A 115,343-nucleotide genomic window follows, 5' to 3' on the forward strand; every position below is an offset into this window, starting at 1 on the left:
GCGCGCCGTGTCCTCCGGACACATGACGCGCCGTCACTACCGTGACGGAATGATGTAACGCCACTCCGTGGCTCTTGGCTGGCTAGGAGGAGGGGGCCGGTACAACTCTCGCCCATCGGTGGGGCGGTTCTTCGGGGCCGGCCCTGGTGTCGATCCGAGTCCCTGGGTGGCCGCTACCCTCGTGGAACTCGGTTCTCTAGTGCTTTGACCTGGGTTTTTCTTCCGTGGTCTCGGGCTCTGTCTGCTCCGGCCGGGCTCGCCCCGGGGTTCGACCGGCTCCTTCGGTGGACGCCCTCCGGGCGCCTGCCCTGTTGTGTACCGGGCTCCAGTATGTCACGGTCCCCGCCCCGTTACAAGTTGCTGGCCAGGGAATCTGTGACTCTAAGTCAGCTACGGCTCTCGCCAACTGGTCTGAACCACTCAGGCAATTCTAGCGATCAAATCGGGGCTTGTACAGGCAGCGGCGGCATTTTCTGTAACGCGCCTGATTGGCGGTCAACCGCATCGGGCTGATTGCCCCTCATATCCTACGGGACTTCTCGCTGCGAACGGGGAAGTTGTACCGGACTCTATCAGCCTGAGCCTGTATCAGAATTGCACGGTCAGGGAATCCCGTCTGATGCCCCGTCTCCCCTCCGAGTTGTACCGGGGATTCATGCTGCGCCGCTTCGAGAATTGAACCGGGAATTCCTCCCGGAGACCGGTCATCCGAAGGTGTGGCCGCGGTGCCGCCGACGGGCGACTCGGCCGGCCCGCTCGGCCAGGTGGTGGAGCTCCGGCCGGGACCGGCGCGCAGCGGGGCGGGGCTGGCCGCTGGCGGGGTTACCTCCGGGGGTCCGGCTCGTTGGCCTGGTGTGAGCGACGAGGCGGTCCCGGTGGACGGCGGCACGATGTACGCCGTCGACGTCGGCCGCGAGCCGTTGCGGCCGCTGGGCATGCAAGCGTGGGCCGTCGAGGCGCAGCGGGCGCAGGTGGTCTTCGCGGCCTCGCACCGGATCGAGACGTTCGCGTCGGCCGGCGGCCGCGGGCCGGATCCGCACCTGGCCGGGCTGGCGTCCGGTGGGTGGGCGCGGTTCGACGACTTCGAGGGTTGGGCGGAGCCGGCGGCCGGCTGGTCGGCCGTCCTGGAGGTGGCCGGCGATGTCCTGACGGTGACCGGCCGGGCCGGGGTCTGCTTCTACGAGGGCGGCCTGAACAGCTCGCGATCCTGGCGCCGCACCGCGCGTCGGCACGGTGTCTTCGTCGCCCTGGCCGGCGGCATCAGCGGCCCGTGGGACGTCGCGAAGGCGCAGCTGCGGGGGGAGATGTACGCGTTGCTGTGCCCGGTGGTGCTGGTCTGAGCTGGGGTGGGGCGCAGTTGCGGCCCGGTGGGGCGGGCGCGCGGCTGGTGGGGGTGGTCAGGCGCCGAGGCCGATGTGGCGGACGTAGGTGTAGGCGCCGTAGTCGGAGTCGAGGTCGGCGATGATGTCGTCCCAGATCTCGTCGAGCTTGCCGATGTCGCCGGCGGCCATGGCGTCGACGGCGTCGTCCCAGACGTAGTGGACCTGCAGGGTGCGGATGCGCAGGTTGTCGCGGCGGCGGGGTTCGTCGACGACGTCCTGGTTGATGGGGTGGATCTCGACCCGGGTGCCCTTGCCGTTGTTGTTGAGGTGCTGCTTGAAGGCGCCGGGGTTGTTGAGGATGTTGGCCGCGCGGAGGTTCCAGTAGGCGGTGTCGATGGCCTCCAGGTTGGCGGGGAGAGGGTTCTGGGTGCCCTTGGTCCAGGCGCTGATGGTCTTGGGGACTGCGGTGATGCCGGCGTCGGCCATGGCTTGGGCGCCGCCTTGGGTGTTGGTGAGGTACTTCATGCGGGCGGTGAGGCCGCGGCGGGTGGTGACGGGGGACTTGATGCCGCCGTCGATGATCATCCGTTCCAGGGCGTCTTCGAGGGCGCGGCCGAGGACGATTTTCCCGTGGCGGTTTTCGGGGTCGAGGTTGGCGCCGTATTTGCCGAAGTTCTTCCATCCGTCGGTCGACATTAGGCGGCCTTCGCGTAAAGGGTGTACTGGGACTTGAGCTTCAGCTGAGTGGTGAGGCGGCCTTCTTCGAATACCGTGCGCCACGCGGTGTCGCCGGTGATGTGGAGTTCGTCGGTGCCGCGGAGTCGGACGATGGTGAGGCCGTGCTCGTGGGCGCGGAGTGCCTTGTACCAGAGGTTGGCGAATGCCTGGCTGCGGATGATGTGCATCCAGTCGGGTCGGCGGAGGTCGCGGTTGAATGATGATTCGCCGATGGTGGAGACGAACTTGGAGTAGATGGCCTTGACGTATTTCTCGGTGGCGTCGTCGCCTTCGAGGATGGCCTTTTCGCGGGCGATGGTGAGGACGCGGCGGAACTTCTCCGCGATGTTTTCGGAGGCGCCGGAGGTCCACGCCTGGGTGATGTACGGGGCCTCGCAGAGGTCGAGCTTGTGGCAGCGGATCAGGAGGCGGATCGTGGCGTCGTCCAGGAGGACCGGGCCGGGCTCGCGGCGGTTGCCGATCGGGTCGGGCAGGTGCGGGTGTTCCCAGGTGGGGCGCTTGGGCAGGAGGTAGATGCCTGAGCGCTTGGGGTTGAAGCCGCCGTTGGGATCGTGCTGCAGGGCGCCGATGGGCAGCCAGACTTTCAGGGCGCTGCAGTAGGCGGCGTTGGTGTCCAGGACGTCGACGTCGACGTCGGGGTGGGTGCCGGCCTTGAGCTGTTCCAGGAGTGGGCCGTTCTCCCACTTGTGGCGGCCCTCCCAGATGTCGTCGGCTCCGTCACGGGATTTCTTGCTGAGGAATTCGAGGCGCTCCGGGTAGACGGTGTGCTCGTAATTTCCGCCGACCCGGGTTGCCTCGAAGAGGGCCATCCCGTTTGGAATTGCTTTCAGCTCCAGCGCGGTGATCGCGGCTTTGATGTCGCCGCCGTGCTCCTGGAGGGTCTGGTCGACGACGGAGCTGATCATGTTGAGGAAGTGGCCGTAGTCCCGGCCCGCGTAGTCCCCGCCGCTGGTGCGCGCGGGCCTAGGGCCGGCCGTACGCGGCGCGGAGCCCCGGGTCGGGCGCAGCGGGCGGGCGGGGGGCTGGTCGGGCGTCAGGTTGGCCAGGGTGTCCAGGGCGGCCGCGGTGGCCGGGGTGACCTCGGGGTCGGGGTCGGGTTGGGGCGCAGCGGCGGCGTTCTGGGTGGGGTGGCCGGGGGTCGCGACGGTGGGCCAGGCGGAAGCCTGGGTGGGCGCCTCCGGCGCTGCGGTGGTGGGTTGGGTGGGCGCCTCCGGCGCTGGGGCGGGAGCGGGGGGCGCCTCCGGCGCCGGGGTGGGGGTGGTGGCGTAGGGGTTGAAGGGGGTGGGGTCGGTGAGGCGGGCGTGGGTGCGGTCGGCGGTGAGGGTGAGGGTGGCCTGGGTGCCGAGGTCGCGTTCGGCGATGGTGGCGAGGAGTTGGGTGGTGGGGGCGTCGGGGTGGGGGTGGAGGGTGAGGGTGGTGTCGAGGCCGAGGGTGGTGATCAGGTCGGGGTGGTCGGTGTCGAGGATGGCCAGGACCGGGACGTGGTGGGTGCGGGCGAGGTGGGCCAGGGCTTGGGCGGCGTCGGTGAGGCGGGGGCCGGAGAGCGGGAGGCGGGGGTCGTCGAGGGCTTGGAGGCGGTCGACGACGACCAGGGCCAGGCCGGGCTGTCCGTCGGTGGGGTGGGCGAGGTCGGCGGCGGTCTCGGCGATGGCTTCGGGGGTGAGGTCGGTGCCGTCGTCGATGTAGAGGCGGGCGGCGGCGAGCTCGGCGTGGAGGGTGGTGGCGTCGGCCTGTTCGGTGGGGGTGAGGCGGCCGGTGCGCAGGCGGCGGTAGTCGACGGGCAGGTGGGCGGCGACGATCCGGGCGGCGACGTCGGCGCGGGTGAGGCCGGAGGCGGCGTAGAGGACGGGGAGGTGGTGGTCGAGGGCGGTGGTGCGGGCGGCGGCGATGGCGAGGAGGCTGCCGCCAGCGCCGGGCGGGGCGGCGACGAGGTAGAAGCGGCCGGGCTGGAGACCGCCGAGGGCGTCGTCGAGGGTGCGGATGCCGGTGGACAGGGCGCGCGGACCGGCCGGGGTGTCGGTGTCCGGGGCCTGGGCTTGGGGGGTGAGGACGGTGGTGAGGGCGTCGGCGAGGGGGGCGAGGCGGCGCGGCGGCCGCGGGGCGGCGGGTACCACGGTGGCCGGCTGGCCGGCTGGCGGGGCGGTGGCCGGCGCGGGGTTCTGCAGGGCGGGCTCGCCGGCGGCCGGCGCGGGCGGGCTCGAGGTGGCCGTACCGGCGTCGACGTCCTGGCCGGGCGCAGCTGCGGCGGGGGTGTCGGTCGCGGCAAACTCGGCCGGCCCGGGGGTCGGCTGGCCGGCGGCCAGCGGCAGCAGGGCGTCCGGGTCGGCCAAGGGCAGGACGTCGGCGGGATCGACCAGCGGCAGCAGCGCGGCCGGGCCGGCGGTGGCGGTGTCGGCCGGGGTGGGGAACAAGGTGTCGCCCGGTGCATCAACTCTGCTGCTGGGCTGGGTTGTTGATGCCCGGCGGGTGGTGTTGGCCGGGGTGTGCGGGTTGTCCGGGGGCGGAGTGGTCGACGACGCGGGGGCGGTCGGGGCGAGGGGCGCGGCTGCGGCGGGGAGGGTGCCGGTGCCGGGCTCGACCGCTGCGGGCGCCGGGGCGGGGGCCGGCTGGTCGCCGGGAGCGCCCAGGGCGGCGTCCGGGGTGGGCGTTACAACTGCGGTGCTGTGTGCGGTCGTTGCTGCCGTGTCGGGTGTACCGGGGGTGGGGTGGTCGGGGTGGGTGGCGGGCGGGAGCGGGGTGCCGTCGGGGGTGGCGGGGAGCAGCACGGCGAGGGGGGTGACGTGGCGGCGCAGGACCTGGGGGTGGCCGGTGGCGGCGGCCTGGATGAGGTCGCCGAGCTTCTTGCGGGCGTCGGCGGTGCCGTGGGCGGTGGCGGTGGTCAGGTCCCAGCCCAGGGCGGTGGCGGTGGTGGGGGCGGTGAGCAGGGCGTGGTGGGTGCCGCGGGTCAGGGGGGTGGAGGTGCCCTGGCCGGCGGCGCGGATCAGCTGGGGGAGGGTGCTGCGGGCGTGGTGCAGCGTGGTCGGGCTCGGGGCCAGGACCAGGGCGACGGCCGGGGTGGGTGCGGCAGGGGCTTCACCGGCCGGGGCGGGGCGCAGCGGGGCGGTCTCCGGCACGGTGGCGGTGCCGGCCGCCGGAGCGGGCGCCGAGCCGGTGGTGGCGGTGCCGGCCGCGGTAGGTGGGGCTGGCGCGGCGGCCGCCTGCGGGGCCGGGGTCGGGGTCGGCATGGTGGTGGGTTTCCTGAAGGGGTCGGCGGCGGGGGCCGGCTCGGCCGTGGCCCGGCCGGCTGCTGGGGCCGGGCGGGGAGCAGCACGGTCGTCGTCGGGCGCGGCGGCCGGAGCGGTGGGGGTGGGGGTCTCGCGCGTCTCCGGCGCGAGGTTGGCGGCGGGCGCGGCGGCCGGGAGCGGGTCCGGGGCGGGGGCGCTCTCGCGCGCCTCCGGCGCGGGGGCCTCGGTGGGGGGCAGGCGGTGGTGGTTGGCCGCGGACTTCAGGCTCGCCAGCTTGGGGCGGTTCAGGACGGTGTGGAGGTGGTCGTCGCCCGCCAGGACCAGGGGGAAGCGCTCCGTGCCTCCCCGCGCCCACAGGCCGTAGAGCGTCTGCAGCGCGGCGGTGGCCAGCTGGTGGGCGTCGGGCACGACCACCAGGCGGGCGGCGCGGTCGAGCGCGGCGGCGAGGAGCTTGAGCGCGGCGGAGTGCTCGCGGGGCTGCGGCTGGCGGTGGTCCAGGCCGAGAGCGGTGTACAGGGCGTGGATCAGGGCGGCTTCGTCGGTGCCGCGGGGGTGGATCCGGACGGCGGGCAGCGGCAGGTGCCGGGTGGCGGCGGTGATGGCCGTGGTCGCGGTGTCGGCGGGGCCGGTGATGCACAGCAGGGTGCGGTGCTCGACGGTGGAGCGCAGGTCGTGGAGGAGGCTGGCGGTGTCCGGGCCGGCGGCCGCGGGCTCGGGCTCGGCGGCCTCGGCGGTGTCGCCGCCCGGGGCCGGGGCGGGTCGCAGCGGGGCGGCGGGGACGGTGGCGGTGGCGGTGGCGGTGGCGGTGGCGGACGGCGTAGCGGCCGGCTCCGGGCCCGGGCCGGCGGCCGCCCTGGCGGCCGGGCTGGTGTCGCCGTCCGGGGCCGGGGCGGGGCCCGGCGGGGCGGCGGTCAGGCGGCGGGTCGCACTGGCGTAGAGGCCGGTGAGTTCGGGCCGGCCGAGGACGTCGTCGAGGCGGAGGTCGCCGCCCAGGACAAGGGGGAAGGCCGAGCTGGCCCACAGCAGGCCGAGCCAGCGCAGAGCGTCCTCGGGCAGCTCGTGAGCGGCGGGCACGACGACCGGGCGGGGTGAGCGGCGCAGCTCGGCGGTGATCTTGACGACGGCGGTTTCCAGGGTGCGGGGGCGGCGCCGGCCGAGGCCGAGCTGCTGGAACAGCTCGGGGACCACCTGGTCCAGGGCGGTGCCGTGGACGTAGAGGGGCTGGAGGGCGCCGGTGTCGAGGGCGTCCGCGAGGGCTGTGCCGGTGGCGGCCGGGTCCGGGCTGGTGACGACCAGCACCGAGCGGTGTTCGGCGGCCTCGCGCAGGTCCGCGATCAGGTCGCCGTCGGGCGCCGCGGTGCCGGAGGCCGGCGCGGCCGGGCCGGCGGCGGGCGCGGGGGCCGAGGCGGCGGCGGGCGCGGGCTGCTGGACGCGGTGGACGATGACGTGGGGGTGCAGATCCGCCAGGTCGTGGCGCTTGAGGAGACCGTCGAGGGTGGTGTCGCCGACCAGCACCAGCGCGAACGGCTTCGGCGACCACAGGCGGTGCAGCAGCAGGAGCGCGGAGGGGCGCAGCCCCAGGGTGGTGGTGACGACGACCAGACGGGGGACGCGCATCAGCTCGGCGGCGATCAGGGCTTCGGCTTCGTCGAGCCCGGGAAGCCGGCGGCGCTGGCCCAGGCCGAGCCGCGCGTACAGGGCGTGGATCAGGGACGCGCGGTCGTGGCCGTGGACCTGCACGGTCGGCAGGTCCGAGGGCTCGAGGTCCTGGACCTGGGCGAGAGCGGTCTGCGCGGTGGCCGTGTGCGTGCTGGTGACCGCCAGGATCGTCCCGGGGTGGACGGCGGCCTGGTGCAGGAGCTCGGCCAGGTCGCCGACCGGCGCGGGTGCCGGTGTTCCGGCCGCCGGGCCGGACCGGACCGGGGTGGTGTCCGGCTCCACCGCGGCGGCGGCCGGGCCGACGCCGGGGGCGGGCACGGGCGCGGCGTCGGTCTCCGAATCCGATCCGGGCCCGGCGGCCCCCGAACCGGCCGAGGTGGCGTCAACAAGGCTGGATGGGAAGGGAGTTGCTGCGGCCGGGGCGGCCCGGTGGGAGGCGTCGACGTCCGAGGCCGGAACGGGGCGCAGCGGAGCGGCGGCGAAAGGGGCGGTGTCGACGCCCGGGGCGGCGGGCGCGGTCCCCATAGCGCCGGAGGGGGCGTCCGGCTCCACCGCCGTGGCAGCAGCGGCCGGGGCGGGGGTCGGGTCGGTGGCGGTCGCCGGGGCCGTGCCGGTCTCCGGCACGGCGGCCGCGTCGGCGGGGGCGGACTGGGCCAGTTCCACCCCGGCGGCGAACTCGGCCGCGGCGACCGCGCCCAGCGCGGGCCGCAGGAAGTCGGCCACCATCTGCTCCAGTGCCTTGTACGCCTGCTCGGCGCGGGCGCTGACCGGACCACCGAACGCGGCACGGGGAGCGGTGAGCAGTTCGAGCCAGTGCGCGCCGGTGATCTTGCCCCGGGCGGCGGCACCGAGCGCGGACTTCAGCTTGCGGCCCGCCGGGGTGGCCAGGTGCCCGCGAGCCGGGTTCACCAGCTGGTACGCGGGCATGGCCAGGTTCTGACGCAGCCCCAGCGGGACCGACGCCCACAGCGGGTCTGTCGGGCCGGGAAGGTTCAGGTACCCGGCCGCACCCGGCCCCGGCTCCGGGGCGGAAGCGGCGGCGGGCCGGACGGGGCGCCGCGAGGAACCGGTACCGCGCGCCGCGCGCGGGGAGGTGCCCGAGCGAGCCGGACCGGGCGCAGCACCGGCCGTCGTCCCGGCGGCGTCGGCGTTCCGGCCCGCCCCGGCGTCGGCTCCCCCTGCGGGCGCCGGCCGGGCGTCACCCGCCGGGACCGGACCAGCAACCAGAACCGAGGCCAGAGCCGAGGCCGGGGCCCGGCCGGGGGCCGGGGCAGCGTCCGGGGCGCCCCCGGCAGCGGACGCACGCCCGGGCCCGGGCGCGGCCGGACCGCCCGGAACAGGGTCCGGAGCAGCCCCGGGCGGGGGCATACCGGCCCCGGGCGCGGACGCGGTCTCGGCTCCGGACGCCCGGGCGGGCACCGTGGCCGGGGCGGGGGCGGTGTCCGGCCCGGCCGGGCCCGCGACCGGCGGGACCTGGTCCGTGCCGTGCCCCGCGACAGCATCACCGCGACGGCCACCGGCAGCACCGGTAGCGGCGCGGGAGGAACGAGAAGAGGACACCACGACTCCAGACACAGAAGGGCACACGAGGAGACAACGACGCGCAGGCAGCCCAAGGACACCAGGAGACGCCCACAGACGCCCGAGGACAGCCGAGGACGGCCCGGCACCGGCACCGGGGGCCGAAGGCACACCGGCCCGGAACAAGCCCGGGAACCACAGCAGGCAGGCCCGGCACGGCGCAGCGGCGGCCGGACCGGTGGCGCCGGACGGCCGGACGACCACGGCGGACCAGACAGCCCGGACGGCCCGCGCCGGGCCGTGCCGGTGACCACCAGCACCACCGGGAGCAGCACAGCACCACCGGCACCACCCAAGGGCGCGGCACGGCCCGCGACAACAAGCCGCCCCACACCCACAGAAGGTGTAACGCTGGGCGTCAGTCTAGCCACACCGGTACACACCCCGGGCGGAATGTTGTAACGAGAACGAGTGGCGTCGTCCCGGCCACACCCGCTCACCGACCCGCACGAACAGACAGACACCCGACACAACAACGGACGGCGGCGGGCCGGCGGCGGCGCGGGCGGGCCCGGCGTCGGCGGCGGTGCGCGGGCGGGCCCGGCGGGGAGGCGGCCGGGCCAGGGCGGAGCAGGCGGCCGGGCGGAGGCGGAGCGGCCGGGCGCGGCCGCCATCGGGCATGCTGTCACGGTACGGGCCGGATCTGGAGGGTGGCGGGATGTCGGGACTGTGGGTGTGGTGGGCTTGGCCCGTCGGCTATCTGCTGATGCTCTGGGCCCAGCGCAACGCCCGGTGGGAGCTGGGCCAAGCGCTCGCGGCGGGCCGGAAGACGGACGCGAACCGGCACGGCCAGCACGCGCGCCTGTGGCGGCGAGTCTCGCTGGCCTGGGCGCTCGGCTGGTCGGCCGCCATGATCGTCTTTCAGCTGGCACGCTGAGCCTCGCACGGCGGTGACCGTCCAGGTCCCGGAGCCCGGCTCAAGGCATGGCTGCGGGCGTAGCGGGCGGCAACACGGGGCGGAGGCCCAGGCGCAGCCCCTACATGGCGTCCGCCGCTACGCGGCGGGGCCCAAGCAGCGGCCGGGCCCACGCCATGTCAGGGCTGCGGGTGGCCGGGGAAGGGGATGGCCTTCCAGCCCTCTTCCAGGATCGAGTTGTGCTCCAGAAACTCGTGCCCCCCGAAGAGCTGCTGCAACGTCAGGGCGCCGCCCAGCGGGTTGGTGAGCAGGAGCTGGGACAGGCTGGTGTCAGTGACGGTAACGGCTTGCTCCAGCTCGTGGATCGAGGCCGTGGTGATGGGGATCGTCTCGCCCGTCACCGGGTTCGGGGTGCGCTGGATCCCGGCGCGGAGCTCGGCAGTGTTGAGTAGGTGGAACGGCTCCATCGTGACGACCATGCCCCGCCTCGGCAGGTGGGCCGGGATCTGCGCGAAGGCGGGGTTGCCCTCGGCGATGAGCCGGTCGGTCCGCTCGATCTGGGGGAACGCCTCGCCAGGCGTGCGGGCCAGCTTCTTGGCGTAGTTCGCCGCGCCGAGGCGCAGGTCGGCGTTGGGCCTGGCGGACTTGACCTCGACCAGCAGCACCAGGTCTGGGAAGACGACGATCCAGTCCACGGACTCGCCGGACTCCTTCCGCTTCTCGCCGACGAACGGGATCTCGGAGTGGACCGTCGCGTTGTCGAGCAGATCAAGCTGGCGCCCGACGTACGCCTCGAAGAGGTACCCGAGCTCGGTGGTGAACAGCTTGCCGCGCGGAGTGAGGTTCGCCTCGCCGCCGGTGTAGTAGATGCCGAGCATGCTCGCCTTGGACAGGACGGCTGCCGGCACCGGGACCAGGTAGCCGTCACCGAACCCGGCGACCAGCGGCGTCGTCCGCAGCGGGTTGTGGCCGTACCGCCGCAGGAGCGGGTCCGGAGAGGCGGGGTAGGCCGCCCGAAGCCGGGCGGCATCGGTCACGAAGTGACGCTCCAGCACTGCGGTCGCGTCGGCGGCGGACCGCAGAGAGGTGAAGGGCGAGTAGTCCACCGGGTCGAGCATCATGTCCGGGTTGAAGCGTCCCTTGAGCTGCGGGATCGGGGTGCCGGTTGCGGTCGCCCAGACGTAGCGGGCGAGGCCGACGTAGTCGGCAACCGAGCACCCAAGCACGTCCTGCGCCCAGTTGGGGCCGATCGCCTTGAGGGGCTTCGGGGAGGTGGTCTGGGTGAGAAGGGCGACGGCGCGGCTCAGCTCGGAGTACTCGTCCACCTGCCAGGTGAACTGCTGGCCGGCCACCCGCAGGAGCAGGCGCGCCAGCCTCTCCTCCGGCAGTTCCTTGTAGAAGGGGTCGTCCAGGGCGAGGTGGAGGCCGAGGATCTGGGCAAGATCGCGCTGCTGCGCCGGGGCGCGGTTGATCTCCTGGCCGAGTGCGAGGGAGATCCACGCGGCGTCAGCGAGGGCCCAGGGGCCGTACACGCCAAGTCCTTCGTGTTCACGCAGGTCGCGGGGGTGCGGGAGGCGGGCGCTGGTGGAGGCGATGAGCTCCACGAGCGAGCTCTGCGAATGGCGCTGGATGCGCCGGACATACTGGGAGTCCGGGACGCCGGACGGAGGAACAGACAGCGGCATAGCCGATGATTCTCCCGGTAGGCGGGGCCGCGCCGCACCCCGGTTTTCCCCGGCCGGGCCGGAACTGTTCGGGAGTCGGCGATGAAGCGGCCGTCCGAACGGACCGTCAGGCTACGGCCGACTCGCCGCCCGCCCGATCTCCTGCATGTCCCGGTCCAAGAGGGCGACCAGGCGGTCGACCTGGTCGTCCGCGAGGGGCAGGCGAAGGCACTTCGCGGGTTCGGAGTCTGCCGGCGGCGCGACGACGAGCCGAGCGGTCACTGGGCCGTGGAAGCTGGGCACCGCGTCGATGGTCTCGTTGGCCCACGCGATGAGCGCACGGCCCAGGCGATCGTGATCTGTCCCTTCGTCACCCGGAACCCACTCCCTGCTCGCCGCGCCCAGAGCATCTGTCATGCCATCAGGCTTCCACGGCGCGAGCCGGGCCGCCTGCCAGGACGGGCCGCCCTCGGCTCACCAACGTGGTTGCTCGACGGCGACCCTTTGGCCGACACGGCTCTGGGCGCAGCGACGGGGGTCGGGACGACTTCTTCTTGAGCAGCGCGGGCCCGCCGCTCGGCGGATGAGCGCCTTGTCGGCCTCCGTGAGCGCTACCCGCCCGGCGTTCACCGCGTCGCGGCCTGGCGTTCGCGGCGCTCGGCTTCGACCGCGGCGTGCTCGGCCACCTCCAACTCGTGCTGAGCTTCGGTGGCCTCCTTCTCGGCAGCCGGCCCGGGCAGCCGCTTCCACGAGGCGGGCCCGGTCGGCCTGTCCCGAGCGACCTCGCCTCGGCTCAGTCCTTCGCCAGCCGGAGGGCGGAGGCGGCCCGGCAGGGCAGGACAAGGGGGGCGGCATAGCGGGCGAATCTCGGGGCTTCAAACCCGCGCGTTGCTACGGTCTTCTCCATGACGTTGTCCTCACCAGTCGCCCGCCGGGTCGATCTCCGACGTGAAGCAGTCGATGCCGTAGTTGATCGCGTGGAGCGGTCGTTGCAGGTGCGCCTCGACCAGGAGACGTTGGTGCGCAAGCGCCGGTCGGTGGGGGCCCGAACCAACCGCGGGACCTGGGTACGTATCGAGCGGCGGGGACTCGACCGGATCGGCGTGCAGGGCGGCGACGGTACCGCTGCGGCCGAGGCGCTGCACGGGATCTCGAAGCCCGCGTGGTTGGCCGGCACGGCGTGGCGGGACGAGGAAGATCCGGTGATGTGGCGGGCCGACGAAACAGCGCTGCTGCCCTCCTCCCCGGCCGGGTCCGCCGTGGTGGCGCAGGAGCCTGAGCTGTCACCCGGCTGGTGGTCGGGGTTGAACGCGTCACTCGATACTCTCGCCGCGCAGCACACCAACCGGATCGCCACACCGGACACAGAGACGATCACCCAGGGACTGGTCACCGCGACGATCCACCAGGTGTTCCCGGACGTCGACGCCATGGTGAACGAGTGGGTTCCGGCGCACGCGGATCTGAACTGGGCGAACGTGACCGCGCCGGAGTTCTGCGTCTTCGACTGGGAGGACTGGGGGATGGCCCCGCAGGGTCTGGACGCGGCGACCCTGTGGGGTGCGTCGCTCCTTGTCCCGGCTCTGGCCGATCGCGTCCGCGAGGAGCGGCGGAAGGATCTCGAGAGCCGGGACGGCAAGCTGATGACGCTGTTCGTCGCGTCGAAGATCATCGGACCGTACGCACGTCCCGAAGATCCCCGCCTGGAGCCGGCCCGCGCGGTGGCGGAACAGCTGGTGAACGACCTCACCTCATGATCGGGCGGAGCTTCGTTCGTTGAGAACGGAGGGTTTACGGCTGCCAGTCGTGGCGGTAGTCAGGGTGCTCCTTGCACTGCTCGGCGAGTTTGAGCATCAGGTTGCCGAGCGCGGTGGCCGTGGGCCATCGCCGGTTGTTGACCGCTTCGCAATACTCGTTGACGATCAGTTCGACCACGGCAGCGCCCTCGAAGGGATGCCCTGGATCGCTAATGCGAGCGCGGAGGAAATCCTCTACGAAGGTCTCGTGCTGCACCTGCTACTCCGACGTCGTGGTGTGGTGTCGCGCCATTCTGGCAGCTTCGTCGCACTCGCAGGAACGGACGCCGGGCGCCGGCAGGGTGTTCTGGACCAGGTGCCGGGGCGGGGGCGCGAGGGCCAGAAGCGCGGCCGAACAGGGTCTGAGCCGCACGACGGGCCGCAGCAGGCTGGCGGCGACTCAGCAGCTCTTCTGGCAGGACGAGTTGCTCGCATCCGGCCGCAGCAGAATCACGGCCGGGCCATCCGCCACCGCGCACACCAACTCCAAGTCCTGGCTACCGCCGGGCCCGGACACAGCGACGGGACGGGACGGGGGCGGAGGGCAGCGGCCCCAGCGAGGTGATTCGACACATATTAGGTCGCTTGTACTGTAAGTACCATGTCTGTCGATATTCGTACTGTGCTCCGTAAGCACGAGGAAGAGCTCCGGCTCTTTCGCCGGAACCTGTTCTCTACGGAGCCGGCCGATAGCGGCCTGACCTCCGTGCTGCCACAGACCGTGCTGGAGCAGTTGCGGACGGAGGGACAGGTGATGCCACACCGCTTCGGACCGGTGCGCTCGGTCACCGACCGGCATGCTGTCCTCACCATCGTCGGGGACATCACCGACCAGGCCGCACTCCTGGGGAAGCCTGGCCAGGAGGGGGCTGTACTGACACTCTCGGTCGCCACGCGGCACAAACAGCTCCGTACTCGCCAGCCCGTTGATCTGGAGGAGGCGAGGGCCTGGGTGGAGGCGATCGTGGGCCCCGGCTGGCTGCCACACTTCTACTCCGCTGGGGCCCTGAGCGGCTCCACCACGGGCGGGACCTCGACGCCGAAGCCGCTGATGACGCAGTACTTCTACATGTTTCTAGGCCGGGACGGTGTCCCGCATGCCGAGCCGGAAGGACATCCGCTCGGCGCCCTGGCCCCGCTCGTCCAAGCACCCTGACGACCACCAAAACCCACGGTGAGCGGTATCGGTGGCCGACACGGCGCGGTGTTCAGGGCCCAGGCGACTAAGTGACAGCTCTCCCTTTGGCGGGCACGCCCTGCAATGCTAGTCACTGGTATCAACTGCTAGCTATGCTGGGGGTATGGGTAAGCAGACCAACATTCGGCTGGACGAGGCCGTGCGAGCGGCGGCCGAGCAGCGGGCCAAACGGCGCGGGCTAAGCCTGCAGGGGTACGTGGCCGATCTGATCGAGCAGGACGTGAACGAGTCCCGGTCGGCGTTCATGGCTGGCGCCGCCAGCTTCTTGGCGTCCTACGCGGAGCAATTCGAGGTGGAGGTCGGGGAGGACCGGTACCCGGGGCTCCCCAACGGGCTGCCGAAGGACGAGCCTAGGGACGCCGCGTGAACCTGAAAGTCGACCTCGCGTGGATCCTGGCAGTGGCGCAGCAGATCCCGGGGGATCCCCAGGTCGTCGACTACGGCGTGCCGATCGCGGCCGAGGCCCGGCATCGCGCGGAGATCCTGGGCCGGGAGGTCTACCCCGAGCCGCACCACAAAGCCGCCTCGCTCCTGTGCGAGCTGGCCCGGCAGCCGAGTCTGGAGGCCCGCAACCTGCTGTTCGCGGCCACCGTGACCGCCGCCTACCTGGCCGCGTGTGGGCTGCCGGTCAGCCCCGGCCTCGACACCGTGCTCCCGCTTGCCCGTGCCGCCCGCGACGGACTCCCAGCACGCGAAGTCGCCGCCCAGATCAAGACCTGGACCAATTAGCCCGCTGGCGAGGCTCTGGCGACCGGCGCGACTTGGTGCGCCGATTCGCGCCGACTTCTCCCCACTCACCGAGCGCTGACGGCGAGGTCACAGGGGCCAGACGAGGCCGGCTACCGCCCGCACTGGGACGAGGCATGGCAGCCGGAACCGAGGTTAGCGGCGACCCGGCGGGTTTCCGGCGGAAACATACCGAAACGCCAGAACTGCTTGTGTCTGCGTTCAAGCAGCGATCTTCGGTGGCGTGGACGTTCGCGCCACAAGGTCTGCTGCACGCGCCTGTAGCTGGGCGACCTCTGGGGAGCGGTAGCGGCTTGCTGCCGCTACCAAGGTGTTCAGCCGTGACGCTACCAGCGCTGACTGCAGGCCCGCCCCGTCGAGGGCCTGATGCCCCGCAACTGCCGCCTTCTCAGGTTCGCCCTCATCGAACAGCGCTGCTGCCAGGCCGATCCGGTCCATCGCCCGGACCCGCTCGAAACCCGGAGCTCGTAGTCGTAGGGCGGCCTCGAAGTGTGGGCTGGCACGGTGCCCGCGGTGGCCTCGGTGGATCAGGTCGCGGGCGCCGACCGCTCGGGCGCCAGAGTGTTCGGCGCTGTCGAAGTACGCCGCCCAGGCGGGTGCTGGTTCCGTGGTCGCGGTGGCGAGGAGTTCATCGGCGCGGTCGAGGTGGCGGGCGGACTCGTCGGAGTGGCCGAGCGCTGCGTGTACGCGGCCCGTCTGGGACGCCACCAGCGCTTGGACCAGAACCTGCCCATCCTGCTGCGCTCGGGCCGCGGCATGTCCCAGCAACTCGAGAGCGTCGTCGAACTCCCCGAAATAGATCATCTGGTGGGACATCCTGGTGACGATCTCCGCGCCCCGGCCGGGCACCCCTGCCTCGCCAGCCGCGTAGATCGCGTAGGCCCAGTACCGCTGTGCGGTGGCGTACCGTCCCGCATCGTGACTGGTCCATCCGGCGAGCGCGGCAAGGTCTGCTGCGGCGGCGAAGACCCGGGTGCGCAGGCTCGCGGGCACTCCCTCCTGGATACGGCGCGCTACCTCGGAGAGCTGGCCGATGATCGCGGCCCGATACAGGCCGCCGCCGTGGTCGGCCTCCAGCTGGGCGAACGTCGCGGTCACCTCTTCGAGAGCGGTCGTGCTGTCCGTGTCGAAGCCGTTCTGAGCACGAGTCAGGGATCGGCTGGTGCCGCCGAGAAGGCGTGCGGCGATGGCGATGAGCGGGGCGCCGACGCTGAGTCTGAGCGTTTCACGACGGTCGAGCATCAGCAGGTCCATCCGGGTCCATCCGGCCAGCGTCGCCGCGGCCGGTTCGGTCAGCAACGGGAGTTCGAGGGTATCCAGCCGCACGCCGGCGGTCATCAGCCCCAGGTCGCCGGGTGTGATCGTCCGGTGGAGCTTGTCGGAGAGCACCTCGGCGAGGAACTGGGGGACCGGGGGCCTGGGCTGCTCCCCGTCCAGCCAGCGGCGGACCCGGGTCGCATCGCTGGCGATCTGCCGCAAGCCCGCCTGGTGGGCCCGCGCGTTCACCTGCCGGGCGATCTCACCGTTGGACAGTCCGCTGGCCGCCACCCATGCCTGGAGCAGGGGGTTCCCTGGCCCTGGTGCCACCGACGCCCCCTCACCAGCCCGTCACAGTAGGTCAGTTATTCGCCACGATTAGCGACCCCCACACTACTGGTCCACGGCCCAGGCGGTGGCTGATCCTGGAATGCCGCCGGGGCAGCAGACCGTCTCGGGGCTTTCGGATACGTCGAGTTGATAGAGGTCAGGCGGATGGTTGACACCGTTTCGCCCGTCGTCGGTGCGGCGGATGGCTGCGGGGCGCGGGGGGACCTGGTGCTGGCGGGGTTGCGTCTGCGGGTCGCCGCGGCGAGTCCGTCGCTGCTGGATTCGGTGGTCGGCGTGCTCGCTCCGGCGTGCGGGGTGGAGCTGCCGACGGGCGAGCCCGACTGGACGCTGACGGTCGTCCAGGAGGTGCTGCCCGTCGAGGCGGAAGTACCGTTCGAGGGCCGGTTGGTGCTCACCCTCCCGTACGGCGGTCGGCAGTTGGCCGTGCTGGGTGCTGCCGAGGGAGTGCTCCGGCTGGCCGCGCGCTACCGGCCTGCCGCCGCGGCGGTGGTGCTGGAGGTCGACGCCGCCCGCCGCTCGACCCGGCTGGCCGTCTCGCCGGGTGACGGGGTGGGGGTGCGGTGGGCGGACTGGCTGGCGCGGGTCTTCTTCGCCTCCCGTCTGCTGGCGTCGGGGTGGCGGATGCTGCACGCCTCGGCGGTGGCCCTCGACGGTGCCGCGTTGGTGTTCCTGGCCGGTCAGCGTGGCGGCAAGTCCACGTTGGCGCACCGCGCGGTGGGCGAGTGCGGTGCGTTGTTCATGGCCGACGACCTCGTGCTGGTGGGGCCGGGCGCGATGGTGGTGGGCTGGCCGACCAGGGTCGCGGTGCCCGCCGAGCTGCTCGCCGGGCAGCCGCCGACCGTGGGCCGGGTGGAGCGCACGGTGGTGGCGGGGGTGCCGCGGCAGCGGGCGCTGTTCAGCCCGCCTGAGCACCGCCAGGCGCTGGGGGTCTCCTACTCTCCTCCTGTCCCGCTCGGTGCGGTGGTCGTCGTGAGTTCCGGGGAAGGCGCGGTCAGGGTCGGCCCCTTGACGGCGGTCGGGGTGCAGGAGGCGGTGGCGGAAGCCGCCCGGGTGCCGCAGCAGTTGCTGTACGTCAGCGACGCGCTGAGCCTGATGGGCGGCCCCGGGCTGGCGGAGCAGGCCGCAGGGGCAGTGGAGCCGGCCGGGCTGTTGGACGGGATTCCTGCCGCGTTGCTGAGCGTGACGGTCGAGCAGCTGGCGACGGCTGACGTGTGGGGTGCGCTGTTCTCGGTGGTGCCGTTGGCCGGGCGCCGGTGAGCGCCGAGTACCGCTCCTACCGGGTGTCGAGCGCCGGACGGACGCTCGCGGTCCGGGCGGCTGGCGCGTCCGCGGGGTGGTGGGAGCGGATCGTCCCGCACCTGCCCGGGGTCGCGTCAGGGGGCGTCACCGAGGGCACCGGCACCAAAATGGTGGTGCTGCCGGCCGGAGTCGCCGACGGCGACGCACGGCGGCGGATCAACGCCCACCTGCACCTGCTGCACCTCGCCCACGGGGCGCTGTGCGTGCACGCCGTCGCCCTCCGGCATCCGGGCGGCGCGGCGGTACTGCTGCTGGGCGGGCACGGAGCCGGGAAGTCGCTGGTGGGACTCGCGCTGGCCGGGCACGGCTGGCAGGTGCTGGCCGGCGACGTGGCGGTCGTGGACTGCCCGCCCGGGCAGGACCGCCCAGTCGTCGTCGGCGGCACCTCCGCGTTCATCGCCCGCCGCGCTCCGGCCCGGCGCTGGTTTCCCGGCCTGCAGCTGCCTGCCGACGGGCCGCAGCGGCTCGACCTGGCCGCGCACCTCGGCCCGCCGGAGCGGCAGCCGCCGCCCGGAGCGCCGGCCCCGGTGGTGGCAGCCGTCCTGGTCGACGTGGACGGCGACCCGCAGGCCGGCGACGGCGTGCTGGACGAACTCGACCCGCACACCGCGGCGAACGTGTGGTGGCGCGCCAGCGCCCACCTCCTGGACCGGCTCCTGGACGACGGCGAGCAGCCGCTGCGCCGGCTGGAGGGCCCGGACGGTGCCCGGCGCCGGCTTGCCCGGGTGCGACGGCTCGCCACGCATCTTCCGCTGCACGCCGCCTGGGGCACGCCGCAGACGATCGCCACCCATGTCGAAGCCCTCGTCCTGACTGCCGGCCCCGGAGGTCGATGATGTCGCAGCGAACCACCACTCGGCCCCCGCACGCGGGCGCCCGGATCCGGCTCCACGCGGGCCGGGCGTACCTGCTGCCCGCCGCCGACGTGCCGGAGGGCATGGTGGCCGGCGCGTTCAGCGTGCTCAGTCCCGGCACCGAGCGGCGCCATCTGACCGGCCCCGAGCGGGCAGCCGGGTACATGGGCCTGGGGCAGGCCGACGACGCCTGGGTGCTGGCCCCGGTGCCGCACGGCGCGGCGTTCGACCCGCGCTGCGAGGGCGCGGTGCGCACGCCGCCTGGAACCTCGGTGGAGGTGGCCGCCCTGGCCCGCTTCCAGCAGATGGCCCGCCTCGGCCTTGACCGGGTGCCCGCCGCCGAGCTGGGCGGGGCGATCGTGGTCGGTTCCGGACCGGTCGCCCTCGGCTGTGTGCTGGAGTTGCACCGTCGCGGTGGCACGGACGTGCGGGTGGTGACGTCGCGTCGGCACGCGCCGATCGGCCGCGCCCCGGGCGTCAGCTGCGTCGCGCCCGGCAGCCCTGTGACGGGGCGGCTGGTCATCGACGCGGCCGGCGACCCTGTGCGGGCGGCCGCGTTCACCGTGCCCGGCGGCGTCCTGGGGCTGCTCGGCACCCCCGGGGCGAGCGCCGCTCTGCCGGCCGTCGAGGTGCACCGGGCCGGGTGGACGGTGGTGGGGATGCACGAGCTCGCGGCCCTGGACACCGATGCCTACCAGGATGCGTACAGCGCCTCGGCCGCGTTCCTGACCGACCGTCTGGCCCCGGAGCTGCTCGCGTCCTGGTGCCGGAGGGTCCCGGGGGTTCGCGCCCCCGAGCTGTACGCGCTGCTCGCCGGCGCGGGCCGCCCGGCGGAGCCGGTCATCGTCTTCGACTGGCGCAGCGCATGAGCGCGCCGACCCTCGGCCTCTACAGCATCTCGGTGCGCGGCCTGGACGTTCCCGAGCTGCTGGCCTGGGCCGCCGACGAGCAGCTCCCGTTCGTGCACCTGCGCGGCGGGCCGCGCGGCGTCGACCTGGCCCGCCGTGACACCGCGACGCTGGCGCACTGGCGGCACTGCGCCCAAGGGGCGGTGCCGGTCACCGGGGTGAGCGCGGACCTGGACCTGGCCGACCTGTTCGACCCGGACGAAGGCGCCCGGGCGATGGCGGAGCGCGAGCTGCTCGGCCTCGCGCGGGCGGCCGAGGCGCTGGGCGCGGGCTGGGTGCGGCTGCTGGCGCGCACCCCGCCCGCCGGCCGGGGCGCCTTCCGCGGCCGGTCGCTTCCCACCACGGCGGTGCCGCTGCTGGCCGAGCTCCACCACCCCGGGTGGCTCACCGAAACGGCGCTGGGCGCGCTGGAGGAACTGCTCGACCGCTCGCCGCAGTTCGGGCTGCTGGCCGACACCGCACAGCTCGGTGCCGCCGTCGACGCGGCCGGCCCGGGCGCGGCGGCCCGGCTGGAGCGGGTGCTGGCCCGCACCCGGGTGCTGCACCTGTCGGACGAGGGCCAGGGCCTGGAGAACGCCGGCCGCCGGGCGGTCGCCGAACTCGCCGCGGCGCGGATCGCCGCGGGGCAGGCGATCGAGGTCGCCGTGGAGTGGACCGGCCAACCCCGCACCCCTGCCCAGTGCCTGACGCGGTATCGGGCAGCGGCAGCGTGGTGGAACCGCGTCCAGCGACACACCGACCAGCCGTAGAGTGTTCACCCATTCACTTCACGTAATCAGGAAGGGTGTCATGCCGACCACCGAGACCACCGCCCTCACCACGGCCCTGGAGCGCGACTACGGCCTGCCGGGCGCCGTGCTGGAACGCCTGCCGATCGGCCAGGTGACCGTCAACTACCGCGCCCGGTTCCCGGACCGGGCGGTGCTGTTCGTCAAGCACTACCCTGCCGGCGCCGACCTCGCCGCCGAGAGGTCGGCGATCGCCCAGAGCCGCCTCGCGGGCGAGCACGGCGTCCCCGTCGCCACCGCACGCGCCTCCCTCGACGGCCAGGTCATCACCGAGCACGACGGCCACGCGATCTCGGTCTGGGAGTGGGTCGAGGGGCGCACCGTCGAGGACGGGCTCAACCCGGCCCAGCAGCGGGCCGCGGGCCGGGCGCTCGGGACGATCCACCGCGCGTTCGTCGGCCACCCGGCCGCCGCCAGCGCCTCCTCGAAGCTGGAGCGGTGGATGAACCCGGACATCCAGAAGTTGGAGGCGACCGTCGACAAGCTGCTCGGCATGGTGAACGAGCGGGCGCAGCGCGACGACTTCGACGAGCAGGCGCTGCGGACGCTGGCCGAGCGGCGTGCCGTGCTGCACCGGATCCCGGGCCTGATCGCCGGCCTGCCCGAGCTGTCGACCCAGGTCCTGCACGGCGACTACTCCGCGGTGAACCTGCTCTTCGACGGCGACACCCTCACCGCCGTGCTCGACTTCCTGCCCCCGGACCCGTTCCTGACCGCCTACGAGCTGGGCCGGATCGCCTTCGACCCGCGGGCCGTGGTCCTGCACGAGGACTGGATCACCTCCGGCGTGCGGCTGGTCGGCGCCTACCTGGAGACCAACCCCGATCTGCCGGCCGCCGACGTGCGCGCCTGCGCCCGCGTCGCGCTGCTGCAGCTGATGACCAGCCTGTACGGGGTCAAGCAGCACTACATGGAGCCCGGCCTGCTGCAGGACGACCTGGACCAGTTCTGGCTGCTGCGGCACGCGGCCGCGCAGCGCCTGCTAGAGCGCCTGGAGGAGGTGGAGGCCGCGTTGGGTGAAGCGGCCGCACGGCACGGTCGTTGACGGCCACCTGCCCCGCCGGCGGGTCGCACCCATGGAGGTTCCGATCAGCACAGCAGCTCTGACCGATCCCGGGGCGTGGATAGTCCTGCGCGGCCCGGCCACCCCCGAGTCGGTTCGCGAGGCGGCCCAGGCGCTCGCCGAGCGCCATGGCCTGGTCTGCCACCCTCGCGGGGACTCCGCCCTTGCCCTTGGCGCCTCGCCCGCCGCCGTGCCGCTGGTGACGGTGCGGTGGCAGGCGCTGGCGCCGCAGCCGCCGCGCACCCTCGGCTTCCAGCTCCCGCCGCCCGCCGCACTCGACATCCTGATCGACCCCGGCCCGGGCGAGGGCGCGCACCTGGCCCGAGAGCTCCACCAGCGCCTGGCCGAGGTCGTCCTGCCCTACACCGCCGCCGAGCTGGACGGCATCCGCGCCTCCATGCCCCTGGTGGACCGCTACAGCACCGGGCACCCGGCGTTCCAGGAGTGGGCGCTGCTCTTCCGCGACCACTACCTCGAGCACTCCGTCGGCTTCCTGCTAGGCATGGAGCGCGCCGGCATCCCCGCGCAGTGGATCTTCGCCCTCGACAAGGGCGACCGCACGTTCAACCGCGACCGCGTCCACGCCACCTTCCTCGCCCGGGGCTACCGCAGCGACGTGTTGGACAACGGCGCCGTCAACGACCCCGACGCGCACACCGCCGAACTGGAACGCGTCACCGCGGCCGTCGACGCGTTCATCGACCAGGCCCACACGGCCGGCCGCCGCGTCCTGGTGGTGGACGACGGGGGTCTGCTGGCCCGCGGCTACGGCGCCACCGCGGCGCCGCGCCGGGTCGACGCAGCCCTCGAACTGACGGTCAGCGGGATCAAGCGGATCACCGCTGCCGGCCCTCTGGCCATCCCCGTGCTGAACCTGGCCCGCTCCCAGGTCAAGACCCACCTCGGCTACCTGGAGATCGCCGACTCCTGTCTGCGCCGCCTGCGCGCCATCGTGCCCGACCGCAAGTTCATCGGCCGCCACGTCCTGATCCTGGGCCACGGCACCCTCGGCTCGCGCCTGGCCCCGGCGCTGCGCACCCTCGGCTGCCGGGTCTCGGTCGTCGACACCGACCTGCTCGCGCTGATCGGCGCCGCCGAGGCCGGCTACACCACCCACCGCACCGCCCGCCAGGCCCTCACCGCCGAGGCCCCGTTCCTGGTGATCGGAACCACGGGAGAGATCGCCCTCACCGAGGACGACCTGGCGCTGCTGCCCGACGGGGTCCTGCTGGCGCCGTTCGCCACCCGCGACTTCTCCGCCCTGACCGAGGGACCGCGCCGCCAGGACGCCACCGAGATCCCCGGCATCGGCCTGCGCTTCCCCCTGCCCGGCAGGCGGACGGCAACGCTGCTCGGCAACGGCCGCTCGATGAACCTCTTCGAGGCCGACTCCATCCCCAACCAGGGCTACGACGCCTACCGCGCCGGCACCCTCATCGCCGCCACCGCCCTGTGCGCCGACCCCGCCGCCCTGCCCCCCGGACTCCACGCCGCCCCAGCCAACGAGGCCATCACCGCGGCTGGCCTGCTGGACGCCTACTACGACCTCTACATCGCCCCACAGCCCGCCCGCCTGCCCGCCGTGCCCCTCCAAGGGCGCCGTCCGGCCCTGAGTCGGGCCGCCGTCGTGGGGTACGGCGTCGCCGGCCGGCTGCACGCCCAGTTCCTCACCGAACTCGGCGCCACCATGGCGATCATCGACCCCAAGCACCAGGACCTGCCCGCCTCACCGCACACCTTCCGCCACGAAGTCGGCGAACTGCCGGCCGCCATGGCGGCCGGCATCGACCTGTGGTCGATCTGCTGCCCGACCGCCGACCACCTCCCGGTGCTGCGCACCATCCTGGCCCGCAACCCCGCTGCCCGCGTCCTACTGGAGAAGCCGGCCTGCCAGGGCCACGAGATCGACGCATTCACCGACCTGCTGGCCCATCACCCCGGCGCCCGCGTGATCGTGAACGACCAGTACCGGCACTCCACCGCGGTACGGGCGTTCACCGACCTCGTCACCCACCTGGAGCCCGGTGCACCGATCGACCGCATCCAGGTCGTCTTCACCAAGGACCGCGGCCCCGACAGCGCCGCAGGACGGTTCGTCGACCGCACCTACGGGGTGCTCGGGTACGAGTGGCTGCACATGCTCGCCGTCCTGCGCGAGATCCTGCCCCCGCACGACTGGGACGCGTATCTGGCCACCGACCCGGCCGCCGCTGACACCGACCCCACCTGGGACGCACGCCTGTTCGTCCCCGCCCTGACCGAACGCACCACCCTCCACTCCGAACAGGGCAGCACCATCCGGCTCGCACTGACCTCCTCCATCCTCGGACCCTGCCCCGCCGATGACACCACGCCCGAGCCTCGGCCGCCCTGGCGCCAGGGCCTGCGCACGGCCGACGACCGCTACCGGCACGTCACGGCCCACGCCGGAGTAACCCGGTTCACCCTCCACCTCGACCCGGTCACCGCCCCCGGCGGCTGGCAACTCGAGCGCAACCACCACCGCATCACCGCCGTCCGCGACGGCCAGGTCGTTCACGACGAGGTCCTGCACGACTCGCCCCTGAGGACATCCGTCCACCACGCGGTCACCGCACTACTCGCCGACCCGCCACCACCCGCACCCGACCTTGCCCCGCTGCGGCGCATCGCCGCCCTGGCAGAGGTGCTTCGCTCCCGCGCCCCGCAGCACCTCCCGGCCCCGCGCCCGGCCACCGCGTAGCCCCTCCCACCGCCTCAGCGCGGGCCCGGCGGACGACTCCCTGCCCGTCCGCCGGGCCGTGCCACCTCACGGAACCGCTCGGAAGGAGTTCCCGTGCTCCACACGCTCACCGTTGCCGCCGGCCACCGGGCGGTGACCATCCGCTCCGACACCCGGACCGTGACCGACTGGGCAGAGCGCTACTTCGGCTCCTCCTGGACAGCCACGCCCGGCACGAACGGCAACGGCCCCCTGGTCACCGCCACCGACGATCCCCGCCGCACCTGCAGCGCAGCGGATGCTCCGGACCCGGACGGCCTGACCGATGAGGCCGTCTTCGCCCGCGAGCGAATCCGCTACACCCGCCACCCTGATGGCGTGGTGACGGCCCGGACCCTGACCGCCCCCGTCCTGCACTACCGCTACACCCCGGCCGCCCGCCGCCTCGACATCGCCGCGAGCAGCCCTCTCGCCCCCACCTCCACCTCCGACCGGCCCACCCGGCTGGCGACCGCCGTCACCCGCTTCACCCGCGAACTCATGCGCGCCCAGCTCATCGCCGACGGCTGGGTCCTCCTCCACGCCTCCGCCACCGTCCTCGCCGACGGCACCGCCCTCCTGGCCCTCGGAGACTCCGGCTCCGGCAAGACCACCACCGCCCTGACCCTCGCCGCCGACGGCTGCGCGCTCCTGGCCAACGACTGCTGCTTCGCCCGAGTCAACACCGCGGGCGAACTCGACCTCCTGCCGTGGCCGTCGGCGGCCGCCATCGGCCTCGGTCTCCTCGAAGCGCTCGCCTGGACCAGCACCGCCGGGGCTCACCTCGGCGACGGCGAGTCACCGCACCCCACCCAGCACCAGCAGGTCACCGAAGCCCTGATAGCCGGACGCGTATCGCCCATGCGGACGCAGAGGGGCCGCGAACTCAAGGCGCACGTCTGGCCCGAGCAACTCTCCCGCTGGTTCCGCCTGACGCAGGCCACCAGCGCGGTGGCCGCCGCCGTCCTCCTGCCCCGCGTCGATCCGTCCGCCAGTGCCGTACCGCGGATCAGCACGGAACGCGCAACCGAGATCACCCCCTCCATCTTCGTCACCTCCGACGGGGCCGAGCGCTACCCCGACCTGTTCGGGCTCACCGGCGGCAGCGGCAGCGGGCACCCCGAAGCCCGATCCGCCGTTATCGCACACCTGAACGCCCTGCCCAGGCAAGCCGTCGACCTCGGCCACGACCACACGGCGAACACCGCCTTCCTCAGGAGCCTTGCCTCCCACTTCGCAGCAGGCCGGTGATCGCGCGGACAGGCCCCTGCCGCCGACTCATGACCACGACCCCCAGGCATCGATCTCCAGAGGTGAATGATGAATCGGCAACCGTCAGACGCCGCCCCTGTCCGCGAGATGTCGCTGTACCAGCAGTACTACGACCTGGTGGCGGCCGGCCGGAAGCGAGTGGAAGTCCGTGTCGCCTACCCCGAACTGCTCGACCTCGCACCGGGTCAGCAGATCAGGTTCCTCTGCGGGCAAGAGTCCACGTTGACCCAGGTCACGAGTGTGACTCGCTACGCGAACTTCGAGGAGCTGCTGGACAACGAAGGCATCGAGTCGGTGAACCCGACCGCCTCGCGCCACGAGCAGCTGAAGGCGATCCGCCGAATCTACCCGCCCGCGAAAGAGAGGCTGGGCTGTCTGGCGATCGGGATCAAGAAGATCTGATGCCTCATCGAGGACAGCGGCCGGGTCGCCGACCGTTCGGGGCTCCCGTGCCGCGGCTGCGGCCGCGACGTCGCGCGCAAGGCGGAGGAGCAGTCGGGCCGTGGGTCGGCGGCGCCGGGTCCCATCAGTTCTCCGCGGTCCGGCTCCACGGTGTGCCCTTCTTCACCTTGCTGATCATGTAGCGCACGCCCTGGTTGTCGTTGGGGTTGGTCCGCAGGCTGTTGCTCATGACCGCCGCGGCCTTCGACGTCTCCGCCAGCCGCCACCAGGCGAGTCCGAGCCCGTGCAGAGCCCTGTGGAACGGCCGGTTGTCCAGCTGCGACCAGGCGAGAACGCCCGTGAACGCCGGGGGCAGCGACAGTTCGGCCACGGCGACGGCCGTCTGGTAGTAGCCGAGGGCTTCGGTCAGTGCCGTCGCATCCGAGCCGGCGCGCTCAAGGGCGTCGTTGCCCAGGTGTGCCCAGCAGTCGATCTGCCGAGGGTCCTCACGTACTGCGGCGAGCAGCGCGGCCCGGTAGGCGGCGCTGTCGCCGGTGCGCTCGCGCAGGGCGAGGGCCCGGTCGACCGGCGGGTCGCCTTCTCCTGTGTACGGGGCGGGCATCCGCCAGTCCTCGCCGCCGAAGTCGAGACGTGCCGGGGTGATCCCGCGGTCGTGAAGCCGCTCGAGGATCCGTCGGGTGTCGCAGCGCTCGTAGCGGTCAGTGATCTCCGACAGGTACACGTAGCGCTCGCCCGCGCCGGTCTCGCCGTCCGGCCCGGATTCCACTTGGGGTGCCGGCAGCACACGGCGTAGCCCGTCCAGCAACTCCTGCAGCACGTCGTCGGCCTGCTCGTCCGTCAGCGGCCATGCCAGGTTGAAGTCACGCGGCACCGCGTAGACGGGGTACCACAGGCTGTCCCGGTCCAGGCCGCTGCGCTCGGCGAGCATCGTGCGCAGCCCGTCCTCGGTCACTGTCGTCATCAGGTGTTCTTCCTCGGGCCGGGGTTCGTCGGGCTGGTTCGGTCGGGCGGTAGGAGGCCTGCGGCCTCGCGGACCTGGCTCAGCAGCGGCGCGGCGTCCTGCTGGTCCTGCGGGTCGAGGTAGAGGAGTCGGAACAGGATCATCTCGGCGGTGTTCCAGCGCTTCTGCCTGTGCGCGACACCGGCCAGCCCGTGCAGCGCCCGCAGCAGCGGGCGGTTGGCCTCCACGCGCCACGGCAGCGCCGGGCCGGTTTCCCGGCCGTCGTACAGGGGGAACTGCAGTGGGACTTCGGCGACGGCCACCGCGCACTCGTACCACCTGCGGGCCTCCACAAGCGCGGCCCGATCCGGCTCCTCCCCTCGTTCCCGGGCCTGCGCGAGGACCTGTTCGGCCCGCAGGACATATGCCTCCACAGCCGCCGGACGCTGCGCGATCAGGTTCTCCAGCCGGGCCGCCGCCGCGGGTGCGGGCAGCCCCTGCAGTTCCGCCCGCTCGGAGAACTCCAGGCTGTGCGCGACGGGCAGCCTGTAGACCGCGCGTACTCCTTGGGTCAGTACGTGCCGCTGCCACCGGTCCGGCTCGTCGACCGGCTCGCAGCGGGAGGGTTGGGCCCCGTCCTCGCCGTCCTCGTCCCATTCCTCGTCGTCGGGGGTGCCGTAGTAGTCCAGGGGTTCGACTCCTGCCGCGGCAAGGTAGGACGGGTCAAACTCGTCGCCGGTCGGCTCCGGCTGCCCCTGCCCGCCGGCCCGCGCGGCCGCCTGGAACGCCTCCTCGCACGGGCGGCTCGGCGACCACGTCATCGACACCGGGTGGTAGGACTGCGGCCACGGGTGTGCCCCCACACCAGGACCCCAGAACTCGATGCTCTGGTGCAGCAGGAGGCGCAGCGCCATGTCGCGGCCGGCGGCGTCCAGCCGCCCGCCCATGCGCATGATCTCGTCAGCTTTGTTCCGGACCTCGGCGAGAGCCTTCTGGTAGCCCATGCCGGTCTCGTCGTCGAGCCGCCGGGCGATCCGGGAGAAGTGCGTGGGGGACGTACGGGGGGAGTTGGACACAGCGCTCTCCTGAACTCGGCCCCGCGATACCGCACCGCCCACCTCGGTGCGCCGGGACCGACAGGCCGGGCGCGGACACTGCATCTGCTCTCCGGGGCCGAGCGCCGGCTCGGTTCACTCGCACGGCCAACGGTGGGTCAGGCCGACGAGAACACGCCCCCTGGGACGCGGCGTCCCGAGCATACCCACCCGTGCTGCCCCACCACACTCGAACGCCGGCTCCAGGCGGACTTGGCGTTCCGCGTCCGTGGTCGGCAAGCTGCTCGATATCATCAAGGGAAACGCACCTCACCGTGACGTGCCTTGCCCGGACCCACCTCCGGGCCGTGGCGAATCCAGCTGCCGCTGGAGGGTGATGCAGTGGTGATGCTTGGCGCTTCCAATCATCGTGTGACCGCCCCTGTACGCGCTCTGGCATGTGTCGTGGTGGGACGGCACGGCTTGGAGCGCGCAGGAGCCGTCTTGTCACCGAAGCACAGCACGCACCCCACCAACCGCCAGCAGATCGCCAAGGCCCTCCACGCGCAGACGCGGATGGGCTACCAACGTGCTCTGCAGCGCGTCGTTGACGCCGCCGAGCAGGGACTGCTGCCCGAGGTCCTGGACGAGGCCGGCCGCGCCGAGGCCGTACGCCTCCTCGCCGAGCAGGGCGCACTCGCGCCGGATCCGGGCCCGTTCCTCGCGAAGGACTACCTGAAGGCCTTGGTCGAGGAGTTCCGCCGCCTGGGCTGGGGCGCGGGTGAAGACACCGACCTGGAGTGCTTTGGCCTCACCGCGTACGCCGGGCCCGTCGCCGGGCTGAGCCTGTCGGTGGGACGCGACGACGACAACGACGACGGCGGCGAGGAGCGCGACCCGGACGACCCCGAGCAGTGCGATCTGGCCAAGCCGCTCTACTTGACGGCGATGTGCCCGGCCGGGAACGCCACCGTGGACGACTTCGAGGACGGCCTGGCTGACTGCTCCACCGAGCCGGTCCGCGCCACCGCGCGGCGCTTGGACACCGGGCTCGGCCGGACCCGGCTGGCCAGGGTGCGGGGCATGGAGGAGCGCTCCACCACGCCGTGCCCGATCTGTGGCGACCGCTACCCCGAGCATCACCTGCTGGGGAACTCGCCCGGCGCCGAGCCGGTGTGCCCGGCGTGCGTCTTCGACGGCGACCAGCCCTACCGCACCGACCTTCCGTATCTCGCCGTCCAGCTTGACCGTCTCCTGTACGAGGACCTGTCCGCCCCGGCGGGCTGGGACGCGGTCGCGGCCGTCCTCGCACTGACGTGCGGGGCGAACCTGCGCGCCCGGCTCGACCGCGCGCTGCGGGAGCGCGGCGGCTGGCCGTTCGTGATGGAACGCTGGGGTGAGCCGCTGACCCGCTCCTGGATCTGGCTGCCGCCGCCCGCCGACCGCCACCCGATGTTCCGGCGCCTGGGCGCCGGCGCGACCGTGGCCGCGCTCGTCGACGCCGTCGACCGCCATGACCCCACCGCCCGCACTGAGGCGAAGGCTCTGTGCCGCGAGGTGGGCGTGCGCTGGAGGGACGCGCTGTGGCCGGCGGCGATCGCTTTCGCGGTGGCCCTGACCACGCAGGCCTTCGAGCGGGACCGCCACCGCACCCCCTACCACCTCGTCCACTCGCTCAGCGACGGCCTCGGACAGACGATGAAGCCGTTCGCGGTCACCGGGGACGCCTCGAACGTCGAGAGCGGCCTCGAAGCCCTCCTCAAGTACCAGCTGCTGCCGATGCTGCTCGGGCACAGCGTGGACGAGGAGCCCGACGACCCGCGGCGCCGCTACGGAGCGCAGGACGACGACGAGCGCCCGGCCGCCACCGGTGCGGATGCGCGGATCAGCCACGGCATCGACCGGGCGAACCAGGTCGCCGTCATCCTGGGCACGCTCCCCTTCGCCCCGCCGGGCGTCCCGGCCTGGGACGGCGCGCCGGTCACCGGGCCGGACGCCGAGGGCCTGGGCAGCACCGCCCCGGCCGGCGAGCCGTGCGCGGCGCTGCGGGCCGAGGCTCGTCGGCAGGCCGCCGGAACGCTCTACGACGCGGGCGGCCCCCTGATGGTCGACGCCGACCACGCCTGGACGCGAGACGGCTGGTGGATCCCCTCGGACCACAGCCGGCACGCGGTGCGCCAGGCCCGGCAGTACCTGGGCTCCCGGACCCGGGTGCTGGCCCTGTGGTACGGGCCCGACGCCCAGTTCCCCGAGCCAGTGCAGGTCTGCGTCGAGGTCACCGACGTCCACCCGCACAGCACCGGCCCGGTGGACGTGCCCTGGCTGAGCGTGTGGGACGGCCACTCCTTCTTCGGGATGATGCTGTCCGACCTCGCGCTCGTCCGCCGCGCCGAACCAGGTGAGGAACTCACCCAGGTCTGGCCGACCCACCACGACGACGCCGCTGCCGGCCACCAGGACGCCGCCGCCGCGCCTGCTGACACGTCCGGTACGGCGGACGGGACGCTGCCGACGGCCGAGGAGCTGTCCCTGCTGACCGACCGGTTCCTGCACCTGGCCGGGCACCGGCTCGGCGAGGGCTGGAAGAGTGTGGACGAGAAGGCGTACGCGGCCCACCAGCGCCTGGAGAAGGCCCTGGAAGCGGAGTACACCGGCTTTGCGGCCACGTCCGTCAAGGTCTGGATCAACCTGTTCGACACCACCCACCCGTGCCCCAGCGGCCCGGGCCAACCCCTCCCCGCCTACGCGCTGACCGGCAAGCCCTATGAGGTGGAGTTCGACGTCCACGCCCACGACCCGTCATGCGGCTGCGGGCAGGAGTACGGCTTCGGCGAGTTCTCCGACCGCCTCTGCCAGCTCCTGATCGTCCTGTGCCTGTACGGGGGGCTGATCGAGGCCCACCCGATGGTCGAGATCGCCGACAGGCCCGAGGACTGCCGGGCCGCGCTGCGGGACATCACCTGGGAGGTCGACGGACCCGACGGCTACGACTTCCGGGAGGTCCAGCGCCGGGTGATCCACGATGTCACCGACGCCGACTCGCCCCTGAACACCGACACCAATCCGGCCTACATCCCGCCGTACATGGCCGCGGACGGCTGGTACCTGCCCGAAGGCGGAACCTCGATGATGTTCCACGGGCGCCGGCACGGCGACGAGGACAAGAACGAGTAGGAGAAGCGGGGAGCCGATGGCCCGGCGTGACCTCGAAGTGCTGGCGCGCGCCGACCTGGAGCGGCTGGGGATGGCGCTCCCGGCGGTGACCGAGGCCACCGTCGGCCTGGTGCGCTCGGGCGGGGGCGGGAAGTGGCACGTCCCGACCGAGAAGAAGCAGTGGTCGGAGCACTGCCAGCATGCCGCGCGGGCGGCGGGCGAACCGAACGAGCTGGTGCTGCTGGACGTGCTGGACCAGATCTGCGCCCGCTGCACGGGACGGCTGCCCGGACTGCTGCCGGACGCGGTGGTCGCCCTGTGGCGGGCGTGCTCCCTCACGGTGGCGGCGGACCGGTTCGTCGGCTCGCTGCGCGAGGACACTCGGGCACGGACCTGGCTCGGGTACGCCATCGCGCTGGACCGCTCGCCGCGCAAGGACGACGCCCGGGTGCGGGAGCTGCTGCGGCCGTGGCTTTCGGGCGACGAGTTCGGCGCGCAGGCGTGGAAGGCCATGGCCGGCTGGTCGCAGGTCCTGGAGCAGGCCGAGGAGCAGTTGGCCGCGTACCGGGAGGCAGCGCCGCCGGCGTCACCGAGGCCCGCCTGCACACCCCGCGCTCGGCCTGGCCCCTCTACTGACGCTCCCCTCGTGCGGCCCGTGGTTCCGGTGGCCAGTCGATGGCTGGTCAATCCAGCAGGGAGAAGTCGAGGCCGACGATGACGTCGTCCACCGTGGTATCGGTTCGATCGGCGAGATGGTCGCGCAGCATCTCCCAGAAGTCGTCCCAGCCGTCGAGGACGTTGCTCTCGCTCTTGCCGGTGAGGCCTCCGGTCCACAGGTGCACCCGGTTGGGGAGATCGCCCTCGAAGGGCTCGTCGTCTACCCAGACCAGCTTGCGGTTCTCCAGCTCCGTGATGATGCGCCCGGTCCGGACCGGTTCGGCCTCGCCGTTGTGGCGGGCCAGTTCCCAGATGTCGATCGGCTCGTACCGCGCGACGAGGAAGGCCAGCACTTCGCGGGCGGCGGTGGTGACCGTCGCCAGGTAGCGCGCGATCTCGTTGACGGCTTCGACGATGCCCTCGCGCTCCTCCTCGTCGTCTCCGAGCCAGAACTGCTGCAGGGTCGTGCACGGGCGCACCATGTTGGACTTGGTGACGTTCAAGAACGCCTCCTCCATCCGAGCCAGACCGAAGCGGTACCTGGACTCGTGGCGCTCCTTGAGGTCTCTCAGTGTCTCGACGGTGAACTGGTCGCGGCTGTTCACATGGTCGATGACGTCGTGGTGGTTGCCGCACAGGAGGATCAGGTTGCTGTAGTCCCGCAGCTCGTCCTTGGACCAGGCCGGGTCATGCCGGGCGCTGCCTTGCTCGGCCCCCACGATGTGGGCGATCTTCCCCACCCAGGCCCCGGACGGATCCACAAGGCGGACCTCGCACGACGGCCACGCGCACTCGTTGCCCGAGAACACCCACAGCTGCCGCACGACGTTCGGGAGCGGCTCCAGCCGGTTTTTCTCGCTGCCATCGCTCTTCACAGTCACGCCGTTCTCCCGCACCACGTCGTCGAACCCGTCAGCGCGTCAGCATAGAAGCCGGCCCGGGGCCAGGGCTCCGACTGCTGCTGATCGCAGCGACACTGCGGCAATGTCGGCCATCTAGGTTGCGCAGGCGGGCATGCTGGAGCAATGAGGAGACGCCGCCGAAGGCCGAAGACCGCGATCCCGGTCACGGGGCTGGTCCTCCGGCCGTTCCCGACGGCGGACCGCTTCAGGGTCGCGGACGGCTTCGAGGTGGCCGGCGAGGACGAAGCCGACATCCCGCGCCCCGCCCCACCGGTCGGCGACCGCCCGTTGCCGACGTGCTGCAGCGCGATCCGGGAGCGGCAGGTCTGGGGCTCGACCGTCGCCTTCGTCACGATCCACGACGCCGCCTGTCCGCACTGGTCCAGCCGGTAGCAGGGCGCCAGCGGCTCGTCACCGGGCTCCCCTGCTCCGGTGAGAACGGCTGGCCGCGCGCCGGCCGCGGCGCAGCACCTCGCGGTCAGCACCCCGCCGGCGACAGCGTGGTCGAGGCGGAGCGGCGGGAGCTTCTGGTCGAAGGTGGTGACGGTCATCCGCCCGGGGTGGGCGTCGTCGAACGTGAGCTGCGAGGCTTTCGGGAACGCGCAGACCGGCGGGCAGAGGGCCAACCCGGCTCGAACCGGTGCGGCCAGGTCGGTCAGTTCAGCATCCGTGACGACCATCGGCCTGGCAAAGGGCCGACTACACCGGGCCGTTGATGTAGGCGTCGCCCGGGTACAGCTCGGGCTCGGTCGGGTCGATGCCCCAGACCGCGCAGCGGTCCTCCGGGAGGATCATGAACGCGAGACCCGGGTCGTCATGAAAGGCCGCCCACTGGTCTCCCCATCGGACTGCGGCCCGCTTGGTGCGCTCCCGGCGCACGATACCCCGCTCGACGTCGTGCACGAGCCACTCCCAGTGCCCTGCGGCCGACCGCCACAAACGCCGCAGCCGGGCCGCCAGCAGCACGAGCAGGGGTTCGTCCGAGGTCACCGGGAAGCTCTTCAACACGTCGGCCACTCTAGAGGTGACGGTGCGCTGCCCTCGCCGGTTCCGCCGACCGGGTGCGACGAGCTGCTGGGCCGGAGCTGGCTGCCGCGGCTGGTGCGCTTCAGCGGAAGTCGCGGCTGCTGGGCGTCGGGCCGAGGGTGAGCGGCGCCAAGCGGGTCGCGACGAGGTTCGTCGCGCCGTCGCGGCGCTCGAGGGTGCCGCTGATGATCAGACCTGCTGCTTGAAGGGCGGTTCGTTGGTGGCGCTGGGCGACGTGGGGCTGCACCACGACGTTGATCAGCCCGGTCTCGTCCTCCAGGGACAGGAACATGACGCCGCCGGCCGTCGGAGGGCGTTGGCGGTGGGTGACCAGGCCGCCGACGGTGACGAGTCGGTTGGACGGCGCCAGTTTGACGTCGGCGGCGGTGAGCGCGCCGCAGTGTTGCAGGTGGGGGCGGGCGTACTGGACGGGGTGGGTGGTGGAGGTGCCGGTGGCCCACAGGTCGGCGATGGTCTCCTCGACGGGGGTCATCTCCGGCAGGCCGGGCGGGGCGGCGAGGGCGGGGGCGGCGAGGGCGGGGGCGGCGAGGGCGGGGGCGGTGCCGGGGAGCATGGCGTCGGTGGTGCGGGCCAGCAGCCCGGCTGACCAGAGCGCTTGGCGGCGGCTGACGCCGAGGCTGGTGAACGCTCCGGCGGTGGCCAGGGCTTCGAGCTCGGGTGCGCCCAGCGCGGTACGGCGGGCGAAGTCCTCCAGGGACGTGTAGGGCTGACCGGCAGCGATCTGCTTGGCCTGTTCCGCGCTGAGGCTGCGGACCGCGGCGAGGCCGAGCCGGATCGCCGGCTGGTCGGCACGCCCTGCTTCGGTCGGCGCGGGTTCGAGGGTCGGTTCTGCCTGGGAGTGGTTGACGTCGGCGGGCAGGACCTGGACGCCGTGGCGGCGCACGTCGGCGATCAGCGTGTTCGGGCTGTAGAAGCCCATCGGCTGATTGGCCAGCAACGAGCAGCAGAACGCCGCGGGGTAGTGGTGCTTGAGCCAGGCGCTGGCGTACACGAGCAGCGCGAAGCTAGCCGAGTGGCTCTCGGGGAAGCCGTACGACGAGAAAGCCTCGATCTTCAGGTAGATGTCGTCGGCGACCTCGGGCGGGATGCCGCGCTCCGCCATCCCGGCCAGCAGTCTGGCCCGCAGTTCGGCCACCCGCTCCAGGGAGCGCTTGGAGCCCATCGCCTGACGCAACCGGTCCGACTCGGCGGGCGTGAAGCCCGCGCAGTCGATGGCCAGCTGCATCATCTGCTCCTGGAAGAGCGGCACCCCCAGCGTCTTGGCCAGGGCGCGTTCCATCAGCGGGTGCGGGATCACGACCTTCTCGTGCCCGTTGCGGCGCCGGATGTAGGGGTGCACCGATCCGCCCTGGATCGGGCCGGGCCGGATCAGGGCGACCTGCACCACCAGGTCGTAGAACGTCCGGGGCCTCAGCCGCGGGAGGGCAGAGGCCTGGGCGCGGGACTCGACCTGGAAGACGCCGACGGTGTCGGCCCGGCAGAGCATCTCGTAGACGGCCGGGTCGTCCGGCGGGATGGAAGCGAGATCCAGGCGGCGGCCGTGGTGACGGGCGATCAGGTCGCAGCAGTCGTGGAGGGCGGACAGCATCCCCAGGCCCAACAAGTCGATCTTGACCAAGCCGGCGGCCGCCACGCTGTCCTTGTCCCACTGCAAAACTGAGCGGCCGGGCATAGATGCCCATTCGGTCGGGCAGGTCTCCGCGATCGGACGCGCAGCGAGGACCATGCCGCCGGAGTGGATACCCAAGTGGCGCGGCAGACCGCGTAGTTGCCCGGCCAGGTCGCGTACGTCCTCGGGCACCGGTGCGTCGGGGGGCGGCATCTCGTGCCAGCCGGTCTCCCGGGAGAAGCGGTCGAGGTCGCCCTGAGCGTAGCCGAGCGCGCGGGCGGCATCGCGGACGGCGAGCCGGGGCTGGTAGGAGATGACGTTGGCGACCTGGGCGGCGTGATCGCGGCCGTAGGTGTCGTAGCAGTATTGGATCACTTCTTCCCGGCGACGGTGTTCGATGTCGAGGTCGATGTCCGGCGGGCCGTCGCGCTCAGGGCTGAGGAAGCGTTCGAACAGCAAGCCATAGTGGATCGGGTCGACGCTGGTGATGCCGAGCGCATAGCAGACGGCCGAGTTGGCGGCGGAGCCGCGACCCTGGCACCAGATGTCGGCGCGGCGGCAGAAGTCCACGAGGTCGTGGACGATCAGGAAGTAGCCGGCGAGGTTCAGCTGGTCGATCACCTGGAGCTCGTAGGCGATCTGCTGGTGCGCGCGGTCGTTGTCCGGTGCGAAGCGGGTGGCGGCCGCTCGCAGGGTGAGCTCGCGCAGGTGCCCGGCCTCGGTGTGGCCAGGCGGCACCGGGAAACCGGGGAGCTGCGGGGCGAGGGCCGTAAGGTCGAACGCGCACGCGGCGGCGAGGTCGACGGTGTTGTGCTGGGCGCCGGGCCAGGGGGCGAGGAGGGCGGCCATCTCGGCGGCGGAGCGCAGGTGCGCGGTGCCGGCCGCGGCCAGGTAGGGCTCGGCCTCGGCGAGGGTGCGGCGTTGGCGCAGCGCGGCGAGGGTGTGGGCGAGGCGGATCTGGGCCGGGGAGGCGTGGTGGGCGGCGGTGGTGGCGACGAGGGTGAGGCCGGTGCGGCGGGCGAGGTCGGCCAGGGCGTCGTTGCGGTCGTCGTCGCCGGGCAGGGCATGGTCGGTCAGCTCGACCGCGATGTTGTCGGGTCCGAACCGCTCGGCGAGGGCGCGCAGTTCGCGTTCCGCGCCGGCGGGGCCCTCGACTTCCAGGGCGCGGCGGACCGCGCCTTTGCGGCAGCCGGTCAGGATCGCCCAGTGGCCGGCGGCCGCGTCGGGCAGCAGGTCCGGGGTGTAGAGGGGTCGGCGTTTGCCCTGGCCAGCCAGGTGCGCGTCGCCGATCGTCTTGGCCAGGCGCCGGTAGCCCTCGGGGCCGCGGGCCAGGACGAGCAGGTGCTCGCCGTCCTGGTCCGGGACGCCGGTCGGCGCGAGGTCGGCGTCCAGGGTCAGCTCCGCGCCGAACACGGTGGCGATGCCGGCGCGGCGGGCCTCGGTGGCCAGCACGGACGCCCCGTAGAGGCCGTCATGGTCGGTGACGGCGAGGGTGTGCGTGCCCAGGCGTGCGGCTTCGGCGACCAGGTCCTCGACCGGGGAGGCGCCGTCCAGGAAGGAGAAAGCGGAGTGGACGTGGAGCTCGGCCCAGCCGGGCCCTGCCCCCGGTCGCATTGGGGGCTTCGGCTCAGTCGGCTGCGGCTCGGGTGCGGGGGCGGGGAACGGCAGCACTGTCCGGTCGCCCCGGGCACCGGCCGCGGCCGGGGTGGACATGCGGCCCTGGAGCTCGGCCCACGGGGTGTGGGGGTGGCTTTCGAACTTGGCCATCGGTGGTTCCTGGTCGTGCTGGGGTGCTCGGGGACCGCACCGCGGGCGGGTGCGGTGCGGTCGTGTTCAGGTGTCGTAGGCGCCCTCGATGCGCCAGCGCCCGCCTTCGACGGCGAGCAGTAAGGCGTGCCCCTCGGTGGTGGTGATCTGGAGGCGGGCCAGGCGGGAGGCATCGTCTGCGCTCCACCACCGCTCGGTGGCCGGCCATGGTCCGGCCCAGCCAGCCAGATCCACGCTGCGGCCGCCGACCACCAGCCGTGATGGAGGTGTCTGCGTCTCCCCCCGGGCGGTCACCCGAACTTCCTCGCCCGCCTCATCCAGCAGCCGCACCCACTGGGGTCCGTGCGGAACGCACGTCGGCGAGGGCGCGGGCAGCCGTCCGGGCCACGGCCCGTCGGCGCGCCGGTCCTGGTGCGCGTCGCCCCACGGCGTGCGCACCACCCGGTCCCCGGGTCCGCGACCGCCCGCCAGCTCGGCGATCACGATGCCGCTGTGCCCGAGCAGCGCCTGCACCCGGGAGGCGGCGCGCTCCATCCGTTCCCGCGCTGCCTCGCGCTGTCCGTCCAGCAGCGACAGCTGCCTCCCGGGGTCAGCCACCAGCCCGCCCGGGACCAGGCGCAGCGCCACCACCCCGCCGGCGGACGGGGCGAACACGGCCCGCTGCTGCCACGCCTGCAGCTGCCAGCGGATCCGCTCAGCGACGGCGCCGGCCGACAGCAGGCCCTCGTGCCGCCATGCCCGTGACGCCGTCGTGCCGTCGGCGCATTCCACCTCCACCTCGAACCGCTCGCAGCCAAGGCCTGCCGCGCCGAGGCGCTCGTGCATCCGCTCCGCCAGGCCCAGCGCGGCGAACACCATCGGCTCCGCCTGGGTGTACGGCTGCTCGAAGCGCTCCTCGACCGCCACGTCAGCGGACGCGGTCCGAGCCACCACCGGCCGTGCCTGGAGCCCGCGCGCCAGCCGGTGCGCCGCCACTCCCTCGGCTCCGAACCGGTCCGCCACCGACCCGGTGGGCAACGCCGCGAACTGGCCGGCCGTCACCAGGCCGAGGCGGACCAGCAGGTCCGCCAGCCGAGCCGGCACGACCTCCGTCACCGGGAACGGCGCCAGGAACCGGGGGCTGGCCCCCGCTGGGACGATCCGCTGTGCCCGAGCCGCCAGCTGCGCGGCCGCCAGGCCGTCCGCGATCCCGACCTGGCACTCGAACCCGCACGCTTCCACCGCGTCGATCAGCCTCTCCAGCAGCTGCTCCTCGCCCCCGTGGAAGCGGGCCGCGCCGGCGGCCGGGATCGCGCACACGCCCGGGCGCACCACCTCCAGGTGCGCGGCAAGCGCCGCGACCGCCTCGGCGACCTGCTCGAACAGACGCGCCTCGTCCTCGACCTGCCGCTCACGAACCGCGAGACCGTCGACGAGGCCCTGCGCGGAGCGGACCTTCATCCCGCGCCGCACGCCGACCGCCCGGGCCCCCTGGGAGGCGGCGAGCACCCGGCCGCCCTCGACGACGGCCACCCGCTGGTCGACCTGGTCGGCGCCCGGGCCGAGCACGGCGGTCACCGGCCAGTCCGGGCAGAACACGACAGCCATGCGCGGCACGTCGCACTCCCCTGCCCGGGTGCCGGTCACGTAGCCACCGCCAGGTGACCGCGCCGCCCGGCCGCGCCGGTGCGGGCGGGCTCGGCCAGGCGGATCGCGCCGTCCTCGTCCGGCAGCCACAGCCCCACCTCGCGCCCGCGCGCCGCCGCGCCGCGGCCGCCGGTGGCCACCAGCACCTTGCGTGCCCGCAGCCGGCCGCGCCCCTGCCCTACCCCGGTCCACTGCCTGCGGATCACCTGGAGCCGCACCTGCGCGGACGGCCAGCCGCCCTCGACCACCAGCGCGCAGCCGTGCCGCCGGGCCAGCGCCGTGATCCGGGCCGCCGCCCGGTCCCCGACCGTGCCGTGCGGGCGCAGCAGCAGGATGCCGACCGCGTCGGCCAGCGCGGTGGCGGCCTCCTCCCAGTGCTCCCCGGGCCGCTCAACCAGCGCCAGCCGGTTGAGGTCTACGCCGGACTCCGCCACGGCGACCAGGCCCAGGTCCTCGAAGCCGACCGCCGCGCACCAGGTCCCTGCCTGGGTCGCGGCCGCGACCAGCGCCAGGGTCAGCGCCGTGCTTCCGCCGACGACCACCGCCGCGCCGGGCCGCAGGCCGCGCTCGGGCAGTAGCTCCGCCAGGGCAGGCAAGACCGGCACCACCGGTGCCGGCCGTGGCGGCTGGAGCTGGGCCGCCAGGGCGCTGATCGTCGTCTCCACACCCCAAGAATCGAACTAGTGCACTATTAATTGCAAGCCTGCGCACACCGCGTCGCCAGATCGTCACCCGTTCGCTTGATCCACAAAGGCCCAGGTCAGTCGCCGTGCGCCCTCACCGGCCCCAGTCCACCCCGGATCGGTCACCCCACGGGCAGGGCGACGGTCAGCTTGCCGCGGCGGCGTTGACCGGCACGGGTGAACCTCCCCTCCCGCAGGGGTTCGACTTCTTCGAACACCGGCGCCGCGGCCCGGCCCGGGTGGAAGGCTGGCTGCCCACCGTGCACTTCAACCTGGGAGGCCCCGTGACCCTCGCCGACGCCCAGCCCGCTGTTCGAACCGGCCAGTGCCAGTGCGGGGCCATCCGCTACCAGGCGGCGGGCGAGCCGGACGACCCCCACCTGTGCTCCTGCGAGCCTTGCACCCGGATCGGCGGCGGGCCGGCGATGCTGTGGGTGGGCTTCCGCGGGGAGACGCTGACCTGGACGGGGCCCGGCGGCGAGCCGGCCTGGTACGCGAGCTGGCCGACGCTGCTGCGCGCGTTCTGCCCGCGGTGCGGGACGCAGCTCGCCTCGGTCGCCGAGGACTCGCCGATGGTCATGGTTACGGCCTTCAGCCTGACCGACCAGAGCGGCGTCGCGCCGGTCGGGCACAGCTACCGCGCCGATGCCGCGCCGTGGATGACGATCACCCTCGCCCCGGAGCCCCAGCCGCAGCAGCCCCGGTAGGTCATGCCGCCCGGCGGGCTCGGGTCCGTCAATCCGGTTGCGCCGCAGCCGATATGAGCCCCATCCTGGCCGGTTCACCCTCGAAGGTACGGCCAGGAAGGCAAGCACCGGTCCATGGAGATCAAGACGCTCGAGGAACTGCAGGCAGCCGACGAGCGGAGCCTCGCGTTTAACCCGCTCGGGCTGGGCGGCAGAATGCGCCCGCAGGACGCGGCGGAGTTCCAGCAGCGGGTGGTGGCCAGGCTGCATCTGGCCGACGACGTCGCCGAGACGACCCGGGCGAAGTTCGAGCAGCTGCGCACGGCGTACGTCCAGGGCGTGCTGTGCTACGAGCTGTTCACCCTGGTCGAGGACCAGGCGCAGCTCGCGCTGGAGCAGGCGCTCAGGGACCGGTTCGCCGCCCGCTACCTCGGCCAGGACATCGAGGTGCGCGACGGCCGCCGGCGGGTTCACCGCATCGCCGTGAGCAGCTATCCGCAATTCTTCGACCGGTTCCGCGAGGTACGGGGCGCGGAGATCCGGGCGGGCGACCCGCAGGACTGGGTGCGGTTCAACGGGATGCTCGGCGGCTTGCTGTCCTGGGCCCGCCGCGAGCGGCTGCTGCGCGGACAGCGCAACCGGACCCTGGAGCCGGTGCTGCAGGCCATGCGCAACGCCGTCGCCCACGGGTCGTACGGCCTGAGCACCCCCGTGGACGCCGCCCGGACCCTGTCCGACCTCGCCGAGATCATCAATCACCTGTGGGGCCACCCGACTCCCGGAGGCCGGCTGTACCCGGCGCCGGTCGAACGGGGCATCGTCGCTCTCGGCTGGTCGAAGGACGGGGACCGGATCTTCGCGGCCAGGGCCGAGGACCTGACGGCCGACGATGCGGACGACGACTTCACCTGGCTGATCATCCGCGCCGTCTACGACGACCCGGGGCTGATGGAGTACGACGCCCGCCACGCGACCACCCGTTTCCCCGCGCAGTACCTGTGGGGACCCGGCACCCGCTCCGAGGCCGCCGCATGGCTCGCCCTCAACCAGCCCCAGCCCGACCAGCGCGACCACCTCGACCAGGTCGTCCTCGTCCGCTGCGTGAACGGCGAGGTCAGCCTGCCCTTCTACCCCGAGATCGCGGCAGGGCTCCCTGCCGCCGGGAGGGCCGGCACCTGGTACGCGGTGCGCGTCGACCGGCCTCTCGACGCCCTCGGCCACGTCCGGTCGATCGTGGCCGGCGGGCAAGGGCACCGCGCGGACGGTGAGTGCCGCGGCTGCCCCGCCGAGACGCTGGCCGCCGGCGACATCATCGCGGTGCTCGAGGCCGCAGGGCGCGCCGGAGTCGAGATCGCCGCGGTGGACGTCCCGGATGTCCGCACGCCCTTCGCCGAGCGGTACACCCATCGCTGACCCCCATAGCCCGGGCGGCTCAGCCGTACTCGGCCGCATCGGGGCAGCCCACGCGGGTATGGATGCCGTAGGAGCACGCCGCGTAGGGCGTTGCCCGTACTCGTCGTCGGGGCCGATCCCTGCTCACACCGCGCCGTCTCCGCGTGCCACCAGCAGGCGGTCTCCGGCAGGCGCGGGGCGGGTGAAGTCTCCGCGGGGAAAGCCTTCGATCCAGATGGGGCGGTGCTCGCCGACGCTGGCGTAGTAGTGGTTGCGCCAGTGGCCGCGGACCCAGTGGCCAGCCAGCGTGCGGCCTTCGGCGGCGGCGCGCGCGGCGGAGAGTTCGTGAGCGGCGGCCTCGGGGCGGCGGAGTGCGATGCGCCGGAAGCTCTCCTGGCGGATCTTGGCGCTGCGGGCGACGGCGCGTACGGACTGGTGGATCTTCGGGGAGTCCTCGCGGGTCAGGGGCTGTCTGGCGAGTGCGGAGAGGGCTCGCAGGATGGAGACGCCGTGTGTGCCCGCATCTGCGGGGGCGTCCCACGGCACGATGTAGGCGAGGTGGGGGTAGAGCGCGGTGAGTTGCACCGTGACGCCGTTGATGTCGTAGGTGCCGGGTGGCTGCCGGATCCAGGTGAAGGCGTTGACGCCGTTGTCGCAGCTGGCCCAGGTGATGGCGCTGACGGGCGGCTGGTCGGGGCGTGACCATTCGAAGGCGGCCGACGGGACGGGCTTGGCGAAGAGGAGGACGCCGATGGGGGCCAGGAACTCGTCGCGCCGGACGTGCTGACGGGGGAAGGTCTGGGCGGCGGCTGTAACCATGTCGCACATGGGTGCGTCCGCGTAGACGGTGTCGGCGTTCTGCCAGACCGTCAGCGGGTCCGGTTCGTCCGCGGCGAGAAGCGCCATCCGCTCCTCGATCGAGGCGGACGGCCACTGCTGGGGCCATGTCATCTCCCCGTAGGGGATTCCGTCCGCGGCCAGGTAGCGGGGCCAGTGATCCGAGCCGAACCACCCTGTCAGGGCTGCCTTGAGCCGGATCGCATCGGCGGGCGTCAGAGGGCGGGAAGCCTGCGCGTGCAGGTGAGAGCGGGGTGCCGAAGCCGTTGCGGTAGCGGCTGCGTCGGAATGGGGCGCTCGTGCTCTGGCCCTCGTGGTGGTGGAGCGGCGCTGGGTCACCGTGCGGTGTCCGTGCCGGCCGGGGTGTGCGGTCGGTTCGCGCTTCGCTCACGGGGCGGGCGGCCCAGGGTCTGTTCCACGTCAGCGATTTCGGTGTCACCGTAGGCGGTTCGGATGCCGGAGACGGACATGCCGGCGGCGGCGGCGAGGTCGGCGAGCACGTAGGGGCGGGGGCGGGTGAACTCCCGCCCATAGGCAAACAGTCGGCGGATCTCGGCCTCGGCCTGCTCCTTGCGGTAGCGAGCGATGCCGATGGCGACCAGCAGCGGGTCGTTCTCCTCGCTGTCCGCGTCGGCGGCGGCTTCGAGGCTTTCGATCATCTCCTCTCGCTGGACGTGGATGGAGTGGCAGATGTCGTTGTGGAGGTCCTCGGGCACGTCTGCGGGGGCAGGCATCGGATGGCAGATCGCGGCGATGTCGCTGAATACGCTCATGCCGTCCAGCATGCATCAGAATTTGCGATGAGCGCAATAGACTGCGCTCATCGCAAGTTCCTGGTTGAGCGCCAGGTCTACGCCCCGGTGGACGGGAGCCCGCGGCGGGCTATCCGCGTGGCTCGGGGATGCGGTACACGCGCTGCCCGTTGACGGATCCGAGCGCGGCGTTGACGACGGTGGGCGGGATCCAGGCGTTGCGGTAGGTGCCGTCCCACTCGGTGCGGGGGCCGATCCGGGAGCGGCGCCAGTGGCCGCGGCGCAGGTGCGGCGAGACGCGGCGGCCAGTGCCGGAGTCCGCGCCCGGCGCGAGGGTCCTGGTGTCGTCGGGGGCGGATGCGCGAGTGAGGGACAGGACCCGGACGCCGCCCAGGAGTCCTTGGCGTTCTTGCCGGGCGGTGGTCGTGGTGGGCCTGCTGGTGGGCAGGGGAGTGGTCTGCGGGGCGGTCCACGTGGCCCAGGCCAGGGCGGCGGCCAGGTTGATGGCCGTGTCCGCCAGGGTGGAGTGGGAGCGCCATCCGGGCAGGGCGGCGCGGGTGAGGGTGGTGCGGTCGGTGCCGGGGATGCGAAGGAGCCAGATCATCGCGTCGGCGAGGTGCCCGTCATCGTCTGCTGTCAGGACCAGGCCGTCGATGAAGGCCCCGCGGGCGTAGGCGGCGTGGACGACTGGGACGGGCGGTGGGGGCGAGGCGAGGTTGATGGCCAAGCCCTGACCACGTCGTTCGGCGGCGTTGACCGCTTCGTCCACGGGCAGTCCGCTGGGGGCGAGTTCGAGGGTGTGGGCGATCCACGGGTGCCACAGGCCGCTGCGGGGCCGCAGGTGCAGGGGCGCTCCGAGGGCGAGCAGGCAGGTTCGGAAGGGCAGGCGGATGTCGTCGAGTGCTTCGCCCTGGGGCGGGGTGCTGTCGGCGACGCCGGCACAGGTGGCGGTGGGGATGTAGAAGGGGACGGCGTCGGCGGTAACGTGTCCGAGGCTGGTGACCACGGTGCGCAGGGTGCGGCTGGCATAGCTGCGGCTGTCCAGGCCGATGCCCTTTTCGCGCAGGCCGTCGGCGTTGGAGGCCAGGGCTTCCTGGCCCAGGACAGCGCCGAGTGTCAGTGCGCGCAGAGCGATGGCGTCGCCGGGGGCGGCGGGCTCGGTGTGCCGTTGGGGGTCGCCCCAGCGGCCACCGATGGCGAGGACGCGCATGTCCCGTTCGAAGACCGGGGCCGTGGCGTCGTGCAGTCGTTCGACGGCGATGGCGGGGTCATGGAACTCTTCGTTGATCGGTCGGAGGAGTTCGAGGGCGAGGGCCAGTTGGCTGCCGAGGGTCTCCGGAAGCCCGAAAGGCGTGGTGGCGGGCGGGGCCGGCTTGGTCATGACCAGGCCGCCTTCAGGGGTGGCGCTGTTGAGGTCGGCATCGAGAATGTCGGACAGTTGGCGCCAGATGACGGGGCCGTGGACCTGCTCGGCCCGGGCGGTGTCCAGGGGCGTGGGCTGGCCGGCAGCGAGCCGGCGCAGGGTGGCCGGGTCGTAGCTCATCAGGGCTCGGGCCATCCCCGCGGGTGTGCCGCAGAATTCGATCAGCCGCCGGGCCGCTTCGGAGTCCTGTTCTTCGGCGCGCTGCAACTCTATTGCGGCGCCCATGATGTGGTGCTTGGTTGGCTTGTCGCGCGGTCCGACTGGGGGGAGGGGGTCGCCGAGCCAGGTCACCGGCTGCCCGTCGTGGACCAGCTGCAGATGGTCGTGGGTGTTGACCAGACCGTCTACCCGGGCCTCGGTCCAGTCGATCCGCATCTGCACCAGGTCATCCGGGCCCAGCTGGTCCACGGGCTTCTCGTTCAGGGCGGTCGCGATGCAGTGGGGGGCGGTCAGCAGGGCCGCCGTGCGGTCGCGGGCTTCTTCCCAGCCGATGTCGAGGTACTGGGCGAGCGCGGACCAGGACACGGTGACGGTGGCGGCGCCCATGTCGTACGAGCGCTGCAGCAGGCCGCTCAGGACGACCGCGCCGTCGATGCTGCCCTTCAACGCGCTGGGCGGGTCCGTGACGGCAGGCGGGTGGGGGTTGAGCCGCCACTGAGAGGTGGGGTCGACCTGGATGAGGCCGAGCCCGAGCAGGAGGCTCAGGAGGCTGCGCAAGGTTGATGTCCTGTCCGCCTCGGGCACCGTGCTCAGCCACCATTGGCGCAGCTCGGTGTCCTTGGGCGGCGTTTCGGCCACCGACTCCTCCATGAGCCAGGCGGAGCTGTCCCATCCGCCGTAGCGGGTGACGAACAGAGAGATCGCTTCGTGGTTGCGGCCCAGCACCCGCGGATCCCCGCGTACTTCAAGGCGCTCCAGCTCGGCCACCATGGCCATGAGCCAGGTCGCGGCGCGCGGCAGGACGGCGCTCCAGCCCTTGATCACGAAGGGCTTGGTCCAGCAGTGGTGCGCCCAGCCGAGCTTGTCGTCCGCCAGCTCGGGTGAGCCGTGCGGTGCCGGCAGGGCCTCGGGCCCGTCGACCTCCCACAGCCGGTGTGCCAAGGTGCTGTCAGAACTTTCGGACGGGACGGGCCAGTCGGCGAGCAGGGCGTTGCGTGCGGCGGCCAGTTCCGTCGCCGACGAGACGGCCAGCAGGCCCCGGCCGTCCTCGCCGCCGATGATGGCTTCCTGGTTGTCTGCGTCCGTCACCACGAGCCGCGCACCGTCGGCGAGGCAGTCCAGCAGATCGTCGTCACGCCACGGGTCGAAGGCGACCGAGACCACGTCCCGGCCGCCGGCCCAGGAGAAGACCGCGGCGAGGTACCCGCCGTCCTCGGCCGACCTGAAGTCCCAGCGGACCCGCGCATCGGTAGGGCCGACTGATTCGGGGAGCCATTGGCTCTGGGCTTGTGGCGGGTCGAGGACCAGCACCGCCATCGGGCGCGGGTCCCCCGCAGGCTGCATGACCCGGGCCTCGCGAACCGCAGCGGTATCCGCGGTAGGCGACCACCGGGGGTAGGCGGCGGCGTACAGCAGCGGGGAGGTATCGGGAAAACCGCCTTGGCCGTCGCGCTTGTGGCTGTCCCGGTTCCGCTTCCCGCGGCTCGCCTTACCCATGGCACCTGAGCATAGAGCTCCGCCGAACCCGCCGGAGTGCCGCTTCCTGCAGCACACGTTCGCCGATACGCCGGCTGCCACCTTGGAGACCAGTTCCTCGGTGACACCTGGTCCGCCCGGCCGACCCGCTGGAGCCGCCCCTGTACGCGCTGGCACTGGGCGGCCAGGTGCCCCGATGGTGTGGTTTGTCGGCCGATCGCGCCCGACGACGCGCCAGCCCTGAAAGGATGAAGGGCATGGGAAGGAATGGGCCGAGCAGGCCGAGCAGCGCGGGCTCCGTCTCCAAGGAAGTCCTCGCCGAGCTCATGCCGTACCTCGAGCAGGAGGGCATCGTCGCCGGTGGACCGCCGGCTCCGATGCAGCAACTGCAAGAAGCCGTGAACCGGGCCGCCGCCCGGTACAACGCGAGTCTTCCTCCCATTGGCGTCACGTCCCAACGCCCGCACCCCGATGCGGCGTTCTCCCTGGACCGGCTCGCCTCGATGTGCATCGCGATGGTGGATGCCCTCGTTGAGGACAGCGGCCGGACCGCCGATCGGGCCTGGGTCGACGAGCAAGTGGCGCGGCTGCGCCCGGGGATCGCCGACTCGGTCGTCGAGGTGCTGACGAAGCGGCAGCCGATGTGGCTGCTCACGAACTGGGTCCTGGGGATCGGATCGCTCACCCCGGCCGGCGCAGTCGCGCTGAAGGCGGTCGAATGGGTCGAGCGCCACGCCGGGGAGGCCGCCGCGGACCTGGTCATGGAGTACGCAGGAGCGGCGGGGCATCCGGACGCCCCGGCTGGCTCGCTGATCCTGGACCAGGACCGCACCGAGCACATCCCGGCCTGGCTGATGCTGCTCGCCGGCGCCACCGCCTCCCGCGGGGAGGAGAACGCGCAGTGGCTGCGCCGCTTCGACCCTGTTGCCCCGGACCCGAACACCCTCGCTTGGCTCGAGGACCGGGTCGATCCGAACTGGACACCACCCGCTCCACCCGCCCCGACATGGCCCCCGGACCCGAAGCTGCTGCCCGAAATCCGGCGCAAGCAGATCACCTACCTCACCCACCCCGACACCCACCACCTCATCGGCGGCTTCGCCCACCAAGGCGTCATCTCCTTCAGTCCGGCCACACCCAACTGGATCCAGACGGGCCGCCTGCTGTGCGACCAAGAAGCAGACCGTCTGGCCAAAGCACGCCTGTACTTCGTCGATTCCGACATGGGTCATGTCGCCGCCCGCAAGGCCGCACGGGCAAGATCCACACCCCTGACCACCCACCGCGTCCCCTCCCCCAACGGACTGCTGGTGTTCGCCGAGCCCATCACGCTCAGCCTGCCGAGTACATCGGAACGACCCGGCACGGCCTCACGCCGACCGCAGACGCCGATCAGCACCGCAGACCTCGTGGCGATCTCCTGGGGACGCTTCGACCCCAGCACGCCCGCCTCCGGATGGCGGCGGTTCGACGAAGACGACCAGACCCATCTCCCGGCCCGGTTCGGATCCGGTGAACACTGGTGGCTCACGCTCTACCACCAGGTCGCTGACGACGGTCTCTGGGCCGACACTCCCGTTCCCCCGCTGGAGGCCAGCGCCGAGCACATCCTGACCACAGGCCTGGTCTTCGACGCACCGCCGCAGGACCAGGCCGAGCACGGCGCACGGATCCTGGTCGCCTGCTGGGACCTGATCACCCAGGAGTACGTCGGCAAACCGGTCACCCAGACCCAGCCGCTGCCCCGCAAGCCCACCAAGGTACGAGCCGACCGCCGTCGCGGCATCACCGACAACGGAACCGTGCACCTGGTCACCATCCTCGGCCGACCCGCGCCCCCCGCGCCGGCCGGCAAGGACGCTGACGGTGAGCGTCCCGGGCAGCAGTCCAGCGTGCAGTACCGACACCGGTGGACTGTCCAGGAGCACAGCCGCTCCCACTGCATGAACCCCCGCGGCCACACCGACGGCGACTGCGTCCACGAAGACATCACGATCATGGACTTCATCAAAGGGCCGGCAGGGGCACCGCTCCTACGGCGCGACATCGTCCATCTACTGCGCAAACGCGAACGGCAGCAGTGAGCGAGAGGCTGGCCAGTTGCCGCAGTCAACCCCTTAGCACATGGACCAATTTGCCCGGGTCCAGCAAGGGCGCCCCCTCCGGGCCCTTCACATGGTCGGCGATCCAGATCGGCCTGTGTGTCTGCCGGGCGGGGTACCACTGGCTGCGCCAGTGCCCGCGGACGACCCATTGGTGCCGGTACACCACGCCCGCGCCGTCCTTGACCGGCTCACGGCTCGGAGCCCCGTGCCGCAAGTGGGTGTACCGCACCGTCGTTGCCAGGTCAGGGGCGACCCGGTGTAGGCGCTTCGCCGCTGCCCTGGACGGCTCCACCGACAGCTCTGAGGTGAGCGGCTGGCCCATCAGCAGCCAGGTCACCACCAAGGCCCGCTCGGCCTGCTCCAGGTCGCTCTGCAGCCGCAGCTTCTCCTGACGCCCGGCCGGCGAGCCGTTGTCCAGCAGTTCGGGGCGAAGCCACCCCGGTACCTTGCGGAACGGCAAGTGCGAGGTGACCTGGAAAACCAGCGGCATGGGGAAGCGGGTGCGGAGCCGACGTACCTGGGCGTCGTTCAGCGCGGCCATGCCCGAACCCGCCGCCGCCATGCCCTCCAGCCAGTCCTCGCGCTTGGCCCAGAACCGGATCTCCACGCCCCGCTCCCTCACGGCCCAACTCGCTGCAGTGATGGGAGCTCCGGTGTGCTCACCCCCGTACGAGGGTGCCGTCACCGGCATCTCCCACACCAGCAGTCCCCGCGGCGCCGGCACATCTTCTGGGTGGAGTTGGTAGGTCGGCAGCGTCAGCCCCGACGCCACTGCCAGCTCCGCCGTGCTCGAGCCGACGAAGAAGAGCGTCGCCTCGCGCAGAACACCAGACCATTCACGCGCTGCGTGGCTCTCCTTGAACGCCCATTCGGGATCCGGAAGATCCGACCAGACCGCCGGGCCCCCGGAATCCGACGAGTCCACCAGCCACGCCACCAGATCAGCGCGGATCTCGGGCAAGTCCCCAGCGGTGATGGTCTGAACAGGCACGGTCTACTCCAAGGGCCGCGTTTCCTTCCGGTTGACCCTAACGCCGGTCACCGACAGGTGCCCTCCATCCGAATCTGCTGCCAGCACATCGGCCAGTGGGTCCGAACGGGCGTCCCATGGACGGTCAGTGGACGTTGACGAATTATGGGGCGCCAGTCCCACTCCTCGTGGGAGACGCCCTGATCGTTGACACGGTCACGGCCGCTCCCCGCCAGTTGCACGCGTGTTACCGCCTGCCCAGACTCGACTGGGCAGGGCGTGTCAGCGGCGCAGGACGTTGACTTTCTCGGTGCCGAGGATAGGGGCGTCCGCGCAGCCGGCCGGGGTGACCAGGTAGGGGCCTACCCATCGGCGGGACTTGCCCTCAGGGTGGTTCTTGTCGGGGTAGGTGCGTCGGTGCGGTTTGACGAACCAGCGGTGCCGGTAGACCCGGCCGGCGGTGTCCTCGCTGCCGAAGTCGTCCCCGATCGCGGGCCGGGCGGACTGGCGCAACGTGATGTACCGCACCGTTGCGTCCAGGTGTTCGGCGCCTGCTCGGCGCAGGCGCTTGCGGGCGGCCGGGTCGGGCTGGACGTCCTCGGCCTGCCACAGGTTGCGACGCTCGTCGGCCGGCTGGCGGATCAGCAGCAGGGTGCCGAGCAGGGTCCTCAGCACGCGCAGTTGGTCCTCGGTGATGGCGCTGATCCCCGTGTCGCCCAGGCCGTACCGGTCCTGGGCCGAGTTGCCGTTCCGGTCCAGTGTCCACGCGTGCTGGATCTGGTCCCAGTCGGACTCGACGCCCAACGGGATGACGGCTCCGAAAGCGACGGCCAGGTCGCCCGCGAGGGTGCTGGTGACCTGGTGGGCCCAGGTCGGATCGACCTGCCGACCCGCTTCCTCCAACGCCCGCCGGTACGGGCCAGCGTCGTCCAGGACCAGAACCCGCAAGGACGTCGCAACCTGGGACCACGCCACTGCCCGGGGCCGACCGAGGGTGGCGGTGTGCGCGCTGGGGTCCTCGGACCACAACAGGAGGCCGATCGGATCCGGCAAGTCGTCCGCGTCGAAGGCGCAGACCGGCAGGCCCTCGCCCACGGTGCGGGCCAGCCAGGTCATGTCGTCGTTGACGAAGTACAGCTCCGCGCTGCGGACAGTCGACTGCACCAGGCGGGGGTCGGTGAACCCGTGCATCAGAACAGGTCCCGCGCCACGATCGGCGCGCAGCACATTCTCGTCCGCCCAGCGGACCAGGTCCTGACGCATCTCAGGAACGTCGCAGGCGCGTAGATGGGTTGTGGCCACGATTCAACCTATCGACTCGCCAATGAGCTCGGCGCCGCCATCACACCATCGACCACATCTGGCCGAATGCGTTCGAATCTGATCAGTCGACGAATATCCCGCGGAGGCCGTCCGCTGTGGCTGCCGGGCAACTACCCGGTGGCGCCGGGGGCCTGACCACTGCCCGGTGGGCCTGGGGACGCCTGCAACCCGGCCAGGGTGAGGGGCGGCCCGGTCAGGGGCCCACCGGCGCGGGGGCGCGGGGCCTTCTAGCCGGTGAAGGGGAGCGGCGGCTTTCCCTGCCGGTTCTGGCGGATGAGGCCTTCAAGGAACTGCTCCTTGCCGATGCCGTGGGGAGTGGCCTCGCGCTCCGGAGTGGTCTTGACGGTCCCGGACTCCAGCAGTTCCCAGCACTCATCTCGGACGATGACGAGGGGTTTCTCCATGGGTTTCCCTTCGGGAGAACGAGCTGCCCTGGTGCGACTGAGGCATCAGCGTAGCCGGGGCGTATGAAGGATGGCGCGCATCGGGAGGAGCAGGCGGAGGCCCGGCGGGAGAGGAGGCGTCCGCCCGCCGGTCCTGTTCGCCTTACTCCTGGTCAGCTGGCGGCGGGGCATCGGCTTGCAGGAGCCAGGCCATGGCGTTGTCAATGGTCTGGCTCGGGTGCGCGAAGTTCGCACCGTGCTGGAAGTGGCAGTCGGCCAGCGCCGGCCAGCCGCCGGTCGCGGCCGCGGTCCGGGAGAAGATCCCTGCGAGGGTGTCGGCGACTTCGACGTAGTGCTCGTTGCCGGACACCCAGCTGTCGATCACCGCCATCAGCTCGGTGACGGTGTTCTCGTCGATGCGCTTCGGTTTGTCGGCGAGATCGACTCCGGGCCCCCAGAGCAAGGCCCGCATAGCCAGGCTCTCCCAGGATTCCCCGTTGCCCGCGTACAGGCGGTCGCTCTGTACCCGGCCGGAGCGCTCGTTCTCCTCGTAGGCGTGGCGTCGGGCGAGGCGGTAGAGGGCGACCAGCAGGCTGGCCAGTGCCTTGGGGCCGGCGCCGGTGAGGGCAGCCTGCACCCGGTCGCGGTCGGCTGCGGGGGCGGGGACGACGGACCGAAGTGGTCCACGGGCGGCCTGCAGCTCCTTGTGCGTCATCTCCTCCAGTTGGCGCACCGTGGCGTGGTCGGCGCGGTAGCGGTCCGCCTCGATGAGGTACCAGCCGGTGTCCTTGTCGTCGACGACCCTGAAGGGGTGGCCGGCGCCGGCCGGCGCCTCGGCCGACGCGGCGTGCGGGCCGGCGAGCAGGTCCCGGTGCGGGTAGGGCGTGACGGCGTCGGGGGCTTTGGCACCGGTCATCTGGGCGGCGGTCTCTTGGGGGAGTGCCTCGACCTGCACGGACCGCTCGGTCACCTCGGGGTAGCGCTCGATCAGCGCGGTGATGATGGCGGTCGCCGCGTGGCGCAGGAACGCGGCGACCGCGTCCGTGGAGGTCCACTCCCGGCGGGCGGACACCCGGACCAGCAGCATCGCCGGCCGGTGTCCGGGCAGCGGCGCCATGCCGCTCTCCCTGGTGGGCATCGGACCATACGCCTCGGCCCGGGCCCGGTACCAGCCGCCGTCGCCTACCAGGTAGTCACAAGCATCGGCCAGCACCTGGGCGGCCTCCAGCCCCTCGCGCCCGACCGGCAGCATGGTGGCGACGATCAGCGGGACGGTCAGGATCTCGTACTCGGGGCCGGCCTTCGGATCAGCGGCGACACCCGGTGGGGGCTGGCGGCGGCCAGCCTGTTCAGCGGCGTGCTGCTGGTCGACGACCTGGCCGGTCTGGTCGAAGCGCTGGCGCTGGCCGGCGGAGGCATCCTCGGCGCGCCGAGCGCGGACAGCCCGGTTGCGGGCTCGGTTCTTCGTCATCTGTAGACCTCGGCGACGTGCCCCACGCCCACATCGCGAAGTAGAACAGCGACGATGGGGTGCACGCGATTCCGAGAACCTTGCCCAGACGAGGGGGTCCGGGCGTGGGGCTACGACCACCCGGGAGCGGCGTACGTGCACGCCGCAGGGCGCCACTGTACTGCGCCAGTCCAGCCCGACGCAGGCGAATCCGGCAGTTCACCAGCGTCGGGCCAGCTCGCCTGCTTCCGCGAGGCGACTTTCAGAAAGGGATCCGGCAAGGTGGCGCTGCTGGCCACCGCGGTGCACCTGACGACCCGGGCAGTGGACGACGCCCTGGACGTGCTGGTGGCCACCGGCTGCTGGCAAGGGCGGAGCGGGAGATAAGGAGAAGTTGAACGAACCACCCGTGCAGACCAATTGGACATGCGAGACTGATCACGTACGTAGAGAGCGGCCCGCCCGCCCCCTTGTTCCCCGCGCACGTGGGGTTGTCCCGCAAACCATCGGCTCGCGCACCGTCCGCGCCGCCCTGCTCCCCGCCCGACGCGGGGCTGGCCCCGCCCTGTGCTGGGCTTCTTCCGCGTACCCGGCCGTCGGGCGCGCGAGCCGGGGCAAGGAGTGAGGGAACACCGTGACGCACCCGCTGGACCAGAGCATCCGCCAGGTCAGGATGAGCCTCGCCGCCAAGGCACTGTTGGACCGCGTCAAGGCCCAAGGGGGCGCGGCGTACTCCATCAACTACCCCGTCATCTACGGCAACCGCTCCACCGGCGTCGAGGCGCAGCGCGCCTGGCGCGCTGCCGACGAGCTGCGCAAGCTGGGCCTGGTGACGTTGACCGGCTCCCGGCAGTCCTGGGCCGCCGAACTGCTCCCCGGCCTCAAGCCCTCAATCGAAGTCCGGGTGCCCGCCGCGCCGCTGCCGCGCCCGGCCGACGTCCCGGCTGACGTCGTGCAGCGCACGGTGACGCCGGCCAACCCGTATGCCCCGACCTACCACAACGGCACCCACAACGCCGTCACGGTGCGGGACCGGGGCCGGATCGCCGGCATCGTCTTCGAGTACCTGACGGACGGCTCGTTCGGCTGGCAGGACGCCGACCTGGCCACCTGCGCGGACCGGTATCCGTCGGCGCTGGACGCCGCCGCCGACCTCCTCGCTTCCCATCGGCAGTCCGTGCACGACACCGAGCCCGGCCGGCTCGCCGCCGAGCTGGTGCACCCCGGAACACACGAGTTCACGCCTGTGCACGATGAGGGCACCCTGCTGGGCTGGACGTTCCGGTCGGCCGAATACCCGCGCCCGCACCACTGGGTGACCGCCCGCGGTGCGGTCGGCCTGCGCAAGTTCGACGGCGCCCCGGCCGCCGCCGCCGACCTACGCACCCGGCATGCCGAACCGCTCGCCGACGACGGCCAGGCCATCCAGCTGTACCGCAACTCCCGGACCGGGTCGACGTCGGCGGCGCACAACGCGGTGCGGGTCTACGAGGACGGCGGGAACGGGGAACTCCTCGGGTGGACCGTGGACGTAGTTATCACCGACCGGCGCGACGGGCGGAACAGCCGCGTCGCGTACGCCTGGGTATCGGCGACCCGCCGCGTCCACGGCGCGGGGAGCTTCACCGTCGTCCCGCTGTTCAAATCCCGGGAGGAGGCAGCTGCCGCGCTCGCCCTGGACCGCTCCCTTGACTGGGCCGTCGTGCCCGCCAGTGGGTCCTGAACAAACCGCTGTCGCGTGGCAGTTGGGCTGCGAACACCCAGACCGTCTTCGCCAGAATCGTCTCGCCGAGCCAGCTGCCGCCCTGCTCCATCCGGGAGTTCACGCACTGCCCTTCGCCTCCAAGCGGCCCGCCGCTGCGGGCGAAGACCACTGCCGTGGCACTGCCCGTCACAGTGCCCCAGCCCGCCGCCGCCCGTGCGCGTGGCTGAGCAGGTACAGCGCCGCCTGCAGGATGAGCGCGACGTGGTGCCTGGGCGGGGTGCCGGTCAAGCCATGGAGAATCGTGTTGCGAAGGTTCATCCCGCGGTCGGAATCGACCAGGAGAAGTTCTAGCGCCCTGCTCCAGTCCGTCGGGTAGCCGGCCGTCGGCATGCTCTGCAGGAGTCCTCCCAGCAGATCGACCCCACCGGGGCTCTGCCCACGGGCCACGGAGACGACGGGGACCTGGGAGCGCAGGAGCTGCCGGAGGATCTGTTCGACTTGGGGCAGCGCGACGCACGCCGCAGCGTCGAATTCCTCCAGCCAGTAGTAGCAGAAGGCATGGGCGAGGGTTCTCGCGCGAGGCTCTGGCAGCACCGTCTCGTGCGCCAGAGCGGCGGTCATCTCGAACTCGTCGGGCCGGAAGCGCTCGTGGATGCGGTTGAGCTGAACTGCAGTCAGGATTCCGAACAGTTCCAGGCCGTGGACCTGCATCTGCACAGCGAGGTCGTCGTCGGCGTCGACGGGCGGGCGGACGAAGACCGGTCCGGCCGGGTTGACGCGCGAGCGCGGGATTCGCAGCAGGCCCTCGAGCGCGCCGTCTGCCTCGGCCTCGGCTTGCGCGCGCATCGCGGGGTGGATGTCCGGCACGGTGAGCCAGAGCGCGGTCCGCAGCTCCGGGGCGGCGTCGACCAGGGCCTGCTGCCCAGCGATCAACGCGCGCGGGATGGTGCCCTCGGTGCGGATGTATGTCCACTCCGGCGTCGTCTGCTGCAGGGCCATCTCGGCACGTTCCCGCAGGTCGGGCAGGCCCCGCTTCTGTGCCTCGGTCGCTGCCTCCGTCAGGAAGTACAGCTGGCGGTGCCCGGCATCGGCAGCTTCGGCGGCGTCGAGGAGGGTGTGAACCACAGCGACGTCGATCTCCGCGTGGCGGCTCTGGGGCACGTCCTTCCTTAGCACGTCGAGGAAGCCGATCCGGGCATCGGCGTCGCGGGCGAAGAGGTCGGCCGCCCGCTCGGCAAGGTCCGCGACATCGCGCTCCAGGGTCTGCAACGTTTCCAGGACAACCAGCAGGGTCCGCCCCTCGTCTCCGGCACCGGCTAGGAGGCGCTCGGCGAGCGCGAGGGCATCCTTGATCGCGAGTTCACGAAGGTCGTGCTGCTTGAATTTGAGGGACAGCTCTCCGGCCCTCTTCAGGCACCGGGCGGCGCGCGGGAGCCCGTGGCAATCCTGGGCGGCCAGCAGCAGTTGCGCCGCGTCGAGGTATCCGGAGGCTGCGCCGCGGATGTGGTCGGGCGTACGGCCGTGGCCGGCGTCGAGCAGCAGATGGTGAAGGTGGCCACGGAGAAGAGGATCATCCACGTGCTCTGCGTACGAGCTCCAGATCTCCAACTGGGCTGGCGCGGGCGGAGCCGGCGACATCGCCCGTGCCTTCTTCCGGGCCTTCGTCGCCTCAGAGGGCCGACGGTACAAGGCCGCGACCAGCGCGTCCCGCTGTGCGATGGCCGTGGTCGAGCTGACGTCCGTGGCCGCGAGGGTCAGGGCGGTGGCCGCGTTGGAGGCGGCGCCCTTCGCGGCCGTCGTGAGCGCGGTCAGCACGCTCGGCTCGATCTGGGACACGGGGCCTCGCTTTCGTCACCAGCAGTATCGGAGCAGCCGGGGTTCGCGCGCACCGATTTTCGTGCGTCTGGCGGCCCAGTGGCCCGAGTGCCTCCACACCGGCCCGCATGCCTCGGGCACCTCGGCGGTCGTGGTCATTCGTCCTCGGTGCCGCCCTGCGGCCGGCGCCGAGCTCCGGCGGCCCGCACCCGCTGTGAGTGGTCGTACAGCGGTGCTCCCTCGGGGCCGCGGGTGTAGCCCTTCACCTCGCGGTGCTGGCAGCCGGGGCCGTGCTCGGCCCGGTTGGGGCAGCGGGTGTACTTCTGTACCGGAACGCGCACCTCGAGTGGGCCGCGCGGCACCACCTCGCGGTCCGGTCGGCGCTGCACCGGGCCGGGCAGCGGGGCGTCCTCGTGGATCACCGACACCCGGCGGGGCCCGGTGATGCCGGCCCGCCGGTCCGCTCGCTGCCGGGCTGCGCTCTCCTCAACGTGCTCGACGCGTTGGGAGAGCTCGCCGACGGTCAGTTCGCGGGGCAGGTCACGTAGCAGGCGCAGCGCGGCCAGCACCGGCCGGGCGTAGTGCCATGGTGTGGCGTCCCCTTCCAGTCGGTCCCTGGCCGGCAGTTCCCAGCCGTCCGGGAGGACGAGCTCGGCCAGCGGCAGCAGCGGGCCGATGTTGCCGCGTGGGCGTCGGTCCGGCCGGGCGGACAGCGAGTAGAAAGTGAGCCACCAGCCGCCGTCCCACGTGCCGCCGTCCCGTGCGGCAGCGCGCAGCAGTTCGGTCTGAGCGGTGTCCCGCCCGTACTGGTCCCAGGACAGCCACCTGGATTCCCAGTCCCGGTCGCCGGGGGTCCAGCGCGACCACGAGGCGGCGACCAGCTTGCCGCCGTCGCCGGTCACCGCGTACGCCTCGGCGAACAGCGCGAAGCCGTCTTGGTTCTGCGGGGCGTCCTCCTCGCCGCCGGGCGGGACGGGGAAGCCGTGGTCGATGCAGACGTGGCCGAGGTCGGCCAGCGCGTACTCGCGGGCGGTGGCGGTCAGGTCTGGTCCGATCCAGCGCAGTTCGGCGGCCGACAGCCGGGCGGCCTCCTCGGCGACCATGACCTGGGCGGCCTGCTGGCGTTCGGTGAGTGACTCCCAGGTCGGCTCGACCCCGACCATGCGCTGCTTCAGCTTGGCCGTCTCGATCAGTGCCCGGGCGGTGTCGGTGCGGTAGAAGCGCAGCGTCTTGCGCTGCCAGTCCGGCAGCCGGATCGGGGACGGTGCGGCATAGGCATACTGGTTCACGCGGTCAGCACTCCTAGCGTCCGGGCGTAGCTGCGGCCGCGCGCGGACCAAGCCATGGCGTGCAGCACTCTCCGGGTGTCGTGCTCGTTCAGGCCGGGCAGCTGGTGCGCCAGAACTGCCGGGCAGCCGTTGAAGTCGAGCGCCCCGGCGATCCGGAGGACCATCAGCTGCGAGGTGGTGGTGCCCGCGCGCAGCGGGTCCGGGTCGTCGGCGTCCGGCATCTCGTCCAGCACCGCCCAGACCTCCGGCCAGTCCACGTATGCCATGGCGTGGTCGTCCCCGATCCACTTCACGAAGTCGCCGGCTTCCAGGCGCGGCAGCCACATCCCGCCGTCGCCGGTCAGCAGCCACACCGCGGCCTCCTGCGACCACGCTCCTCGCGCCCTGGCCGCCAGCGCGGCCCCCAGGTCCACCGGCAGCTGTCCCGGGTCTCTCACCTCGATCACCGTCCAGCACTCCTTCCCGGCTTGGTCCGGCCGCCATTGTCCCGGCGTGCACTGACAGTCACAGAGCGTTTCTGCCCGTCTCGTCCCGCGGCACCCGGCAGGACACCGGTCGACTGTCGACGGGGGACGGAACAGGTTCCCGGCGGGGCGACGAGGTCCAAGGAGCGTCCTTTCGGTTCGGTGTCAACGCGGCCTGCGCGTCAGCTTGGTGAGGTGGGCGGGCGGTGCGGTCGCCATTCCCACGTAGGGGCTCGCGGCCCGGAGATAATCGGGCGTACCGCGGCCCACCCACCTCGTCCGCCCTCGGCCGAGGGCGGGGGTCTCCACCGTGGTGCGGTGGACACCGCCGTCCTCGGACGGGCGGGTGCCGGTCAGCGGGAGCGTGGCTCGCCCAGTACGTGCCGGCGGATCGTCTGGGCGCTGACCCCGAGCGCCCGGCCGACTTCGGCGATGGTGCTGCCCGGGGCCAGGAGGAGTTCTCGGGCGTGGGCGATCTCGGCATCGCCGAGTGGGGGCTTGCGGCCCAGGGCGGGGGCCTCGCCGGGGATGTAGCCGAAGGCGGCGGCGTCGTTGTAGGGGGTCTGGGTGGTCATGCAGTGGTAGAGGCACAGGACGAGCCGTCGGCCGAGTTTGCGCAGGGCGGTCGCGTGGGCGTCTCCGGCCTCGCGTCGCTTGCGGTAGTAGGCGGACGCGCCCGGGGAGTGCATGGCCCAGGAGAACGCGGCGAGGTGCAGAGTGCTGCGCAGCAGGGTGGAGGAGGCGCGGCGCAGCGATACCCGGGCGGTGGTTCCGGAGGCCCAGGTGACCGGCGCGACGCCCGCGTAGGCGGCCAGGGCGCGGCCGCTGCCGAAGCGCTCGTACGGCCGGTCACCGATCTCGGAGATGATCTGCGCGCCGAGGATCGTGCCGATGCCGGGGATGCCGGCGGTGATGTGGTGGTGCTGCTGGCGGGCGTAGTGGTCGGCGGTCTGCGCTTCGAGGCGGGCCGCCCGGTCGGCCGCGGCGGCCAGGGTGGCGGTCAGGTCCGTGATCCGCACGGCTTCGGCTTCCTCGACCAGGGGGTGGAGCAGCATGGCGGGCCGGCGGAAGTGGAGTTGCAGGCGTTCGGTCTCACGGTCGGTGCCGGGGGTGCGGCCCGCGCCGCGCAGCAGGTCGGCCAGCTGGGCGCGGGTGAGCCGGCTGGCTGCCCGGGGGCTGGGCGCCGCGAGGAGGACGGCGAGGGCCTGGGGGCTGCCCAGGCCGCCACGGGTCGCGGGCCAGGCGGTGATCGCGTTCGGCCAGGCCCGGGAGAGGGTGGCGCGCAGTGCGTGAGCGGCCGCCATCCGGTCGCGGACGGCCGCCCGGTAGGCATGGGTCATCACTCGGAGCGCCTGCGACTGCGGGGTGCTGTCGACAACGGGGCGGGCGACGCCTTGGCGGGCCAGGTCGGCGATCATCCGCGCGTCGGCGCGGTCGTTCTTGGGGATGCCCAGGGCGGTGCGGTGCCGGGCCGCCCTGGTCGGGTCGACGTGGACGACCTTCATGTCCGCGGCGGAGAGGGCCCGTGCGAAGGGCAGGCCGGTCTCCTCGATCCCGGTGACGGTGGATCTCCAGCGGCGGGCGAGCGGCTGGAGAAGCGCCAGGTAGGTGGCGACAGGATCGGGGGTGGTGGCGTAGACGATGCGCTGCTCGACTAGTGGCCGGCCGGCCTTGTCGAGTACGGCGATGTCGAGCCAGCGGTCTGCCCAGTCGATGCCCGCGAACAGCACGGTCGAACATTCCTTCCCTTGGTGGTATTAAAAAATACCACCACGATCGGCACGGTCTGCGCGCCGGAGCACGGGAGAATGGGGCAGGTCAGTTGAGTCCGAAGATCACAGCGGGGTGCGAGTCGATGCCATGGGCAGTGGTCCCCCGGGCGCACCTCGCGCCCGGCGGCGTCTGGCCGGAGGGGCCGCTCGCTCCCGACGCGCCTCCGGGCGCCCGCCTTGGGCAGGCCGTGGCACTGGCTCTCGCAGCGGCCATGGAGCACCGCAAACTGGGCGCCCGCGCGCTCGCGCAGCAGGCCGGGCAGGGCATGACGCACCCCACGATCCTGGCCATCCTGGACGGCGACCGCCTGCCGGCCGCCCACACCCTGCTGCTACTGGAGATGGTGCTGAAGACCTCGCTGTACCCGGCGGACCTGCACTCCGAGCTGACGGAGGGACAGCACCCCGCCCCCTGACCGCGCCCGGGGGCTGCAGTGAGGGCGCCGGTGCCCACGGCCGGCGGACTGGGGGCGCAGCACGGATCGCCGCCCCATCGGCTCGCGGCGCTGCGCCTACACCAGGATGTACGCCCTGACGGCGTCGCCGCCCATCGTCCACCGGCAGCGCCCGCCCGCTGCTCCGGACCGTGCCCGGTGGCGCCGGTCGGACCGCCGCTCCTCCCGTCGGTGACCGACGGCCGGGTGGGCGCTCCTCGCTCAGTGGGCGCGGTGCGCCGTCCGGCGATGCCGCCAAGCGCCCGGCTGCCGGTCGGTGACCGGCCGCCGGGCGCTCCGGTGCCGGACCGATCGGGCGGGGCCGTTCGCCGGTGCCGGCGGTTCCTTGGCGGCATGCCCGCGGCGGCACACCGAGCGCCTTCAACAGCGCCGCCTCCGACCGGAAGGTGGACGGCACGGGCCGATGCTCCGCCGCGTCCGGCTCTCCGAGGGCCGGGTCAGCGGCCGGCCAGCCGGTCGCGCAGCGCGCGGGCGGTTGAGTCGGTGCGCTCGCCGAGGTAGGCGATCACCGCGTCGTACTCGCCGCGGGTCAGCGCGGCCGGCGCAGGGGGTGTCCAGGCGGTCGAGCGCGGCGGACGGCCGGTCGTCGCCGGGGCCGATCCTGCCCGCCTGGATGGTGAGGTGAAGGGTGGCACCGGCGCCGATGGCGTTGTGGCCATCCACGTCCTGCTCCCTGCGGGTTGACGGAGTGTGTGAGATCGGCCTTAGCGGTTCTGGATCTTCGGCAGAACGTGCCGAGTGTCCTTCGCCCCCTCCCGCCCGACAGGAGGTCAGGTGGATTGGACCTCGCACCCTTTCTTGCTTAATTCTATGAGTAGGCACAATGTGATGGCAGCTCGGCGACCCTCGCCCCAGGCAGAGAGACCCCGAATCCCAACCCACCCCGCCGGCCCAGGGCGCGCCCCTGGAGACCCCAGCGCTCCCGAACGGATGATCAGTGGACCTCCCGACCCCCGCGGACACCCCGTCTACAGCCTCAACCCGCCCGCCTGGCAGGCGGTGTGGCCGGACCGGGAGGGCCGGTTCCCCGGCGAGGCGGCGTGCACACTCTCGGACGGGGCACAGTTCCCCCTCTAGTTGCTTAACTCTACGATTTCGCTTATGGTCAGGATATCGGTCGCGGCGCAGCGCGCCGCTCATCACCACGTCGATCTCCTCGCCATGAAGGGGCACAGCGATGCGAATTTCGGAACTTCTCACCCGGCTTGAGGAGCAGCACCAGCGTGTAGGCGACGTCGCGGTCGACTCGGTCCTGTCCGGCAAGTGGGAGGGCGCCGAAGGACCTGTCGTCGGTGTGAAGACCGACCGGGGCCACCGCGGAACCGGCCCCGTCAGGGTGCTGCTCGAAGGGCGCAACGAGGACCAGGACGCCCCGCAGCCGCCCTCCGAGCCCACGCTGACGGTCCGCGACCTCATCGCCCGGCTCACCGACGCGCGGACGAGCGCCGGAGATGTCGACGTCAAGCTCCTGATCACCGGGGAAGACCCCGACGGCGGCGAACTCGGTCCGATCACCGAGGTCAGCGCGATGCGTTGGGCCAGCACCACCCTCGACGGAGCCACGACGGCCTCGACCACCATCACCGTCTCGGGGCCGATCGAGCGGTGACCGGCACGCGACGGACCTCCACCGCCCCGGGCCCGCCCCCGGTCCCATGTCACCTACGGGAGTAGCCATGTCCTTGCCCCAGCCCAGCGTCGACGGAACGAGGCGTCGTCCGTTCCTGCCCCAGGAGCTCGACGAGCCGTGCGAGGGCTGCTTCGCCCCGGCCGGCTCGTACTGCCACCCGGGATGCGACTGCGGCTACACCGCTGAAGACGCCCGGGCCGACGCCGCTCGCGGGTGATCAGCCCCGCCCGGCCCGGCCATGCACCGGTCCCCGGCGCTACGCCGCCCGCGCTACCACCACCCCAACCCGCACGGAGGCCCAGTGCGCATGCTGCTCCCCGCCACCCGCCCGGGACACCGGGGCGGGTGTGTCCGGGCCCGCCAAGGATGCACCTGCTTCTACTACGCCTTCGCCCGGGGACGGGCGAAGGCGGCAGAGCGACGGATCGCCCGCCGGATCGAATCGCGCCGCTGGCGGCGGGACGAAGCCGCGCCGGACGCCTGACCACTGCGCAGCCCAGCCAGCCCCGCCCCGGGGCTCCCCTGCCTGTGCCGGGGCTGCCCCGGCACGCACCGAGATCGGACTTCTGATGACGCACGACCCGATGCCCGCAAGCCCCCTCCACCAGTCCCCCGTCACGGGCGGCGCCGCACTGCGTGACGCGGCCGCCGAGATGGCACGCCGCCTGGAACTGACCGCCGACGATCCGAGGGTGACCAAGTCCTCCGTCCTGAACTTCCTCAACCGCCGCGCCGATGACCTGGACAAGGGCCTTCCCTCGGGGTGGGCGACGGTTGACCTGGGCGTCCTCGATGCGGTGCTGCTCGAGTCCCTGGGACCTCACGGACGCGACGAGATCTTCGGCGCCTGGGTCAGGGCAGCCGAACATCCGACTCGGACGCCGGTCGCCGGGCCGCCCGTCGGCCGCCGGATCGACGTGGTGGTGGACCGCGCCCCCGACGACGGCACCGAGGTGCACGTCTACGTGGACGGCACCCCCGCTCGGGCCGTCGTGCACACGATCGACCCGGGCCGCAGCGGGGCCGACCACGGGTGGTGGAGCTCGGTGACGGCGCTCGGGCCCGAGGTGCCGCAGGCGGTACGCGACAAGGTCACCGAGTACGCGGACGGCTACCACGACCCCGAGAAGTGCGGGCAGTCGTGCGGCTGAGGTTGTGCTGGTCCGCCGGGTGCGGGGCGCCCGGCGGACCGGTCCCGATGTTCCCTTCGTTCCTACCGGCCGCGCCGGGCCCTGCCCGGCCGTGCCGTCCTTGTTGGAGAGGTGCCCGTTGAGCAGTGCCACGCACGCGGAGTTGTCGTCGCGGATCTGGGCGGTGAGCGAGCTCCTGCGCGGAGACTTCAAGCAGTCGGAGTACGGCCGGGTGATCCTGCCCTTCCTGGTGCTGCGGCACCTGGAATGTGTCCTGGAGCCGACCAAGGAAGCCGTCCTGGCCGCGGCGGCCGAGGGCACGCCGGACGGCGAGTTGCGGGCGATCACGAGGGCCGGCTTCTACAACACCAGTCCGCTCGCGCTGCACACCATCGCGGACGCTGGCTCGGACTGCGCCGAGCAGCTGCTCGCGTACTGCCGCGAGTTCTCGCCGGAGGCGCGCGAGGCGCTGGAACAGTACGCCTTCGGCCGGCAGGTGGAACGGCTGGCCGCGGCGGGGCTGCTGCACCATGTCGCAGGGCGTTTCGCCGAGCTGGATCTGCGGCCGGCCGAGGAGACCGCCGGGCTCGCGGCGCCGCCGGACGCGGACGGGGAGCAGCGTGGAGGCGTGTCGAACCACCAGATGGGCTACCTCTTCGAGGAGTTGATCCGGCGGTGGGCCGAGCAGTCCCACGAGACGGCCGGGGAGCACTTCACCCCGCCGGAGGTCGTCCGGCTGATGGTGAACCTTCTCGCTCCGGCCGACGGGCAGGCGCCGGGCACGCCGGGAGAGCCCCGGACGGTCCTGGACCCGGCGTGCGGCACCGGCGGCATGCTCAGCGCCGCGCAGGAACAGCTGCGGCGTCTTGACCCCGACAGCCCGGTGGAGGTGTTCGGGCAGGAGCTGAACCCCGAGTCCTGGGCGATCTGCCGGCCCGACATGATGGTCAGGGGCCAGGCCCCCGAGGCCATCGTCCTCGGCAACTCGCTGACGCAGGACGGCCATGCGGGCGCGGTGTTCGACTACTTGTTGGCCAACCCGCCGTTCGGCGTCGACTGGCGCAAGGCCAAGAACGCCGTCGAGCGCGAGCATCAGGAGCTGGGCAAGCGCGGCCGGTTCGGCGCCGGCCTTCCCCGGGTCAACGACGGCGCGCTGCTCTTCCTCCAGCACATGATCGCGAAGATGAAGCCGGTCGACGCATCGGGCAACGGCGGCAGCCGGATCGCGATCCTCTTCAACGGCTCGCCGCTGTTCTCGGGCCAGGCCGGATCCGGGGAGTCCCGCATCCGGCAGTGGATCCTGGAGAACGACCTGTTGGAGGGCATCGTCGCGCTGCCCGACCAGCTCTTCTACAACACCGGCATCTCCACCTACGTGTGGGTGCTGACCAACCGCAAGGCCGCGCACCGCAAGGGCGGTGTCGTCCTGCTGGACGCCCGGGACTACTGGCGCAAGATGCGCAGGGCGCTGGGCGACAAGCGCAAGGAACTCGGTGAGGAACACATCGCCGAGCTGACCCGCCTGTACTCCGAAGCGCCTCCGGTCCCGCTGGCTCACGCGCCCGACGGTGCCGGCGGTACGGCGGGCGGGAAGGTGAAGGTCTTCCGCAACGAGGACTTCGGCTACCGGCGGATCACGGTCGAACGCCCCCTCCGGCTCCGCTTCGAGGCCAGTGAGGCGTCCATCGCGCAGCTGGCGGCGGCGAAGCCGGTCCAGCGGGCGGCAGACGCGGTCGCGTTCACCGAGGCGCTGCGCCCGCTGACCGGCTCGGTGTGGGCGACGGAGGCGGATGCCCTCGACGCGCTCACCGCCGTGGTCGTCTCGGCCGGGCTGGCGTGTCCGTCGGGTGCCGCGTTCGCCAGGGCGCTGCGTGAGGCGTGGGGGGTGAGCGATCCGGAGGGCGAGGTGCAGGGCTCGGCGGACGGGCCGCTGCCGGACCCGGCGCTGCGGGACTTCGAGAACGTCCCGCTCGGCCAGGACCCGGAGGAATACGTGCGGCGGGAGGTGCTGCCGTTCGTCCCCGACGCCTGGATCGACCGCACCAAGACGAAGGTCGGCTACGAGATCCCCTTCACCCGCCACTTCTACGTCTACACGCCGCCCCGGCCGCTGGAGGAGATCGACGCCGACCTGAGGGCGGTCCAGGCCGAGATCCAGGCGCTCTGGGCCCGTGAACCCTGGGCCGCTCAAGACGCCCACCAGATTTCTTAACGATACGAATTCACATATGGAAAGAGCGGGGTGGTCCCACCGCCCCGCTCTCGGGCCCGGCCTCGGGCCCCTTCTTGGAGTACGACATGACTCTGTACGGCATCCCTCCCGCCGGTTTCCGGCGCTTCATGGTCCCCGAGAACGGGCACGAGCACGGCCGGTCCATCATCGACGCCGCCCACAGGTGGTGGCTGGAGAACCGTGGCGGCACGGGCGAGGTGGCCATCGCCGTCGGCACGCTGGCCGGGCTGGCCCTGTGCTCCCCCAGCCGGGCGGACGGGCCGGACTACGGCCCGGTGCTGATCCCCCTGAACGACGCGGAGCTGGCCGACGCCCTGCGGGCCAGCTGGAACAGCCTGTGGGCGTCCGACCCCGTCCTCGCCGACGCCGCCGGGCCGCTGCACGCCTGGCTCGCCGATCCGAGCGAGAGCGACATCCGCGGCCTGGCCGACTACGCGCGCATCCTCGTGCGGGCCGGACTGCTGGAGTACTGCGCCGACCTGGCCCGCTGCGAATCGGAAGACCTCCTCGGCCTCCTGGTCCAGCGGATGCGCGGCCATGGCCAGAAGCAGGCGCGCGGCGAGTTCTTCACCCCGTCGATCGCCTCTGATCCCGCCGGCGAGATCACGCTGGCCCAGCGTCTGGCGCCGGGCGCCGTCCTCCTCGAACCGTGCGCCGGCACCGGCACCATGGTCCGGGCGGCCGCGGCCGCATTGCGCTTCCAGGGCATCGACCCGGGCCTCTACCACTGGTGGCTGAACGACATCGACCCCGTCAACTCGGCTTGCTGTGCGATCAATTCACGGCTGTGGCGGTTGGGCGGCAACGTGACGGTCTCCTGCGGTGACGCCTTCGGCGACCCGCGCGACCTCGCAGAGCCCACGCACCGGCGCGCCGAGCGGGCGATCGCCGAGCACGAGCGGCGACCGCTGCTGTATCCCACCCCCGCCCGGTCGCCGTACTGGCCCCTGTGACGCACCCCGCGGCCGGGCCGGCGCTCGCCCCGAACCCGCAGGGCGGGACCCCTCGCCCGATCCGCACCCCACCAGACCCGAGGAGACTTCCCATGCCCAACCGACTCGCCGTGATCAAGGCCCTCCGGCAGGACGTGCTGGGGAACCACCGCTGGGACGAACGCACCCGCCGCTACGCCACCATGCCCGCCGAGGACGTCTGGGCGGTCGAGGACGCCATGGCGGCCATCCTGGAGCGGGTGGCGCGCGCCGTCGACTGGCCGCGCCTGATCCTGGAGGCCACCCAGCGCCACGCGGTGCTGCACCCCCAGACGCCCGCGACCTTCCGGGACTGGACGCCCGAGATCGGCCTGTGCCGGGAGTGCCTGGTCGAGGCACTGCTGAGCGACGAGACCGGGGCGACCAACTGGATCACGCACCCGATCACCCCGAAGGAGCACGACCAGACCGACTGGCCGACCCTCGTCGCCGCCCACCTGCCCCACCGCGCGGCGGCGTCCTGGCATCCATACCAGGCCGCGCCGGAGACGCGGAGCGACCGGCGGCAAGCCGACCCGGCGCAGGCAGGCGAGCCCCGCTGACGGCCACAGCGGTCAACCGACCGAGAAGAATTGCTTAATACTCTGAGTCTGTGTAATGTGTCTGCTATGGGAGGGCGCAGGCCCGCCCCGCTCCTGTAGCTCAGTGGAAGAGCGGCCGTAAAACGGAACGGCGTCATGACGAGACGGTTGCGGATGCACCGGGACCGGGCCCTGGCCAGCCAAAAGCCCCAGGGTTGGGGAACCTCGACGAGGGGCTGACACCCCCGAACCCCCGGCAGGGAAGCGCGTCTTCCAAGCTCGTCTACCCGGCGCGGGTTCGAGTCCCGCCAGGAGCACGACCACCCGGCTGTGTGCGCAGCGCGCCGTGGCCACAACAGCGACGGAGACGGAGAACAGCCATGCGTGCAGAGGTCAGCTTCGGCCTGGGCATCAGTGACGGCGAGGTCGACTACGAGGCGAGCTTCACCTGGGAGACCGGCGACCTGCCGCTGCCCCGTAGGGGCGACCGGGTCGCCCTCGGCGAACTGATGACGAGCGTCGAGTCGGTGACGTTCTCGTGCCTGGACACCGGATACATCGCCACCCGGGATCACGGCATCGACGACGTGGAGGTGCACCTGGAGCTCCGGCTCGGCAAGAAGGAGCGCAAGGCCGGGTACCGGTCGGCGGAGTTCTACACGATCCTGTCGCGGCTGCCCAGCGTCTCGGGGCTGCACGTGACCGGCGCCGACCAGTAGCCCGCCCGTGCCGGCGCCGTGCCGGCGCCGCGCTGGCGGCGCCGGCACGGACCTGCCCTCAAGGAACTGCTCTGATGAGCGAGCACCGCCCCTCCGATGCCGCCCTGGCCGGCCTCGCGCTCGACCCCCGCGCCCGCCACGTCCCGTCCTGGATGTACATCCAGGACTCCGGGCCCGGATTGGTCACCTTCGTCGGTGCCAGCCGCATCCCGGGCACCGGCGACGCCCACCCTCTGCGATACGGCAGCCGACGCAGCCACCAGCTGGTCGTCGGCGAGATCATCGTCCGCCCCCACTACGCCGTCGGCACCGACGCCGTCCGTGGCCAGGGACTCGGCGGACTCGTCACCCACCACCACGACTTCCGGGCCTTCCTGGAGTGCGGCGAGGTCCTCCTGGACCCGTACGGCCGCTTCCCCTTCCCCGGCGAACCCGCCAACTGAACCGTCGTCCGCGCCGACCGCGCGACGCCCACCCCGAGGAATCCGATGACCGCCACCGCCCTAACCACCCTCCCCGGTGATGCCGACTCCGCCACCGTCGCCGCAGCCCTTGCCGAGCTCGCCGCCGTCTCCGCGCAGCCCTTCGATCAGTGGGACCGCGTGCGCAGCGAGCGCGTCCAGGAGCTCACCGGCTGGCTCCAGTGCGCGGCGATGTGCCACAGCCACGGTCTGGACGGGGCCCCGGTCGCGTCCGGAGGGTCGTCCCGCGGCGTTGTCCACGGCCTGATCACGGCGCACGCCTCGCTGCTGGCCCGCCAGCGGGCCGAGATCGCCCCGTTCGTCGGGCCGGAGGGCGCGCTGCTGGGCAACGACTACGACACCCACGACGAGGCAGCCGACCGACACGTCGGGGAACTCGTCCAGATGCTCGGCACGGTCATGGCCGTCCTCGCGGGTGAGTTCGGCCGCCCCGCCGTCAGCGCTCCGGAGCCCGACCCGCGGGTCGGGATGGACACCGTCCTGGACGCGATGACCGACCCCGACCTGGAGGGCGGCGACATCGTCGAAACCATCAAGGAGCGCCTCCACGCCCTCGGGTTCGACCTCAGCGTCGCCGGAGAATCCGACGCCAACTGAGCCATCCACCCCATCCGCCATCCGCCGGGGCCGCAAGACCGCCGGCGCCCCCGCACCCCTGAGAGTGATCCCGATGACCGACCCCACCGACCTGTGGCAGGCCCACCGCGCGGCCGACAACCTGAGCAACACCCTCGCCTCGTCCTACGAGGAGGCCATGGCCACCGGCCTCCCCTCCGCCGACGGCCAGCAGCTGCTCACCCGGCAGCTCACCGAACAGCTCGCCACGCTGCGGAGGCGGCTCGCCGATCTGGGCGTAGCGACAGATCCGGCCGGATCACCACAGCCGTCCAGCTTCGCGGCTGCCGCAGGGGCGGCCGGGCTGTCGGCATTGGACGGCCGCCCGGCTCCGGCACCGTACGCCGACGCGGCGCTGGCCCCGGTCGTCGCCGACGGCGGGCTGGAGGGCCGGTTCCGCGACGGGTACACCGAGGAGGAGGTGAACGTCGTCTTCGCCGTCCTGGGCGCGGCCACCGGGCTGCGCCTGGTGTGTGTATGGGAGTACCGCGACAGCTTCGGCTGCGGCGGGAACTCCCAGTGGTTCGCCGAGGACCGGTTCGGCAGGCTCTGGGACCTGGCAGGGGACCTGTACGCCTGGCTCGCCGGCGAGCGGCCCCATCCCGGCCCGGCCGGCTCCTGGGTCGGCGGGACGATCGGGTACCCCGTCCACAAGCTCGCCTGGACCGACGGGAAGCACAACCACGCCGAACGGTCCCGGCCGTAGTGGGCCCCGGTCGGCCGGGCCGGCATCTGCCCGTCCGGCCGGCCGGAGCCACCCCGGCGGCCCCGGCTGCGCCGTCGAACACACCCATCCCGTTCCAGCTCCCCGCCTCGCCGATACCGGCGGAGCCCCTCGCTCTCGGAGGACCACATGACCACCTCGCACCGGCACGCCGACCACAGCAACCACTCCGAGCCCGGCACGCCGCCCCAGCCGGGCCAGGACGCGCAGGGCTCCGCGGCGCTGGTCCGCCTGGCCCGCGAGCTGAGACTGACGGAGACGGACGTCGACGAGCTCGTGTACGAGATGGTGCACCGCGGCGCGTCGGGCGCCTACAACAACGGGGCCCGTCCCGAGCTGAGTGACCTCGACGCCTTCGACGCCGTGCACGACGACGCCGACGAACAGGCGAGTGCGATCTGCAACGGCGGCCTGGAAGCCCAGGTGGCCGCACTGGTCGAAGGGTTCGGGGAGCAGGAGGTCGAGCGGATGCTGCGGGGCGAAGCCGCGGGTCACAACCATCCGAACCCAGTTTCTTAACTCTACGACTTACCTTATTGTTTTGACAGTCGGGTCCCGGTCCGGCCGCCCCGGAACCGGGGCCGTTCCCGCCGCCCGCGCCCCGGGCCGGCCGAAAGCACAGAGGCAACGATGAACTTCCCCTCCCCCGGCGCCCGGCGGGCGACCGACACGATCAGCGACCCCGGCGGCCCGGCTGCCATGGACAACGAGGGCGGGGCGGCGGTGGCCCCGCCGTGTCCCCTCGCGGAGGCGGAGCGGCTGCACGAGCGCGCCGCTGCGAGGCGCGCGGCTCTGTTGGCCCTGGCCGACGCGCACTCCGACGAGATCACCGCGGCGTACGACGCCATCAGCCAGGCCCGCCGGTGGCGGCTGCCCGAGTCGGTGGAGGACGAGGGCTGGGAGTACCGCGGGGGGCTGGAGGAGGAGAGCCACGACATCTGGGCCCGGGCCCACATGGCGTACTGGGTCCTTGAGGCGGCCCGGGTGACGGTGGCGAAGGTGAGCAGGTCTCTCGGCCTGCCGGTGGACGACGTCGACCTCCTCGACGACGCGGAACGCGATGCCTACATCGCGTCGCTGAGCGACCAGGAGCGCGCGGAGCTCGCCGGACCGTGGCCGGTGGAATGGCTCTACGCGCCGATGCCGGGCGCGCCCATCCGGGTGGTCAACTTGTTTGCCGGACCGGGGGGTTGGTGCGAGGGCATCGTCCACGTGCTCGGCGAGCCCGTCGACATGGTCGGGGTCGACCTCTCCGAAGCCGCGTGCGCCACCGCGCAGGCCGCCGGGTTCCGACGGATCTGCGCCTCGGTCACGGACCTGGACCCGGCGAGCCCGGCGCTGCGCTACGTGGTCGCGGTGATCCTCTCCCCGCCGTGCCAGACGCTTTCGCCCGGCGGGAAGCTGGCCGGGCTCGCGGAGGAAGCCATGGGACTGGTCGAGGAAGTGATCAGCCAGGCCGGGGCCGCGGCCGGGTTCATCATGGTCGACGACGCCGGGGACGGCATGGAGGGCTACGCCCCGCCCAGCGGAGCCACCTGGGACGAGGTCCGCGCCCCGCTGGCGGCGCTGAAGGACGCGCGCACGGGCCTCATGGCCGAAGCCGTCATCTGGCCGCTGGCGCTGCAGGCCAAGTACAACAACATCCGCTGGGTGGCCATGGAGCAGTCCTCGAACCTCCTGAAGTCGAAGGCCGCCGAGTACGTCGTCGAGGCGATCGCCTCGGAGTTCTACGGAGCCGGTTGGGAGTACGCGGAGTTCAGCCTGGTCGAAGCCGCCGACTACGGGGCCGCCTCGAAGAAGAACCGCACCTTCATGGTGTGCATGCGCTACACCCGCCCCTTCACCAGTTACCGGCCCAGCAAGCCGATGCCGAGGACCACCTGGGCCGCGTGCATGGGCTGGGAGAAGGGGCACAAGGTCAACACCCGGGGCGTGCGCGGGATCAACCCGCTGACCGGCCGTCCCAAGGGCGGCGGCACGTTCAACGCCGACGAGCCGGGCACGACCGTGACCGGCACCGCGTACGGGTGGAAGCGCGAGGCCGACGGCCTCACCCACAACCACGCCGACCTGGGCCGAGCCGTCGGCTTCCGCGGCGACTTCCCCTGGACCCATGTCGGCCGCGGCGAAGGCATCCGCAACAAGACCCAGCTCATCGCCGACACCGTCAGCCCCATGGTCGCCGCCGCCTGGATCGGCCACATCCTGGGCCGCGCCTGGGAGGACCGGACCCGCGCCTACGTGCGCGGCCTCTACGCCCTCCGGAAGCCCTTCATCCGGGCCGCCGACGAGCGGGACGACGTCTCGCAGATCAGGGCCCCGAAGAGGAACGCCGCCGTAGCCCGCATCGGTCGGGCAGTGGTCCGCAGCGCCCGCCCCACGGCCACCCGGCCGGCCACTACCTCCACGCCGTCCCGCACCCGGCGCCCCGTCCGCCGCTGAGCACCGCGAGGGTCAGCGGCGCGGCCCGCCGGAGCGCCAAGTCGGTCGACCCCTGGTGTCGTTCGACCAAGGACTGCGGGTGCAGACGCTGGCCGCCCCGAGAGTTTCCACGTTCACCCAAGACCCTAGGGTGCTGTCCGATGAGCAGCAGCCCCGAACCCAGAGAGGGAAGACTCATGACTGCGACCGTCACGCAGGGCCAGCTCTACCGAGACCTCGCCCCTGACATGAGGTCCCGCGACCGGCGGCTGCGTGTGCTCACCGTCGGGGACACCCGCGCCGACCTCGTGGTCGAGCACGACCTCGGCGGACCGGCGGGCAAGAAGACCCACGCGAGCCTCACCCGGCTGCGCTCCGCCGCGTTCGAGTTGGTCGAGGACGCGGCCGATGCCGATCCGCAGTACCTGGCGCTGCTGGCCGCCATGGCCGAGGTCCACCGGCCCGATGCCGTCCCGGCCGACTACGCACGAGCCGCTCTTCGCGTCGTCCGCGCCGCCGAACAGTAGCCTCACTCGCGTCCGGCCGAGCCGGACGGAGCCCGTTCGACGGCTCTCCCCGGGAACCCGGCGCCGAGCAGACTCGGCAGCACGCCGGGCCGGAGTGACGCACATCACTCGTGCGCTGCTGAAGTTTGTTGCCGGTCGAGGCCCCTGCCGGGACCGAGGAGTGAAGGTGCCACTCGATCCGGTGTTGGAGGACTTGATGATCCCGTTGAAGACCGCCCTGTCGACGATCACACCCCCGGGAGCGTACGGGCGGCTCGTGGAGCTGATCACGGCCTCCACGCAGCTTGACGGCGAAGCAGCGGAGAGGCTCGCCGACCGCATGCTCGGGCAGCTCGGACTCTACGGCGCCACCCCGGAGCACCTGGACGGCATGTGCTCGGCGATGTTCTACAGCGCCGATCCGGAGAGCGAGAGCTGGGTGCAGTGCGACAAGGCACCGGGGCACGCTCGACGCGGAACCCCGCTGCACGCGAACCGGTGGAGCAGGGTGTCCTGGAGCGACGATCACCGGCAGGCTCTGCCCGCCGACGTCGGGGACGAGGACTGACCCAGGGTGCCGGCCTGCTTGGGCGCCGACGGAGTGCACCGCGCCGTCGGCGCTCAGGACACCGCCGTGGACAGCGGCACCCCGTTCGGCTGAGCGGTGGCTGCCCGCGCAAGATGGTGGCGGGCCTGCTGCTCCTTCTCCACGGCGGTGCGCAGGTGCCACAGGGAGATGGCGGGCAGCAGGCCGCCGAGCCGGGACGCGGCCCCCAGCGCTTCGGCGACCTCCGCCAGGTCCACCACTGCGCTGCGCAGCCGCTCGTCTCTGTGGTCGGTGCGCAGGCGTTCGACCAGCTCGTTGAGGAGCGCGGCGAGTTCGCTGGTGCCGGGATCGTCCGGGACATCGCAGCCCCACCACTGAGCAGCCTCACCGAGGGCAGCTAACGCGGCATCTCTGCTGAGCGGCAACCCGGGCGCCTTCATGTCACCGTTCGTCACGATCACATCGTGCACTGCGGAAGTTCCTCACCGGGGACGTTCCGGGGAACTCACGCGATCCCGCCCGCGGGCCTGGCCAGCCGGGCGGGACGAGCGACGACGGGTTGGACGCGAACCCGCGGGTGTTGAGGCACTCGCCCCGCCGTGCCGACAGCGGTCCGGAGCCAACGGGCCGGTGAAGGGTCAGATGAGGGCCAGCTTCAGAGCGTTGGCACCTGCGCTGTCGGCCCGCTCCACAGCCAGGGCCAGGGCCGGGGAGCGAGTGCCGGCCGATGGGCGGGTACGGGCCTCCAGCTCGGCCAGGTCGATCTTGTTGGCCTCGTCGATCCTCTGGCCGTACACCTCGATGGCCACGGCGAAGGTCTCCCCGGCCGCCGAGCTCCCATCCTTCGCCATCGCCCGGGCCGTCGCCCAGATTGCCTGGCTGAAGGCGTCCCGGTCCACCGTCCCCACCGGCGAAACCAGCCACGTTGAGGCCAGCACCAGGTTCATCGCCCGCTGCGCCCGTACGACGGCCGCCCAGGCGTCGTCGGTCAGGTCGGTTCCGCGCAGCAGGTATCGGCCCCGGGCCTCGGCGAGTTCCCGGGCGACGGTCGCCCGCCCTCCGGGTGTGCGTGCCCGGTGCCACTCCCGCAGCATGTTGATGGCCAACGACGCGCTGACCATCACGATCATGAGGGTCACAAGGGTGTCGGACGACATGACGCTGCCACCCAGGTTCCGCTGCATCTCGCGGTGCATCCACGCGAAGAACGGGACCAGGCCGACCGCGATCGCGACGACGACCGTTTGACTCCTGGCGCCACGGGCCAGCTCGGCGAGGTCCACACCGGCCCACCTGGGCAACGGCCCCTCCGGGTTCCGGAGTACCTCGGGATGCTGGCGGGCGAGACGGTGAACGGTGGAAGCGACCGACACGGGAAGCCCGGGGTCCACCACTGCGGCCACGCGCTCACGGGAACGCCTCGGGGTGGGCATGGGCCTGCTCGCTCTCTTCTCCGGGCCACCGTCGGCCTGGGACAACTATGCACGCGGGCACTGACACAGGCCGAGGGCCCCCCGAGCAGCAGCGGTATCGCACCGGGCAGGTCGATGGCACACGCTCGGCCCGCTGCTCAGGTCTGGCCCCTCGGGACAGGGCCGCCAGCGGCTGCGTCCCGGCAGGCCAGCGCGCGAGGTGACCGCGTCCGAGGCGAAGGGGCTACGGGCCCTTCAGCGCGGGGGTGCACAGCCCGGCCTGGCGGACACCGGCGGCGCCCAGTTCATCGGTCAGGATCCGGATCACGGTGAGGGCCATCGCCGGGAGCACCGCGTCCTTGCAGTCCAGCCACACCCGCGGGACGGCGGCGTCCACCGTCGCGTAGTTCGGGCTGTAGAAGTCGACGCCGGAGGCCAGGGCCGCGTCCATCTCGCCGTCCGTCAGCTCCAGGCCGTCGTGGGTGTTCCGCATCAGCCGAGGTACCGCAGCCTCCAACGCGGCGACCACCACAGGGCGGTCCCTGGCGGACGACCTGACCGCGACCGACCACACCTGCTGCTCGGGCACACCGTGCGGCGCGACGATCCGCAGAGTCCCCGGATGAACCACGATCCCGCCCGGCACACTCATCGCGGCGACGGCGCGGCTCATCCAGTCCACTGCCTGCCCGTCGAACATCTCCGCGTACGCCTCGGCGATCTTCCCCAGGACGGCGGGTGTGCCGGCGCGGGCGGCCCGCGCGAACAGTTCGGCGGCGCCGTCGTGGTCCCCACTGGCCAGGGCTGTACGGGCCAGTTGGAGGATCGGGTCCAGGTCTTCGGGCGGTGTGGCGGAGTCGATCATGACCGGGTGGTACCACGGTCGACCGACAGTCCCCCTCGTTTCGGATGGGGCTTCACTCCGGGCTGGCGGTGCCGTAGCGAGCCGTCAGCTCGTCCACCAGGCAGCGCAGCTCGTCGGTCATCGGGTGCAGGAGGGCGATGTGTCGACGCCAGTTGATCAGCGACCAGTCGTCGCCATCCATGCCGTTGTGAGCGGTGGTCATGACCCAGTCGCGGCCCTCAGCGATCCACACCTGATCGGGGTAGAGGCCCCGGCCGAAGGCCGTGCACTCCGCGGCCGGCCGGGTGCGCAGTTCGACGAGCTCGACGTCGGCGAGCTCTTGGTCGAGTTCCTCGGCCGGGAGGTAGCGGGCGCCCTCGCGCGGGTAGCGCCACGACAGCAGCCGGCCGACGCGCGCACGGAGCTTGCGGTCGATGGAGGCCTCGGCCTCCTCGGCGAGCAGCGGCGCCGCTTCCTCCGCGGTGGCTGGGCGCACCCGGCCGCAGAAGAACCACCCGGACTCGCCGATCAGCGTGTCCGTGGGAGCGTCACCGTCCTCGTCCCGGATGTACCGCGGCCGTTCTTCCGAGAGGACGACGCCGATCATCGACGGCATGCCATGCCGACGGAGCAGGCCGGGCGCGTCTTCGGGCACCGGCTGCTCCCACTCGTAGACCTCAAACCGGGCGACCTGACCGATCGTCCAGTACGCGGAGGGGACGGGCTTGTACCGGCCGGGCACGCCCGCGGTGATCCGCCACGTCGGCCCGCTGTACTGCCCGGCCGACAAGGGCGGGCACTCACCGTCGTGCTCCACCGACCAGAACCCGCCGACGGCCGCCGGCGGGATCAGCCAGCCCTCGGACTCGGCGACATCCCGCCCGCATCGCACGCAGCGGTCGGGCCGTTCGTTGCGGCGGCGAGGCGGCGGGGGAGGGGCGAGCCGTTCACCCTCCGGCGGGCAGGTCCCGTCGTGGCGCACTCGCCACACCCCCTCGTACGGGCTGCTGAGGATGCCGGCGCCCGGCTCGACCCAGCCCCGGCACTCCGAGCACGCCTGTCCGCGCTCGTTGCGCAGCGGCGGGCATTCGCCCGGCCGGTGCTGCACCTGGCGGTTGCCGGGCGTGCCGAGGAGCAGGCCGGCGCCCGCGGCTACCGGCTTGCCGCACAGTGCGCAGTGGTCGGCCCGCTCGTTCGGTCGCGGGGCCTGGGGTGCAGCGGCGCGCACGAGCCGCGGGGCGTGAGCGGTCGGCGGGTACTTCTCCAACGCCGCCCGGAGGGTCTTGCGGACCCCGTCGCCGAACTCCGCGGCGAACGTCTTGAACACGCTGTCGCGCATGACGGTCAGCTCGCCCTTGGTGTTGACCCGCCAGAGCCGGACCCGCCGGGCGGTCTCCGCGGTGCGGTCAACGCCGACGATCAGCGCCCCGGCCGGCAGGCGGTACACCGCCCCGGCCTCCAGCCACGGGCCGACGCACACGTACCCGCCCCGCTTCGTCTCGTCGAGCGACTGAAGTCGCTTACGCCAGGGCTTGACCGCGCCGTCCTCTGCGGGCGGAACGGTGATTTCGTGTAGTGGCGGAGTAGGCAAAGGGAGACCTCCAAGGTGGTTCGCGGCGCTGCGGCGCTGGGTCGCCGCCGTGTAAGGCCGCGAGAGCCGCAGGCAGCACCGTAGGCGGTACCCCTGACACCGGAACGAGATGGAGCCGACACGACCGGCAGGGCCCGGTACCGGCCGTGTTCCCAATGCCGAACGAGCATTCCGTGCCTACGGGGTCCGGCGCCGCGGTGCTGACGGCGTACGTCGCCCGGCATGGCCGCCGGGTAGATCGTCGTCACGTCTTGGGGCACACCGCTGGTTGCAGGCCGGCAGAGGAGGTCGCCCCGCGCGGATGCCCGGTCGCGTAGCTGGGCGCGCTACGCCCGCCCGAGGAGGACAGCGATGCCGTGCAGACCATCGAGGCAGTCCTCGGCAATCGCGCGCCGCTGCCGGCGGGTCAGCGAGTGGAGGTAGGGCTCCAGGCGTGAAGCTTCGAACGTCGCGGACCCGCCGGTGCCGCCGGCCAGATACGTGACGCGCTTGGCTGCCTCCAGCGTGTAGCGGGATACCTCGCCCGCGAGGCCGCGCTGCCAGGACTCGAGAGCTGCCTGCCCGGCGAGTCCTCTGGCGCTGCCAGAGACGAGTGAGCCGTTCGCCGCCCAGTTCACGATCAGCGCCAGCAGTCCGGAGACCGCTTTAGCCGACTCAATCTCTGCAAGCGTCAGCGGCACGCACGCAGGGCAGCGGGCGAAGGAAGCGGCGATGAGGCGGTCCGCACGTGGCTCGCCCGTTCCGAATCCGTCCGGGACTGAGTGCAGCCCTTGGGCAGGGCAGTCACCGACCGGCTGGTCCGGCATGGGCTGAGCTTCGGGACGACGCCCCACCACGCGGCCGTTGACCACGACATCGTTGTCACCAGCGAGCTGTGCACCGCCATGGTGGGCGCGCTCGGCCACGATGGCATTGAACTCCTCGATGGACAGAACCGCCGACGAGGTACAGCCAGCATGTGCAAGTTGGATGACAACCTCCTGGCGGCCGGGCACGGTCAGGACCGAGGCGATGATCTCCTCCTTGACCGGGTACCCGGTGCCACCGCAGGCGTAGCACTCGAAGGCTTCGGGGAGCCCTGTGCCTTCTCGAAGAGCGCGGGCGTTGGCGGCACCAATCCGCAGCTCAACCTCGGGAGCGAGTGTCAGGGCCAATGAATCTCACCTTGGAAGTTTTCGGGGTCGCACAACGATCTCCGACCTGACCGGATAGTGCGCCCACCCTAGCGCCCTCAGGTGACAGGCAGGCATTAGACGGACACTATCTGGTAACCTCCGCGGGCCGAGCTGAGATGGGCCGGGTGATCCGCACGGCGGACCCAGCCCCAGCCGAGCTATCCATCGCCTCCAAGTGTCATGCCGAGAAACTCGAGCAGACGCCAATGCCTGCGGCCGGGTCGGAGTGCGGCCACCGTACTTCTGGTCGACGAAACCATCCGTGGTCACGCCCCTCCCCACCGGGACTGAGCCGCTCCAGTTCAACCCGCAGACTGCTGGGCACTCTTGGCGCAGCTATGCGCCAACGCCTGGTCGCAGAAGCTGTGGCCCTTTCGAGGCTGCCCCGGCGTCGCGGCAGCCCATCCGGGCGCCAGCGGGAGCTCGACAGGGCCGATCGAGCAGCACGGTGTTCTGCTTCGTCCGGCGGTGATCGGCTGCCAGGGTCCGCCGCTGGGGCCTGCTCCGGCCCGGGGTGTCGCAGCGGGCCGGAGCAGGGTGGTCACTTGCGGGCGCCGGGCTGTGCCGGGAGGACGTCGAGCGCGTGGTCGACCAAGGAGGCCAGGTCGGTGCCGTACCGGGTGTCGCCGTGGATGAAGGTGGTGGTGAAGGCGGTGCGGTCGCGCCGCGGCAGGTCGGCGGCGCGGTAGGCGGCCAGCTGGTCGGCGCGCAGGAGTTGGGCGACCGCGATGTAGCCGCGGTCGGCGACCAGGGTGAACAGGACGGGGCCGTCCATCTCGCTGCCGGCGTTGTGCGCGTCCCACCAGTACTCGTCCGGGGTGAGGCTGTGGCCGCGCTGGTGCCGGGCCACGATCGTCACCTGGATGCCGGTGCGCGGGTGGCCGACGACGACGTGGGCGGACCGGCCGTCCCAGGCGGCTCCCAGGGCCTCAGCGCATGCGGCGCGGACGATGCCGGCGACGGTGTCGGGCGTGGGCTTCTCGGCACCGGTGAGCAGGGTGCGCAGGCTGCCGGGGCGGGTGTGGACCGGTCGGCGGGCGACGACCAGGACGTCGTTGCGGATGCGCTGGTCGTCGGTCTCGGTGATGCCAGGGTGCCAGCGTCGGTGGGCGCGGACGTCGGCCAGCAGCTCGCGCGCGCCCTGGTTGTCGGTGGGGTTGAGGTAGAGCAGGCTGACCAGGACGAGTTCGGCGGAGTTGAAGCGGCCCAGGCGCCACAAGGTCAGGGCCAGACCGTGGACGGCGCGCAGGAAAGGCCGGTTGTCCATCTGGGACCAGGGCAGCCGGCCGTGGAAAATCATCGGGAGGGACGCCTCGCCGACGGCGACGGCGGCCTCGTACCAGGCCAGCGCCTCCTTCAGATGGCGGCGGCGGTCGGCGGCGGTGGGGCCGACGTAGGAGATGAGGTCGCCGAACTCCCCGTCGTGGCGCTGCAGGGCCAGGCTGCCGAGGTGGGCGTAGGCGTCGACGTCGCGGGGCTCGGCGGCCACAATGCGGAGCAGCTCGTCCTCGTAGCCTTCCACGTCGGCGGTGGCCCGCAGAGTGTCCAGCGCGGCGTCGAGAGGCACTTCGGTACGGCCGGGGTAGGGGTCCGGCATCCGGTAGCGGGGCAACACGCCATCCTCGGCGAGCCGGTCCAGCCACCACCGAGCGGCGATCTCGGCGTCCTTCTGCGGACCCGGGGCGATCCCGAGCTCCTCGGCGTCCAACTCCGGGCCGTCGCCGTCGCCGTGGGTGTCGGCGCTGTCCGCCTGCGCGTCCTCGAGGTCGTCCTCGGCGTCTTCACCGTCCTCGTCGTAGGCGTCGAGGACGTCGCCAGGGTGGAAGTCGCCGTCCTGGGCCGCTTCGTGCGCGCCGGCGAGGTGCGCCCGCTCCAGCGCGGCCAGGGCACGCTTGGCCCGCGCGCCGGGCAGCGCCTGCGTCAGCGGCTGGTAGACGTCCGGCCACAGGTGGCCGGCGGCGAGCGGGCTCCACATCGCGTAGTCCTGCTGCATCAGGATCCGCAGGGCCAGGTCGAGGCCGTAGTGGTCGAGGCGAACCGGGAGCCGGCCGGCCTCGCTGGCGCCGGCGACTTCCTGGAGTGCCTTCTGGTAGCCGATCTGCGTCTCGGCGTCCAGGAGTCGGGCGAGCCGGGTCGGCTGGGTGCGCTGGACGCGCCGCTGCTGGTCTGCGGAGGGCTTGGTGGTGGTGGACATGGGGGCTCCTTGAACCGGGCTTCGCGTGGCGCACCGCCCCACCTCGGTGCGACGCCAAGCCAACAGGTCAGGACGCCGTCATCATGTCGATCATGCTCATCGTGCCGGTTCGAGCGTTGCTCAGTTCACCCGGGGACGGTCAACGGTGGGGATGACCGGCGGGCCCGCGCACCGTGGGCGCAGCCTGTCCTTCCATCCTTGCGAATCCCCGTCTGGCGGCGCAAGGCCATCCCCCGAACGAGTGAACCAGCTGCTGTTTCCGCCCAGCCGGGCCCGAGAGATGTCTTCCTTCGATCCCGACCTGCGCAGCCGACCCCGGCCGCTCGTCCGGGTGCGGAGGCGTGCCTCAAGGACGACGTCATCCGGCGAGTGGCAGCCGTTCCCCGCCGCCGCGCTGGGCGTGTTCGGCCCGGGCGGCCTCCAGCAGGCGCCGCCACGACACCACCGTCGGTCGGCGCTTGAGCAGGGCACGCCGCTCCCGCTCGGTCATCCCGCCCCAGATTCCGAACTCGACCCGCCGGTCGAGCGCGTCGGCCAGGCATTCGGTGCGGATGGGGCATCCGACGCACACGCTCTTGGCCCTGTTCTGCGCGGCGCCGTCGACGAACAGCTCGTCCGGGTCCACGCCCCGGCAGGCAGCCCGCCCCCAGTCGATGTCCGTCTCCCCCACCACCGCGCCCCTCTTCCTCTTCCCGTTCCGACCCGGTTCCCCTCGGCAACCGACCAGCGTAGGCGATTCACCGTCCGCGGAACCTACGGAGAAGGAGAGCGGGACCGCTACTGTCGCTCTGCCGCTGTCACGCTTTCGAGTGATTCCGCAGTGGCCGCCCCGCGCCGTAGGTTCGGGGCAGTAGTGCCCGTCCGACAGGAGACAGCTGTGCCCGATCCGTCCGTGAACTCAGCTTCCGCTCAAGGGCGTTCGCAGTCGGCGAGGTGGCGACGCTGGGCGCTGGTCTTCGGCCTGCCCAGCGCAGCCGTCGCCTTGGTCGCGGCGTGGGTGATCCGCCCGCACGGCACCGTGTCCACCGTGCTGGTCGTCCTGATCGCGCTCGCCGCCCTAGCGGTGTTCGTCGCCACGATGCCGCGGCGGCAGCCGGCCGCGCCTGAGCATGCCGACGCCGGATCCAGCACCAGGTGATCGCGCGGGCGCCGGGTCTCCTGCCCTGAACATCGGCCCGCGCGGGCCGCGACCAGGCGCAGCGCCGGACCGGCCTCCTCGCTCTGCCGCGACGGTTGGGGTCGGCACCGGTGCACCGCGCGCGGTCGGCGAACCGGACAGAACCTGTGCGGATCCGGCCGGTTCGGTCGGAGCTTCGGACCGTGGCGGTGGGGATCCCGTAGCTTCCGCGCCATGGCGAGGACATTGCGACTGGCCGTCGCGCAGAGCACCGTTCCGGAGGACCCCACAGACCGCGGCGCGCTGCGGGCGGCGGGGCAGGAGATCCGGGCCCTGATGACCGAGGCCGCCGGGGCGGGTGCGCGGCTGGTGCAGTTCCCCGAGGGGGCGATCACTTATCCGAGCAAGCACGTGATGGCGGCCGGCCCGGACGGAAAGCTGGTCCCGGCCGACTGGAGCCGGGCTGCCTGGGACGTCATGCGCGAGGAGGCCGAGTCGATCGCCGCGCTGGCAGGGGATCTGCGGCTGTGGACGGCGTTCGGGTCGCTCCACCCACTCACCCCGCCGAACCGGCCCCACAACAGCCTCTTCGTCGTCTCCGACCGCGGCGAACTGGTCGCGCGGTACGACAAGCGGTTCCTGTCGAACACCGAGGTCTCCTACCTGTACACCCCGGGGCGCGAGCCTGTGATCTTCGAGGTGGACGGCATCCGCATCGGCTGCGCTCTGTGCGTCGAGGCGAACTTTCCGCCGCTCTTCGCCGAGTACGAACGCTTGGATGTCGACTGCGTCCTGCTCTCGGTGATGGTCGACGATGCTCCGAGGGCCCGCGTCGCCCAGGCCTACGGGACGCTGTACAGCTACTGGCTGGGCTACGCCGTCCCGGCGCAGTTCAGCGCCACGGTGCCGTCCGGGATCGTGGCGCCCGGCGGCCGGTGGCTGGCGCAGTGCCCCGCCGATGGGCAACCCGCCCTGGCGGTCGCGGACATCGACCTCGACTCGGCCGACCCGGACATCGACGTGGCCCTTCGATACGCCCGGCCCTGGCGCCGGCTGGCGCAGGACGGGCTCTACGAAGACCGGCTGGTGACCGGGGATCCGCGCAGCGACATCCGCACGGCCTTCTGAGCCTTCTGAGAGCGCCCCGCGCCTGACCCGCCAGAGCCTTCGGTGTCAGGCCGGAGCACGGTGGTCTGCCCCTTGAGGGGCCTACCGTGCGCCGGCGGCCGCGGGGCGGATCGCCGCGAGGATGTCCCGGGCCCCCTGGTCGAGGAGTTCCTGTGCGACCGCCCCGCCGAGCTTCTCCGGATCGTCGGCACTGCCGGTGGAGGCAGCGGTGAGCCGGACGGTTCCGTTCAGGGACACGACCTGCCCGGTGAGGCGCAGTCGGCCTTCCGGCTCCTGGGTCACGTAGGCGCCCACCGGGACGCTGCACCCGCCGTGGAGTTCGGCGAGCATGCTCCGCTCGGCCCGCACCGCCGCGTGAACCGCATGGTCGGCGGCCCGTTCGAGTAGCGTCCTCAGCTCATGCTGGCCGCTGCGGATCTGGATGCCCAGAGCGCCCTGGCCGGGCGAGGCGGGGAACAGGTCCAGCGGCAGCACCTCGGTGATGTGCTCCTCCAGGTCCAGCCGTCGCAGGCCCGCGACCGCGAGGACGACGGCGTGCACCCGGTTGCGGCCCTTGAGGGCCGCCAGTCGCCCGGGGACGTTGCCGCGGATCGGCACCAGCTCCAGGTCCGGTCGCACGGCCCGGAGCAGCGCGGCCCGGCGGGGGGCTCCGGTGCCGACCCGGGCGCCGTCCGGCAGCTCGGCCAGCGTCGAGCCGCACAGGGCGTCTTCCACCGCCTCCCGCCCTGGCGGGGCCAGCAGCACCAGGCCGGGCGGCATGCTGGTCGGCAGGTCTTTCAGGGAGTGGACCGCGACGTCGATCTCGCCGGCGGCCAGGGCCGCCTCCAGGCGGCTGGAGAACGCGCCTCCGGCGCTGCGCCCGGCGACATCGGCAAGGAGTGAGACGCGGTCGCGGTCGCCCGCCTCCGTGATCACCCGGCGCTTGAACTCGACGCCGGGGCAGAGCGGGGCGAGTAGGTCCAGGTACTGGCGGACCTGGGTACGGGCGAGGTCGCTGCCCCGCGACCCGACAAGGATGGGCACACCGGCTCCCGGAATCTGACGAGATGTGAGCTTCACGGTACCCGGCCGGAGCGGTGGTGCTTTCCGACAGCGCGTCGGGGACAACCGGCTTCCTGGACGGGGGCGTTGCCGCTTCGGGCGGACCGGGGAACAGGTGCTCGATGGCCGTTGGAGTGGGCCTTGGGTAGGGTCCGTGGCGCGGTCCGGCTGAAGCGAGCGACGTTGGGAGCAGGGATGCCAGACGACGAGGAGCCCTTGAGCGCCTGGTACGCGCGCCGGGAGGCGAAGCGCCGCCCGATCGGCGAGCGCCGCGTCGTCAGCCTGCAAACCGGCCCGACCCGGGGCTCGCACGTCAATCCGCAGACCCCCCGGATCGTCGAGGAGTGGGACGGGCACAGCTGGCAACCCGTCTTGGTGGCCGACGACTACGCCGCCGCTTGCCGCGCCGTCTCCACGCTCGACGCGGCCGTCGCGGTGCCGGTGCCCGGCTTCAACCCGCTGGGGCCGGGGACCGGCCGACACCGCAAGATCCCCACCTGACGGCAGGAAGCCCCGGCCGCCGGGCGGGACGAAGCCGCTGTCACCATTCCAGGTCCCGGCGTCATGCTTCCCAGGTCGGCAGCCGCGGCCAGGCCGGGCAGCGCCGGACGCCCCAGCGGTTCGTGAACTGGCTGGCTGGCCGGCGCCGAACACCCGGTGGGCCTACGCGCTGCCTCGGTCCGGAAGCGGGGAGTCGAGGAGCCTGTCGATGATCCGATGCTCCGCGAGGAGCCGTTCGACCTGCTGGAGCAGCAGGGTGTCGCCCAGCTCGGTCAGGTGCACCCCGTCGCTCCAGAGCCCGACCGGGTTATCGCCGTCGGCGGGTGCGAGGTGTCGGGCGGCTGCGGTGAAGGGGGCCCACACGTCCAGGAACAGCGCGCCGTGCGCGGCGGCGGCCGCGCGGGCGGCCTTGTTGTAGCGGGCGAGCTCGGCGTTCATGGCGGCCACAACGCCGGGACTCTCGAGGGGACCGAACGGCGTCTCCGACATGACGATGGTCGTACGGGTGGAGCCGAGGCCGCCGAGCATCCCTTCGAGGTGCTGGGTGTACTCGTCGAGGTCGACCGCCTCCGACAGCCGGTTCTGGAAGCGCCTCCACACGTCGTTGATGCCGCAGCCGAGGAAGACGAGGTCGTAGTCGGCGCCGGTGGCCTGGTCGCGTTCGACGATGCCGGCGATGTCGCGGCTCGTGGCGCCGCCCTGCCCGTGATTGCGGATCTCGAAGCCGACGTGCGGCCAGGCGGCGCGCAGGGACAGAGCAAGGCGGTGGACCCAACCGCGCCGGCGCCACCCCTCGACAGTGACCGTGGAGCCGACTGCGGGCAGATCGCCCTGGTTCACCATCCCGGCGTTGAAGGCCTCCAGGTGTTCCATGATCGAGGTGCCGAAGAAGCCCACGGTCAGGGTGCGGTGGCGCTGACTGGCACCGGTCGGCATGACCTGGTGTGGCAATTGGTCACTCATGATCGCTCACCCCCGAAGTCCAGATGATCACCAGGCTAGGACAGGTCGGCCCGGTGTACCCGGGCATTTCCCGAACGTGGCGGCGTCACCCTGGCGACGTTGACGGCACTCCGGGCCGGTGAAGGCCGCTGTCGGCACGCGGCGGCCGGAAGCGTCCGGCACCGTCATGACTGTCCGTCGGAGGGGTACTGCTCCTGGTCCGGGCGGGGCTCCGGAGGTGTTTTCGTAGGCTCACCCGGACGCCGGCACCTGGCCGGCGCAGTGCGGACCGCCCTGCGGGGCCGGCCAGGAGGAGGGCGACATGCACGGCACCACGCTGGCGGGCCGGTACCGGTTGGTCGACCTTCTCGGCGCCGGCGGGATGGGGGAGGTCTGGCGGGCGGTGGACGAGCGGCTCGGTCGCCAGGTGGCCGTCAAGGTACTGCTGAGCCCGGAGGACGAGGAGCTGGTACGGCGCCTGGAGGGCGAGGCCCGGGCCGCGGCCGCCCTGAGCGATCCGCACGTCGTGGCCGTCCACGACGTCGGGGAGGCCCAGGTGGCCGGACGCCGGGTCGTCTACCTGGTGATGGAACTGGTCGACGGGCAGCCGCTCAACCGGCTTCTGGCCGACGGCCTGCCGACGATCGGCGACGTCGTGGCCTGGGGAGAGCAGATCTGCCGCGGCCTGCAGGCCGCCCACGCCGCCGGCCTGGTGCACCGCGACATCAAGCCCGCGAACATCCTGATCACCGCCGACGGGCGGGTGAAGGTCTGCGACTTCGGGATCGCCCGTCGGGCCGACGCGGCTGGCCATCCCCTGACCGGGACCGGCGCGGTGATCGGCACCCCGTCGTACATGTCCCCGGAGCAGGCCCGCGCCGACGCAGTGATCGACGCCCGCAGCGACCTGTACTCGCTGGGGTGTCTGCTGTACGAGCTGCTGACCGGCGCACCGCCGTTCCCCGGCAGCGGGTGGCCGGTGCTGGCCCAGCACCTGCACCAGGCCCCGGCCCCGGTTCGCTCCCACCGGCCCGAGGTGCCCACCGAACTCGAGCACCTGGTGGCGCAGCTGCTGCACAAAGACCCCCAGCACCGGCCCGCGGACGCGGCGGATGTTGCCCGGCGTCTTCGGACAGCCGCCGTACGGGCCTCCACCGCACCGGTCACCGTGCCGGTCGAGACCGTCGCGGTACCCGTGGACCGGCTGCCGACGGTGCGCGCGGCCCAAGCCCGGCCGCCCGTCGTCAGGAAGGTCTCCACGGACTCCGGCCGCGCGGCCGCCGCGCCCGGGCGGTCGGCGCCGTGGCGAGCCGGAGCGCTGACCTGTCTCCTGATCGGCGGCCAGCTGGCGATGTTCACCGCCCTCCCCGGCCCGGCGAGCACCGTGCTGGGACTGGTGGCCGGCGGCTGCGTCGCGGCCGGCTCGCGCCTGGAGGAGCGGCACGAGGCCGTCCACGGCCAGCAAGGCGGGCAGGGCAGCGTCGTCGCGGTGTTCGCCGCGATGCTCATCGCCACGGTCACGATGGTGGTGCTGCTGGGGTGGAGCACGCTGACGTGGTGGATGGCGGTGCTGGTCGCAACGGTGACCGGGCCGGTGCTCGTGGCGGGCGCGGCCGGCGTGCGGGCCCTGGTCGAACAGCTGCTGCGCCGAGGCGGGCCGGAGGCCGAACTCGCCTCCACCGCCGGGCTGCTCAGCGGGGCCGTCGGCTGCGCGCTGACCGCCTCCGCCGCTCACGGGCCAGTCGCGGCCGCTCTCGCGGCCGGGGCCGGTGCCTGGGTGGTGAGCAGCCTGGCCGTCGCGGCTCTGCTGCCGTCGCAGCGCCCGCGCCCGCAGCACCGGTGAGCTGCTCGTTCCGGGGACGCCGGGGCGCGTAGCGCAGTAGATTTGCCGGGCGGCGGGCACGTCTGCCGCCCGCCGAAGGGGCCCGCCCGCGCCCGACTGGCGGGTGATGGCGCCGCATCTGCTCAACGGCCATCTCCGGCTCCCCGGTGAGGCCGAGGCCGGCGATCGCAACGCGGTGGAGCTGCTGGCCCGCAGCGGCTTCGTCGACGCGGCCCTCGCCTGCGAGATGGCCGAGGTCCCCACGGCCGCGTTCGGTCCCGGCGACGTGCCCCGCCGCCAGGACCTCATCCTCACCAGCCCGGCGCTGGCCTCGGCGGTGACCAGCTACCAGGTCCACCGGCAGCCGGTCGACGACGAGACGTCCGACCACTGCGCGGTCAGCGTCGACCTCGACCTGACAGTGCTGGCCTGACCCACGCGAGGATGGAGGCCGTGGTGCGGCACCGGATGCCGGTGCCGCACCACAGCCTCACCGTGGACACAGGCCCTCGGCCCCTGCGGCATCGGCCGGCCGAAGGAACTCCTACTCGAGCTCGCAGAAGGCGTCGTACCAGTCGCGGACCTCGTAGAGATCCAGCGGAATGGAGGCGACCAGCTCCAGCAAGTGCGGGGAGACGGGCCAGGGGTGCTGTGCCGCGAGAAGAGCCGGGTCGGCCTGGCGCAGCGCCTGGACGCCGGCGCGGTGCCGGTCGTTCAGGTCGAGCTCGCCCTCGGCCTCCTCGGCGGCGGCGAGGTAGCAGGTGACGAACGGGTCGAGGGCCGCTCGATGAGCGGCCAGGTGCCGGCGGTAGGTGGGGCTGTCCACCGAGGCCGTGTTGGCGGCCTCTCCCTCGTGCGTACTGGGCATGCCGCACCACTCGTTGACATATGCGCTCATGGAGTGGAGGTAGTCCTGGGTGTCCTCAGGGTGTGTGCCGGGGCGCTTCCAGTGGCCCGCGCTGGGGCTCGACGACGTGAAGAGGCGTCCCGAGACGCGGATCAGGCCCTCCACCATGCCGAAGAAGGTCAGGCCCCGGTGCGGGGCGGACGCGATGAGCAGCTCGGCGATGGTCGGCTCGGCAGTGTCGGCGACCTCCTGGGGCAGGAGGAGCCGGTACTTGCGGCCGTCGCGCCGGTGCCGCATGGCGGGGCCGGCTTCGATGGCCGCGTGCTGGGCCATGAGCGCGGCGGCCCCGGTGGAGGGCGCGGCCTGGCCCGCCCACTCCACCGTGTACTCCTCCTCGGCGAACTCGCCGGAGATCACCTGGACCGTGTAGCTGTGGGTTCCGCCGCTGTCGTGGAGTTCGAGGTACAGGACTCCGGCGGGTGTGCGCAGCGAGGACTGCCGGTCCATATCGTCCAGCGGCGGGCCGACGGCGGTGGAGGCGGCGAGCGCCCAGTCCAGCAGCTCGACGTGCGTCTCCAGGCCCCAGGCCATGGGGTCGACCTCCAGCTCGCCGTCGGAGCCGCGGTAGTAGTCCAGGTCGTCGGCGCGGACGAGTTCGCCCAGGGAGCGCAGGTCTTCGTCCTGGCAGTCGAGGAAGTCCTCGGCGCCGGGCGGCAGTGCTGGGCGGGAGGACTCGTGCGCGGTGCCGCCTTCCTCGTGGCGCCGGCAGTTGCCGCTCCAGCCCGCGCCGTCGAAGAGCGACGCGAAGCGGGGATCCGGCAGGACCTTCTCCGCGGCGGTCAGGGCCGCCTCGGCGGCCTGCAAGGTCAGTGGGTGTGGTTGAAGGCCGGCCAGCCGGCACAGCGCCTGTGCGGCGTCAGTGTCCCAGGGCTGCTTGGTGAACGGGTCCCAGCCACCGCCGATCTGCGCGGCGCGGATCACGGCTGCGCGCGGGTCGACGTGCCGCGTCGGGCTGTCTCCGGCTGCGCCCGGCCACAGCTCCAGCGGCGCCGACAGGGACTGCCACAGCGGGATCACGCTGGCCGAGTCGCCCGAGGCGTCGACGAGGTAGCGGTGGCCGTCGTGCTCGGTGACCAGGAGTTCGAGGGTTCCGCAGCGTGCCGCCACGGTGCGCAGCAGGCCGACGCGGCGCAGTGTGGCCGACAGCTGCGGCACGAGGGCGTCAAGGCGGGCGAGGGTGTGGTCGCGGTGCTCGTGCTCGTCGGGGAGGGCCGGCGTCCCGGCTTCGGGCAGCCGGTGGTCTTCGCCCGGGGCGGTGAGCGCGCTCAGGGCCTTGTGCCAGGCGTCCTGGCCGGTGTGGGCGAGGACGATGCGCATGCCGGGCAGGGTGAGCAGGGTGTCTTCGCCGCTGGTGGCCCAGCGCAGGAGGGGAACGCCGCCTGCGCCTGGTACGGGAGCGTGGGCGAGGGCGCGGGCCCAGTGGTGAAGCTGCCCGGCGTCGACGCGGATCACAAGCTCTGCGGGGCGGGGGATGACGCCGAGGATGCCGAACGGGCCGCCGGTGACGGCCGGGCGGTGACGGCCGTAGGCGCCGAGGAGTGCGGCGAAGACCTGGGCCTCGCCTTCCATCTGGGCCCGGGCGGGAACGGGGATCAGTTCGGCCCCGGTGACCGTCTCGAGTTCGAGGTGCGCCTCGTGCTCGCTCTCCCCGGTCGCCCAGGAGCGCAGCGCGCCCGGGCCGGGAGCTGGACGGTCCGGGTCGGGCTCGTACAGGGCGTTGATGTCACGGCAGGCGAGCTCTGCGATTTCACTGAGGGACAACGGGTCCTCCATATCGGATGGCTGGGTGCTATCCGATAGAGGTGTCGAACCGCGTCCCCGTGTGACGGCCGGAGACCAGGACGTCGGCTCGGTGCCGTGCGGCGGCTCGGTCGAGGCGGCTCGCTACGCCACAGCCGTGCGGCAGGCGGTCGCGCACCGAAGGCCGCTGCTGAGCGGCGTGGCGGCGGCCGGTCAGGCGCCCTCACCAGGCACCGCTCCGTCCTGGAAGTCCGCGAACAGCCAGAGCGCCTGGTCGATGTCCATCTCCACTCCTCCGGTGGCCAGGTCCACGGACACTCCGGGCCCCGTGATCACCGGCAGGGTGCCCTGGGCGATGGCCTCGGCTCGCCACTGCTCCCCTTCGTCGCTCGCGAGAAGGGGGATCGTCACGGAGGAGAAGAGCTCCCCGTCGGCTGTCCGTACGTCGGTCCAGCCGGTATCGGGGTCGCACGTCACGCTCCAGCCCTGCCCTGCCGCCTGTGCTGCCGCAAGGTCGGCGTCCAAGCTCACGAAGCCTGCCATCTGGAGGAGTTCGAGCGATCCCAGGTGGGAGCCGTCACGGCCCATTACCTCCAACGGCGGGCTCTGTACCGCCAGGCCGACGATCGTCGTGGTCCCGTCCAGGGAGAAGGTGATCGCGGACGCCTTGGCGGGCATCGGCGGTGCCTCTCCGACCCGGCCGTGGAAGTAGCCGTCCCGCATCGCATCGGTGCTCATGTCGGCCAGCCTCCCATCGCTCGCGCACCCCTGAGGCAGATATCAGACAAACAGGCGCGATCGGGGTCGGGCTCGATGAGGTCACCAAGCACCGGCTCCGGCTCCCCGACGGCTCACGAAGATTTCTCTGTCGGTCTCGGCCTGACGAGCATCCGTATCCGCGCGCGATAGCACACGTAAGCCCTCAGGCGTGAGCGGGAACGGCATACGCCGCGAACGTCTTCTTTGTCACGCTGATGTGAAGTCAACCCCCTTCCTTGGAGGCTTAGTTGAACCATGTCCGAAACTCCATCATGCCCGCGGTCAGTTGGGCCGCCGCGCCTGCCGGCACCCGCAACCTCGTGCCGCCCGGGTGGCCGCCTTGTCCGCCCCGCCGTCGCCTCGCGCGGCTCGCGGCGGTGGCCGGCTGATGCTGCTCGACGCCTTGCTGGCTCACCTCATCGGGGATTTCGTACTGCAGTCGGACTGGATGGCGGTGGAGAAGACCAGGCGTTGGTGGCCGGCGATCGTGCACGGTGCCACCTACGGATTGCCGTTCCTACTGTTCACCCGGTCTCCGATCGCGCTCACGGTGATCGTTGTGACGCATGTCGTTCTCGATCGCTACCGTGCGGCGAAGTACTTGGTGTGGGCCCGGAACCTGATCGCTCCCGCCGGCCGCCGGGTGGCGTGGGCGGACGTGCACAGGAATCACGGCTCCTCCGTCGCCACCCCGGCCGGCCTGGCGAACGCCCTTGTCGTCGTGGCCGACAACACCGTGCACCTGGCCATCAACGGGTGCGCGCTCACCTGGTGGGGCTGACTCCCCCGGCCCGGCGCCGATCAGCGCGCCGCGACCCGCCGGGCCACAGCAGGCACGGGCCGCTCACGCCGCGCGCAGGTCGGGTCTCGGCGTCGGGGGCGTCTGCCGGCGCCGTTGTGCCCAGGTGCGGACCCGGGCGGCGTCGCCGCGGCGCACTCCGGCGGCGACGGGGTCGAGGGGCAGCAGCGCGGCGTGCAGGGCACGGATCCGCTGGTCGACGGAGATGCTGAGGCGGGCGTAGTGGCCGTCGCGGATGGAAGCGACGGTACGGGGGTTGACGCACAGCCCCTTGGCGAGTCGGCGGGCCGGCCAGCCCCGTTCGGCGAGCTCGACGAGCAGGCCGGAGGCCGGGGCCGCGTCGACCTGGCCGCGGCCGGCCAGCGGCGCTGGGCGCTCCTTCGGTGGCAGCAGTACGCCCAGCACTGCGTCGGCGGTGACCTGGGAGACCTGAGGAGGGTGGAACGGCGGCGGCTTGAGGAGGCGGCGGATCAAGGTCACGGCGACGCCGGAGGCGCCGGCGATGTCCTGCGCGGACATGCCGCGCTCGCGCAGGGCGGCTGCGTAGCGGGCGACGGGGCCGGCGTCCACGCGGCCGCGGCGGCCGGCCGCGCGTTCGACGTCGCGCTCGCGGCGCGCCTTGCGGGCGGCGGCCAGGCAGACGGGTCGGGTGCAGCCGTAGTCGGCGCAGGACGGCTGCCCGTGGCGGACCCGGCTGCCCGCCGGACGGCGGCCGGACGGCCGAGTCGGGCCGCCGGGGCCGGCGGAAGCGGGTGCAGCGGCTGGAGAGGGTGCAGCGGGGGCCGGAGGCTGTCGTCGATGCTGCGGGCCGGGGACCGGGACGGGGTGGACGAGCAGCGCCTCGGCGCCTGGGACCAGGGCCGCGGCCCCGCTCTGGTACTCGCCCGCGCCGTCGTTCACACCCACCATTGTGAAGGCCCGCGGGCTCCGGCCCGTGATACCCCGGCCGCTGCCGCCGGAGGGCGGTCCGGCCGCCGCGCCCGGGAACGGCAGTGGCCCCGGCGCGGGGGGGATGCGCCGGGGCCACTGCGAAGTAGCGGGGACAGGATTTGAACCTGCGACCTCTGGGTTATGAGCCCAGCGAGCTACCGAGCTGCTCCACCCCGCGTCGGTGTTCACTCACCCTACGCCATCGCGTCCGGCGCGCTGCACTGCTTTTCCGGCGGCGTGCCGCCCCCATCCCAAATTAATTTCTTAACTCCATGATTCCGTGTATAGTTTGAGCCCCTTCCGATCGGGCCAGCCAGCCCGTACCCATCCCAATGAGGCGCGACCATGGCCGTCATGATGACCCGTCGGGGCGAGCGCCGGGACTACTGCTGTCCCGGGCACAACCCCAAGGAACTGCACCACGGGACCGAACGCGCCCGCGAGAAACGCGAGTGGCTCCGCGAAGCCGCACAGGACCTCGCAGCCGACGAACCCCGCCCCGGCCCCTGACCACCTGACCCTCAGCCCCATTCCGTGGCCCATGCCGCCGCCGGCCACGGCCCCAGACCACCACCTCCCGGAGAACGCCTGTGCCTCCCCCACCCCCGACCGAGCCCGAACAGATCACGCTCCCCCTCCCCCGAGGCGGCGTCCTGTCCGTCTCGGCCACCATCTCCCCGCAGGCCGGCACCGTGCGCTACGCCGTCCACACCCGCCACCTCCGCGGAGTCCTCCTGGTCCGCCCGTTCGCCGTCGCCGACGAACTCCTCCCCGCCGGCGTACGGGTCAGCTTCGGCGACGGCGAACCACCCGTACACCCCTACCGGCCGCGCCCGGACGAACCGGTCGTCCACCGCGTGCGCGTACACGGAGCCGCGACCTGCCCGGCCCCCGACCGTCTTCCGGACCCGCGCGCCGTCCTCGTGGAAACCGTCGTCCTCGGCGAGCACCACACCACGCGACGGGTTCCCGAGCACGCGGCGGCCCTCCTGGAGGACGTCGTCCTGGCCGTCCTCCAGCACTGGCAGGCCCGTGACGACCGGAACGACCTGGTGCAGGCCGCCGCACGCCTCGCGGCCCCCACCGCAGTCCGCGCCGCCCGCACCGCCCTGGCCACGGCCGAAGCCGACCTCCACACCGTCCGAGAACGCCTGCGCCTGCACCAGGACCGCCTGCTGCGCCTGGAGGAGCTGGCCGCCGCTCCCCCACCGCCGCCCAACGCGCCGGCAGGCGTCACGCGACTCGCCTACACCGACGAGCACGGCCAGGCGCTCGGCACGGCGCTGGTGCGCGAGAGTGCGGTCAACGAGCCGCCCGGCACCGTCACCTACCGGGTCGACGGGCCCCGGCTGTCCGCCGGCGTCGTCATCGGCCCGTACTTGCACAGCTCCGACCCCGTCCCCACCGGCGTCAGCGTGCAGTACGGCATCAGCGGCGCCGACGGCCGCAGCGACGAGCCGGTCGTCAACGGCATCCGGCTGCGCGGGGGCTGGGACCACTCCAGCACGGCGCCCATCACCCCGTCCTCCCCGCCGACACTCCCCCGTCCCTCCCGGGCTGACACCGCCGCCACCCAGCCCGTCCCGGCGGCCACCTACCACCGCTGGTGGGCCGTGGTCCGCGCCCTGGCCGCCCGCTACACCCAGCGCCCCGACATTGATCTTCTCCGGCTCGCCGCCGCGCACGCCCGGGCCACCGACCGCCACCACGCCGAGCAGCAGAACCTCGCCAGGCTCCGGGCCGAGCAGGACAAGCTGACGAACACGGCGGCGGCACTGCAAAGGCGCCTGGACGACGCCACCGCCCTGATGGACTGACCCGTCCGCCACTCAGGCCGCCGAACGTCTGCCGCACCCGCCAGGGCTACTCGTCCCGATCGTCTTCGACGGCCGGCTCCCCCCGAACGATCCTCCTCGCCACCCCTTGCAGGGCCCGCAGCAGTTCCCGGTCCGCGGCTTCGGCCCTGAATTCGATGTTCCACTGCCGGATGTCGTCCACCAGGCCCTCGATCTCCTGCGAGAGCCGATCCCGCAGCACCCCGGGGCGCAGGGCCTCGACCTCGACCGAGCTGTTCGGGTCCAGGCCCTCGCGCAGGCACTCCTCGCGGTAGCGGGCGTAGTTGACATCGCGGGTGTTGACGTCGTGGGTGGCGAGGCTGCCGGAGCGGACGTCGTCCGCGGTGATGGCGATCTGCCGGAAGGCCAGGTCGAGCTCGCCGTTGCCGTAGCGCTGCATCCGCTCGGCCACCGAGCGAGGTACACAGCGGCCCGTCGGGTCCCAGTCCCCACAGAAGATCACCGTCACCGGCTTGGCCTGCCGCGCGTACTGCTGCGCGGCCTCCCAGACGAAAGTCTTGCTCGACTGGCCCCGGCAGGAGAACAGGCCCACGCCCCACGCCGAGGTGACCGGCTCGACAACGCCGCCGACCGAGTCGCTCTCCACCCACACCTCGACGCGGCGGCTCTGGGAGGCCCACAGGTTGCGCCGGTAGCTCTCCGTGTGCCTCTGGAGGGCGTCGTCGAGCGTGTCGTACTGCGTCTCCCGCCGGACCATGCGGGTCCCGTCGGTGATCCACTCCCAGGGCAGTCGGCCTGTCTCGCGAAGGTGGCCCAGCTCGCGGACGACCAGCGCGTAGTTCTTGCGGGAGTGGCCGGTGTCCTTGTCCCACAAGAGCCCGACACCGAGGTAGTAGACGTGCCGGACGCTGCACGGCCGCGCCTCTTCCGCGATCGCGCAGATCGCCAGCCGCAGGGCCTCAACCTCGGCCTTCGTGCGGCGGGCCCGTTTTACGGGGCTAGCGCTGTAACCCGGCATGCCTCCAGTGAACCGCGGCACCCGGGCTGCCGTCCCGGCCCCGTCGATACTGGGCGGGCCGGGCGGACTATCGCCGCCGGCCCCCGCCGCTCCGCTCGCCGACGGGGATGCTCTGGCCGCCGTCCGCGCCGGGGACACAGGTCTCCGGCCCGGAGAGGACGCGCCGGCGGCGCAGGCCCTCCCCCGGGCTCAGCTCACCTGCTCGGCCGGTCGCAGGCCCTCGCCGGGTGCCGCCGGGTCCCGCCAATCCAGGTCCAGCTGGTCCGCTCCCTCGCGGACCACGATGGGCCCGTGCTTCTTCTCCAGCTTGTTGTACTGCGTGCGGCCCGAGCCCTCCTGCTGGTAGCCCGCCCACCGGGCAAGGTTCGGCTTGGTGAGCTCCACTCCCGCCAGCTGATGTGCCAGGTAGATCCGCTCAGCCCGCTGGACCTTCGTCTCACCGGGCGGGGCAACGCCCAGATTTACCTTCGGCTCCTCCGCACCGGCACCGGCCGCCTCGTCATCCTCCTCGTCACCCTCATCGTTCGCCTCACCCGGCTCCGCGGCCGGGGCACCCTCCGCCTCGCCCGCAGGCGGCGCCTCCACTCCACCTTCCGGCTCGGCATCCGGTGCCTGCTCCTGGCTGGCACCGGGCTCCTCGGGCCCTCCTGCGGAGGCCTGCGCCTCAGGCCCCTGCGGGCCGGCCGGGGCCTCGACCGGGGTCACGGCCGGAGCTGGGGCCGGGGCCGCGGGAGGAGCAGCGACCGGCGGTGTCGCTGACGCGGGGGCGGGGGCGGGGGCGGGGGCCGGAGCCGAGGCCGGGGCCGGAGCCGGAGCTGCGGGAGGAGCAGCGACCGGCGGTGTCGCTGACGCGGGGGCGGGTGCCAGCGGGGCAGCAGCGGGCACATTCACCGGGACGGCGGCAGGCGCAGCCAGAGCGGGCGCGGCCGGGACCGGTGGTGCGGCTTCAACCGCCGCCGGGGCGGGCACCTCGTCGAGCTGCCGCTCAGCTGGTGCCGTGATGTCGACCGTGCTCCGGTCGATCGCGACGCCGAGCCGGGCCTGGCGCAGCGGCCGAAGCTCGCGGGCGTTCGCCTTCCGCCGCCAGCCCCGCCCATACTTCGCCCGCAGGTCCTGCCGCAGCAGCATCTTCTCCTGGTAGCGCTCCAGAGCCAGGGCGTAGGACCGGATCTCCCAGAGCTTCATGTCCCGCCAGATGGAGAAGGTCGCCACCGGCTGGAGGAACCAGCGGGACGGCCGTATGGAGTCCATGTGCTGGTCGAGCTCGATCGACATCGCCTTCGCGATCGCGTGGCGCAGGGCCTCGATCACGGCGATGAAGACCAGCGGAATCACGGCGTGCATGGCCGAGCCGAGGACGTCCGGCCACGAGGCCGCGGCGTTGAACGCGATGGTCGCCGCAGTCAGTACCCAAGCGAAGTGCCGCAGCAGGGGGAACTTGAGGTCGACCGAGGTGAGGGCCAGGTCCAGGGCGAGCAGGACGACGATCCCGACGTCGATCACAAGGGGGAAGGCCTGGGAGAACGAGCCGAAGCCCTTCTCCTCCGCAAGGGTGCGCACTGCGGTGTAGGAACCGACGAAGCCGCCACCCGCGACCGCGGTCAACCCGATACCGATCAGCCCGAACAGCGCCTTGCGGCCCCGCGTCCACTTCACCCGGGCGCGCCCCGGGGTGGGGGCCAGGGGTATGGACGGCTCAAGGACGGTGCTGCTCGACCCAGCGGTCATCGGTCGTACTTCCCTCTCGTCGAGTCCGTGCGCAGGCGCGCATCGCACATAGAGGTGCGATCAACGCCTCGGGTGTGACACGGATCGACCTCCCGTCGCATTCAGGCCACCCCGGTGGCTTTGAACGGTACGAGGGATGAGGTCTACGAACCACCCCCTTTTTCTCACGTTACCCCGTTCCACCTGCCGATTTGTACTGAAGATCACGATCTTGCCCGCCTGCAGGCTGGCTCGACGCCTTCGTTACGCTTCAGTAGACCTGCCTACCAGCTGGCTGGATTCACCACCCCGATCGCCTGGAGAGCCTCGATGCCGCCCATGGTCACCGTCGTCGTCGCGCTCCTCGCCGGCCTCGCAGCAGGCGCAGCCGCCCGGCCGCTGATCTTCGCCCGCGCTGTACCCCGGGGCGAGCCGAACCGGACGGCGTGCCCCTCCTGCGCCACCAGCTACCCCTCCCCCGGACTCCGCGGCCGACTTCAGGCAGCCACGGGACGCTGCTCCTCCTGCGGCTCGAAGATCGGCCCGGCCGCCGGCCTGCCCGAACTGCTCACCGGGGCATCCTTCGCGGCCGTCGCCGCCGCCGGAGCAAGCGGCTGGGCCGGTGCCGCGCAGTACTGGCTCCTCGCGTGCGGAGCCGCCCTGACGGTCATCGACCTCAAGGTCCACCGCCTCCCCGACATCCTCACCCTGCCCGCATCCGCCGGCACCCTCCTACTGCTCGGCGGAGCCGCACTGGCAGGAGAGCCCGGCAACTTCTGGCGCGCCCTCACCGCGGCGGCGGCGGTCACCGCCGTCTACCTCGTCCTCGTCGTCGCCGGCATGGGCATGGGTGACGTCAAACTCGCCCCTGCCGTGGGCGCACTCCTCGGATGGTCCAGCTGGACCGCCGTACTCTGGGGCACCTTCGCCGGGTTCGCCCTGGCCGCGGTCGCCGGGCCCGCACTGATCCTGACCGGGCGGGCATCCACGAAGAGCCGTTTGGCCTTCGGCCCGTACATGATCATCGGAGCGCTTGCCGTCTCCACCCTGAGCACCTGACTCGAAGGCAGGATCCCGCTCCAACCGTCGATCGGCCCGTGCAGACCCGAGGGAGCCATAGGGCCGCGTGCTTGTCGACGAACGCGTCCTGGAGCCTGATTCCGCCGGAGGCGACGCTCCGGCCGCCGATGGAGAACGGCTGCCGCTTCACGGGATCCAGTGAAGTGCGGGACAGGAAGCCTTAAAGCGGTGCCGAGAGGACCCTCCCGGCGCTACACGAATCCCCAAAGGGACAGAAAGGCCCCTCTGGCGGCCGATCAGGAGTCGCCTGGACAGTTAGAGCCGCCAGAGCGAGATAGGCCGCCACAGCGAATACATGCAGGTCAGGGGCCCTTTTTTCGCCTTGGAGGATGCCCACGAAAGGGGCAAATCGGACCCCGGCGCCTCCGCCCTATCGAGGATCTGCAGTGCAGTGTGCCATTTATCACATCAGTGGTTTAGCAAGATGGTGACCTAGCGGCGCAGCAACTTGGCCCGCCCTTGGGCCTGCTGACCAAACTGCATGGAAGCGCGCTAATGGATGGCCAGGCTGTCCTCACCACTCGATCGCCATGTGGCGCATCGAGATGCCATTCTCACGCTGCGCTTCCTGGCACAAGCGAGTGCTTATCAATAGGAATCACCCAGTGCCTGCCCGATGGCGGCGAGTGGGGCGCTTCAAGAGGCCGGCCCGGTTTCCTCTCCGGAAACCAACCGCAAGGTCAACAGGGAGAGCGAACCAGCGTCCTCTCTCAGGACCAGCCGAGAAACGAGTCGGGTGCCCATGCCAAGAGCCGCGCGAAAGGTCAACCGAGAGGATGTCCGGAAGACCACCCGAGAGGCTGGACCAGAGGTATCTCGAGAGGCCGCCTGGGGGACCGACCCATGAGTCGACCACCAGGCCACTCCTACACGCGACCTGTCGACCGACTCGAAAGCACTCCTTCGAGCCGAGCGACAGCCGAGCCAGCGAGCCCGCCACCCCGAACAACAACTTGCACTGCACTGAACCACGGGCAAGGAGACTCGTAGTGCCTGCCCGATGGCGGCGAGTGGGGCGCTTCAAGAGGCCGGCCCGGTTTCCTCTCCGGAAACCAACCGCAAGGTCAACAGGGAGAGCGAACCAGCGTCCTCCCTCAGGACCAGCCGAGAAACGAGTCGGGTGCCCATGCCAAGAGCCGCGCGAAAGGTCAACCGAGAGGATGTCCGGAAGACCACCCGAGAGGCTGGACCAGAGGTATCTCGAGAGGCCGCCTGGGGGACCGACCCATGAGTCGACCACCAGGCCACTCCTACACGCAACCTGTCGACCGACTCGAAAGCACTCCTTCGAGCCGAGCGACAGCCGAGCCAGCGAGCCCGCCACCCCGAACAACAACTTGCACTGCACTGAACCACACGGCGGGCTCAGCAGCTTCGGCAACACATTGCCGCTTGACTTGCCATGCACCTTGGCTACTTTGCGCCCAATTTGAAGGGCAGTCACCTGAACGCTCTCAACGTCTACCCGGTTGCAACCCGTTTGGCACGAGAGGGATGCACTCATGGCGGCGTACTGAAGCCAAGGCGAAACGGGGACACAGAGGGAAGTAATAGAGCCAGCACCAAGGCTATGGAGTCGGACTACACGCTGGACACGCGATCCCCTCTGCAACCGTCTCGCATCAAGACCATGCCGGTCGCAAGTGATCTTGTCTGGCAGGTTGCTTGCGAGGTGGCCAGCAAAAGAGCCGACATCAGAGCAGGACACTTGACGGCTATCTGACGGCGAGAGAGGCCATCGCAGTCGCACTCCATTGGGCCTGCGCACGGGCGAGCCCACCTGCGCTGCAAAGAGCTGGCAGTGGGGCCTTCTCGGAGGACGCATTCCAGGCATCCAACTGTTACCGGCTTGCGAGCACTCCAACTGCCCAGCATCTGACCACACGGCGAGCTGCCACGATGCCATGCACTGCCGTGTCCCTACATGCATGCAACGAGTGCTGCAGCCCTTCACACCTCTGCCATAGACCAGAGCCGTGCAAGTAGCCGTGCAAGTAGCTGTGCAAGTAGCTGTGCAAGTAGCTGTGCAAGTAGCTCCCACTGCTTGTTTGCGCAGGTGAAAGGCTTCAGCCAGGGCCAGTGGCAGCATGTCAGCCCCGCTGCTTGGCGTAGCCATCGAGGTACCCTCTAGCTCACCCCTGAGTGCACCATCGTCCAACCCTGAAGGAGTGCAGGCGGTGGCTCCGCGAGTGATGCTCGCCATGGAGCAGGGAGTCGACCACCGGGGCATTCCAGCGGAGACAACGAGAGAGGTATCTGCGCGGCTGCCTGCACGGCCGAAGATCGTTGTGGCAACATGTTCTGCGACAGCTGCACTGCTCTGCTTCACGCCCTGCACGCTGCCCGCCTTCCCATGCTCGACCCATGTCCTGACCTGCTAGGAGTCTAATGCCGACGGACGTACTCCCCTACAGCTTCGCTCTAGCTGAGTATGACAAGGATGAGCCTCTGGACATCCCCTGGGAGGACCTCTGGCATGTCTACGTCTTCGCGAACGACAAGGGCGGCAGCGGCAAAACCAGCGTGACGGCGAACTTCGCGCTCATGCTGATGCGGTATCTGAAGAAGCTGGGACAGGAGCCCCGCATACTGGCCCTCGACATCAACGGTCAGGGGAACCTGGCGATCCACGAGTTCGGCGTCGACAAGAAGTACCTCGACGAGGGCGAGGCTCTTGTCGAAGCGTTGCGCAAGGGGACGCCACTCAAGCCGGTTCCGGTCCGCCCCGGTCTTGACCTCATTGTCGGCGGCCCGAAGATCGAGGAGTTCGTCACCGACGTCTACCCGAGGCTTCGGTCCAAGTTCACCAAGAACGCAGACCTGAGGCTCCTCCAGTGCCTTCTGCCGATCGCCGGTGACTACGACTTCATCCTGATCGACCTCCCGCCGGAGAACCCGGTGATGCAGCGCCAGGGTCTGGCGTGTAGCCGTTGGGTGGTCATGTCGACGAAGACTGATCGGGGCTCCCTCGACGGCACCTTGACGATCAAGAAGCACTTCGACGAAGCGCGGAGAGTCAACCCGCTGCTCACGATGCTGGGCATCATCCTGTTCGCGACCGGCCGCAACTCAACCCTGATCCACAAGAAGGCTTCGGACTACCTTCGGAAGATCCTCAAGGGCGGCTATCACGGCTTCGATCGAGTCATTGGGCACAGCGAGCTGGTAGCGAGCCTATCCCGGGATGATGAGCACCCACTGGTTGAGCTCTTCGACCAGTACTCCGGCGGAGCCAAGCTGCCCGACACCATCCAGTCCGTGTACGACGACTACGAGACGCTCTGCCGGCAGATCCTCCAGCGCACACAGGAGGTACGAGCGATCATGGAGCGTCCGATTGAAGAGGAAGCTGACGCCTGATGACTGAGAACGCCAACGCCGAAGCAAGCGGTGACGACGACACCTACAACGTGCCAAACGTTGCGGCGCTGTCCGGTCGGCGAAGCGCTGCGCGATCCACGGAGCGTCGTACCGAGCAGCGCCCGGAGATGTCCGACGATGACCTCGTGGGTGGCGGCGCTGCGGTCCGCGTAGCGCCGCAGCCTCGGGCGCCTGAGTCGATCGACGAGGAGCTGGATGAGGAAGCAGCGGGCGACAAGCCTGTCACCATCAATGTCAGCCCAACCGTGGACCGCCGCCTGAAGGCATACCGCAACAAGACGGGTCTCACCAACCTCGAGATCGTCTGGGAGGCCGTTGAGGCAGCTGACTCAGAGGGCTGGGACAAGGTTGTCGCGACTGCGGTGCCCCCGGCCAAAACCCGACGGTTTGGGGTCCGAGCGAGCCAGACTCGCTATGCCGGCGTGGGAAGCAACCCGGTGTACACGCGCATGACGCCCGAGGAGCGTAACGAGCTCCGACGCCTCGTTAAGGCCGCCGGAGTTCCTGATCGGTCGAAGCTGATCGCCATCAGCCTGAACTGGCACCTGCCCGGCACCGCGGACAAGCCCGCCTGATGTAGGGAGCTGAAGTACGCGGGGGAGACCCCGGCCACAGGGAGACCCTCTGTCTGAGGGTCTCCCTGTGCATCTTCCCGAGTACGGCCGGCCACAGCACACGTCCACCTGAGAGTGCTCAGAAGGAACGGCCGAGTAGCGATCTCCGCGACGGTAGACACGCCCGCCAGGCCGACCCGTCCACGTCCGCATGGCCTTCCAAGAGCGGCATCGCCGCCGTCAGCCGGGTCAGGACACACATGCTGAGCGGGCGACCAGACGACGTGGAGGAGGGCGGCGTGGCCTGGACGTGCCCTCTGCCGCCGAGGCCGAGGGCGCCGCCCGCCAGGGCGTCCCTGAGGTACTTCGGCGTTGCCCCGGGACGAGATCGGTCTGGCCAAGGAAGAGCTGCACCTCACGCTGCAGGTGTCACGCAGCCACGGCACTGCGCTGAACTGGATGCATGGGTCTCCTCGTGCAGGTAGGCCCGGAGCTCGAAGTCCTGCCGATGGACAGCCCGCTGCATTCGACGTGCATGGTGTTGGCGCGACCAGCAGCAACGGTCCTGGGATTAGTAGTTGCTCGGCGTGCGGCCGAACGAGAAGAACTCGGTGGGACTGTCCGGGGTGCGAGAAGCCCGACGGGTAAAGGTCTCGCGCTGGTGTGACGGAGCACCACAGTCTGCGAGTGCTCGTTTAGAACCTGCTGGTCAGCGGCACAGCGGTGCACCGTAGCTTGCGAGACCGAAGCACGGCACCCTGTTCGTGGGGGCGGGTAGCCGAGCGTGCCGCTGGACGAACTCCAGGTCAGCCGGGGGACGGACCCGTCTCGCAATCTCGCGTGCACCACTCGCAGACTGCGGTGCTCCGTCACAGGCGCTCGGTGCGATTCGCCCACTACGCAGTGTGACCCTTTCCTTTAACGCGCGGCTGTCGCGGTTAAAGGAAAGGGTCACAGGGGCCAGGCATCCTTCGATGTGGCCAAGATCAACTACAGGTATCAAACGTGGGCGTCCAGCTCCGGCAGCTCCCACTTCGTGTAGGTCAGCCGCCGCTCCGCGCCGTTGATCAGGTCAAGCACATCGGTCCCCAGGTAGGCCCGAGCGCCTCGTTCGACCTCCTTCACCTGAACAATCCCTGCACCAGCCAGCTCTTCCAAAGCACTTGAGGCCGAGACGAAGGAGACCCCGAGAAGGGACTGCGCTGCCCTTGCTGTAACGATCGGGACTCCAGGAAGTTGCTCCATCAGCCTCACGACTGCCGCGCCCTTCCGAGGCTGCCCTCGCCGCCCCAGGCTTGCCCTGTGAGCTGCTAGCTTCGCGTCCCAGGTCTTCCGCATCTGGACCAACTCGTCAGTGAACCGCCGAGCTTCGGCGACGGCGTCACGAGTGGCCGCGAGGAAGACGCGGATCCATACCTCTCTGCCGGCGGCCGCTGCGGGGCTGTCTGGCTCCCCCACATAGCGGTAGGCATTCAGTCCAGCGATGTACTCCCGCGCGTGGGCAAGGAGGGACATCGAGATCGGCAGGACATGGCCGACGGCCAACCCTTGCCTGGCAAGCACCGTGTGAATCAGCGCTCGGCCGGTTCGGCCGTTGCCGTCGGTGTACGGGTGGATTGTCTCGAACTGTGCATGGACGAGCGCTGCTTGGACCAGGGGGAGCGGGTGATCCTCAGAGACGAATGCCGCCAGATCTGCCATGAGCTCTTCCACTGCCCCTGGAGCCGGCGGCACGTACTCGGCCCCGTGAGGACTGTAGGCGTTGCCGCCGACCCAGTTCTGCACACGTCGAAGTTCACCCGAGAGTTCGCCCTGCTCGGTATCCACCATCAGCGCGGCCTGGAGGTCGTTGATGTCCTGCACCGAGACGCTCGTGGTCTCGGTGAGAAGCGACACCGCCTTCCGCAGGGCAAGGACGTTGTTCACCACCTCACGGGCACCATCACTGATCCCCTTGTGGGCCCGCGGGTCGTCGGTGGTCTGGATAGCGAGCATCATCTCCAGATGTGCGATCGCTCGGGCTGATGCGACGACCCCTTCGATTCGAGAGGAGGCGACGGCCTCCGAGCGAAGCAGGAAGCGCGCCAGCGACTCCAGGTGCGGGCTCGTGGGAGCAGCGTCATTGAACGCGCGGACCAGCTTGTCGACCGCAGCCACCTCGGCGCCCAGCTCCGCGGACAGCGTGATGGATCGGCCTTGAAGCAGATCTGGCATGTACGCGCTGAACGTTCGGGCGGCCTGGTCCTCCGGGCCGGCCGCCATCCCCGGCCGCGATTGCCAGTGCTGCTCCGAATACCTTGCCACCAGACACGCTCCAAAGGTTCAGCCTCAGCGAGATCCGTTTAAGGATAGTGTGTTGCCCGTGATGTTTGGTGTGTTGCTTAAGGGTGCCGGGGCTAAAGCAGCCACGGCCGGGGCCTCCACGGCCCTCGCGGCAGGCTCACCGACCTCGCAGTTCTCTCCGATTCCTCAGGCACAGCCATGCCGCAGTAGCGCTAACGCCTCGCCCACAGCCATGGTCACCGAGTCGGTAGCGGGTGGTCGGGAGAACGAAAAAGGCGACCCTCAGGTCGCCTCCCGGGCGGCTCAGCCAAGCCGCCCATCGCTCGGGGGCCACCCGAGCTCTTCATATGTTCAGTTCATCGAGCCGACTCAGTCGGCCGTCCGTCGTCTCCTGCGGGGCCAACCGCTGGCAACGACACGGGAGGGGTTCAACAGCCACCTGACCTGACCTGAAGCCGCTTTCGCGCGGCCGACGCTCTCACCCCCGCTGACCAGGCATCTTCGGAAAAACGGTCAAGCGGTCGGTTGCGTTGTGCCCACATCCCTATGCAGTTCTGGAGCAGATCATAGCCGCCAGCCATAGGGCTAGTCCCGTATTGCCAAAAAAAGGCTCGCCGGAGCCGCGCTTGGACTATGCCCAAAATCGAACAAAAAGGTACGAATCGCGTTCCCCTCGAAGGGGCGCGCGCGGTGAAGCGCCCTACACACCCAGCACTTCTGCGCGTGCCGACCCCGCCACGCTGCAGGAGCCGCTGCGACTGGTGCGGCGTACTCGGGAGCGGATCTCCGGCGCGCTCGGAGCCCTACTGGCGGATCGTTCGGTTCGTCAACGCCCATCAGTCGAGGCCCTGTCCGCAGTCGTCCTGTTGGCGAAATCACCAGCAGGGGAGTCGCAACTGGAGCTGACAGCCGGGGAGTTGGCCCGATGGGTGGGGGTGTCGAAGTCGTGGGTCGATCACCGGGTACTACCGGCGCTCCGCGGCTCAGGAGCGGTCTCGACCGAGGTGATGACGGCGACGGTCGAGGGCGTGCGCCGGGTGACGGGCCTGCGCTGGCATTTGTTGCCGCTCTCGGCGGCACAGGCACGGTGCGCAGATCCGTTGGTCCTAGAGAAGAGCGAGTTGGCGGTCCTCCTAGCTCTGTGCGAGCGGCTGTTCGGACCTGGGTGGGCTCCGGTGGGCAAGCCGGAGACGCCTCCCGGGCTGCTCGGTGAGCGGCGGGGTCGCGGCGCAGCGGCCGAGCGTCTCGCGCTTCTCCGGTTGGTCTTGGCCGCGCGGCCAGATGGCCGGGTGCGGCTGGTGGGCGGAGCCGTGGCGGCCGGATTCGACCGGGCAGATGCGACGGTCGCACGGCTGGTCGGCTGCCCGCTGGCAGAAGCGGCCCGGGTGGTCGACGGGCTGATCCGGCAAGGGGTCCTGGAGGTGCCGGGCCGCGGGGTTCCCGACGCGCGGCTGAGGATCCTGGTGCCGGCGGTCGCGGCCGCGCACGGGCGTTCGTCGGCGGATCTGCAGGTGGTGCCCGATCAGGTCCCCCAGGACGTCGAACCCGGAGCTGCTCCGGAGGACCAGGGCGCAGTGTGCGCGCAGTGCGCGGGGGCGGTGGACGATGGAGATTCGCCGGAGCCGGGAGACGGGTGGGTCCAGCAGGGCTTCTTCGACGTCGTGGACGGTGATCTGCTCGATCCGGATAGTGCACTCAGGGGTCAGGGCGACGCAGAAGCAGGGCCGACCGGGCATGAGGATGCCTCTGACCTGGGAAATCAAGGCGCTGCTGCGGCGGCCGGTAGCTCGGTCGATGGTGCACCACTCCACGCCCACCACGCGCCTCAGGTGGTTGCTCTAGGTGGTTCTGGTGCTGCTGAGTTTTGCTTTTCCGGCGAAGCCGTCTCGGGGTCCCCGCCGTTGCCGGAGCGCGCGAGCGGGCGTGAGGATCAGCCCGAGCCGGGCCTTCTCGGCTCCGGCGGGCAGGTCGGGGGTTGCGGTGGCCCGCTTCGCGGGGAACAGCACCAGGACCACGTCGTCGAACAGCAGGACCGGGAGGTGCCTGTCGGTGGTGCGCCGATTCTGCCGCGGTGGTCTCTGCCCCGGGGGCTAGAGCGGGTCTTGGCGCCGGTCCGGTGGGAGTGGGCGCGGATCGGGCATGCCGGTGGCCGGCGTCGAGTCCGTGCTGCTGCTCGGGCCGAGTTGGTGCGCCTGGCCGGGATCGTCGGCGCGGAGCAGGCGCCGGTGGTGCTGGCGGAACGGCTGGAGCGGCGGCTGGCCGCGCAGTTCGGGCAGCCGGTGCGGGATCCGATTGGTTGGCTTCTCGGCCGAGGTCTGCCACAGCGGGTCGAGTGCTACGCCATGGCCTGTGACGACCGGGTGCGGATGGACACCGATCAGGTCTGTCCGTCTTGCGAGCTGCTGATCGAGGACCGGCGGGCGCTGCGGCACCAAGTGGCGCGCGCAGTCACTGACGAGTTGCCCTCGCTGGAACCGGACGAGTTCCGGGCGGAGGTCGAGCGGCGGCTGAGCCGGGAGGTCGCCCGGTTGGCTGCTGAGCAGGCCGTCCGGCGTGAGCGTGCGGCCGTGGAGCGCGCTCGGTGCGAGGAAGCGTGGGTCCACCAGCGCGAGGAACAGGCGGCTGCTCAGGCCGAGTTGGCGGCGCAGCCATGTGCGGAGTGCGGGGTACCGGAGGCCGGCGGGCTGTGCCTGATCTGCTCGGAGACCCGGACGTCGCGCCAGGCCCTGGAGTCAGCCGCGGAGTTCGCGGCCGTGGCGGCAGGCATGGTGGACGTCCCGGCCGCAGCGGCCGGGCTGCTGGGCGTGTGCCGGGCGCGGCTGGAGGCTGAGGCCGAGCAGGCGGGGGAGGGGTTGCGCGGCCAGGGGCTGCCGGAGGCGGCGGTGGTCTGGCAGCTGCGGGAGCTCGCCGAGCAGCTGGTGGTCAGGGAGCGTGCTCTGGCGCTGGAGACGCTGCTTCGGGGCCCGCAGGCGAGGTCCGAGGCCGAGCGGGTGGCCGGGATCGAGCGGGCCCGGCGCCGCGTTGAGCCGGAGGTCCTGGCCGCGGCCGACGAGGCGGCTCGTCGGTCCGCGCAGGCCCTGCTGGCGCAGCGGCTGGACCAGGTCCGCGCCGAGGTCCAGGCCCCGGTCCAGCCCCCGGCCGGTAGTTGGCGGGAGCGGATGGTCGAGTACGCGGCCCGGCCGCTGGAGGGCGAGAGCCTGCTGGCGCCGGTCCTGCCGGTCGAGGCCCGGGAGGCGGTGAGCGCGGCGTGAGCAGCGGACTTGAGCTGGCCTTGCGGTGCGCTGCACGGGGGTGGTGGGTTCATCCGCTGCTGCCCGGATCGAAGCGCCCGGTGGGCAACTGCCGCCGGTGTCGGCCGGACGTACCCGGCGGTCGGCCACCCTGCGGGTTCCCCGACCTGGGCGCCGGCGGCTGCGGCTGCCTGGCGGTGGGACGGTACTGCCACGGGGTGCGGGCGGCGACGACCGATCCCGAGCTGATCCGCCGCTGGTGGCGCCGGGACTTCGCCGTCGGCGTGGCCACCGGCCCGTCCGGTGTCGTGGTCGTCGACCTGGACGACCACGACCATCCGCTTCCGGAGCGCGAGGCGCTGCTGCCCGGCATCGACCTGACCACCGTCCCGGAGGCCGACCGGGTGCGCACCGGGGTGGACGTGCTGGAACTGCTGTGCCGGGTACGGCGGGCCGAGAGCCTGCTGCACGCCCCGCCGACGCTGACGGTGCGTACCCCGGGTGGCGGAGTCCACCTCTGGTACCGCGACGGTGGGGCCCGGTTCACGCAGGGCGCCGGCCGGCTGGGCTGGCAGATCGACGTGCGGGCCGGCTGGTCCACGGCGGTCGCACCCACGACCAGGACCCCGGCCGGCTGCTACCAGGTCACCGGGCCGGAATCCGAACCTGCCCGGCTGCCGCGTTGGCTCGCCCTCGAGCTCGGGCGGGTCGGCCTGCGCTCCCGCGACCCTGCCGCTGACCCGCCGCCGGCCCGGATCCGGCTTCCCCGGCCTGCGGCGCGGCACCGGCCGGACGACGCGGCCGCGTACGCCGCAGCGGCACTGCGCCGGGAGGCCGAGACGGTGGCCTGCGCCCGCGTCGGCCGCAATGACCAGCTCAACCGCAGCGGGTTCCGGCTCGGCCAGCTGGTCGGTGCCGGGCTGCTGGAGTTCGACGAGGTCCACCAGGCGCTCACCGAGGCCGCCGCACTCGCCGGGGTCGACCCCGGCGAAGCCCACGCCCAGTCCACCCTCCGCCGCGCAGTTCAGGCGGGCATGCGCTCGCCGCGCACCATCCCGAGCCCCGGAGCACGGCCATGACCGACCTGACCACCCGCGTGGCGCTCCCGGCTCCCGCCGGCGAAGCCCGGTCCGCCCGTCCGGCGCCGCCCACCGGGCCGGGGGAGTCGGCGGCCGCGGTGCCCGCCGATCAGCCGAGCCCGGAGCGCGGGCCGAAACTCTCGCAGTCCGACGTCCTGCTGCACCTGGGCATGGACGAATACCAGCTGGTGAGGTGCGACCAGACCGCGTACGCCGTCCCCGTCGACGGGCCGCCGATCGCCCGCCCGCTGCGCGCCGCCGGTGGCTTCGGCGGCACAGGCAGCCTGCGTCAACTCCTCAACCGCTCCTACGTCCTGCGCACCGGACGGGCTCCTTCCCAGGGCTGCCTGACCGACGCGATCTCCTCCATGGACGCCCTCGCCCTGGACGCCCCGGAGCAACCGGTGCATCTGCGGATCGCCCCCGACCCGGCTGACGAGCAGGTGACCTGGCTCGACCTCGGCCGCCCGGACGGGCAGAGCGTCTGCATCGAACCGGGTACCTGGTCAGTGACCACCCCGCCCGTCGGCGAGGGCCCGCTGTGGCGGCGTACCCGACTGACGGGCGAACTCCCGCTCCCCGAACGCGATCCGGGCGGCTGGCAGGTCGGCCTCGGTCAGCTGCGCGAGCTGTCCGCGCTCGCCGAGCCGTCCTGGCGGATGGCCGTCGCCTGGCTGCTGGCCGGGCTGCGACCCGACATGCCCCGCCCCATCGCTTACTTCAACGGCGAACGCGGCACGGCCAAGACGACCTCCGCCCGACAACTGCTGCGGGTACTCGACGGGATCCGCGCCGAGGTGCGCAACGTTCCCCGGAGCGAGGACGACGGGGCCGTCGCCGGCTCGGCCGGCTGGACCATGGGCCTGGACAACATCCATGGCATCCCCCAGTGGCTGTCGGACTTCCTGTGCCGGACCGTCACCGGGGCCTCCGTCGCCAAGAGGGAGATGTACACGGACGACGATGTCGCCTCATGGGCCTACCAGCGCCCCGTCCTGCTGACCGGCATCGACGTCGGCGCCCTCCAGCCCGACCTCGCCGAACGCCTGCTCCCCTTTACCCTGGACGCCATCGACCCCAAGGCGCGGCGCAGCGAGCACGACCTGTGGCGGCGTTACCGGGCCGCGCACGGCCGTATCCTCGGCGGCCTGCTCGACCTGGCGGCCGCGGTGTGGGCGCGCCTGCCCGACGCAGCCGACCAGCTCGACCAGCGGCCGCGGATGGCCGACTGGGCCGAACTGCTGTGGGCCCTCGACGCGGTCACCGGCTGGGACACCCTGGCCACCTACACCGGCTCCCAGGACGAGATCACCGACGACGTCATCGACGCCGACCCGGTGGCCACCGCGCTCACCCGTTGGGCCTCCATCGCCGGCACCACCGAGTGGCAGGCCACCACCGGTCAGCTCGACACCACCCTCCGACCGCCCGGCCCTCTCCTGGACACTTGGCCGAAGACCACCGCCCTGCTCTCCGCCCGCCTGACCTCCCTCGCCCCGGCGCTGCGCCAGCGCGGCATCGACGTCCGCAAGCTGCCCCGCAGCGGCTCCGGGCGCGGCTTCCTCATCACCCTCCACCCCGCCCCGGACCCGCGCACCTGACCCAACGCCCGCCCGCCTGACGGAACCAGGTCCCACACTGCTCACCCCACCCGCCGTCCCACCCAGACGCGCGGGCCATCCGCATGCCCGGACGCCCACAGAAGGCCGACCAGTGCCGATCCGAGGAGCCCTTCCTTCAGCGCCCGGTACTGCGGAGCCCGTCAGGGAGGCGGGCGATCGTCGCGGGGCTCGCCCCGCCGGCTTGGGGACGGTCGCCGCCTCCGGCAGGCGGCGGCTGTCCTCTGGCAGGTGATCTTGATCTTTGCCATGTGACTCTGATGGCCAGTGGTTCCCGCCACCTGATCTTGATTTATGAGGGCGGCGGCTGCCGTTACTGCTGCTGGAAGGCGTCGACAACGTCCCACGGTCCGACGTATAGGAGGTCGGCGACCCGCTGGGCGAGCGGGGGACCGAGTGGGCAGCCGACCTTGTGGTGGATCCGGGCCGTTTCGCAGGCCGCCCACCGGGCGGTGCTGCTGGGCGCAGCCCCAGGGTCAGGGAGCAGTGCGTCGAGCGTCTGCGCTTCGGCGGCCCGGTCGGCCAGCCACCGGCCGAAGGGAGAGTCCCTGGTGTACTGCGGCTCCATACGGCCTCCCTGGTCCTTGTGCCATGGGTGGCTACCCAGGCCGACGGCTGCTGAGTCATCACCAAGGAGTGAGGGTCCGAGTTCGTAGGGGCCGACTGGCTGGGCGGTGCTCAGCCGCCAAGATCACTTGGCAATCGGTCAAGATCGCCTGCCTGAGGACAGTGACGCAGGGGTGACGCTGCCCGTGACGTACCTTCTGCGCGGCAGGGACCAGCTATGACCTGCAAGTTCTCGTTGCCAGCTGCATTCCCATGACGCTGATGACGCTCTCGTACCCCATCTCACTGGAGGGGAAGGAGAAGAGAAGTAGCTGGGCCAGAGACATGGTGCGTCAGAGCGTCATCAGCGTCCGTCGTCCGCCTGGCCGGAGGCAAACCCGCAGGTCAACGCGGCGGCCGGGTGAACATCACAGCGTCATCCGTCAGCGTCACCGCGCGTCCCTGCGTCACCGGGCCGCAGCAGGCGGCGGTCCCAGGCTCCGGCCTCTCGGCGGGGCCGGATCGGGTTTCACGCGGATTCACGCAAACGATCCGGCGTTCACGGTCTTCACGGCCTTGGCCACTGTGACCGTCCCGCCGCCCGCGGTGTGCTGGTCGAGGAACACGGCCGGCGGGAGTGGGAGGGGATCGCAGTGACGACATCCGTGGGGACGGTGGCGGCCACGGGCCAGGGGTGGGCGGACATGCCCACTCCTGACCTTGAGCACCTGACGCGGGATGCGGAGAAGTGCCGGCACTACGCCTTCGACCCGCTGGTGCGGGAGGGCTGGGCGACGGTCGTCGGGGTGCTCGGTCCAGGCGAGGCGCAGCGGTTCGCGTCGGAGACGGCGTTGCTGTGGCTGCGGCCGGACGTCGTTGCGGCCGGGGCCGCGGTGGACGTGCTCGCGAGGGTGGAGGCGGCCGGGTTCACGGCGGTGGGTGCGAGCGTGGTTCGGCTGGAGCGGGCGGGGGTGCGGGCGCTGTGGTGGTGGCAGCTGCGGCGCGCGACCGCGGAGAGGCTGCTGCTCTTGGACGCCGTGGTGGAGCTGGGGCCGGGGCTGCTGGTGTTGTACCGGCACCGGGACGGTGATGCCGCGCGGCGCCTGACGCGCTTGAAGGGCGGCAACGTGCCCGGAGGGCGTGCGGCGGACTCGTTGCGCGAGGTGGCGGGCAGCCCCAACCGGCTTCTGACGATGGTGCACACCAGCGACGATCCGCTGGACGTGGTGCGGGAGTTGGCGGTGTTCCTGCCCTGGCGGGAGCGGGCCGCGTTGGTGGCGTCCGCTCATGTGTCCGGGCCGTGCGAGCCGGGGTCGGTCGTGGAGGCTGCGCTGGCCGCGGTGGTGGCGGCCTATCCGGAGCCGCCGTCCGGCCGGGCTGCGGAGAACGCCACCGGGGGCCGGGGGCCGGGTCGGCGGGGGGAGGCGTTCGCGGAACTGGTGCGCGACATCGCCGTCGGGGGCACCGGGTCGCGGTGGGAGGCGGTCACGCGCTGGTCGCGGCAGGCCCCGTTGCTGACCGGCGGGGCGCACCGGTGACCGGGGTGAGGGAGTCAGCGCGGCTGGGCGAGCTCGGAGGCGAGCTTGGTCCAGCGGGCGAGCAGGTCGGCGGCGGCTCCGCTGTCGATGGCGGTGCGGGCCCGGTCCAGGCCGTCAGCGAAGGCGTCCTCGAGACCGGCGGTGGCGTCGTGGGCAGCGAGTGCTCCGGCGGAGTTGGCGAGAACCGCGTCGCGGGCGGCCCCCGGGGCGCCCGCGAGCACAGTGTGGACGGCGTCGGCGTTGTAGGCGGCGTCCCCGCCGCGCAGCGCGTCCGGGCCGGGGCGTTGCAGACCGAAGCGCGCGGTGTCGAACGTGGACTTGCGCACGCCGGTCTCACCGACGGTCCACACGTCGGTGACGTCGGCGGTGGTGATCTCGTCCAGGCCGTCGTGGCCGCGGACGACGAGCGCCCGGGTGCCCCGGTCGGCGAGAACGGTGGCCAGGGCGGGGGCGAGCTGGAGGTTGGAGCAGCCGACCAGGGCGGCGCCGGGGCGGGCCGGGTTCGTCAGCGGCGCGATGTAGTTGACGGCGGTGGGCACGCCCAGGGTGCGGCGCACGGGGGAGGCGTGGCGCAGGCCCCGGTGGAAAGCGGGGGCGAAGGTGAAGCCGATGCCGACCTCGGTGACGCAGCGGGCGACCTGCTCGGGGCCCAGGCTGAGCGGCACGCCGAGCTGCTCCAGGACGTCGGCGGAGCCGCTCTTGCTGGAGACCGAGCGGCCTCCGTTCTTCACCACCGGCACGCCGGCGGCGGCTGTGACGATCGCGGCCATGGTGGAGATGTTGACGGTGTGCGCGCCGTCGCCGCCGGTGCCGACGATGTCCAGGACGCCGGTGCCGTCGACGGGCAGCGGGGTTACGCGCTCCATCAGGGCGTCGAGCAAGCCGCTGAGCTCGGCAGGGCTCTCGCCCTTGGCGCGAAGTGCGACGAGGAAGCCGGCCAGGGCGACCGGCTCGTGGTCGTCGTCCATGACCGCGCGCATCGCCCACCTGGTGTCGTCCGCCGTCAGGTCCTCGCCGCGCAGCAAGGTGGCGAGCAGGTGCGGCCAGGTACGGGTGGAAGCGGTCACGGGGTTCCCCTCGAAGCGGCCCGGCGCCGGGTGCCGGCACGGGTGTCTGTTCCGAGCCTAGCGACTGACGAATCGTCATACCGCCAGGTTCGCGAGGGCGAAGACGAAGGCGTCGCACGGGTGGACGCCTTCGTCGCCCGGGAGTTGGCACTGCGGGCCGCCGCAGTGGCCGATGGGGGAGTGAAGGGCGACGGCGGGCTGGTGATGGTGATCGGCGGCTCGCGCGAGTACCCCGCTCCGCCGTACGTGGCGGCGCTGGCGGCCCGCCGGGCCGGGGCGCACGGCGTGCGGGTCGCCGCGCCGCCCGCACTGGCAGCGCAGCAGGTGGCTCTGGAGGCGCACCTGATCGCGGGGCTGGGGCCCGAACTCGACGCCGCGGCGGTGGACATCGTGGCCGGGGCGTCGCGGCGGATGGCCCAGGGCCTCGCGCAGACGGCGGCCCGGGGCCGGGTGGTGTGGCTGGTCGGTCCCGGGCTGGGCGGCAGTCCGCTGGCCGGGAAGGTGCTCGACGCCCTGGAAGAGGCCCGGGACCGCGATCGGGGCACGGCGCTGGTGGTCGACGGCTCGCTGGGCGGCGGCCCCCGCGCCCGGCAGCGCCTTCGGCGCCTCGGCGCCGACCTGGTGCTGCTCAACCGCGCCGAGGCCCACGCCCTCCTCATCGCCCCCGGCCCGCCGGTCCGGCGCGAGGCGGTCGACTGGGCAGCGCTGGCTGACGCGGCCCGGGAGACCGGCGCGGTGCTGGTGGCCAAGGGCGATCCGGACCGGATCGCCGACGGCACCCGGAGCTATCTGGTGCCCGCCGGGCACCCGGGCCTGGCCCGGCACGGTACGGGAGACGTCCTCGCCGGCGTCGCCGCCACGCTGCTCGCCCAGATGTTGGCGCCCGCCGACGCGGCGGCGCTGGCCTGCCACCTGGTCGGCGCCGCCGGCGAGGCCCTGGCCCGGGAGGCGGGACCGGGCTGGCTAACGGGCGACCTCCTGGACACGGTCGCCCACGTGCTGCGCGACCTGCTCGCCGGCCCCGGGCTGCGCTGACCTCTTTCCGCTCCACTCGCCGCCGACGGCGGCGCCCTTCGCCTTGTGCCCGACCTGACCCGTTTGGAGATCGCGATGACCCTTGTCTACGACCAGCCCGCCCTCGTGGCGGTGGGGCAGTTGAGCCGAACGGCTGGCGAGCACCGGGAGTTCGGGGAGCAGCACGGGACGCTGCACCCTCGGGTGTGGGAGGCGCTGACCGCGTCGGCGCTGCCCCGGGCCGCGGTGCCCGCGGACTGCGGCGGCCTGCAGTGGGACGTGCCGCAGATCCTCGCGGCGGTGCGCGAGGTCGCCCTCGCGGACCCGGCCGCCGGATGGGTGGCGGCGATCCACGGCCCGGCCGGGGCGTTCCTGTCGCGCCTGCCGGTGCAGGTGGCCCGCGACCTGGTCGGCGCCGCCCCGGTGGTTGCCGGCTCCTCGGTGCCGGTCGGCCTGGCCGAGCGGGAGGGCGAGGGGGTGCGGCTGCGGGGGCGCTGGCCGCTGGTCACCGGCGCGCCGGCGATGACCCTGGCCGCCCTCGCGGCCCCGGCCGACGCCTCCGGTACGGCGGGCCCCCGCTGGTGGCTCGTTCCGCGCGGCCAGCTGGCCGTCGAGGAGGACTGGGACGCGCTCGGGCTGCGGGGCAGCGCCTCCTACACTGTGGCCTGCGACACCCTGGTGCCGCCCGCGCACAGCATCAGCCTGACCGACCCGCCGCTGGCGGACGGGGCGCTGTACCGCTACCCCCTTTACGGGCTGCTGGCCGGGTGCATTGCCGAGGTCGCCCGCGCGAGCGGCGAGCGGGCCCTGACCGCGTTCGCCACCCTCGCCTCGACCACTGCCACCCGCTACGGCAGCGGGCCGATGGCCGGCCAGCCCGCCGTCCAGGCTGCCTTCGACCGGGCCGACGGCCGCCTCCGCGCCGCGGCCGGCCTGCTGGACGCCGCGACCGCTGCCGCATGGAGCAGCGCACTGGCCGGCCAGGTCAGCCCCGGGCAGCGGGCCCTGCTGCGCACGGCCTGCTGCCAGATGGCCGAGGCCGCCGAACAGGCGTGCCGCACGCTGTTCGACGCCGCCGGGGCGGCCGCGATCCACCGCGCCGCGGGCCTGGAGGGCTGCTGGCGCGACGCCCTGACGATCTCCCGGCACGCACTCGTCGCCGCCCGCGGCCACCAGCTCGCCGGAGCCCACCACCTGACCGCGACCACCGCCAGGGACCTGTGATGGCCGACCGCCTCCTGCCCCGCTTCCTCGCCCATCCCGGCAAGCTGCCGGCCATCATCGGCCTCAACGGCGCCGTCTGGACGTTCGACGAGGTGCTCGGACGAGCACTGACCCTCGCCCAGCAACTGCGTGCCACCGCCGAGGTGGCCGGGCGCGTCGTGCTGCTGCGCACCGAGCGGGCCCCGCTGTTCAGCATCGCGGACCTGGCCGTGCTCCTGGCAGGCGGCGTGCCCGCCGTCCTCCCGGACCTGAGCCGCGCCCAACTCGACGCGCTGTGGCCGGTGGTGGATCCCGCCGCCGTCCTCGACACCGTCGGCGACCGGGAGCTCGCCGACGTCGCCGACCAGACCCGGACGCCGGTACACACGGTGGACGAGCGCAGCACCCGGCCGGGCGGCACACCCACGCAGTGGCGCACCGCGGCCCGGCGCCTGGCCGCGCGACGGCTGGAGCAGACCGCCACGATCGTGTTCACCTCCGGCACCACCGGTGTGCCGCGCGCCGTCGCCCTCACCGAGGCGGCCTTGGTGCACGGCACCGACACCTGGACCGCCCACTGGGCGGGCCGGCCCGCGAGAGCCCTGTCCTACCTGCCCGTCTCCCACGTCGCCCAGCGGATCATGGGGCACACCCTGATGTGCCTGTACGGGACCACCGTCGTCGCCTCCACCCCGGCCCGCCTCGAAGGCGACCTGATCCGGCACCGGACGGACACCCTCCTCGGAGTCCCCCAGATCTGGGCCCGCCTGGCCGCCGCCTGCGAGCAGCCGGGCGACGCCGGACAGCGGCTCCGGCAGGCCCTGGCCGGGGTGCGCACCGCCGTCAACGGCGCCGCCGCCCTCGACCGCACGGTCGCCGACGCCCTCCACCGGCACACGGGAGTTCGGATCTGCGGCGCCTACGGCGCGACCGAGACCACCGTGCCCACCTTCCACCAGGACGACGCCACCACCCCCGGGTTGGGACGGCCGGTCGCCGTGGAACACCGGATCGACGACGACGGACAACTCCTGCTGCGCGGCCCCCACATGGCTGCCGGGTACGTCGAACAGTGGCCGCGGCTGAACCCGGTCACCGACCCCGACGGCTGGCTGCACACCGGCGACCGGGTGAGCCCCGACGAGAACGCGGCGGGCGGGCTGCGGCTGAGCGGCCGGATCGGGGCCGCGTTCAAGACCGGAGCGGGCGAGAT

95 protein-coding genes and 1 tRNA gene (1 of these 96 running past the window's edge) are annotated in these 115,343 nt (G+C 72.1%); 53 read left to right on the forward strand and 43 right to left on the reverse strand.

The annotated features are described in order from the left end of the window. Positions 1–854: 854 nt before the first annotated feature. Positions 855–1,340 carry a hypothetical protein gene (locus ACFYNO_RS14240; RefSeq protein ID WP_388010776.1) on the forward strand — a complete coding sequence of 162 codons (486 nt, stop codon included), beginning with the start codon at positions 855–857 and terminating at the stop codon, positions 1,338–1,340. Positions 1,341–1,397: 57 nt separating this feature from the next. On the opposite strand, the gene ACFYNO_RS14245 is transcribed toward ACFYNO_RS14240, so the two are convergent. Further along, positions 1,398–2,018, reverse strand: coding sequence for a hypothetical protein (locus ACFYNO_RS14245; RefSeq protein ID WP_388010779.1), 621 nt, complete (start codon positions 2,016–2,018; stop codon positions 1,398–1,400). Continuing rightward, positions 2,018–7,870: a DnaB-like helicase C-terminal domain-containing protein gene (locus ACFYNO_RS14250; RefSeq protein ID WP_388010782.1), complete on the reverse strand. Its 5,853-nt coding sequence runs from the start codon at positions 7,868–7,870 to the stop codon at positions 2,018–2,020. Before ACFYNO_RS14250 ends, ACFYNO_RS14245 begins: the two co-directional genes overlap by 1 nt. A 1,312-nt stretch (positions 7,871–9,182) precedes the next feature. Here ACFYNO_RS14250 and ACFYNO_RS14255 point away from each other — a divergent pair. Then, positions 9,183–9,401, forward strand: coding sequence for a hypothetical protein (locus ACFYNO_RS14255; RefSeq protein ID WP_388010785.1), 219 nt, complete (start codon positions 9,183–9,185; stop codon positions 9,399–9,401). A gap of 158 nt (positions 9,402–9,559) precedes the next feature. Here ACFYNO_RS14255 and ACFYNO_RS14260 read toward each other — a convergent pair whose 3' ends face one another. Together ACFYNO_RS14260 and ACFYNO_RS14265 are read right to left on the reverse strand one after the other, a co-directional pair. Next, on the reverse strand, positions 9,560–10,984 hold the full coding sequence (locus ACFYNO_RS14260) for a hypothetical protein (RefSeq protein ID WP_388010788.1): 1,425 nt from the start codon (positions 10,982–10,984) through the stop codon (positions 9,560–9,562). A 192-nt stretch (positions 10,985–11,176) separates the two neighbouring features. Beyond that, the gene (locus tag ACFYNO_RS14265; RefSeq protein WP_388010791.1) at positions 11,177–11,461 is read right to left on the reverse strand and encodes a hypothetical protein; all 285 of its coding nucleotides are present in this window, start codon (positions 11,459–11,461) and stop codon (positions 11,177–11,179) included. Between the two features lie 488 nt (positions 11,462–11,949). On the opposite strand from ACFYNO_RS14265, the gene ACFYNO_RS14270 reads away from it, so the two are divergent. Next, positions 11,950–12,801, forward strand: a complete 852-nt coding sequence (locus tag ACFYNO_RS14270) for a hypothetical protein (protein WP_388010794.1) — start codon at positions 11,950–11,952, stop codon at positions 12,799–12,801. 34 nt (positions 12,802–12,835) lie between these two features. On the opposite strand, the gene ACFYNO_RS14275 is transcribed toward ACFYNO_RS14270, so the two are convergent. Further along, complete coding sequence (locus ACFYNO_RS14275) at positions 12,836–13,057, reverse strand: hypothetical protein (protein ID WP_388010797.1); 222 nt, start codon at positions 13,055–13,057, stop codon at positions 12,836–12,838. Between the two features lie 384 nt (positions 13,058–13,441). On the opposite strand from ACFYNO_RS14275, the gene ACFYNO_RS14280 reads away from it, so the two are divergent. From ACFYNO_RS14280 to ACFYNO_RS14290, 3 genes are all read left to right on the forward strand, one after another. After that, positions 13,442–13,996 (forward strand): hypothetical protein, encoded by a 555-nt coding sequence (locus tag ACFYNO_RS14280; RefSeq protein ID WP_388010800.1) that lies wholly within the window; start codon positions 13,442–13,444, stop codon positions 13,994–13,996. Between the two features lie 145 nt (positions 13,997–14,141). Beyond that, positions 14,142–14,405, forward strand: a complete 264-nt coding sequence (locus ACFYNO_RS14285) for a hypothetical protein (RefSeq protein ID WP_388010803.1) — start codon at positions 14,142–14,144, stop codon at positions 14,403–14,405. After that, positions 14,402–14,767, forward strand: coding sequence for a hypothetical protein (locus ACFYNO_RS14290; protein WP_388010806.1), 366 nt, complete (start codon positions 14,402–14,404; stop codon positions 14,765–14,767). The genes ACFYNO_RS14285 and ACFYNO_RS14290 overlap by 4 nt, the downstream gene beginning before the upstream one ends. A gap of 219 nt (positions 14,768–14,986) precedes the next feature. Here ACFYNO_RS14290 and ACFYNO_RS14295 read toward each other — a convergent pair whose 3' ends face one another. Beyond that, on the reverse strand, positions 14,987–16,333 hold the full coding sequence (locus ACFYNO_RS14295; protein ID WP_388010809.1) for a Tat pathway signal protein: 1,347 nt from the start codon (positions 16,331–16,333) through the stop codon (positions 14,987–14,989). Between the two features lie 204 nt (positions 16,334–16,537). Between ACFYNO_RS14295 and ACFYNO_RS14300 the strand changes: the two genes are divergently transcribed. The 8 genes from ACFYNO_RS14300 to ACFYNO_RS14335 all read left to right on the forward strand — a co-directional run bounded on the left by ACFYNO_RS14300 (position 16,538) and on the right by ACFYNO_RS14335 (position 25,719). Beyond that, complete coding sequence (locus tag ACFYNO_RS14300; protein WP_388010812.1) at positions 16,538–17,650, forward strand: hypothetical protein; 1,113 nt, start codon at positions 16,538–16,540, stop codon at positions 17,648–17,650. Further along, the gene (locus ACFYNO_RS14305; protein WP_388010815.1) at positions 17,647–18,528 is read left to right on the forward strand and encodes a hypothetical protein; all 882 of its coding nucleotides are present in this window, start codon (positions 17,647–17,649) and stop codon (positions 18,526–18,528) included. The genes ACFYNO_RS14300 and ACFYNO_RS14305 overlap by 4 nt, the downstream gene beginning before the upstream one ends. Continuing rightward, complete coding sequence (locus tag ACFYNO_RS14310; protein ID WP_388010818.1) at positions 18,525–19,415, forward strand: hypothetical protein; 891 nt, start codon at positions 18,525–18,527, stop codon at positions 19,413–19,415. Before ACFYNO_RS14305 ends, ACFYNO_RS14310 begins: the two co-directional genes overlap by 4 nt. After that, complete coding sequence (locus ACFYNO_RS14315) at positions 19,412–20,203, forward strand: AP endonuclease (protein ID WP_388010821.1); 792 nt, start codon at positions 19,412–19,414, stop codon at positions 20,201–20,203. The genes ACFYNO_RS14310 and ACFYNO_RS14315 overlap by 4 nt, the downstream gene beginning before the upstream one ends. 40 nt (positions 20,204–20,243) lie before the next feature. Beyond that, the gene (locus ACFYNO_RS14320; RefSeq protein WP_388010824.1) at positions 20,244–21,287 is read left to right on the forward strand and encodes a phosphotransferase enzyme family protein; all 1,044 of its coding nucleotides are present in this window, start codon (positions 20,244–20,246) and stop codon (positions 21,285–21,287) included. 31 nt (positions 21,288–21,318) lie between these two features. Next, positions 21,319–24,027: a Gfo/Idh/MocA family oxidoreductase gene (locus tag ACFYNO_RS14325; protein WP_388010827.1), complete on the forward strand. Its 2,709-nt coding sequence runs from the start codon at positions 21,319–21,321 to the stop codon at positions 24,025–24,027. A gap of 93 nt (positions 24,028–24,120) precedes the next feature. Then, on the forward strand, positions 24,121–25,296 hold the full coding sequence (locus ACFYNO_RS14330; protein ID WP_388010830.1) for a hypothetical protein: 1,176 nt from the start codon (positions 24,121–24,123) through the stop codon (positions 25,294–25,296). A gap of 108 nt (positions 25,297–25,404) precedes the next feature. Next, entirely contained in the window at positions 25,405–25,719 is a 315-nt protein-coding gene (locus tag ACFYNO_RS14335) for an ASCH domain-containing protein (RefSeq protein ID WP_388010833.1), read from the forward strand. A 124-nt stretch (positions 25,720–25,843) separates the two neighbouring features. Here the strand turns inward: ACFYNO_RS14335 and ACFYNO_RS14340 are convergent, their stop codons facing one another. Continuing rightward, positions 25,844–26,680, reverse strand: coding sequence for a hypothetical protein (locus ACFYNO_RS14340; RefSeq protein ID WP_388010836.1), 837 nt, complete (start codon positions 26,678–26,680; stop codon positions 25,844–25,846). Continuing rightward, positions 26,680–27,735 carry a hypothetical protein gene (locus ACFYNO_RS14345; RefSeq protein WP_388010839.1) on the reverse strand — a complete coding sequence of 352 codons (1,056 nt, stop codon included), beginning with the start codon at positions 27,733–27,735 and terminating at the stop codon, positions 26,680–26,682. Before ACFYNO_RS14345 ends, ACFYNO_RS14340 begins: the two co-directional genes overlap by 1 nt. A 462-nt stretch (positions 27,736–28,197) precedes the next feature. On the opposite strand from ACFYNO_RS14345, the gene ACFYNO_RS14350 reads away from it, so the two are divergent. Together ACFYNO_RS14350 and ACFYNO_RS14355 are read left to right on the forward strand one after the other, a co-directional pair. Continuing rightward, positions 28,198–30,867, forward strand: a complete 2,670-nt coding sequence (locus tag ACFYNO_RS14350) for a hypothetical protein (protein WP_388010842.1) — start codon at positions 28,198–28,200, stop codon at positions 30,865–30,867. Between the two features lie 16 nt (positions 30,868–30,883). Continuing rightward, positions 30,884–31,564 carry a hypothetical protein gene (locus tag ACFYNO_RS14355; RefSeq protein ID WP_388010845.1) on the forward strand — a complete coding sequence of 227 codons (681 nt, stop codon included), beginning with the start codon at positions 30,884–30,886 and terminating at the stop codon, positions 31,562–31,564. Here ACFYNO_RS14355 and ACFYNO_RS14360 read toward each other — a convergent pair. Continuing rightward, positions 31,530–32,384, reverse strand: a complete 855-nt coding sequence (locus ACFYNO_RS14360) for a hypothetical protein (protein ID WP_388010848.1) — start codon at positions 32,382–32,384, stop codon at positions 31,530–31,532. The two genes, ACFYNO_RS14355 and ACFYNO_RS14360, sit on opposite strands and share 35 nt — an antisense overlap. Before the next feature lie 144 nt (positions 32,385–32,528). Between ACFYNO_RS14360 and ACFYNO_RS14365 the strand changes: the two genes are divergently transcribed. Next, the gene (locus ACFYNO_RS14365; protein ID WP_388010851.1) at positions 32,529–32,798 is read left to right on the forward strand and encodes a hypothetical protein; all 270 of its coding nucleotides are present in this window, start codon (positions 32,529–32,531) and stop codon (positions 32,796–32,798) included. Between the two features lie 306 nt (positions 32,799–33,104). Here ACFYNO_RS14365 and ACFYNO_RS14370 read toward each other — a convergent pair whose 3' ends face one another. From ACFYNO_RS14370 to ACFYNO_RS14385, 4 genes are all read right to left on the reverse strand, one after another. Continuing rightward, on the reverse strand, positions 33,105–33,413 hold the full coding sequence (locus tag ACFYNO_RS14370; protein WP_388010854.1) for a hypothetical protein: 309 nt from the start codon (positions 33,411–33,413) through the stop codon (positions 33,105–33,107). Between the two features lie 100 nt (positions 33,414–33,513). Then, entirely contained in the window at positions 33,514–36,828 is a 3,315-nt protein-coding gene (locus ACFYNO_RS14375; RefSeq protein WP_388010857.1) for an error-prone DNA polymerase, read from the reverse strand. Between the two features lie 66 nt (positions 36,829–36,894). After that, entirely contained in the window at positions 36,895–38,415 is a 1,521-nt protein-coding gene (locus ACFYNO_RS14380) for a DNA polymerase Y family protein (protein WP_388010860.1), read from the reverse strand. A 35-nt stretch (positions 38,416–38,450) separates the two neighbouring features. Beyond that, complete coding sequence (locus ACFYNO_RS14385; protein WP_388010863.1) at positions 38,451–39,119, reverse strand: hypothetical protein; 669 nt, start codon at positions 39,117–39,119, stop codon at positions 38,451–38,453. A gap of 302 nt (positions 39,120–39,421) precedes the next feature. Here ACFYNO_RS14385 and ACFYNO_RS14390 point away from each other — a divergent pair, with 302 nt between their 5' ends. Then, entirely contained in the window at positions 39,422–39,844 is a 423-nt protein-coding gene (locus tag ACFYNO_RS14390) for a GFA family protein (RefSeq protein WP_388010866.1), read from the forward strand. 114 nt (positions 39,845–39,958) lie between these two features. Further along, positions 39,959–41,236, forward strand: coding sequence for a hypothetical protein (locus tag ACFYNO_RS14395; protein ID WP_388010869.1), 1,278 nt, complete (start codon positions 39,959–39,961; stop codon positions 41,234–41,236). A gap of 123 nt (positions 41,237–41,359) precedes the next feature. On the opposite strand, the gene ACFYNO_RS14400 is transcribed toward ACFYNO_RS14395, so the two are convergent. The 3 genes from ACFYNO_RS14400 to ACFYNO_RS14410 all read right to left on the reverse strand — a co-directional run bounded on the left by ACFYNO_RS14400 (position 41,360) and on the right by ACFYNO_RS14410 (position 45,883). Further along, on the reverse strand, positions 41,360–42,166 hold the full coding sequence (locus tag ACFYNO_RS14400) for a hypothetical protein (RefSeq protein WP_388010872.1): 807 nt from the start codon (positions 42,164–42,166) through the stop codon (positions 41,360–41,362). 221 nt (positions 42,167–42,387) lie between these two features. Further along, the gene (locus ACFYNO_RS14405; protein WP_388010875.1) at positions 42,388–42,837 is read right to left on the reverse strand and encodes a hypothetical protein; all 450 of its coding nucleotides are present in this window, start codon (positions 42,835–42,837) and stop codon (positions 42,388–42,390) included. 97 nt (positions 42,838–42,934) lie between these two features. After that, positions 42,935–45,883, reverse strand: a complete 2,949-nt coding sequence (locus ACFYNO_RS14410) for a hypothetical protein (RefSeq protein ID WP_388010878.1) — start codon at positions 45,881–45,883, stop codon at positions 42,935–42,937. Between the two features lie 227 nt (positions 45,884–46,110). On the opposite strand from ACFYNO_RS14410, the gene ACFYNO_RS14415 reads away from it, so the two are divergent. After that, entirely contained in the window at positions 46,111–47,946 is a 1,836-nt protein-coding gene (locus tag ACFYNO_RS14415; RefSeq protein ID WP_388010881.1) for a hypothetical protein, read from the forward strand. A 25-nt stretch (positions 47,947–47,971) separates the two neighbouring features. On the opposite strand, the gene ACFYNO_RS14420 is transcribed toward ACFYNO_RS14415, so the two are convergent. From ACFYNO_RS14420 to ACFYNO_RS14435, 4 genes are all read right to left on the reverse strand, one after another. Then, positions 47,972–48,958: a hypothetical protein gene (locus ACFYNO_RS14420; protein ID WP_388010884.1), complete on the reverse strand. Its 987-nt coding sequence runs from the start codon at positions 48,956–48,958 to the stop codon at positions 47,972–47,974. Positions 48,959–49,219: 261 nt separating this feature from the next. After that, the gene (locus ACFYNO_RS14425; protein WP_388010887.1) at positions 49,220–50,200 is read right to left on the reverse strand and encodes a hypothetical protein; all 981 of its coding nucleotides are present in this window, start codon (positions 50,198–50,200) and stop codon (positions 49,220–49,222) included. A 287-nt stretch (positions 50,201–50,487) separates the two neighbouring features. Further along, positions 50,488–50,664 (reverse strand): hypothetical protein, encoded by a 177-nt coding sequence (locus ACFYNO_RS14430; protein WP_388010890.1) that lies wholly within the window; start codon positions 50,662–50,664, stop codon positions 50,488–50,490. Positions 50,665–50,806: 142 nt separating this feature from the next. Then, complete coding sequence (locus ACFYNO_RS14435) at positions 50,807–52,114, reverse strand: hypothetical protein (RefSeq protein WP_388010893.1); 1,308 nt, start codon at positions 52,112–52,114, stop codon at positions 50,807–50,809. A gap of 613 nt (positions 52,115–52,727) precedes the next feature. On the opposite strand from ACFYNO_RS14435, the gene ACFYNO_RS14440 reads away from it, so the two are divergent. Continuing rightward, a complete protein-coding gene (locus ACFYNO_RS14440; protein ID WP_388010895.1) occupies positions 52,728–53,816 on the forward strand; it encodes a hypothetical protein in 1,089 nt (362 codons plus the stop codon). 168 nt (positions 53,817–53,984) lie between these two features. Here ACFYNO_RS14440 and ACFYNO_RS14445 read toward each other — a convergent pair whose 3' ends face one another. The 4 genes from ACFYNO_RS14445 to ACFYNO_RS14460 form a co-directional block, all read right to left on the reverse strand. Continuing rightward, positions 53,985–55,634: a hypothetical protein gene (locus ACFYNO_RS14445; RefSeq protein ID WP_388010897.1), complete on the reverse strand. Its 1,650-nt coding sequence runs from the start codon at positions 55,632–55,634 to the stop codon at positions 53,985–53,987. Between the two features lie 134 nt (positions 55,635–55,768). Further along, complete coding sequence (locus tag ACFYNO_RS14450; protein ID WP_388010900.1) at positions 55,769–56,902, reverse strand: hypothetical protein; 1,134 nt, start codon at positions 56,900–56,902, stop codon at positions 55,769–55,771. After that, on the reverse strand, positions 56,899–57,348 hold the full coding sequence (locus ACFYNO_RS14455) for a hypothetical protein (RefSeq protein WP_388010903.1): 450 nt from the start codon (positions 57,346–57,348) through the stop codon (positions 56,899–56,901). Before ACFYNO_RS14455 ends, ACFYNO_RS14450 begins: the two co-directional genes overlap by 4 nt. Before the next feature lie 371 nt (positions 57,349–57,719). Continuing rightward, complete coding sequence (locus tag ACFYNO_RS14460; protein WP_388010906.1) at positions 57,720–59,096, reverse strand: IS110 family transposase; 1,377 nt, start codon at positions 59,094–59,096, stop codon at positions 57,720–57,722. Between the two features lie 254 nt (positions 59,097–59,350). On the opposite strand from ACFYNO_RS14460, the gene ACFYNO_RS14465 reads away from it, so the two are divergent. Then, positions 59,351–59,554, forward strand: coding sequence for a hypothetical protein (locus ACFYNO_RS14465; protein ID WP_388010909.1), 204 nt, complete (start codon positions 59,351–59,353; stop codon positions 59,552–59,554). A gap of 476 nt (positions 59,555–60,030) precedes the next feature. On the opposite strand, the gene ACFYNO_RS14470 is transcribed toward ACFYNO_RS14465, so the two are convergent. Further along, complete coding sequence (locus ACFYNO_RS14470) at positions 60,031–60,252, reverse strand: hypothetical protein (protein WP_388010912.1); 222 nt, start codon at positions 60,250–60,252, stop codon at positions 60,031–60,033. Between the two features lie 518 nt (positions 60,253–60,770). Between ACFYNO_RS14470 and ACFYNO_RS14475 the strand changes: the two genes are divergently transcribed. From ACFYNO_RS14475 to ACFYNO_RS14535, 13 genes are all read left to right on the forward strand, one after another. Beyond that, positions 60,771–61,202, forward strand: coding sequence for a hypothetical protein (locus ACFYNO_RS14475; protein ID WP_388010915.1), 432 nt, complete (start codon positions 60,771–60,773; stop codon positions 61,200–61,202). Positions 61,203–61,807: 605 nt separating this feature from the next. Beyond that, entirely contained in the window at positions 61,808–62,374 is a 567-nt protein-coding gene (locus ACFYNO_RS14480; protein WP_388010918.1) for a hypothetical protein, read from the forward strand. Positions 62,375–62,492: 118 nt separating this feature from the next. After that, positions 62,493–64,565, forward strand: coding sequence for an N-6 DNA methylase (locus ACFYNO_RS14485; protein WP_388010921.1), 2,073 nt, complete (start codon positions 62,493–62,495; stop codon positions 64,563–64,565). 86 nt (positions 64,566–64,651) lie between these two features. Continuing rightward, on the forward strand, positions 64,652–65,539 hold the full coding sequence (locus tag ACFYNO_RS14490; RefSeq protein ID WP_388010924.1) for a hypothetical protein: 888 nt from the start codon (positions 64,652–64,654) through the stop codon (positions 65,537–65,539). Between the two features lie 92 nt (positions 65,540–65,631). Then, a complete protein-coding gene (locus ACFYNO_RS14495) occupies positions 65,632–66,120 on the forward strand; it encodes a hypothetical protein (protein ID WP_388010927.1) in 489 nt (162 codons plus the stop codon). 359 nt (positions 66,121–66,479) lie between these two features. Further along, positions 66,480–66,818, forward strand: a complete 339-nt coding sequence (locus ACFYNO_RS14500; protein ID WP_388010930.1) for a hypothetical protein — start codon at positions 66,480–66,482, stop codon at positions 66,816–66,818. Between the two features lie 74 nt (positions 66,819–66,892). Further along, positions 66,893–67,261 (forward strand): hypothetical protein, encoded by a 369-nt coding sequence (locus ACFYNO_RS14505; RefSeq protein ID WP_388010933.1) that lies wholly within the window; start codon positions 66,893–66,895, stop codon positions 67,259–67,261. Positions 67,262–67,306: 45 nt separating this feature from the next. Then, positions 67,307–67,897, forward strand: a complete 591-nt coding sequence (locus ACFYNO_RS14510; protein WP_388010936.1) for a hypothetical protein — start codon at positions 67,307–67,309, stop codon at positions 67,895–67,897. A gap of 73 nt (positions 67,898–67,970) precedes the next feature. Further along, a complete protein-coding gene (locus ACFYNO_RS14515; RefSeq protein ID WP_388010939.1) occupies positions 67,971–68,621 on the forward strand; it encodes a hypothetical protein in 651 nt (216 codons plus the stop codon). A gap of 147 nt (positions 68,622–68,768) precedes the next feature. Continuing rightward, on the forward strand, positions 68,769–69,158 hold the full coding sequence (locus tag ACFYNO_RS14520; protein ID WP_388010942.1) for a hypothetical protein: 390 nt from the start codon (positions 68,769–68,771) through the stop codon (positions 69,156–69,158). Between the two features lie 111 nt (positions 69,159–69,269). After that, positions 69,270–71,081, forward strand: a complete 1,812-nt coding sequence (locus tag ACFYNO_RS14525; protein ID WP_388010945.1) for a hypothetical protein — start codon at positions 69,270–69,272, stop codon at positions 71,079–71,081. 176 nt (positions 71,082–71,257) lie between these two features. Continuing rightward, positions 71,258–71,587: a DUF6354 family protein gene (locus ACFYNO_RS14530; protein ID WP_388010948.1), complete on the forward strand. Its 330-nt coding sequence runs from the start codon at positions 71,258–71,260 to the stop codon at positions 71,585–71,587. A gap of 166 nt (positions 71,588–71,753) precedes the next feature. After that, a complete protein-coding gene (locus ACFYNO_RS14535; RefSeq protein WP_388010951.1) occupies positions 71,754–72,134 on the forward strand; it encodes a hypothetical protein in 381 nt (126 codons plus the stop codon). 53 nt (positions 72,135–72,187) lie between these two features. Here ACFYNO_RS14535 and ACFYNO_RS14540 read toward each other — a convergent pair whose 3' ends face one another. The 7 genes from ACFYNO_RS14540 to ACFYNO_RS14570 all read right to left on the reverse strand — a co-directional run bounded on the left by ACFYNO_RS14540 (position 72,188) and on the right by ACFYNO_RS14570 (position 79,999). Further along, the gene (locus ACFYNO_RS14540) at positions 72,188–72,583 is read right to left on the reverse strand and encodes a hypothetical protein (RefSeq protein ID WP_388010954.1); all 396 of its coding nucleotides are present in this window, start codon (positions 72,581–72,583) and stop codon (positions 72,188–72,190) included. Between the two features lie 168 nt (positions 72,584–72,751). After that, positions 72,752–73,396, reverse strand: a complete 645-nt coding sequence (locus ACFYNO_RS14545; protein ID WP_388010957.1) for a hypothetical protein — start codon at positions 73,394–73,396, stop codon at positions 72,752–72,754. A 373-nt stretch (positions 73,397–73,769) separates the two neighbouring features. Beyond that, positions 73,770–74,390, reverse strand: a complete 621-nt coding sequence (locus ACFYNO_RS14550) for a hypothetical protein (RefSeq protein ID WP_388010960.1) — start codon at positions 74,388–74,390, stop codon at positions 73,770–73,772. Positions 74,391–74,442: 52 nt separating this feature from the next. Further along, positions 74,443–75,849, reverse strand: a complete 1,407-nt coding sequence (locus ACFYNO_RS14555) for a hypothetical protein (protein ID WP_388010963.1) — start codon at positions 75,847–75,849, stop codon at positions 74,443–74,445. Between the two features lie 437 nt (positions 75,850–76,286). Beyond that, positions 76,287–77,114, reverse strand: a complete 828-nt coding sequence (locus ACFYNO_RS14560) for a hypothetical protein (RefSeq protein WP_388010966.1) — start codon at positions 77,112–77,114, stop codon at positions 76,287–76,289. 562 nt (positions 77,115–77,676) lie between these two features. Then, complete coding sequence (locus tag ACFYNO_RS14565; protein WP_388010969.1) at positions 77,677–79,329, reverse strand: hypothetical protein; 1,653 nt, start codon at positions 79,327–79,329, stop codon at positions 77,677–77,679. A gap of 358 nt (positions 79,330–79,687) precedes the next feature. Continuing rightward, positions 79,688–79,999 (reverse strand): WhiB family transcriptional regulator, encoded by a 312-nt coding sequence (locus tag ACFYNO_RS14570; protein ID WP_388010972.1) that lies wholly within the window; start codon positions 79,997–79,999, stop codon positions 79,688–79,690. A gap of 207 nt (positions 80,000–80,206) precedes the next feature. On the opposite strand from ACFYNO_RS14570, the gene ACFYNO_RS14575 reads away from it, so the two are divergent. After that, positions 80,207–80,467: a hypothetical protein gene (locus ACFYNO_RS14575; RefSeq protein ID WP_388010975.1), complete on the forward strand. Its 261-nt coding sequence runs from the start codon at positions 80,207–80,209 to the stop codon at positions 80,465–80,467. A gap of 213 nt (positions 80,468–80,680) precedes the next feature. Further along, entirely contained in the window at positions 80,681–81,574 is an 894-nt protein-coding gene (locus ACFYNO_RS14580) for a carbon-nitrogen hydrolase family protein (RefSeq protein WP_388010978.1), read from the forward strand. An 81-nt stretch (positions 81,575–81,655) separates the two neighbouring features. Here the strand turns inward: ACFYNO_RS14580 and hemC are convergent, their stop codons facing one another. Beyond that, entirely contained in the window at positions 81,656–82,597 is a 942-nt protein-coding gene (gene hemC / locus ACFYNO_RS14585; RefSeq protein ID WP_388010981.1) for a hydroxymethylbilane synthase, read from the reverse strand. A gap of 213 nt (positions 82,598–82,810) precedes the next feature. Here hemC and ACFYNO_RS14590 point away from each other — a divergent pair, with 213 nt between their 5' ends. Beyond that, positions 82,811–83,116 carry a DUF6087 family protein gene (locus ACFYNO_RS14590; RefSeq protein WP_388010984.1) on the forward strand — a complete coding sequence of 102 codons (306 nt, stop codon included), beginning with the start codon at positions 82,811–82,813 and terminating at the stop codon, positions 83,114–83,116. A gap of 162 nt (positions 83,117–83,278) precedes the next feature. Here ACFYNO_RS14590 and ACFYNO_RS14595 read toward each other — a convergent pair whose 3' ends face one another. Then, positions 83,279–84,052 (reverse strand): SGNH/GDSL hydrolase family protein, encoded by a 774-nt coding sequence (locus tag ACFYNO_RS14595; protein ID WP_388010987.1) that lies wholly within the window; start codon positions 84,050–84,052, stop codon positions 83,279–83,281. 328 nt (positions 84,053–84,380) lie between these two features. Between ACFYNO_RS14595 and ACFYNO_RS14600 the strand changes: the two genes are divergently transcribed. Beyond that, the gene (locus tag ACFYNO_RS14600; protein WP_388010990.1) at positions 84,381–85,901 is read left to right on the forward strand and encodes a serine/threonine-protein kinase; all 1,521 of its coding nucleotides are present in this window, start codon (positions 84,381–84,383) and stop codon (positions 85,899–85,901) included. A gap of 106 nt (positions 85,902–86,007) precedes the next feature. Next, entirely contained in the window at positions 86,008–86,313 is a 306-nt protein-coding gene (locus ACFYNO_RS14605) for a hypothetical protein (RefSeq protein WP_388010994.1), read from the forward strand. Between the two features lie 111 nt (positions 86,314–86,424). Here ACFYNO_RS14605 and ACFYNO_RS14610 read toward each other — a convergent pair whose 3' ends face one another. Together ACFYNO_RS14610 and ACFYNO_RS14615 are read right to left on the reverse strand one after the other, a co-directional pair. Then, complete coding sequence (locus ACFYNO_RS14610; protein WP_388010997.1) at positions 86,425–88,548, reverse strand: hypothetical protein; 2,124 nt, start codon at positions 88,546–88,548, stop codon at positions 86,425–86,427. A 192-nt stretch (positions 88,549–88,740) separates the two neighbouring features. Then, positions 88,741–89,265, reverse strand: coding sequence for a hypothetical protein (locus ACFYNO_RS14615; RefSeq protein ID WP_388011000.1), 525 nt, complete (start codon positions 89,263–89,265; stop codon positions 88,741–88,743). A gap of 409 nt (positions 89,266–89,674) precedes the next feature. Here ACFYNO_RS14615 and ACFYNO_RS14620 point away from each other — a divergent pair, with 409 nt between their 5' ends. After that, positions 89,675–90,067: a DUF3307 domain-containing protein gene (locus ACFYNO_RS14620; RefSeq protein WP_388011003.1), complete on the forward strand. Its 393-nt coding sequence runs from the start codon at positions 89,675–89,677 to the stop codon at positions 90,065–90,067. Positions 90,068–90,130: 63 nt separating this feature from the next. Here the strand turns inward: ACFYNO_RS14620 and ACFYNO_RS14625 are convergent, their stop codons facing one another. Next, entirely contained in the window at positions 90,131–90,985 is an 855-nt protein-coding gene (locus ACFYNO_RS14625) for a hypothetical protein (protein ID WP_388011006.1), read from the reverse strand. Positions 90,986–91,119: 134 nt separating this feature from the next. Further along, positions 91,120–91,193 (reverse strand) — tRNA-Met (locus ACFYNO_RS14630). A 176-nt stretch (positions 91,194–91,369) separates the two neighbouring features. On the opposite strand from ACFYNO_RS14630, the gene ACFYNO_RS14635 reads away from it, so the two are divergent. Together ACFYNO_RS14635 and ACFYNO_RS14640 are read left to right on the forward strand one after the other, a co-directional pair. Then, complete coding sequence (locus ACFYNO_RS14635) at positions 91,370–91,525, forward strand: hypothetical protein (protein ID WP_388011009.1); 156 nt, start codon at positions 91,370–91,372, stop codon at positions 91,523–91,525. 80 nt (positions 91,526–91,605) lie between these two features. Beyond that, positions 91,606–92,832: a hypothetical protein gene (locus tag ACFYNO_RS14640; RefSeq protein ID WP_388011012.1), complete on the forward strand. Its 1,227-nt coding sequence runs from the start codon at positions 91,606–91,608 to the stop codon at positions 92,830–92,832. 46 nt (positions 92,833–92,878) lie between these two features. Here the strand turns inward: ACFYNO_RS14640 and ACFYNO_RS14645 are convergent, their stop codons facing one another. Beyond that, complete coding sequence (locus ACFYNO_RS14645) at positions 92,879–93,829, reverse strand: hypothetical protein (RefSeq protein ID WP_388011015.1); 951 nt, start codon at positions 93,827–93,829, stop codon at positions 92,879–92,881. 189 nt (positions 93,830–94,018) lie between these two features. Beyond that, positions 94,019–95,557, reverse strand: coding sequence for a DUF2637 domain-containing protein (locus tag ACFYNO_RS14650; protein WP_388011018.1), 1,539 nt, complete (start codon positions 95,555–95,557; stop codon positions 94,019–94,021). A gap of 318 nt (positions 95,558–95,875) precedes the next feature. On the opposite strand from ACFYNO_RS14650, the gene ACFYNO_RS14655 reads away from it, so the two are divergent. The 3 genes from ACFYNO_RS14655 (at position 95,876) to ACFYNO_RS14665 (ending at position 100,572) form a co-directional block, all read left to right on the forward strand. Beyond that, positions 95,876–96,595, forward strand: coding sequence for a prepilin peptidase (locus ACFYNO_RS14655; RefSeq protein ID WP_388011021.1), 720 nt, complete (start codon positions 95,876–95,878; stop codon positions 96,593–96,595). A 2,409-nt stretch (positions 96,596–99,004) separates the two neighbouring features. Then, on the forward strand, positions 99,005–99,976 hold the full coding sequence (locus ACFYNO_RS14660) for a ParA family protein (RefSeq protein ID WP_388011025.1): 972 nt from the start codon (positions 99,005–99,007) through the stop codon (positions 99,974–99,976). Then, a complete protein-coding gene (locus ACFYNO_RS14665) occupies positions 99,976–100,572 on the forward strand; it encodes a hypothetical protein (protein ID WP_388011028.1) in 597 nt (198 codons plus the stop codon). Before ACFYNO_RS14660 ends, ACFYNO_RS14665 begins: the two co-directional genes overlap by 1 nt. A 978-nt stretch (positions 100,573–101,550) precedes the next feature. On the opposite strand, the gene ACFYNO_RS14670 is transcribed toward ACFYNO_RS14665, so the two are convergent. Further along, on the reverse strand, positions 101,551–102,855 hold the full coding sequence (locus ACFYNO_RS14670; RefSeq protein WP_388011031.1) for a Fic family protein: 1,305 nt from the start codon (positions 102,853–102,855) through the stop codon (positions 101,551–101,553). Between the two features lie 1,154 nt (positions 102,856–104,009). Between ACFYNO_RS14670 and ACFYNO_RS14675 the strand changes: the two genes are divergently transcribed. The 3 genes from ACFYNO_RS14675 to ACFYNO_RS14685 are packed head-to-tail and all read left to right on the forward strand — an operon-like array spanning position 104,010 to position 108,744. Further along, positions 104,010–106,085, forward strand: coding sequence for a hypothetical protein (locus ACFYNO_RS14675; RefSeq protein ID WP_388011034.1), 2,076 nt, complete (start codon positions 104,010–104,012; stop codon positions 106,083–106,085). Further along, positions 106,082–107,143, forward strand: coding sequence for a bifunctional DNA primase/polymerase (locus tag ACFYNO_RS14680; RefSeq protein WP_388011037.1), 1,062 nt, complete (start codon positions 106,082–106,084; stop codon positions 107,141–107,143). The genes ACFYNO_RS14675 and ACFYNO_RS14680 overlap by 4 nt, the downstream gene beginning before the upstream one ends. Then, a complete protein-coding gene (locus ACFYNO_RS14685; RefSeq protein ID WP_388011040.1) occupies positions 107,140–108,744 on the forward strand; it encodes a hypothetical protein in 1,605 nt (534 codons plus the stop codon). Before ACFYNO_RS14680 ends, ACFYNO_RS14685 begins: the two co-directional genes overlap by 4 nt. Before the next feature lie 331 nt (positions 108,745–109,075). Here the strand turns inward: ACFYNO_RS14685 and ACFYNO_RS14690 are convergent, their stop codons facing one another. Beyond that, positions 109,076–109,330, reverse strand: coding sequence for a hypothetical protein (locus tag ACFYNO_RS14690; RefSeq protein WP_388011043.1), 255 nt, complete (start codon positions 109,328–109,330; stop codon positions 109,076–109,078). A gap of 586 nt (positions 109,331–109,916) precedes the next feature. Here ACFYNO_RS14690 and ACFYNO_RS14695 point away from each other — a divergent pair. Continuing rightward, positions 109,917–110,846 carry a nucleoside-diphosphate kinase gene (locus ACFYNO_RS14695; protein ID WP_388011046.1) on the forward strand — a complete coding sequence of 310 codons (930 nt, stop codon included), beginning with the start codon at positions 109,917–109,919 and terminating at the stop codon, positions 110,844–110,846. 14 nt (positions 110,847–110,860) lie between these two features. Here the strand turns inward: ACFYNO_RS14695 and trpD are convergent, their stop codons facing one another. Continuing rightward, positions 110,861–111,913 (reverse strand): anthranilate phosphoribosyltransferase, encoded by a 1,053-nt coding sequence (trpD, locus tag ACFYNO_RS14700; RefSeq protein WP_388011049.1) that lies wholly within the window; start codon positions 111,911–111,913, stop codon positions 110,861–110,863. 120 nt (positions 111,914–112,033) lie between these two features. On the opposite strand from trpD, the gene ACFYNO_RS14705 reads away from it, so the two are divergent. The 3 genes from ACFYNO_RS14705 to ACFYNO_RS14715 form a co-directional block, all read left to right on the forward strand. After that, positions 112,034–112,948, forward strand: coding sequence for an NAD(P)H-hydrate dehydratase (locus ACFYNO_RS14705; protein ID WP_388011052.1), 915 nt, complete (start codon positions 112,034–112,036; stop codon positions 112,946–112,948). A gap of 75 nt (positions 112,949–113,023) precedes the next feature. Further along, complete coding sequence (locus ACFYNO_RS14710) at positions 113,024–114,151, forward strand: hypothetical protein (protein WP_388011055.1); 1,128 nt, start codon at positions 113,024–113,026, stop codon at positions 114,149–114,151. Beyond that, positions 114,151–115,343, forward strand: the 5' portion of a protein-coding gene (locus tag ACFYNO_RS14715) for an AMP-binding protein (protein ID WP_388011058.1). The gene runs 352 nt beyond the window's last position; the window shows 1,193 of its 1,545 coding nt (coding positions 1–1,193); its start codon is at positions 114,151–114,153; the stop codon falls past the right edge of the window. The genes ACFYNO_RS14710 and ACFYNO_RS14715 overlap by 1 nt, the downstream gene beginning before the upstream one ends.

The organism is Kitasatospora sp. NPDC006697, from assembly GCF_042869935.1.
In the GTDB taxonomy this organism is placed as follows: Bacteria; Actinomycetota; Actinomycetes; order Streptomycetales; family Streptomycetaceae; genus Kitasatospora.

Coding starts and splice junctions, on each gene's coding strand:
- ACFYNO_RS14265 (WP_388010791.1), bottom strand. CDS start 11,461: ATGACAGATGCTCTGGGCGCGGCGAGCAGGGAGTGGGTTCCGGGTGAC.
- ACFYNO_RS14550 (WP_388010960.1), bottom strand. CDS start 74,390: ATGATCGACTCCGCCACACCGCCCGAAGACCTGGACCCGATCCTCCAA.
- ACFYNO_RS14245 (WP_388010779.1), bottom strand. CDS start 2,018: ATGTCGACCGACGGATGGAAGAACTTCGGCAAATACGGCGCCAACCTC.
- ACFYNO_RS14340 (WP_388010836.1), bottom strand. CDS start 26,680: ATGACGACAGTGACCGAGGACGGGCTGCGCACGATGCTCGCCGAGCGC.
- ACFYNO_RS14285 (WP_388010803.1), top strand. CDS start 14,142: ATGGGTAAGCAGACCAACATTCGGCTGGACGAGGCCGTGCGAGCGGCG.
- ACFYNO_RS14315 (WP_388010821.1), top strand. CDS start 19,412: ATGAGCGCGCCGACCCTCGGCCTCTACAGCATCTCGGTGCGCGGCCTG.
- ACFYNO_RS14310 (WP_388010818.1), top strand. CDS start 18,525: ATGATGTCGCAGCGAACCACCACTCGGCCCCCGCACGCGGGCGCCCGG.
- ACFYNO_RS14335 (WP_388010833.1), top strand. CDS start 25,405: ATGTCGCTGTACCAGCAGTACTACGACCTGGTGGCGGCCGGCCGGAAG.
- ACFYNO_RS14480 (WP_388010918.1), top strand. CDS start 61,808: ATGCCCGCAAGCCCCCTCCACCAGTCCCCCGTCACGGGCGGCGCCGCA.
- ACFYNO_RS14430 (WP_388010890.1), bottom strand. CDS start 50,664: ATGGAGAAACCCCTCGTCATCGTCCGAGATGAGTGCTGGGAACTGCTG.
- ACFYNO_RS14395 (WP_388010869.1), top strand. CDS start 39,959: ATGGAGATCAAGACGCTCGAGGAACTGCAGGCAGCCGACGAGCGGAGC.
- ACFYNO_RS14645 (WP_388011015.1), bottom strand. CDS start 93,829: ATGCCGGGTTACAGCGCTAGCCCCGTAAAACGGGCCCGCCGCACGAAG.
- ACFYNO_RS14425 (WP_388010887.1), bottom strand. CDS start 50,200: ATGCGTCAGGACCTGGTCCGCTGGGCGGACGAGAATGTGCTGCGCGCC.
- ACFYNO_RS14325 (WP_388010827.1), top strand. CDS start 21,319: ATGGAGGTTCCGATCAGCACAGCAGCTCTGACCGATCCCGGGGCGTGG.
- ACFYNO_RS14280 (WP_388010800.1), top strand. CDS start 13,442: ATGTCTGTCGATATTCGTACTGTGCTCCGTAAGCACGAGGAAGAGCTC.
- ACFYNO_RS14465 (WP_388010909.1), top strand. CDS start 59,351: ATGGAGCACCGCAAACTGGGCGCCCGCGCGCTCGCGCAGCAGGCCGGG.
- ACFYNO_RS14355 (WP_388010845.1), top strand. CDS start 30,884: ATGGCCCGGCGTGACCTCGAAGTGCTGGCGCGCGCCGACCTGGAGCGG.
- ACFYNO_RS14510 (WP_388010936.1), top strand. CDS start 67,307: ATGACCGCCACCGCCCTAACCACCCTCCCCGGTGATGCCGACTCCGCC.
- ACFYNO_RS14500 (WP_388010930.1), top strand. CDS start 66,480: ATGCGTGCAGAGGTCAGCTTCGGCCTGGGCATCAGTGACGGCGAGGTC.
- ACFYNO_RS14490 (WP_388010924.1), top strand. CDS start 64,652: ATGACTCTGTACGGCATCCCTCCCGCCGGTTTCCGGCGCTTCATGGTC.
- ACFYNO_RS14620 (WP_388011003.1), top strand. CDS start 89,675: ATGCTGCTCGACGCCTTGCTGGCTCACCTCATCGGGGATTTCGTACTG.
- ACFYNO_RS14515 (WP_388010939.1), top strand. CDS start 67,971: ATGACCGACCCCACCGACCTGTGGCAGGCCCACCGCGCGGCCGACAAC.
- ACFYNO_RS14410 (WP_388010878.1), bottom strand. CDS start 45,883: ATGGGTAAGGCGAGCCGCGGGAAGCGGAACCGGGACAGCCACAAGCGC.
- ACFYNO_RS14475 (WP_388010915.1), top strand. CDS start 60,771: ATGCGAATTTCGGAACTTCTCACCCGGCTTGAGGAGCAGCACCAGCGT.
- ACFYNO_RS14595 (WP_388010987.1), bottom strand. CDS start 84,052: ATGCCGACCGGTGCCAGTCAGCGCCACCGCACCCTGACCGTGGGCTTC.
- ACFYNO_RS14615 (WP_388011000.1), bottom strand. CDS start 89,265: ATGAGCACCGATGCGATGCGGGACGGCTACTTCCACGGCCGGGTCGGA.
- ACFYNO_RS14685 (WP_388011040.1), top strand. CDS start 107,140: ATGACCGACCTGACCACCCGCGTGGCGCTCCCGGCTCCCGCCGGCGAA.
- ACFYNO_RS14580 (WP_388010978.1), top strand. CDS start 80,681: ATGGCGAGGACATTGCGACTGGCCGTCGCGCAGAGCACCGTTCCGGAG.
- ACFYNO_RS14255 (WP_388010785.1), top strand. CDS start 9,183: ATGTCGGGACTGTGGGTGTGGTGGGCTTGGCCCGTCGGCTATCTGCTG.
- ACFYNO_RS14635 (WP_388011009.1), top strand. CDS start 91,370: ATGATGACCCGTCGGGGCGAGCGCCGGGACTACTGCTGTCCCGGGCAC.
- ACFYNO_RS14600 (WP_388010990.1), top strand. CDS start 84,381: ATGCACGGCACCACGCTGGCGGGCCGGTACCGGTTGGTCGACCTTCTC.
- ACFYNO_RS14270 (WP_388010794.1), top strand. CDS start 11,950: ATGACGTTGTCCTCACCAGTCGCCCGCCGGGTCGATCTCCGACGTGAA.
- ACFYNO_RS14710 (WP_388011055.1), top strand. CDS start 113,024: ATGACCCTTGTCTACGACCAGCCCGCCCTCGTGGCGGTGGGGCAGTTG.
- ACFYNO_RS14530 (WP_388010948.1), top strand. CDS start 71,258: ATGACTGCGACCGTCACGCAGGGCCAGCTCTACCGAGACCTCGCCCCT.
- ACFYNO_RS14690 (WP_388011043.1), bottom strand. CDS start 109,330: ATGGAGCCGCAGTACACCAGGGACTCTCCCTTCGGCCGGTGGCTGGCC.
- ACFYNO_RS14650 (WP_388011018.1), bottom strand. CDS start 95,557: ATGACCGCTGGGTCGAGCAGCACCGTCCTTGAGCCGTCCATACCCCTG.
- ACFYNO_RS14435 (WP_388010893.1), bottom strand. CDS start 52,114: ATGACGAAGAACCGAGCCCGCAACCGGGCTGTCCGCGCTCGGCGCGCC.
- ACFYNO_RS14380 (WP_388010860.1), bottom strand. CDS start 38,415: ATGGCTGTCGTGTTCTGCCCGGACTGGCCGGTGACCGCCGTGCTCGGC.
- ACFYNO_RS14590 (WP_388010984.1), top strand. CDS start 82,811: ATGCCAGACGACGAGGAGCCCTTGAGCGCCTGGTACGCGCGCCGGGAG.
- ACFYNO_RS14605 (WP_388010994.1), top strand. CDS start 86,008: ATGGCGCCGCATCTGCTCAACGGCCATCTCCGGCTCCCCGGTGAGGCC.
- ACFYNO_RS14365 (WP_388010851.1), top strand. CDS start 32,529: ATGAGGAGACGCCGCCGAAGGCCGAAGACCGCGATCCCGGTCACGGGG.
- ACFYNO_RS14375 (WP_388010857.1), bottom strand. CDS start 36,828: ATGGCCAAGTTCGAAAGCCACCCCCACACCCCGTGGGCCGAGCTCCAG.
- ACFYNO_RS14495 (WP_388010927.1), top strand. CDS start 65,632: ATGCCCAACCGACTCGCCGTGATCAAGGCCCTCCGGCAGGACGTGCTG.
- ACFYNO_RS14505 (WP_388010933.1), top strand. CDS start 66,893: ATGAGCGAGCACCGCCCCTCCGATGCCGCCCTGGCCGGCCTCGCGCTC.
- ACFYNO_RS14250 (WP_388010782.1), bottom strand. CDS start 7,870: ATGCCCGCGTACCAGCTGGTGAACCCGGCTCGCGGGCACCTGGCCACC.
- ACFYNO_RS14565 (WP_388010969.1), bottom strand. CDS start 79,329: ATGTCCACCACCACCAAGCCCTCCGCAGACCAGCAGCGGCGCGTCCAG.
- ACFYNO_RS14520 (WP_388010942.1), top strand. CDS start 68,769: ATGACCACCTCGCACCGGCACGCCGACCACAGCAACCACTCCGAGCCC.
- ACFYNO_RS14660 (WP_388011025.1), top strand. CDS start 99,005: ATGCCGACGGACGTACTCCCCTACAGCTTCGCTCTAGCTGAGTATGAC.
- ACFYNO_RS14655 (WP_388011021.1), top strand. CDS start 95,876: ATGGTCACCGTCGTCGTCGCGCTCCTCGCCGGCCTCGCAGCAGGCGCA.
- ACFYNO_RS14415 (WP_388010881.1), top strand. CDS start 46,111: ATGAAGGGCATGGGAAGGAATGGGCCGAGCAGGCCGAGCAGCGCGGGC.
- ACFYNO_RS14405 (WP_388010875.1), bottom strand. CDS start 42,837: ATGCTGGACGGCATGAGCGTATTCAGCGACATCGCCGCGATCTGCCAT.
- ACFYNO_RS14665 (WP_388011028.1), top strand. CDS start 99,976: ATGACTGAGAACGCCAACGCCGAAGCAAGCGGTGACGACGACACCTAC.
- ACFYNO_RS14300 (WP_388010812.1), top strand. CDS start 16,538: ATGGTTGACACCGTTTCGCCCGTCGTCGGTGCGGCGGATGGCTGCGGG.
- ACFYNO_RS14400 (WP_388010872.1), bottom strand. CDS start 42,166: ATGACATGGCCCCAGCAGTGGCCGTCCGCCTCGATCGAGGAGCGGATG.
- ACFYNO_RS14470 (WP_388010912.1), bottom strand. CDS start 60,252: ATGGCCACAACGCCATCGGCGCCGGTGCCACCCTTCACCTCACCATCC.
- ACFYNO_RS14525 (WP_388010945.1), top strand. CDS start 69,270: ATGAACTTCCCCTCCCCCGGCGCCCGGCGGGCGACCGACACGATCAGC.
- ACFYNO_RS14320 (WP_388010824.1), top strand. CDS start 20,244: ATGCCGACCACCGAGACCACCGCCCTCACCACGGCCCTGGAGCGCGAC.